Genomic DNA, 115,343 nt, shown 5'->3' with positions numbered 1-115,343 from the left:
CTGCTGCACTGACGCGGTACCACGGAGGCCGCCCCACGTCCGGTGACGTGGGGCGGCCTCCGTGTCGTCGCTACTCGGCCGCGCCCGAGTCGGGCTCGAAGCGGATGACGACGGCCTTGGAGGTGGGGGTGTTGCTGATGTCGGCGGTGGAGTCCAGCGGGACCAGCACGTTGGTCTCGGGGTAGTAGGCGGCGGCGCCGGCCCGGGCCACCGGGTAGTGGACCACGCGGAAGTGGGGGGCGCGGCGTTCGGTGCCGTCGGTCCACTCGCTGACCAGGTCGACGTACCGGCCCTCGACCAGGCCGAGTTCGGCGGCGTCGGCGGGGTTCACCAGCACCACGCGGCGGCCGCCCTTGATGCCGCGGTAGCGGTCGTCGAGGCCGTAGACCGTGGTGTTGTACTGGTCGTGGGAGCGCAGGGTCTGCAGCAGCAGGCGGCCCGCCGGGATCTCGGGGGAGACCAGCGGGTTGACCGTGAAGTTGGCCTTGCCGGTCGCGGTGGGGAAGGTGCGGGAGTCGCGCGGGCCGTGCGGGAGGGTGAAGCCGCCGGGGCGGCGGACCTTCTCGTTGTAGTCCTCGAAGCCGGGCACGACCCGGGCGATCCGGGCGCGCAGGCTGTCGTAGTCGGACCCGAAGTCCTCCCACGGCACGGTGTCCTGCGGCCCGAGGACGGCCCGGGCGAGGCGGCAGATGATCGCGGTCTCGGAGAGCAGACCGGGGGCCGGCGGGCGCAGGCCGCCGCGGGAGGCGTGGACCTGGCCCATCGAGTCCTCGACGCTGACGAACTGGGCGCCGTGCGCGGTGACGTCCCGGTCGGTGCGGCCGAGGGTGGGCAGGATCAGGGCGCGGGCGCCGGTGACCACGTGCGAGCGGTTGAGCTTGGTGGAGACGTGGACGGTCAGCCGGCAGCGCCGTATCGCGGCCTCGGTGACCTCGGTGTCCGGGGTGGCCGCGACGAAGTTGCCGCCCATCGCGAAGAACACCCTGACCTTGCCGTCGCGCATCGCCCGGATGGTGTCCACCGAGTCGTAGCCGTGCTCACGCGGCGGCTCGAAGCCGAACTCCTTGCCCAGGGAGTCGAGGAAGGCCGTCGACGGCCGCTCGAAGATGCCCATCGTCCGGTCGCCCTGGACGTTGCTGTGCCCGCGCACCGGGCAGACCCCGGCGCCGGGGCGGCCGACGTTGCCGCGCAGCAGCAGGAAGTTGACCACCTCGCGGATGGTCGGTACGGCGTGCTTGTGCTGGGTGAGGCCCATCGCCCAGCAGACGATGACCTTCTTGGAGGCCAGCACCAGTCGGCCGAGCTCCTCGATCTGCTCCCAGGGCAGGCCGGTCGCGGCGAGGACGTCCGCCCGCTCGGTCGTGCACGCCTGCGCCTCGAACTCCTCGTAGCCGTGGCAGTGTTCGGCGACGAAGGCGCGGTCGACGCCGTCCTGCTCCAGGATGATCCGGTTGAGCGCGCGGAACAGCGCGAGGTCCCCGCCGGGGCGGATCTGCAGGAAGAGGTCGGTCAGCTTGGTGCCCTGGCCGACCAGGCCGCGCGCGTGCTGCGGGTTCTTGAACCGCTCCAGGCCCGCCTCCGGCAGCGGGTTCACGCTGACGACGGTGGCGCCGGCCCGCTTGGCGCGCTCCAGGGCGGAGAGCATCCGGGGGTGGTTGGTGCCCGGGTTCTGGCCGGCCACGATGATCAGGTCGGCCTGGTAGAGGTCCTTGAGGCTGACGCTGCCCTTGCCGACGCCGAGCGTCTCGGTGAGCGCCGAACCGGACGACTCGTGGCACATGTTGGAGCAGTCCGGCAGGTTGTTGGTGCCCAGGCGGCGGGCGAACAGCTGGTAGGCGAAGGCGGCTTCGTTGCTGGTGCGGCCGGAGGTGTAGAAGGCGGCGCCGTCCGGGGTGTCCAGGGCGCGCAGCTCCTCCGCGATCAGCGCGAAGGCGTCGTCCCAGGAGACCGGGGTGTAGTGGGTGGCGCCCTCGTCGAGCAGCATCGGCTGGGTGAGCCGGCCCTGCTGGCCGAGCCAGTAGCCGGAACGCTCGGCGAGCTCGGCGACCGGGTGGGCGGCGAAGAACTCGGCCCGGATCCGGCGCTCGGTGGCCTCCTCGGCGACGGCCTTGGCGCCGTTCTCGCAGAACTCGGCGGTGTGCGTCTTGTCCGGCTCGGGCCAGGCGCAGCCGGGGCAGTCGAAGCCGTCCGGCTGGTTGACCTTGAGCAGGGTGGCGAGGGTGCGGCGGGCACCCATCTGCTCGGCGGCCATCCGCAGGCTGTGGCCGACGGCGGGCAGGCCGGCGGCCGCGTGCTGGGGTGCGGACACCTCGGGGGCGTCCTGCACCGGGTCGCTCTGCGGGGCCTGCTTGGCCATGACTGCGCTCCTGGGTTCTGCTGGGAGGAACCGCCGCACCGTCGCGGGGCTCACGGCCGCCCATCCTTCCACCTGCGCCGTGGCAAGGGGAGGGCCGTCGGTAGAGTCTGGGCGTCATCACGGGAGGGGAGGGGCGCGTGCGAGTCGGTGACGTCCTCGACGGCCGGTACGAGCTGACGGAGAAGCTCGGGCAGGGCGGTTTCGGGGTGGTGTGGCGGGCCCAGGACAGCCGGATGCGGCGGCCGGTGGCGGTCAAGGTCATCGGGCACCACGGCGACAACCAGGCGAAGGCCGCGCTGCGGTTCGTCCGGGAGGCCTGCGCGGCCGGCAACCTCTCGCACCCGCACATCGTCACGGTGCACGACCTCGGGCAGTGCGAGCTCGGCGGCCAGGAGGTCACCTTCCTGGTGATGGAGCTGCTCACCGGCCGCACCCTGACCGAGGTGCTGCGGTCGGGGGTGCCCGAGCCGGCGCTCAGCCTGCGCTGGGGGCAGCAGATCAGCGGTGCGCTGGCGGCGGCGCACGACGCCGGCATGGTGCACCGGGACATCAAGCCGGACAACGTCATGATCACCGACGCCGGGCACCTGAAGGTGCTGGACTTCGGGATCGCCCAGCTGGACACGGGGGCGGGCGGACTGACCACCACCGGGACGATCGTCGGCAGCCCGGCGTACATGGCGCCCGAGCGGTGGACCGGCGGCCGGGTGGACGGGCGGGCCGACCTCTACGCGCTGGGCTGCGTGCTGGTCGAACTCTTCACCGGGGCACGGCCGTTCGGCGGGGACTCGACGCCGGTGCTGATGTACCAGCACCTCAACGAGGTGCCGGCACCGCTGGACCCGGCGCAGTTCGGGCTGCCGCCGCAGGTGGCCGGGCTGGTCGCGGAGCTGCTGGCGAAGGACCCGGCGGACCGGCCGGCCGACGCCCGTACGGTCGAGCGGCGGTTGGCGGAGCTGGCGGGGTGGCAGGGCGGCGGCGCGGGGGCCGTCGCGGCGGTGCCGACGGTGGTGGAGCGGTCCACCCCGGCTCCGGCTCCGGCTCCGGCTCCGGATCCGGTGCCGACGCCGGTTCCGGTGGGCCCGGTGGTGCCGCCCGCGCCGACCGCGCCCCCGCCCGTACCGCCGGTCGCGCCACCCGTGCCGCCGGCGGCCCCGCCCGCGCCGCCGCCCGCGTCGGCGGTGCTGTCCCCGCTCACCACCCCGCCGGTGGTCGCCGCCCCGCCGACCGCGGAGGCCGTACGGGCCGGGCTGCGCGAGCGCCGCTCGGCCGCCTACCGGGCGGCGACGGCGGGCGAGTCGGCGATCCAGCTGCAGGCGATCGCCCAGGAGTGCGTCACCGCGCTCGGCGCGACCGACCGGGACACGCTGGGCACCTGGCGGGACTTCACCTGGTACCTCAGCCGGGCCGGGGACCTGGACGGCGCGATCCGGCTGCTGTCCACCGTCGTGGCGGACATGGCCTCGGCGCTCGGCCCGGCCGATCCGGACACCCTGGGCGCCCGCTACCACCTGGCGTGGTGCATCGGCGAGAGCGGCTCGACCGTCACCGCGATCCGGCTGCTGCACGAGCTGCTGCCGGACCTGACTGCGGCCTGGGGCCCGCAGGACAGCCGGGTGCTGAAGGCCCGGCACGACCTCGCCGTCCACCAGGCCAACCGGGGTGACCTGCAGAGCGCCGTGGTCCAGCTGCACGCGCTGCTGCCCGACCTCGCCCGCAGCCTGGGCGAGCACCACCCGAGCACCGTCCAGGTCTGGCAGGACCTGGCCCGCTACCAGCAGCAGCTGGCCCAGACCGGCCGCAAGGGGCTCGGCGGTCCGAACCGCCGCAAGGCGCCGAGGATGAGCCAGATCGAGGCGCTGGTGCTGGTCCGGCGGCTGCGGGTGTGGGACTTCGCCACCGACCAGGAGGCCCGGGCCTGCATCGACGCGTTCGACCGGGGGATGGGCCTGAAGGGCCTCGTGGACCTGGTGTTCGAGGCCCCGGACCACGTCTCGGACGAGGACCTGGTGGAGGAGATGTTCGGGCCATGAGCCGTCAGCCCGCCATCGCCGGGGCCGGCAGGGCGGCCAGCGCGCGCAGCAGCGCCCGGGCGGCGGCGTCGTTCTGCCGGAAGGCCGGCGCGTTGGTGCGCGGGCGGGCGAAGGCGGCCGCCGAGCGCAGGCTGGTGTGCGGGCCGAGTGCGGTGCGGCGGGGGTGCGGGGCGCCGCCCAGGGCGGGGTCGAGCAGCCGGCTGTCGGCGGGGGCGATGGTGACCAGGCCGGAGCGGTGGGTGTACTCCTCGTCGCTGACCACCTCCTCCACCACCCGTCCGGCGCCGTGCAGTTGGCGCAGCACCGGGTCGAGGGTGCGGGCCAGCGCGTGCTTGGGCAGGTACCCCTCGACCAGCGCGGTGGCGGCCACGGTGTGGCCGGGCACGGTGGTGCCGGAGGCCCGCCAGGTGCCGGTGGCCTCGTCCCGTTCGACCCGCACGCCGGCGCCGAGGAAGCGCACCACCCCGGCCTCGGAGAGGGCGAGCAGCTGGCGCAGCCGGAAGCCGGGCGGGCCGGAGGCGAGGAAGCTGAAGTAGCCGAAGAACCACTCGTCCACCTCCTCGGCGACCGAACGGGCGGTGAGCCGACCGGCGGCGAGCACCCGGGGGAGCTGGCCGAACAGCGAGAGCAGGGCGAGGAAGGCGCCGAGGTCGGCGCTGTGAGCGGGGTCGCGGCGCCGGTCGGCGTCGGCGGTGACGTGGTCGCGCAGGTGGGTCTGGAGCTCCTCGGCGGAGCCGAGTTCGAGCCCGGCCAGCGGGTGGTCGAGCCGTTCGAAGTCGATCCGGTCGGTCGGGTCGGGGACGGCCTCGGCGACGAGGGCGGAGAGTTCGGGGGAGTGCCAGGCGTGCCGGTCGTACCGGGCGAGGAACTCGGGCCAGGGCAGGGCGGTGCGCTCGGGGTGGGCGTGGAACAGCTCGTGGTAGTGCCCGAAACCGACCTCCTTGGCCATCAACGGCCAGACGTCGCGCCTCAGTTCCAGCGGCCGGTCGGTGGCGAGCAGGGCGTCCACGGCGGCCGCGTCGAAGTACCGGGGGAGCGGGGCGGGCGGGCCCTGGAGCCGGTACTCGGTCTTGGAGTGGTACGGGACGCCGCGCCGGGAGCCGAGGTGGAGCACCGGTTCGCGGCCGGACGGGCGGTAGCGCAGCCCGGGCCCGTCGCCGTCGGGTTCGAAGCGGCCGCCGCGGCCCTCGGTGAGCAGTGCGATCAGGTCGACCGTGGCGAGGCCGAGGCCGCGCACCACCACCTGCTCGCCGGGGGCGATCCCGGCCAACTCGGCCTCGACGTCGGCGGAGTAGGCGGGCGGGAGGTGGAAGCGGCGGTGTCGGGCGGCGAACTCGGCGTCGGCGGCGTGGCGCGGGTGCGGGGCGGAGTCGAGGTGGCCGAGGGTGAGGGCGACGTGGTCGGCGGTGAGCGTCCGGTCGGTGAGGTGGACGGTCTGCGGGCCGTCGGCCGGGCCGTCGATCCGGTGGGCGGTGTCCTGGTGGACGGTGACGGTGATGTGCGGCGGCAGGTCGGCGACGGCGCGGCGGAACACCCAGTCCAGGTAGGCGCTCTGGGCGCGCCGGGTGGGGAAGTCGGTGGGCGCGAGGCCTTGCAGCTCGGCCCGTACGGACGGGTCGGCGACCTCCCGGTAGGGCGCGAACTCGTCCTGCCGCCGGGCCCATTCGGCCAGCGAGGGGCCGGGGCGGACCGGGCCGTCCACGGTGGCGCGTTCGTCGGTGAACATGGTGACGTCCTCGGCCATCGAGTTCATCCGCAGCAGCGGGGACTGGTCGTGGCGCCAGATCCGGCCCGCGCCGGGCGGGTGCGGGTCGACCAGGTGGATGTCCAACGGCCGCTCGGCGGGCAGGAGTTCGGCGGCGTTGGCGGCGATCCGCTCCAGCAGTCCGGTGCCGCGCGGTCCGGCGCCGACGATCACGAGCGCTGTCATGCCCGCACCACCTTGACGAGGGCCGCGCGGGCGCGCTGGAGCGGGGTGGGCGGCAGGCCGTCCCGGGTGGCTCCCTTGGCGAAGTGCCGTTCGACGTAGTACTGCCCGATGGAGAGCAGGGTGGTGACCACCAGGTACCAGATGGTGGCGACCATCAGCATCGGGATGACCCGGTAGGACTGCAGGTAGACCAGCTGCACCGAGTAGAGCAGGTCGGAGACGGCCAGCACGCTGACGATGCTGGTGCCCTTGAGCGCGCCGATCAGCATGTTCCCGGCGGTCGGCACGATCGAGCGCATCGCCTGCGGCACCACGATCCGGCGCAGCACCCGCCAGCGGCCCAGCCCGAGCGCGGCCGCCGCCTCCAGCTGGCCGCGGTCGACGGAGAGGATGCCGCCGCGGACCACCTCGGCGGCGTACGCGGTCTCCAGCAGGGTGAGGCCGATGACGGCGGTCAGGGTGGGGCCGATCAGGTTGACGGTCTTCACGGTGACGAACTCGGGGCCGAAGGGGATGCCGAGGCCGAGGGTCGGGTAGAGCGCGCCGATGTTGAAGAAGAACAGCAGCTGCACCAGTGGCGGGGTGGACCGGAAGATCCAGATGTAGCCCCAGCTGAGGGTGCGCAGCACCGGGTTGGCGGACATCCGCATCGTGGCGAGGACGGTGCCGAGGACGAAGCCGAGGGCGAGGGTGACGCCGGTCAGCCAGAGGGTCAGGGTGAGGCCGCTCAGCACGGACCGCGCGGTGAACCAGTCGGCGACCACGCTCCACTGGAAGGCCTTGTTGCGGATCACCGAGTTGACCGCCATCACGGCCAGCAGCAGCGCGACCGCGGCGGCGGCCCACTGGCCGGGCTTGCGGCGGGCGACGATCCGGGCCTCGGGCTCGGGGGCCGGCGGCGGGGCGGGGCTCTCGGAGCGGGCGGGAGCGGGCAGGACGTCCTGCGGGGTGGCCATGGCGGCGGCTCCTGGGCGGAGTGCGGGCGGGGAGGGGTACGGCGGTGGTCACGTACGCGGGTCTCTGGCGTCGGCCCGCGTCCCTCAACGCGGCCGGCGCACGGCACTGCACTCCGCGTCGATCGTACGCATGCGCGATCGACGGCTGTCAAGGGTGACCAAGGCGTGGTCGGGGTCGGTCGGAGTGTGTCGGAAAAGCGACAGGAGATCGCAACAGTGCGGCAATGATGGGTGGTTGACGTACCGCTCGGCCGACTGCTCAACTTGAGGCCATGTACGCCGAGCAGCCCCTGGTCACCCGCGACCACATCGACTTCGGTCGGGTGTGGTCCGCGGCGTGTCGCGGCTGACCCGGCAGCGGGCCGCCCGTCCGGCCTGATCTCCCGGCGGGGAGCCCTCCCTCGGTTCGCCCCGTCACGGGCCGGTAGTCGTCGTCGCCGACCGGCGACGCGTCAGGCCGTCGCCGCCGCCGACGACTTCGCACCGCACTCCGGCAGTTCCCCGCCTTCGCTCTTCACCGTCACCTGCCCGACGGCCGCCCCGCCGCGGCCGCCTCCGGCCTGCCCACCCGCAGTCCACCGCACTCCGCTCACCCGAAAGGTTCCGCCATGCCCGTCGAATTCCTCGGCATCGCCGCCACCGGCGACGGTTCGGAGACCGCCCCGCGCACCACCGCCGCCTTCGACCGCGACTACACCCTGCGGCTGGCCCGGGCGCACGAGGACCACGGCTGGGACCGGGTGCTCTTCGCGTACGGCTCCGGCTCCCCGGAGCCGGCCGCCGCCGCGGCCTTCCTCGCCTCGCACCTCGACCGGCTGCAGATCCTGCTCGCGCACCGGCCGAACGTCTCCTACCCGACCTTCGCCGCGAAGACCTTCGCGACCCTGGACCGGATCAGCGACGGCCGGCTGACCGTCCACTTCATCACCGGAGGAACCGACCACGAGCAGCAGCGCGAGGGCGACTTCCTCACCAAGGACCAGCGCTACGAGCGCACCCGCGAGTACATCGGCATCGTGAAGAAGGCGTGGACCAGCCGGGAGCCCTTCGACCACGAGGGCCCGCACTACCGCTTCAACGACTTCGTCTCCGACGTCTTCCCCGTGCAGCAGCCCCGCCCGGCGGTCTCCTTCGGCGGCTCCTCGGACGCGGCCTACGCGGCCGGCGGCGCCGAGGCGGACATCTACTGCCTCTGGGGCGAGCCGCTGGCCCGTACCGCCGAGCAGATCGAGCGGGTGAAGGAGGCGGCGAGGGCCGCCGGACGGACGGACGTGCCGCGGATCCAGGTGGCGTTCCGGCCGATCATCGCGCCGACCGAGGAGCTGGCCTGGGAGAAGGCGCACCGCACGGTGGCCGCGATCAGGGCCCGTCGGGAGAGCGGGCAGCTCGCTCCCCGCCGCCGTCCGGTCACGGACCAGCCCGAGACTGCGACACCGGAAAACGTCGGCTCCCAGCGCTTGATCGAGATCGCCGAGGCCGGCGAGCGCTACGACCGCGCGCTGTGGACCCCGACCGCCGCGGCCACCGGCGGCGCCGGCAACTCCAACGCGCTGGTCGGCACCCCGGAGACGGTCGCCCAGGCGCTGCTGGACTACTACGACCTGGGCGTGGACATCCTCTCCGCCCGCGGCTACGACCTGCTGGGCGACGCGATCGACTTCGGCCGCCACGTCATCCCGATCGTCCGCGAGGAGGTCGCCAAGCGGGACGCCGCCAAGGCCGAGGCGGCGGCGCGGGCCCGGCACGAGCGCGACCAGCTGATCGCGGTGCAGGCGTGAGCGACGGGCGCGGCAGCGGGTTCCGGCGGGTCACCCTGGACGACCCGCTGGTCGAGCCGCTGCTGCGCGAGCTCACCCACGAGTACGTCAGCCGCTACGGCCCCGACGCGCACCAGGAGATGTCCCGCTACCCGGGTGAGGCCTTCGCCGAGCCGCACGGCGTGCTGCTGCTCCTGCTGGAGGACGGCGAGCCGGTGGCCGGCGGCGCGTACAAGCGGTACGACGAGCACACCGCCGAGCTGAAGCGGATGTGGACCCACTCCGCGTACCGCCGCCGCGGCCTGGCCCGCCGGGTGCTGGCCGAGCTGGAGCGCACCGCGGCCGCCGCCGGGTACCGCCGGCTGTACCTCACCACCGGCCCGCGTCAGCCCGAGGCCAAGGGCCTCTACCTGGCCGCCGGCTACACCCCGCTGTTCGACGTCACCGCCGACCCGGTGACCATCGGCCCGCTCCCCTTCGAGAAGCCCCTGCCGGTCCTGCTCCCGACCCACTGAAAGGCCCCCCGTGAGAACCACCACCGCCTCCCGCCGCCTGCTCGCGGCCGCCGCCCTGCTGCCGCTCCTGGCGCTGGCCGCGTGCGGTTCGGACCCGAAGATCGCGGGCGGGGCGGGGGCGAGCGGGTCCGCCGCCGCCACCGAGGACGTCGTCTCCGGCCTGGCCAGGTCCGAGGCCGCCGCAGCCCTGCTGCCCGAGGAGGTGCGCTCCTCCGGTGTGCTGAAGTTCGGCTCCTCCTTCGGCGCCCCGCCCAGTGCCTTCTACGCCGACCAGGCCGGCAAGAAGCCGGTCGGGGTGGACGTGGACTTCACCGACGCGGTGGCCAAGCTGCTCGGCCTGACCGTGCGGCGCGAGGACGCCGCCTTCGAGACCATCCTGCCCGCCCTGGACAGCGGCAAGTTCGACGTCGGCACCGGCAACTTCGGGGTCACCACCGCCCGTCTGAAGACCATCGACTTCGTCACCTACATCGACGACGGCCAGGGCTTCGCGGTGAAGAAGGACAACACGGCGATCCAGCCGATCACCGACCTGGCCCAGCTCTGCGGGCTGACCATCGGCACCGGCGCCGGCACCACCTTCGAGACCACGCTCAACGGCAAGAAGGGAGTCTGCGCCGACGCCGGGAAGAAGCCGTACGAGGTCAAGGCGTTCAGCGAGGGCGGCGCGCTGCTGACCAGCCTCCAGCAGGGCCGGGTGGACGTCGAGATGTCCACCATCAACGGCCTGCGCCACCAGGCCGCGCAGGAGGCCGCCGGGACCCGCTTCCTCAACGAGTTCCACCGGCTGGACGTCGGCTTCGCCTTCAAGAAGGGCTCCAAGCTCACCCCGGCCTTCCAGGCGGCGGTCAACCAGCTGATCAAGGACGGGACGTACCAGCGGATCCTCGAGAAGTGGGGGCTCGCCGACTCGGCCATCCCGCAGTCGCAGATCAGCCCGCCCGAACACCCCTGACCTCAGGGCCCGTCGAAGGGAGTCCCCCGATGACCGTCAGCACCGAAGCGGCACCGGCCCCGCCGAGACCCACCGCCGGGCCCGGCCTCGACCCCGGCGAGCTGGACGGCCTGCGGACCGTCCCCGCCCGGCACCCCTGGCGCTGGGCGACCGGGATCGCCGCCCTCGTCCTGCTGGCCCAGTTCGCCCACGGCCTGGCCACCAACCCCGCCTGGGACTGGGCCACCTTCCGGCTCTACTTCACCGCCGACACCATCCTCCAGGCGATCGGCCGCACCCTCGAACTCACCGCCTACGGCACCGTGCTGGGCTTCGCGCTCGGCGCCGTGGTGGCCGCGATGCGACTCTCCCGCAGCGCGATCCTCCGGACCGTCGCCTGGGCCTACGTCTGGGTCTTCCGCTCGATCCCGCTGATCGTCCAGCTGGTGTTCTGGTTCAACCTCTCCTACCTCTACAAGCGGTTCGGCTTCGGCATCCCGTTCGGTCCGACCTTCGGCGAGTTCGAGACGGTCGGCGTGCTCGGCGCGCTGGGCGCCGCGGTGCTCGGACTCGGGCTGCACCAGGCCGCGTTCGCCGCCGAGATCATCCGCGGCGGCGTCGTCGCGGTGGACGCCGGCCAGCGCGAGGCCGCCGCCGCGCTCGGCATCCCGCGCTGGCGGCAGGGCTGGCGGATCGTGCTGCCGCAGGCCATGCGCGGCATCCTGCCGGCCGCGGCCAACGAGGTGGTCTCGCTGCTCAAGGGCACCTCGGTGGTCTACGTGATGGCGATCGGCGAGCTGTTCTACCAGACCCAGGTCATCTACGGCCGGACCGGCCGGGTGGTGCCGCTGCTGATGGTCGCCACCGTCTGGTACGTGGTGCTGACCACCGTGCTGTCGATCGGCCAGTACTACGTCGAGCGCTACTTCTCCCGGGGTGCCCGGCGCACCCCGCCGCCCACCCCGCTGCAGCGCCTGCGGGCCTTCGCGCGGAGCCTGCCCGCCCGTACCTCCGGAGGACGTCCATGACCACGCTCACCGAGCCGCCGACCGCCCCGATGGTGCAGGTCCGCGGCCTGCACAAGAGCTTCGGCCCGCTGGAGGTCCTGCGCGGGGTCGACCTGGACGTCCCGGCCGGCTCGGTCACCGTGGTGCTCGGCCCGTCCGGCTCCGGCAAGTCCACCCTGCTGCGGGCGATCAACCACCTGGAGAAGCTCGAGCGCGGCTACGTCGCGATCGACGGCGAGCTGATCGGCTACCGGCGCTCCGGCGACCGGCTGTACGAGCTCAAGGAGCGCGAGGTGCTGCGCCAGCGCACCGGCATCGGCTTCGTGTTCCAGAACTTCAACCTCTTCCCGCACCTGACCGTGCTGGAGAACCTGGTCGAGGCGCCGATCGCCGCGCTGGGCCGCCCCCGCGCCGAGGCCAGGTCCGCGGCGCTGGTGCTGCTGGAGCGGGTCGGGCTGGCCGACAAGGCCGCCGCGTACCCCCGGCAGCTGTCCGGCGGGCAGCAGCAGCGCGTCGCCATCGCCCGGGCGCTGGCCCTGGAGCCCAAGGTGCTGCTGTTCGACGAGCCCACGTCGGCGCTCGACCCGGAGCTGGTCGGCGAGGTGCTCGACGTCATCAAGGACCTCGCCCGCAGCGGCACCACGATGATCGTGGTCACCCATGAGATCGGCTTCGCCCGCGAGGTCGCCGACACCGTCGTCTTCATGGACGGCGGCGTGGTGGTCGAGCAGGGCCCGCCCGCCGAGGTCCTGGACCGCCCGCGGCACGAGCGCACCCGGGCCTTCCTGGCCAAGGTGCTGTGAACCCGGTAGATCCCCCGAACCCCCTTTCACCGAGCAGGAGTTCCGCCATGTCCCTACCCCGTCGCGCCCTCGTGACCGCCGCCGCGCTCGCCGCCGCCCTCACCCTGGCCGGCTGCGGCAGCGGGGCCACGGGCGCCGCGGCGGACCTCGCCCCGGCCAAGGGCAGCACCGCGCCGAACGGCACCGTGGTGAACCTGTCGGCCAAGCAGGACCGGGTGACCAGCGCCAAGGTCGACGCGATCGCGGCGCTGGTGCCGGAGGAGATCAGAAAGCGGGGCACCCTGAAGGTCGTCGACTCCATCGGCACCACCCCGCCGCTGGACTTCTACGCCGACGACGACAAGACGATCATCGGCGTCGAGCCGGACATCGCCTCGCTGATCGGCGACGTGCTCGGCCTCAAGGTCGAGTTCAACCCGGTCTCCTGGGAGAACATCTTCGTCGGCCTGGACAGCGGCAAGTACGACGTCGGCCTGTCCAACATCACCGTCACCGAGGAGCGCAAGGAGAAGTACGACTTCGCCACCTACCGGCTGGACGTGCTCGGCTTCGAGGCGAAGAAGGGCAGCGGCCTCAAGGTCGCCGGCGCCAAGGACCTGGCCGGCCGCACGGTCGGCGTCGCCACCGGCACCAACCAGGAGAAGCTGCTGCTCTCCTGGAGCGAGGAGAACGTCCGGGCCGGCCTCAAGCCGATCGACATCAAGTACTTCTCCGGCACCGAGTACTACCTCGCGCTCTCCTCCGGCCGGATCGACGTCTACACCGGACCCAACCCCAGCCTGGCCTTCCACGCCGTGCAGACCGGCCAGACCGAGGTGGTCGGCACCTACTCGGGCGGCGGCGCGGACGTCCTCGGCAAGATCGCGGCGACCACCCACAAGGACAACGGCCTGGTCAAGGCGCTGAACGGGGCGATCAACGAGGTGATCAGGAACGGCACGTACGGGCAGGTGCTCAAGCGCTGGGGCCTGGACGGCGAGGCGGTGCAGACCTCCGAGATCGACCCGGTCGGCCTGCCCAAGCCCAAGCCCTGAGGGCTTGCCCGTTCACCTGTTCGTCCCCGCCCGCCGCTATGGTGACCCATCCGACGGCGAACGACGTACGGGCGCGGTCGAGTTGGGGGAGGGCATGCACAAGGGCGAGGTGCTCGACGGTCGCTTCCGCTTGGACGAGCTCCTGGGCAGGGGCGGCTTCGGCGTGGTCTGGCGGGCGACCGACACGTGGCTGGAGCGGGAGGTCGCGGTCAAGCTGCTGCTGGCCGAGCACGCCGCCGACCGGGAGGCCGTCGGGCGCTTCGTCCGCGAGGCCAAGGTGGCCGGCGGCCTCTCCAACCCGCACATCGTCACGGTGCACGACTACGGCCGGGTCGCCGACGGTGACGGGGAGACCCACTACCTGGTGATGGAGGTGGTCCGGGGCCGGCCGCTGTCCGCGATCCTCAAGGACGGCCCGCCCGACCACGGGCGCGCGCTGGCCTGGATGGGGCAGGTCTGCGAGGCGCTCGACGCGGCGCACCGCAGCGGCGTCATCCACCGGGACATCAAGCCCGAGAACGTCATGATCGCGGACGGCGGGGACCGGGCGAAGGTACTGGACTTCGGCATCGCCCGGCTGCTCACCCAGTCCACCGGGCTCACCTCCACCGGCAGCGTGGTCGGCACCGTCCCGTACCTGGCGCCCGAGTGCTGGTCCGGCGGCACCGTGGACGGCCGCGCCGACCTCTACGCGTTCGGCGTGATGCTGTACGAGGTCAGTACCGGCCGACGGCCCTTCCACGCCGACTCCCCGTACGAGTACATGCACAAGCACATGGCGGTGACCCCGCCGCGGATCCGCAGCCACGACCCGGCGCTGGCCGACCTGGTCGCCCAGCTGCTCGCCAAGCGGCCCGCCGACCGGCCGGCCGACGCCGCCGAGGTGCTGGAGCGGCTGCGCCGGATCCGGCCCGGGATGCTGCGGCCGGACGACCCCAGCCCGGAGCAGCTGCGCCGCCGCGCCGACCAGGCCTGGCAGCGCGGTGCCGACGGCAGGGCGGCGGAGGCCGTGGAGATGCTGCTGAAGCTCGTCCCCGACTTCGCCCGGATCTGCGGCCAGGCCGACCCCCGCACCCTGCGCACCTGCCACGACCTGGCCCTCTGGCTGGCCCGGGACGGCAGCCGGGGCGCCGCCGTCGAACTGCTGGAGGCGCTGACGCTGGAGCCGGGCGCCGCCCCGGAGGCCCGGGCCGACCTGCGGCGCGACCTCGCGCACTGGCAGCGGGAGGCCGCCCGGCTCGGCCCGGGCGAGCGGAGGAACCTAGACCTGGGGGTGCTGCTCGGCGGCGGCGCGCAGGGCCGCTGAGGCGTCGACGGCGATCGGGTCGCCGTGCCCGAAGACCACCGTCTCCACCGGCAGGGCGGCCAGCCGGTGGAAGGAGGCGAGGGCCTGCGCCGGGTCGGTGTTGAACACCCCCGGCCGGGTCTGGCCCTGGACGTTGGACACGGTGTCCCCGGTGAACAGCACCCCGGGCCCGGGCAGGTGCAGCGCGATGCTGCCGTCGGTGTGCCCGGGCACGTGCACGACCACCGCGCCGCCGCCGACGTCCAGCACGTCCCCGTCCTCGACCTCGCGGTGCACCGGGCAGGGCTCGGCGGGCGGGATCGGCGGCAGGCCGTCCCACAGCTGCTGCTCGAAGGCGTTCAGCACGGGCGGCGCCGCCGGCTGCTCGCGGCGGACGACCGGCGCCTCCAGCGGGTGCGCCACCACCTCGGCGCTCCAGCGGCGGGCCAGCTCGGCGGCCGAGCCGGTGTGGTCCTCGTGGTGGTGGGTGAGCACGATCCGGCGCAGTGCGGCCGGATCCAGCCCGATGGCGCGGATGCCCTTCTCGATCCCGTCCGCCGACCCGGCGATGCCGGTGTCGACCAGGGTCAGTCCGTGGTCGTCCCGCCACAGGTAGGCGGTGCCGAACTCCAGGGTGATCATGTGCAACTCGTCGCGTACCCGGGTGATCTCCATGCCCGCATCCTGCGCCCGCGGGCGCCGTCGCACGCCCGCGTTCGCTCTGGGCCTGTCCCCGGCGTCGGCGCTCCCGCTCCCGGAGGATCCGGGTGTCAACCGTACGGGTCGCCGATTCGGGCCCCCGGGCTCCTCTGGGATTTGATGGGAATTCGCCCATCGGGACGGTCTGGTCCGCCGCCCCGGGCCGTTGATATACCTCGTTGCCGGACTCGGGAGCGGTGTCCGCGCCGCCCCGGTGAGCTGCGACGAAAGGCTGGTGACGGATCGATGAAGCTCCTCCGCGTCGGACCCCCGGGCGCCGAGCGCCCGGTCGTGCTGGGCGAGGACGGCACCGCGTACGACCTCTCCGGGCGGGCCCGCGACCTCGACGGGGCCTTCCTGTCCGGGCTGGACACCGCCGAGCTGGCCCGGGACGTGGCCGCCGGCCTGCTGCCGGTGGTGGACCTGGACGGCCTGCGGGTGGGCGCGCCGGTGGCCCGGCCCGGCAAGGTGGTCGGCATCGGGCTCAACTACCGCGACCACGCGGCGGAGGCCGGGGCCGCGATCCCGGCCGAGCCGGTGATCTTCCTCAAGCCGAGCTCCACCGTGGTCGGCCCGTACGACGAGGTGCTGGTGCCGCGCGGCGGCGAGAAGACCGACTACGAGGCCGAGCTGGCGATCGTGATCGGCCGCACCGCCCGCTACCTGGACTCGCACGCCGAGGCCGCCGGGGTGATCGCCGGCTACACGATCGCCAACGACGTCACCGAGCGGGCCTTCCAGTTCGAGCGCGGCGGCCAGTGGGACAAGGGCAAGTCGGCGGAGACCTTCACCCCGCTCGGGCCCTGGCTGGTCACCGCCGACGAGGTGGCCGACCCGCAGGCCCTGGAGCTGCGGCTCTGGGTCAACGGCGAGCGGCGCCAGCACGGCAACACCGCCGAGATGATCTTCCCGGTGCTCGAACTCGTCCGTTACGCGAGCCAGTTCATGGTGCTGGAGCCCGGCGACGTGATCGTCACCGGCACCCCGGCCGGGGTCACCCTGGGCCGCCCGGGCACGCCGTTCCTCGCCCCGGGCGACGTGGTCGAGATCGAGATCGACGGCCTCGGCCGCCAGCGCCAGGTGCTCGGCAAGGCCTGAGGCCTGTCCGGCCCCGGGCGCACCCGACCCTTGGCACGGGGGTCGGGAGCCCAGCCCGGGTCACTGCCCGCCCAGCACCGCGCGCAGCCGCCCGGCCCGGTCCGTCCGCGGACCGTCCAGCGCGAGCAGCCCCGCCAGCACCTCCGCCGTCTGCGGGTCGTGCAGCGCCGTCGCCGCCGCCATCGCCGTGAACTGGTCCACCAGCCAGTCGCGCAGCTCCACCACCGGCAGCGCGCGCCCCTCGTCCAGCCAGCTCAGCGACGCGCCCTCGACCACCGCGATCCACGAGCGCACCAGCAGGGTCAGCCGCGGCCCGGGCTCCCGCACCCCCAGGTGCCGTACCGTCCGCTTGAGCGCCACCCGCCGGACGTCGTCCACGATCGCCGAGGTGCGGGCCGTCTCCACCACCGAACCGCCGCGCAGCAGCGCCGAGTAGCCGGCCTCGTGCTCGGCCACGAAGTCGAAGTAGCCGTCCAGCACGGCCGCCAGCTGCTCGGACGGCGTCCCGCTCGGCGGGACGGTGAACCGGCTGGTCAGCTCGTCCGCGGCGGTGCGCAGCGCGGCCTCGTACAGCTGCTGCTTGCCGCCCGCGAAGTAGCGGTAGACCAGCGGCCGGGAGGCCCCGGCGGCCTCGGCGACGTCGTCCAGGCCCACCTCCTCGGGCGGCCGGGAGGCGAACAGCTCCAGGGCGACCGCGATCAGCTGCTCGCGCCGCTGTTCGACCGGCAGCCGCCGGTAGCCGGTGCGGCGCGGGCGCGGGCCGGGTTCGGCCGGGGTGGGGGCCGGGCCGGCTGCCGTGGTGGGGCGGGCTTCCATGGCCGCCAGCGTAATGGGCGTCGGACGGATCGGGACCTGTCGGGCACAGATCTTTCCGAACGGGCGTTTGCGATGCCCACCGTCCGTCAAATCCCGGGCCGGTGCAGGTCAACCGGTCCGCGGCAGGGGCTTGCAATCGGCCCCGGCAACGCGATGATGTCCGAATGGCTGAAGAACTGATCGCCTCCGACGGCGACACCCCGCGCCGCATCGCCGACGACTACGTCCGCGCCCTGGCCGACCTCGACCCGCTGACCGCGGTGTACCTGGGCCTCGACCCCGAGGACGACCGGCTGCCCGACCTCTCCCCGGCCGGCACCGAGGCGATCGCCGACCTCGGCCGCCGCACCCTGGCCCGGCTGGACGAGGCCGAGCGCGCCGGCGCCGCCGAGGACGAGGCCGAGCGCCGCTGCGCCCGACTGCTGCGCGAGCGGTTGAGCGCCGAACTCGCCGTCCACGACGCGGGCGAGAACTTCCGCGCGGTGCGCAACCTGGGGTCCCCGGTGCACAACACCCGGGAGGCCTTCACCCTGATGCCCACCGGTACCGAGGCCGAGTGGCGGGTGGTCGGCCGTCGGCTGGCCCGCCTCCCGCTGGCGCTGGAGCAGTACCGGCAGACCCTGGCCGAGGGTGTCGAGCGCGGCCTGCTCTCCGGGCCCCGCCAGGTGGCGACGGTGATCGGGCAGTTCGGCGAGTGGCTGGACGGAGAGGTGCCGGCAGGAGGGGCGCCGCGAAGCGGCTCGGACAAGGGTGGTGGTGGGCGAGGGGCGGGCTGGTTCGGGCAGTTCGTCCAGGACGCGCCCCAGGCCGTGCACGCCGAGCTGTCCGCCCACGCGGTGGCCGCCGCCGAGGCGCTGGCCGCGCTGCGCGACTGGATGCGCGACGTGTACGCCCCGGCCGCCGCCGACACCCCGGACCCGGTCGGCCGCGAGCGCTACGCCCGTTGGGTGCGCTACTGGACCGGCGCCGACCTGGACCTGGACGAGGCCTACGCCTGGGCCTGGGGCGAGTTCCACGACCTGTACGCGCAGATGACGGTCGAGGCCGGGAAGGTCCGTCCGGGCGCCGACCCGATGACGGCGATGAAGTGGCTGGAGGCGGACGGCCCGGCCATCGAGGGTGCCGAGCCGACCCGGGAGTTCCTGCAGGGCCTGATGGACCAGGCGGTCCGGGACCTCCAGGGCACCCACTTCGACCTGGCCGAGCCGGTCACCCGGGTCGAGTCGCGGATCGCCCCGGCCGGCAGCGCCGCCGCGCCGTACTACACCGCGCCCTCGCTGGACTTCAGCCGCCCCGGGCGGACCTGGCTGCCGCTGCTCGGCAGGGATCGCTTCCCGGTCTGGGACCTGGTCTCCACCTGGTACCACGAGGGCGTCCCGGGTCACCACCTGCAGCTCGCGCAGTGGAACTACGTCGCCGACCGGCTCTCCACCTACCAGGTGAGCCTCGGCGGGGTCAGCGCCAACCTGGAGGGCTGGGCGCTGTACGCCGAGCGCCTGATGGACGAGCTCGGCTACCTCACCGACCCGGGCCACCGCCTCGGCTACCTCAACGCCCAGATGATGCGGGCGCTGCGGGTCATCATCGACATCGGCATGCACCTCGGCCTGGACTTCCCGGCGGACTCCCCGTACAAGCCGGGCGAGCCGGTGAGCCCGGAGCACGCCCGTGAGTTCTTCGGGCTGTACTGCGGCCTGTCCGCCGACTTCCTGGACAGCGAGCTGGTCCGCTACCTGGGCCTGCCCGGTCAGGCGATCGGCTACAAGCTCGGCGAGCGCGCCTGGCTGCGCGGCCGGGCGGCGGCGAAGGCGGCGCACGAGGCGCGGGGCGAGGAGTTCGACCTCAAGGCCTGGCACATGGCGGCGCTCTCGCAGGGCTCGCTGGGCCTGGACGACCTGGTTGCGGAGCTGTCGGCGCTGTAGGAGCCGTACGGAGCCGTACGGAGCCGTGCGGAGCCGTGCGGAGCCGTACGGAGCCGTAGGGAGCGGGGTCCCGGGACTCGGTCGCGTGTCCCGGGACCCCGGTCCGGACCGGTACGACCGACGGCGATCCGATTGAAAGCTTGCAGCAAGGCCTTGCAGTCAACCTCCGGCGCCTGCTTGACTCCTGGCGACCGTCCAGGGGACCAAGGAGGCGCCGCCATGCTGCCCGACACCACGCCGGCCGAGTTCGACCTGCTCGTCGTCGGCGGCGCCGGAGTGGACACCATCGTCCGGGTCGAACGGCTGGAGATCCCGCCCGGCGACTCCCGGTTCGTCGAGCCGGTGCGCGACTACGTCGGCCACACCGGCAACGGCGTCGCCCTCGGCGCCCACCGGCTCGGCCTGCGCACCGCCTTCCTGGACTTCCTCGGCGACGACCCGCAGGGCGACCTGGTCCGCGCCCACTACCGGCGCCACGGCCTGCACTTCGCGCACCTGGTGAGCCCGCACGGCACCCCGCGCGGAGTCAACCTGGTGGACGCGGCCGGCCGCCGGTTCTCCTTCTTCGACGGCCGCCACCCCGCCGACCTGCGGCTGCCGCGCGAGTTCCACCTCCCGTACGCCGAGCGCAGCCGGCACGTCCACCTCTCGATCACCGGCGTCAACCGGGACATGTACGGCGACCTCCACCGGCTCGGCCGCACCACCTCCACCGACCTGCACGACTGGGACGGCGCCGACCCGCACCACCGCGACTACGCCCTCAACTCCGACCTGGTGTTCCTCTCGGTGGCCGGCTGCCGCGGCCGGTACGAGGAGGTGATGCGCGCGATCCTCGCCGAGGGCCGGGCCACCGTGGTCACCGCCACCGCGGGCGCCGAGGGCTGCCACCTGCTCACCCGCGAGGACGGCGTCCTGCGCCACCTGCCCGCCGTCGACCCGGGCCGCCCGGTGGTCGACACCAACGGCGCCGGGGACGCCTTCGTCACCGGCTTCCTGTACGCCTGGTTCCGCGGCCACCCGCCGCTGGACTGCGCCCGGGCCGGCTCGGCGGCCGGCGCCTTCGCCTGCACCACCGCCGGTACGCACACCGACTTCATCGCCGCGGCCGAACTCGATACCCTGCTGCTCCGGTGACCGATTTCTCATCGACCTCCAAGCCCGCGGTAACGACCTTTCCAGGCTGAGACGTCATAGTCGTTGAGCGCACGCCGCCACCGACTACGGCAGGAGAGACGGACATGGGTCAGCACCGCCGCAAGAGGTCGCGCCGCCACCGTCTGCTCGCCCCCTCGTTGTTCGCCGGGCTGTCCGCCGTGGTGGTGGCCGCGGTGGTGACCGGGGCGCACGGGCTGAACCTGTCGGACGCGACGGCCGCCGGGAAGGCGGCCCGCAGTGTCCGGGCCGCCCCGCCGATGCCGACCGCCAGCCCGAGCGCCACCGCGGGCGATCCCGCCCCGCCCGCCCAGGCCTCGGCCAGCACGCCGAGCGACAGCCCGACCCCCAGCGCCGCGCCGAACCCCACCGACAGCCCCGCCGCCGCCCCGACGGCCACCCCGACGGCCACCCCCGACACCCACGGCGCCGCCCTCGGCACCACCGCCGCCGCCCCCGCCGACGACAAGGAGGCCGCCACCGTGGGCGCGCTGTTCAGCGGCTCGGTGGGGGCCGGCAACCACTTCTGCACCGCCAGCGTGCTGCACAGCGCGACCGGCAACCTGCTGCTGACCGCCGCGCACTGCATCACCAGCACCGACGGCGTGGTCTTCGCCCCCGGCTACCGTGACGGCTCCGCCCCGTACGGCACCTGGCAGGTGACCGCGGTCCACACCGCCAGCGGCTGGTCCCAGAAGGGCGACGTGGACGAGGACTTCGCGATCCTGGAGACCGCCCCCAGCAACGGCCGCAAGGTCGAGGACGTGGTCGGCGGCAACCGCCTGGGCTCCGGCGAGCCGTTCGGCGCCACCGTCCACCTCTACGGCTACCCGGCCGACGCCGAGACGCCGAGCCTGTGCACCAACACGACCGCCCAGCAGAGCGCCTACCAGCGCGTCATCCAGTGCCCGTCCTACCCGGCCGGCACCAGCGGCGGCCCGTGGATCGACGCTGCCACCGGTGACGTGGTCGGTGCCATCGGCGGATACCAGCAGGGCGGCGACAGCGACGACACCTCGTACAGCGCCTACTTCGACCACACCATCGCGGACCTGTACGCCCAGGCCGAGTCCGCCGCCTCCTGAGCGTCCGGCCGGCGCGGGGGAGCGGAACGGCCCGCGCCCCCGCCGGTGCCCGCGCGCGAGGGCCCGACCCCGTGATCGCCGGTCCCCTCCGGGCCCCGACCCCGCCAACGCCGGTCCCCTCCGGGCCCCGACCCCGCCAACGCCGGTCCCCTCCGGGCCCCGGACATGACGAAGGCCCAGATCTGTGGATCAACTCCACTGATCTGGGCCTCAGTTGCACTTACCGCGAAGTGCCCCCGGTAGGATTCGAACCTACGCACCCGCCTCCGGAGGGCGGTGCTCTATCCCCTGAGCTACGGGGGCCTGTTGGCCTGTCGGCCGCTTCCGCGTTCCGACGGAATGAACACTACCAGGCTTCGGCCGCGGTCCGTGCACGGGTTTCCGGAAAGATCGTCGGGCGGGCCCGGGGGGCGGAAGTGTCCAAAGGCCGGACGGGGCGGCGGGGCCGCCGATACCCTCGGTGAGGTGTCGGGAGTGTCCGGGCGGGTCCTCGTGGTGGACGACAGCGAGGTGATCCGCCAGCTGATCAGGGTCAACCTGGAGCTCGAAGGCTTCGAGGTGGTGACCGCCGCCGACGGCGCCGAGTGCCTGGAGGTGATCCGCCGGGTGAAGCCCGACGTGGTGACCCTGGACGTGGTGATGCCCCGGCTGGACGGCCTGCGGACCGCGGCCCGGCTGCGGGCGACCCCGGACACCCGCCGGCTGCCGATCGCGATCGTGAGCGCCTGCACCCCGGCGGATCTGGACCTGGGGGAGACCGTCGGCGTGGACGGCTACCTCGGCAAGCCCTTCGACCCGGCCGACCTGGTGGCCCTGGTCCGGCGCCTGATGCGACTCACCGGGCAGCCCGAAGGGTTTCGCCCTGAGCGAACAGATCGCACGGATCGCGGCTGACACCCCTGGCGCAACGGCATGGCGGCGTCTCAACCAGCAGTCAGGGCGTCTCAACCGGTAAACCGAGTGGCGGGCGGACACCCCGTCTCGCCTACGCTTGGCGTCGTGACCCCCGCAGACCTTTCCCAGGCAATCCAGGCCGCAGTGAGCTCCGCCGTCGAGGCGGGCGAGCTGGCCGTCGCCGTGCCCGAGCACGTGACGGTCGAGCGGCCCAAGAACAGGGACCACGGCGACTACGCGACGAACGTGGCCCTCCAGCTCGCCAAGGCGGCCGGCAAGCCGCCGCGAGCCGTTGCCGAGGCTCTGGCCGAGCGCCTGCGAGGGATCACCGGCGTCGCCAAGGTCGACATCGCCGGTCCGGGCTTCCTGAACATCACCCTGGACGCCGCCACCGCCGGTGCGCTGGCCCGCACCATCGTCGAGGCGGGCGAGGCCTACGGCCGCAACGAGGCCCTCAAGGGCCTGAAGATCAACCTGGAGTTCGTCTCCGCCAACCCGACCGGCCCGATCCACATCGGCGGCGTCCGCTGGGCGGCCGTCGGCGACTCGCTGGCGCGCGTGCTGCGGGCCTCCGGCGCCGACGTCACCACCGAGTACTACCTCAACGACGCCGGCGTGCAGATCACCAAGTTCGCCGCCTCGCTGCAGGCCGCCGCGAACGGCCGCGAGGTGCCCGAGGGCGGCTACGTCGGCGAGTACATCGTCGACATCGCCAAGACGCTCACCGGCGCGATCCCGGGCGTGCTCGACCTGCCCGAGGCCGAGCAGCTGCAGGTCTTCCGCACCGAGGGCCTCAAGCTCATGGTCGCCGAGATCAAGCGCTCGATGGACGAGTTCGGCACCCACTTCGACGTGTGGTTCTCGGAGAAGACGCTGCACGACTCCGGCGCCGTCGAGAAGGCCATCGACCGGCTGCGCGAGCAGGGCCACGTCTTCGAGCAGGACGGCGCGGTCTTCCTGCGCACCACCGACTTCGGCGACGACAAGGACCGCGTCCTGATCAAGGCCGACGGCGACAAGACCTACTTCGCCGCCGACGCCGCCTACTACCTGTCCAAGCGGGACCGCGGCGCCGAGGTCGCGCTCTACATGCTGGGCGCCGACCACCACGGCTACGTCAACCGCCTCAAGGCCATCTCGGCCTGTGCGGGCGACGACATGGACCGCAACATCGAGGTGAAGATCGGCCAGTTCGTGAAGATGCTTCGCGACGGCGAAGAGGTCCGCATGTCCAAGCGGGCCGGCAACATCATCACGATCGACGACGTGGTCGAGTGGATCGGCGTGGACGCCGCCCGCTATACCCTGGCGCGCTCCTCCACGGACTCGACGATCACGCTGGACATCAACCTGCTGACCAGCCAGTCCAACGAGAACCCGGTCTTCTACGTCCAGTACGCCCACACCCGGATGTGCGGCGTGGCGCGCAAGGCCGCCGAGCTGGGCGTGGACAAGGGCACGGCCGAGCTGTTCAAACCCGAGCTGCTCGCCACCGAGTGGGAGAACGACATCCTCGGCGCCCTCGGCGAGTTCCCGCGCATCCTCGCCACCGCCGGCGAGCTGCGCGAGCCGCACCGGGTCGCGCGCTACCTGGAGGACCTCGCGGGCAAGTACCACCGCCTGTACGAGAACTGCATGTTCCTGCCCAAGGGCGACGAGGAGCTCTCCGACACCCACCGTGCCCGGCTCTGGCTGGTCGAGGCCACGCGCACGGTCATGGCCAACGGCCTCACGCTCCTGGGCGTGACGGCGCCCGAGCGGATGTAGGCACCACCCCCAAGCGCACAGCGGGGGGCGGCTGACGGTCAACGGTGACCGTCGCCGCCCCTCGCCATAGGTCCCGAAGGACGAACGAGCATGAGCGAGCGAAGCGAGCGAATCATGGGTGCTGCGTGTGGCGAATGCCCCGCCGAGCGTAGCGAGGTGGGCGCATGAGTCGCTCCGCACACCCCGCAGGCCCCCGGCACGGTGACGTGCTGCCCGAGGGCCACTACCAGGCCCCGCCTGCCGACCTGAACGCGCTGGACCCCAAGGTCTGGTCGCGCACCGTCGCCCGCGACGCCGAGGGCGTGGCCACCGTCGGCGGGATCGACGTCAAGCGGCTGGCGGCCGAGTTCGGCACCCCCGCCTACGTGCTGGACGAGGAGGACTTCCGCACCCGGGCCCGCGCCTGGCGGGACGCCTTCGGCTCCGACGCGGACGTCTACTACGCCGGAAAGGCCTTCCTCTCCAAGGCGATCGTGCGCTGGCTGCACGAGGAGGGCCTCAACCTCGACGTGTGCAGCGTCGGCGAGCTGGCGGTCGCGCTGGCCGCCGGGATGCCGCCGGAGCGGATCGCGCTGCACGGCAACAACAAGTCGGTGGACGAGCTCGAGCACGCGGTGAAGACCGGCGTCGGGCACATCGTGGTCGACTCCTACGAGGAGATCGAGCGCCTGGCCGCGATCGCCGCCCGCCAGGGCGTGCGCCAGCAGGTGCTGATCCGGATCACCGTCGGCGTCGAGGCGCACACCCACGAGTTCATCGCCACGGCGCACGAGGACCAGAAGTTCGGCCTGTCCCTGAACGGGGGAGCGGCCGCCGAGGCGGTGCGCCGGGTGCTCGGCCACGACAGCCTGGAGCTGCGCGGCATCCACTCGCACATCGGCTCGCAGATCTTCGACACGGCCGGCTTCGAGGTGGCCGCCCGCCGGGTGGTCGGCCTGCTGGCGGAGATCCGCGACGAGCACGGAGTCGAGCTGCCCGAGATCGACCTCGGCGGCGGCCTCGGCATCGCGTACACCAGCGACGACGACCCGCGCGAGCCGGCCGAGATCGCGGCCGCGCTGGCCGAGATCGTCCGCCGCGAGTGCGCCGCCGCGAACCTCGACACCCCCCGGCTGAGCGTGGAGCCGGGCCGGGCGATCGTCGGCCCGACCGCGTTCACCCTGTACGAGGTCGGCACGGTCAAGCCGCTGGAGGGCCTGCGCACCTACGTCAGCGTGGACGGCGGGATGTCCGACAACATCCGCACCGCGCTGTACGACGCCGAGTACTCGGTGGCCCTGGTGTCGCGCACCAGCGAGGCCGAGCCGATGCTGGTCCGGGTGGTCGGCAAGCACTGCGAGTCCGGCGACATCGTGGTGCGGGACGCCTTCCTGCCGGCCGACCTGACCCCGGGCGACCTGATCGCGGTGCCCGCCACCGGCGCCTACTGCCGCTCGATGGCGAGCAACTACAACCACGCCCTGAAGCCCCCCGTGGTCGCCGTCAAGGACGGTGCGGCCCGGGTGATCGTCCGGCGCGAGACGGAGGAGGATCTCCTGCGCCTGGATATCGGATGACGAAATTCTCGTCTCAGATCATGGAACGACCGTAGATCCGTGCGGAAAGTCCTCGAGACTGGTACGGACCGAAGTTCCCGGCGGCCCCGAAAAACCGCCGGAAATACCGAAGCACGATGAATGCAGAGCGGAGTCGGATGATGCGTACGCGCCCGCTGAAGGTGGCGTTGCTGGGTTGTGGTGTGGTGGGCTCCGAGGTGGCGCGCATCATGACGACGACGGCCGACGACCTCGCCGCTCGCATCGGTGCCCCGGTCGAGCTCGCCGGGATCGCGGTCCGCCGGGCCGGCCGGGTCCGCCCCGGGGTGCCCGAGCACCTGATCACCACCGACGCCGAGGCCCTGGTCAACCGGGGCGACATCGACGTGGTGGTCGAGGTGGTGGGCGGCATCGAGCCGTCCAAATCGCTGATCCTGTCCGCCTTCAAGCGGGGCGCCTCGGTGGTCAGCGCCAACAAGGCGCTGCTCGCCAGGGACGGCACCGAGCTGCACGCCGCGGCCGCCGAGGCCGGGGTGGACCTGTACTACGAGGCCGCGGTGGCGGGCGCGATCCCGCTGCTGCGCCCGCTGCGCGAGTCCCTCGCGGGGGACAAGGTCAACCGGGTGCTGGGGATCGTCAACGGCACCACCAACTTCATCCTCGACAAGATGGACACCACCGGCGCCGGCTACTCCGAGGCGCTGGAGGAGGCCACCGCGCTCGGCTACGCCGAGGCCGACCCGACGGCCGACGTGGAGGGCTTCGACGCCGCCGCCAAGGCCGCGATCCTGGCCGGCATCGCCTTCCACACCAAGGTCACCGCCGCGGACGTGTACCGCGAGGGCATCACCGAGGTGACCGCCGCCGACATCGCCTCCGCCAAGGAGATGGGCTGCGTGGTCAAGCTGCTCGCGATCTGCGAGCGGGCGGCCCACGGCGAGTCCGTCACCGCGCGGGTCCACCCGGCGATGATCCCGCTGTCGCACCCGTTGGCCTCGGTCCGCGAGGCGTACAACGCGGTGTTCGTCGAGGCCGAGGCGGCCGGCCGGCTGATGTTCTACGGCCCGGGCGCGGGCGGCTCGCCGACCGCCTCCGCGGTGCTCGGCGACCTGGTCGCGGTCTGCCGCAACAAGCTGGCCGGTGCCCCCGGTCCCGGTGACTCCGTGTACACCCGGCTGCCGGCCAAGCCGATGGACGAGGTGGTCACCCGCTACCACGTCAGTCTGGACGTCGACGACCGCGCGGGCGTGCTCGCCCAGGTCGCGTCCGTGTTCGCCGAGCACGGGGTGTCCATCGACACCGTGCGCCAGCAGGGCCGCGACGGCGACGCCTCGCTCGTCGTGGTCACCCACCGTGCCACCGACGCCGCGCTGTCGGCGACGGTCGACAAGCTCCGCGCGCTGGACAGCGTGCGGGACGTGGCCAGCATCATGCGGGTCGAAGGGGAGTAAGGAACAGATGATGAGCGGCGTTGCCGAGAACGCGGCCAGAAGCACCCACACCCACACCCACCAGTGGCGCGGGCTGATCGAGGAGTACCGGGACCGCCTGCCGGTCACCGCGGCCACCCCGGTGGTCACCCTGCTCGAGGGCGGTACGCCCCTGGTCCCCGCCCAGGTGCTCTCCGAGCGCACCGGCTGCGAGGTCTACCTCAAGGTCGAGGGCGCCAACCCGACCGGCTCCTTCAAGGACCGCGGGATGACGATGGCCATCTCCAAGGCCAAGGAGGAGGGCGCGCAGGCGGTCATCTGCGCGTCCACCGGCAACACCTCGGCCTCCGCCGCCGCGTACGCGGTGCGGGCCGGGATGGTCTCCGCCGTGCTCGTCCCGCAGGGCAAGATCGCCCTCGGCAAGATGGGCCAGGCGCTGGTGCACGGCGCCAGGATCCTGCAGGTCGACGGGAACTTCGACGACTGCCTGACCCTGGCGCGCGAACTGTCCGAGAAGTACCCGGTCGCCCTGGTCAACTCGGTGAACCCGGTGCGGATCGAGGGCCAGAAGACGGCGGCCTTCGAGATCGTCGACATGCTCGGCGACGCCCCGGACATCCACGTCCTGCCGGTCGGAAACGCGGGCAACATCACCGCCTACTGGAAGGGCTACCGCGAGTACGCGACCGACGGGATGTCCTCGCGCACCCCGCGGATGTGGGGCTTCCAGGCGGCCGGCTCGGCCCCGATCGTGGACGGCGCGCCCGTCCTCAAGCCGCAGACGATCGCGACCGCGATCCGGATCGGCAACCCGGCCTCCTGGGACTACGCGCTCGCCGCCCGGGACGAGTCCGGCGGCCTCATCGACAAGGTGACGGATCGTCAGATCCTTTCCGCCTACCGCCTGTTGGCCGCGCAGGAGGGCGTCTTCGTGGAGCCCGCCTCGGCCGCCTCGGTGGCCGGTCTGCTGGCGAAGGCGGAGGCCGGCCTGGTCGACCCGGGCCAGCGGATCGTCTGCACCGTGACCGGCAACGGCCTCAAGGACCCGGACTGGGCGGTGGCCGGCGCGCCGCAGCCGCAGATCGTCCCGGTCGACCCGGAGGCCGCGGCCCAGCGGCTCGGACTGCTCGACTGACAACGGGGCCTGACGCTTCGACGGGCCGACTCTTTCGGGGGTCGGTCCGTCGAAGTTCTCCACTGACTCTTTTGTGTCAATTCCGTATCGCATTCCGATCCGATTCCGCCCCGCTCTTTGGCGGGGAGGGGTGTGCATTCCGGCCAGAACCGGCAACACACCAGATCGAAGGCCCACGGGGTGTACCACTGGGGAACCTCTCTTCGATACTCTGGCTTCGGCCGTGTGGCACATGCCCCGGGCCCGTCCTGGTACGGGCCGCGCCGACGACTGTGGCCGCCCGCCCCGTGGGGCCCTCGGCCCTTCTCCCGCCCTTGCACCGACGACGCGCTCCGCGCTCGCCCGATTTCCCCAGGAGAGTCCACCGCATGGCCGGTCCTGCGTTCCGTGCCGCCGCCGTCCGGGTCCGGGTTCCCGCGACCAGCGCCAACCTCGGTCCGGGCTTCGACGCCTTCGGACTCGCGCTGGGCCTGTACGACGACGTGGTCGTCCGGGTCGCCGACTCGGGCCTGACCGTCGACATCGCCGGCGAGGGTGCCGAGACGCTGCCCCGGGACGAGCGCCACCTGCTGATCCGCTCGATGCGGGCCGCCTTCGACCGGCTCGGCGGCCAGCCGCGCGGCCTCGAAGTGGTCTGCGCCAACCGGATACCGCACGGCCGCGGCCTGGGCTCCTCCTCGGCCGCCATCTGCGCCGGCATCGTGGCCGCCCGGGCCGTCACCATCGGCGGCCCGTCCGCGCTGGACGACGACGCGCTGCTGGCCCTCGCCTCCGAGCTGGAGGGCCACCCGGACAACGTCGCGGCCTGCCTGCGCGGCAACTTCACCATCGCCTGGACCGACGAGGAGTCGGCCAAGGCGGTCGCCATGGAGCCCTCGGAGCAGGTCGTCCCGGTGGTGTTCGTCCCGGCCGGCGAGGTGCTCACCGAGACCGCCCGCGGCCTGCTGCCGAAGACCGTCCCGCTGGCCGACGCCGCCGTCAACGCCGGCCGCTCCGCGCTCATGGTGGAGGCGCTGACCAGGCGGCCCGAGCTGCTGTTCGCGGCCACCGAGGACCGGCTGCACCAGGACTACCGCGCCACCGCCATGCCGGACAGCGCCGCGCTGGTCGGCGCGCTGCGCGCGGAGGGCGTCCCCGCGGTCATCTCCGGGGCGGGCCCGACCGTGCTGGCGCTCACCGACGAGGCGGGCGTCGACAAGGTGCTCTCCTTCGCCGGCCACCACGGCCACGGCGGGAACCCGGCGTTCGCCGCACACCGGCTCGGCGTCGACCGGACCGGGGCCACCGTGCTCCCGCTGGACGTCTGAGCAGCCACGTCGGGCCCGGCGTCGAGCCGGGCCGTCCGGACACGATTGGCAGGCCCGAGGTCGGGGAATGTCTGAGGGGGTCGGTAGTGTTAATCTCATTGCTGCACCATGTGCCCTCCGGGGCTCGGTGCGCCGCGTCCCGATCCCAGCACTCCACGGCCGTGGAGTCGTGGCGATGTCCGGGGCGACGATTCTCCGGGAGCCCACCGCAGCGCGTACGCAGCCTGCCTGCGCGACATGCGGCCGCATCCCGAAGCCGTGACGGCACCTGACTCCCACCCGCGGCCTCCAACCTCGAGGCCAGGACGGGCGGAGCGCGGGTCACCGTCACGCGACGGGGGCCCGGGATTCGCAGGCAGCGTGGGGGCAACGCCCTCAGGGGAGGTCGACACACGACCGGCCCACGCGCCACCTCAGCACCACCGTGCTTCATGCACCGCACCTCGCAGCTCTCCCTCGACGGGCTCCCGCCATTCGAGGGATCACCGCCTCGGACCGACGCAGTCGAGCGTTGGTCAGGACAGCACAACCGGTCGCCGAGCCAGACAGGCCGACGTCCGCTCCAGGGAAGGACCCTTAGTGAGCGACTCCACCGATCTGATGGGCGCGCGCCCGGACGCCGAGGCGTCGGACGCCGCCGCCCCCGCTGCCCCGGCACGCCGCCGCCGCAGTGCCGCCGCGGGCCTGGACGGCATGGTCCTCGCCGAGCTGCAGAAGCTCGCCGCGGACCTGGGCATCACCGGTACCGGACGCATGCGCAAGAGCCAGCTGATCGAGACCATCAAGGAGAAGAGCGGCGGGGACCCGCTGCTCGCCGCCGGTGGCGCCCCGGCCGCCAAGCGCACCGCCGCCAAGGCGGACGCCGAGGCCCCGGCCACGAAGCCGGCCCGTCGCAGCAAGGCCGCCGCCGCCGCCGAGGCGCCGGCCGCCGAGCCGCAGGCCCAGATCGAGATCCCGGTCCAGGCCGCCGCCGAGACCGCCGCGCCCGCCCGTACCGAGCGCACCCGCCGCCGGGCCACCTCCGCCGCCGGTGCCCCGACGGCGCCGGCCGCCGCCGAGGCCGCCGCCGACTCCGCCACCGTCGCGGTGGCCGAGCCCAAGCAGGCCGAGCGTCCGGCCGAGACCCGCGGCTTCGAGGGCCGCGAGGACGGTCGCGAGACCCGTCGCGACCGCCGCGAGCGCCGTGACCGCCGCGAGGGCGGCGAGCGCACCGAGCGCACCGAGCGTCAGGACGCCGGCGAGGCCCAGGCAGGGCAGGACGGCGAGGCGCGCGAGTCGCGCCGCGACCGCCGCAACCGCCGCGAGCGCGCCGACCGCCAGACCCAGCAGGGTCAGCAGCAGGGCCAGGCCGACGGCCAGCAGGCCCGCCAGCAGGGCGGCCAGCAGGTTCAGCAGCAGCCGCAGGTCCAGCAGGGCGGCTACGACGACGACGAGTTCGGCGAGGGCCGTCGGGGCCGGCGGGGCCGCTACCGCGACCGCCGTGGCCGTCGCGGCCGCGAGGGCTTCGAGACCGGCACCGTCGAGCCGCAGATCGGCGAGGACGACGTCCTGATCCCGGTCGCGGGCATCCTCGACATCCTCGACAACTACGCGTTCGTGCGCACCTCCGGCTACCTGCCGGGCCAGAACGACGTCTACGTCTCGCTCGCCCAGGTCCGCAAGAACGGCCTGCGCAAGGGTGACGCCATCACCGGTGCGGTGCGCCAGCCGCGTGAGGGCGAGCGCCGCGAGAAGTTCAACGCCATGGTGCGGCTGGACTCCGTCAACGGCATGGACCCGGAGACCGGCCGCGGCCGCCCCGAGTTCAACAAGCTCACCCCGCTCTACCCGCAGGAGCGGCTGCGCCTGGAGACCGACCCGGGCGTGCTGACCACCCGGATCATCGACCTCGTGTCGCCGATCGGCAAGGGCCAGCGCGGTCTGATCGTCGCGCCGCCGAAGACCGGCAAGACCATGGTGCTGCAGGCGGTCGCCAACGCGATCACCCACAACAACCCCGAGTGCCACCTGATGGTCGTCCTGGTCGACGAGCGTCCGGAGGAGGTCACCGACATGCAGCGGTCGGTGAAGGGCGAGGTCATCTCCTCGACCTTCGACCGCCCGGCCGAGGACCACACCACCGTCGCCGAGCTGGCCATCGAGCGCGCCAAGCGCCTGGTGGAGCTGGGCCACGACGTGGTCATCCTGCTGGACTCGATCACCCGCCTGGGCCGCGCCTACAACCTGGCGGCGCCGGCCTCCGGCCGCATCCTGTCCGGTGGTGTCGACTCGACCGCGCTGTACCCGCCGAAGAAGTTCTTCGGTGCCGCGCGCAATATCGAGAACGGCGGCTCGCTGACCATCCTGGCCACCGCGCTGGTCGAGACCGGCTCGCGCATGGACGAGGTGATCTTCGAGGAGTTCAAGGGCACCGGCAACATGGAGCTCAAGCTCGACCGCAAGCTCTCGGACAAGCGCATCTTCCCGGCCGTCGACGTGGACGCCTCCAGCACCCGCAAGGAGGAGATCCTGCTCGGCAGCGAGGAGTTGGCCATCGTCTGGAAGCTGCGCCGGGTGCTGCACGCGCTCGACTCGCAGCAGGCGATCGAGCTGCTCCTGGACAAGATGAAGCAGACCAAGAGCAACGCCGAGTTCCTGATGCAGATCGCCAAGACCACCCCCGGCTCCGGCGACTGACCGTAGCCGCACGGCTGTCGAAGCACGGAACCCCGGATCGCGCGAGCGGTCCGGGGTTCCGTGCTTCGGCGCGCCGACCGGCAGGTCGGGGGCTTTGTTCCAGGGTTGGGACAACTTGGGGCTATTCGATCATCTTGTCCGTTTTACTCTGGTCCGTATGGCCGAGCACAAGAGGGTCCCGAGTCGCCGCCGCAAGGTCCTGCGGGTGGCCGCCTGCGCGTTCGCCGCGCTCGTCGTCCTCGGTGGCGGGGCGGCCGGGTACGCGTACCTGAAGCTCGACGGCAACATCAAGAGCGTCGACATCAACGGCCGCCTCGGTGGCGCCCGCCCCCCGGCGGCCACCGACGGCTCCTTCAACATCCTGGTGCTGGGCTCCGACTCCCGGGCCGGCGAGAACGGCGCCCTGGCCGGCGGGGGCACCGGCGACACCGCCCGCTCCGACACCGCGATGGTGGTGCACGTCGGCCAGGACCACGCGCGGGCCTCCGTCGTCTCCATCCCGCGCGACACCCTGGTCGACCGCCCGGACTGCACCGACGCGAACGGCAAGGCCGTCCCGGCCGCCAGGCGGGCGATGTACAACAGCGCCTTCGAGGCCGGCGGCGCGGCCTGCGCGGTGAAGACCACCGAGCAGCTGACCGGGCTGCGGATGGACCACTACCTGCAGGTCGACTTCGCCGGCTTCGCCCGGGTCGTGGACGCGATAGGCGGGGCCACCGTGACCACCACGGTGGCCATCCACGACAGGGGCAGCGGGCTCGACCTGCCGGCCGGCGAGCACCACCTCGACGGGCAGCAGGCGCTGGCCTTCGTCCGCACCCGGCACGGCGTCGGCGACGGCAGTGACCTCGGCCGGATCGAACTGCAGAAGCAGATGGTCAAGTCGCTGCTCCAGCAGGCCGGCGGGATCGGGCTGTACTCCGATCCGGTCAAGCTGTGGTCGATCGGCGACACCATGACCAAGAGCGTCACCACCGACTCCGCGCTGGGCTCGGTGACCTCCCTGGTGGGGCTGGTCCAGGAGCTCAAGGGGATCGGCCCGGACCAGCTCACCATGGTCACCCTGCCGGTGGAGAGCGCCCCCGGCGACCCCAACCGGGTGGTCCCGCAGCAGCCGCAGTCCCAGCAGCTCTGGGCGGCGCTCAAGGCCGACCGGCCCGTCCCGCAGGGGGTTGTCTCGGCCCAGCCGCAGAACCCCGCCCAGGCGGCCCCCACGGCCTCCCCGACGGCCGTCCCGAAGGCCGTCCCGAAGCCCGTTCCGAAACCCGCCGCGACGGCCACGGCGCGACGCTGACGGTGCCCGGGCGGCCGCCCGGAATATCCCGGAACAAGCCCCGGTTTTGGAAGGTGCGGCCGGTCCTGGCAGACTGGTCCGTCGGTCCCGGTTCACGAGCGGCACTCAGCCGCCGACCCGGTGCCCTCCCGAAACCTAGGAGAACCCCTTGAAGTCCAACGTTCACCCGGAGTACGTGGTCACTCGCGTGACCTGCACCTGCGGCGCCGAGTTCACCACCCGCTCGACCGAGACCAGCGGCGAGATCCGCGCCGAGGTCTGCTCGCAGTGCCACCCGTTCTACACCGGCAAGCAGAAGATCCTCGACACCGGTGGCCGCGTGGCCCGCTTCGAGGCCCGCTTCGGCAAGCAGCACAGCGCGAAGGCCTAGCGCTCCCTCGGCGCCGGTTCCCGGCGCCCCCGTACTCGTTCCGGGGGCGTTGGGGACCGGCGCCGTTCGCGTCCCCCCGCGCGTTCCGCACCCCTCGCGTCCACCACCTCGCACGTTCTAGCCCCGGGAAGAAGGCCACCCCATGTTCGAGGCAGTCGAAGAGCTCCTCGTCGAGCACGCCGACCTCGAAAAGAGGCTGGCCGATCCGTCCGTCCACTCCGACCAGGCGAACGCTCGCAAGCTGGCCAAGCGGTATGCCGAGCTGACCCCGATCACCCGGGTCTACCGGGAGTGGCGGCAGGCCGGCGAGGACATCGAGGCCGCGCGCGAACTCGCGGCCGAAGAGCCGGAGTTCATCTCCGAGGTGAAGGACTCCGAGCAGCGTCGCGACGAACTGACCGAGGAGCTGCGGCTGCTGCTGGTGCCGCGCGACCCGAGCGACGACAAGGACGTCATCCTGGAGATCAAGGCGGGCGAGGGCGGCGAGGAGTCCGCGCTGTTCGCCGGCGACCTGCTCCGGATGTACCTGCGCTTCGCGGAGCGGATCGGCTGGAAGACCGAGGTCATCGACTCCAACGAGTCCGACCTCGGCGGTTACAAGGACGTCTCGGTGGCCGTCAAGACCAAGGGCAACACCGAGCCCGGCCAGGGCGTCTGGGCCCGCCTGAAGTACGAGGGCGGCGTGCACCGCGTGCAGCGCGTCCCCGCCACCGAGTCCCAGGGCCGCATCCACACCTCCGCTGCGGGCGTGCTGGTCACCCCCGAGGCGGAGGAGGTCGAGGTCGAGATCCTCGCCAACGACCTGCGCATCGACGTCTACCGCTCCTCCGGCCCCGGCGGCCAGTCGGTCAACACCACCGACTCCGCGGTCCGGATCACCCACCTGCCGACCGGTATCGTGGCGTCCTGCCAGAACGAGAAGAGCCAGCTGCAGAACAAGGAGCAGGCGATGCGCATCCTGCGTTCGCGGCTGCTGGCCGCCGCGCAGGAGGAGGCCGAGCGCGAGGCCTCGGACGCGCGTCGCAGCCAGGTCCGTACGGTGGACCGCTCCGAGCGGATCCGGACGTACAACTACCCCGAGAACCGCATCTCGGACCACCGCACGGGGTTCAAGGCGTACAACCTGGACCAGGTCCTGGACGGCGACCTGAACGCGGTGATCCAGTCCTGCGTCGACAAGGACGCGGCGGCCAAGCTCGCCGCGGCCCAAGAGAACTGAGACCGGCGCGCCCCAGCCCGACGCAAGCCTGAAGCCGGAGCGCAGAAACAAGAGGTCGTACGGATGAACCTGCTGCTCGCCGAGGTGGCCCAGGCCACCCAGCGGTTGGCCGCGGCCGGCGTGCCGTCGCCGCGCTTCGACGCGGAGGAACTCGCCGCCTACGTCCACAACGTCAAGCGCAGCCAGCTGCACACGGTGAAGGACGCCGACTTCGACGCCCGCTACTGGGAGGCGGTCTCGCGCCGCGAGGCGCGCGAGCCGCTCCAGCACATCACCGGGCGGGCGTTCTTCCGCTACCTCGAACTGGAGGTCGGCCCCGGGGTGTTCGTGCCCCGGCCGGAGACCGAGACGGTCGTCGAGTGGGCGATAGACGCGGTGCGCGACATGGACGTCGCCGAGCCGCTGGTGGTCGACCTGTGCTCCGGCTCCGGCGCCATCGCGCTCGCCCTGGCCCAGGAGCTGCCGCGCTCGACCGTGCACGCCTTCGAACTCGACGAGGGCGCGCTGGAGTACACCCGGCGCAACATCGAGGCCAGCCCGGACCGCGCGCGGGTCACCCTGCACGCCGGGGACGCCACCAAGGCCTTCGAGGACGACCGCTCCTGGGACGGCCGCTTCGACCTGGTCATCTCCAACCCGCCGTACATCCCGCTCACCGAGTGGGAGTACGTCGCGCCGGAGGCCCGCGACCACGACCCGCAGATGTCGCTGTTCTCGGGCGAGGACGGCCTGGACACCATCCGCGGCATCGAGCGGGTGGCCGCCCGGCTGCTGCGCCCGGGCGGCGCGGTGGTGATCGAGCACGCCGACCAGCAGGGCGGCCAGGTGCCGTGGATCTTCAACGAGGAACGCGGCTGGACGGACACCGCCGACCACCGCGACCTGAACAACCGGCCGCGCTTCACGACCGCCCGAAGGGTCGGGTCGTGAACCGAGGGGTCGGGTCGTGAACATCGAACGCAGTACGACCGCTCGTAAAGCCGCGCTGTGAACGCCGTGATGAGCAATTCCGGAAGGGGACCGCACCGATGAGCCGCCGCTACGACTGTGCCGACGCCGGGGACCGCGCCACCGGCCTGCGCGAGGCCGCCTCGGCCATCCGCCGCGGCGAACTCGTCGTGCTGCCCACCGACACCCTGTACGGGGTCGGTGCGGACGCCTTCTCCCCGGAGGCCGTCGGCGAGCTGCTGGCCGCCAAGGGCCGCGGCCGCAACATGCCCTCGCCCGTCCTGGTCGGCTCGCCGACCACCCTGCACGGCCTGGTCACCGACTTCTCCGAGCAGGCCTGGGAGCTGGTCGACGCCTTCTGGCCCGGCGGGCTCACCCTGGTCGCCCGGCACCAGCCCTCGCTGCGCTGGGACCTCGGCGAGACCCGCGGCACCGTCGCGGTCCGGATGCCGCTGCACCCGGTCGCCATCGAGCTGCTGAACAGCACCGGCCCGCTGGCCGTCTCCAGCGCCAACAAGACCGGCGGGCCGTCCCCGTCGACCTGTGACGAGGCGCAGGCCCAGCTCGGCGACGCGATCTCGGTCTACCTGGACGGCGGCCAGGCCGAGCACGCCACCGCCTCGTCCATCGTCGACGTCACCGGCAAGGTGCCGGTCCTGCTGCGGGCCGGCGCGATCAGCATCGAGCAGCTGAGGGAGGTCGTCCCCGACCTGGAGGCCGGAAGTTGACACCCACCGCCTCGCTCCATGACGGGCCCGGCATAGCGCCGTACCTGGCCGTGGGCCCCAGGCCGCTGGACCACTTCCGGATCCTGTTCGTCTGCACCGGGAACATCTGCCGCTCGCCGATCGCCGAGCGGCTCACCCGGCGTGAGCTGGACACCCGGCTCAGCCCCCGGGTGGCGGGCCGCATGCTCGTGGAGAGCGCCGGCACCTGGGGCCACGTGGGCGCGCCGATGGAGGACCACGCCGCGACCGTGCTCGACGAGTACGGCGCCGACAGCGGCGGCTTCACCGGCCGCGAGCTGCTCGACGAGCACGTGGTGGAGGCCGACCTGGTGCTCACCGCGACCCTGGACCACCGCGCCCAGGTGATCTCGATGGGGCACGAGGCGGGGCTGCGCACCTTCACGCTGAAGGAGTTCACCCGCCTGGTGCGGACGATCGACCCGGGCACCCTGCCCGACCCCCGCCGCGGCGCCGACGTCACCGAGCGGGCCCGCGCACTGGTCCGGGCGGCCGCCGCGCTGCGTGGCTGGCTGCTGGCCGCCACCCCGGAGTCGGACGAGCTGGAGGACCCGTACGGGGCTCCGATCGGCATGTTCCGCAACTGCGGCGAGGAGATATTCCACGCGGTCGACCCGGTGGTCACCGCGCTCACCGGCATTCCGGCGCCGCGCTGAGCCTTGGCTCCGAACGGCCCCGCGTCGCCGCGCCGGGTGGCGCAGGCGGTCCTACGCTGAGTAGACCGTCCATGCCGCGCCCGGGAGCCCTGCCATGACCGTCACCGATGCCGCTACCGGCTCGACCGCGACGAGGGGGCGCCCGTGGGCGTCCGAGGCGCTGTACCGGGCGGATCCGCAGATCGCCGACCTGCTGGCCGCCGAGGCCGAGCGGCGGGCCGAGACCATCCAGCTGCTGGCGGGGGAGAACCTGACCAGCCCCGCCGTCCTGGCGGCGCTGACCGGGCCGCTGATCGACAAGTACGCCGAGGGCTATCCGGGCCGCCGGCACCACACCGGCTGCGCGCTGGCGGACGCCGCGGAGCTGCTGGCGATCGACCGGGCCCGTGACCTGTTCGCCGCCCCGCACGCCAACGTCCAACCCCGGTCGGCGACTTCGGCGATGCTGGCGGCCTACGCGGCGCTGCTGCGGCCCGGTGACGGGGTGCTGGCGATGTCGCTGGAGCACGGCGGTCACCTCAGCTGCGGCTCGCGGGCGAACTTCTCCGGCCGCTGGTTCGCCTTCACCGGCTACGGCGTGCGCGAGAGCGACGGCCTGATCGACCTCGACCAGGTGCGCGACCTGGCCCGGCTGCACCGCCCCAAGGCCATCGTGGCGGGCTCGATCTCCTACCCCCGGCACCCGGACTGGGAGGCCTTCCGGGAGATCGCCGACGAGGTGGACGCCTACCTGATCGCCTCCGCCGCGCAGACCACCGGCCTCATCGCGGCCCGGGAGGCGCCCTCCCCGGTGCCGTACGCCGACGTGACGGTGGCGGCCACCCACAAGCTGCTGCGCGGCCCGCGCGGGGGCCTGTTGCTGTCCACCGCGGAGCTGGCCGAGCGGGTGGACCGGGCGGTGTTCCCGTTCAGTCAGGGCGGTGCGGCGATGAACGAGGTGGCGGGCAAGGCGGTGGCCCTCGCGGAGGCCGCGACGCCCGCGTACCGGGCCTACGCGCGGCGGGCGGTGGCCGGGGCCCGGGCACTGGCCGCGGGGCTCGCAGAGGCCGGAATGCGCCCCCTGACGGGCGGTACCGACACCCACCTGGTGACCGTCGACGTGAGCCCGCTCGGGGTGACCGGCGCGGAGGCCGAGCGGCGCTGCGCGGCGGCCGGACTGCTGCTCGGCAAGTGCGCGCTGCCGTACGACCCGGCGCCGGCCGCCGAGGCCTCCGGGATCAGGCTGGGCACGGGCACGGTGACCAGCCAGGGGATGGACGAGGCGCAGCTGTCCGACATCGCCGGGCTGATCGCGCGGCTGCTCGCCGGGGAGGCGATCGCGCCGGTCGCGCGGCGGGTCCGGGAGCTGGCGGCGGTCTTCGCGGAACCCCGCTGAAGGCCGGCGCGGGCGACGGCGGGCGAACTGATCACGAGGTGTCGTCCGGGAGCATCCGGTTCTCCTACCCGAGAGGGCGAACCGCGATGCACGTCATGGACGTCCGACTCAATAAGGTGTGTGCCGTGGCGACGCACCTCGAACCCCGGGAAGTCAGGGGAGTACCTTCGGTACCTCCCCGTTCGACAGTGATGCAGGAGGCCAGTGGTGCGTGAGTATCTGCTGGTGCTGTTCTGCACCGCCGCCGTCACCTACCTGCTGACCGGCCCGGTCCGGAAGTTCGCCATCGCGGCCGGGGCGATGCCCCCGGTCCGCGCCCGTGACGTGCACCGGGAGCCCACCCCGCGCCTCGGCGGGATCGCCATGTTCGGCGGGCTGTGCGCGGGCATCCTGGTCGCCTCGCAGCTGGACAACCTGAGCAAGGTGTTCTCCCAGGGCAGCGACATCCGCGCGCTGCTGTCCGGCGCCGGGATCATGTGGCTGCTGGGCGTGCTCGACGACAAGTGGGGCGTGGACGCGCTGGTGAAGCTCGGCGGTCAGATGATCGCCGCCGGTGTGATGGTCTGGCAGGGCGTCACGGTGATCACCCTTCCGGTGCCCGGGGTGGGCGCGGTCGCGGTGAGCCCGACCCAGGGCATGGTCATCTCGGTCACCCTGGTCGTCGTCATGGTCAACGCGGTGAACTTCATCGACGGTCTGGACGGCCTGGCGGGCGGCATGGTCTGCATCGCCGCGATGGCGTTCTTCCTGTACAGCTACCGGCTCTGGTACGGCTACGCGATCACCGACGCGGCCCCCGCCGTGCTGTTCAGCGTGCTGCTGATCGGCATGTGCCTGGGTTTCCTGGCGCACAACATGCACCCCGCGCGGATCTTCATGGGCGACTCCGGCTCGATGATGCTGGGTCTGATGCTGGCCGTCGCCGCGATCTCGATCACCGGCCGGGTCGACCCGGACCTGATCAACAACGAGACCGGTTCGCAGACCGCCACCGTGCACGAGCTGGTGCCGATCTACATCCCGCTGCTGCTGCCGCTGACGGTCATCGCGCTGCCGCTGGCCGACCTGCTGCTCGCGGTGGTGCGCCGCACCTGGGCCGGTCAGTCCCCGTTCGCCGCCGACAAGCGCCACCTGCACCACCGACTGCTCCAGGTCGGGCACTCGCACAGCCGCGCCGTACTGATCATGTACTTCTGGGCCGCGCTGATCGCCTTCGGCACGGTGGCGTTCTCGGTGACCAACACCGGCCGCACCGTGGTGCTGACCCTCGCCGGGCTCTGCCTGGTCGGCCTGGTGGTGCTGCTGACGCCGCGGTTCCGGCCGCGCGCCCCCCGGGCGGTGCAGTCCTTCGTCCCGCCGCGGTACCGGCGGCAGTCCTCTGCTCCGATGGCTGAACTGTCGGCGAAGGACAAGCAGCTTCTGGGTGAAGCCGGCCGGGGCTCCTCCGCGTCCTCCGACCAGGACAAGGCCACCGGCCGTCGTCAGTAGGGGAGTTGACGTTCCGTCAAATAGCCTCACCCATACGGTGGATTCGTTGCGCCATCGGTGTGACAGGAGCCACACGTTCATGGTAAAGCTCTCATCAAATAGTTTGTGATACCGTTCACGAGTACCGAGAACACGCCGAAAGACCTGACAGGTGGAGGACTTCCGTCCCTGGTCGGTCTCCCTCGACGGGCCCGCCGCTTTCGCGGGCGGCCCGGCGGCGGCCCGCTCGGTCCGGTGTCACCCGCCACCATCTGTGCCCGTCCCCCCGTCACATCGACATGCCGCCGGAGCTGCCGACATGCCGTCCACCGACGCCCGGATCCTCCGAGGCGCCGCGATTCCCACTGCGGTCGCCGGGATCATCGCCATGGCGATCTCGTTCGCTGTCGCCGGTGGGAAAGGGCTGCTCGGCGCCCTCTTCGGCGCGCTGCTCGTGATGGCCTTCTTCAGCTCCGGCCAGGTCGCGCTCGACCGGCTGACCAGGTCGAACCCTCACATCCTGATGGCCGCAGGGCTGCTGGTGTACACCACGCAGATCCTGCTGGTCGGCATCGTGCTCGCGATCTTCAAGAACACCGAACTGTTCAACCGGCAGGCTTTCGCCTTCACCCTGCTGGGCTGCGCCCTGATCTGGACGGGCTTCCAGGTGCGTGGCGCTCTCAAGGCCAAGACCTTCTACGTCGACACCGACGCCTCCGAAAAGAAGGGCGACAAGCCCTCCGACTCGGGGCGTCAACAGTGACGAGGCCCAACTGTCCCCCCAACGAGGGGGGCGGTGTTTATGCCGCACTGACGGCCTGCTATCGTCCGTCGCAACAACGGAGTACGGGAAGAGGCCTGGTCTGTCCGGACAGTGGACCGATCGCCCCCCGGACCCGCGCAGTCTTCGATGATCCCGCAGTCGCGCAGCGCGCCGTCGCGCGGGGTCGGCGAGAAACCCATCAAGTTCCAGTGCCGCTCCGTGGTCGCAGGCCACGCCGACACACCGAGGTTGCCGTAACCATGCGTCACGACGAAGGAGTCCGTGGTGAGTGCTGAACTCACGCCCCTCGCCTCAGGCAGTTGCCACTTCGGGGACGCTGGCTGCGGCTTCCCGGCCCCGGGCCTGAACGAGTTCCAGTTCAAGCCGATCTTTTCGATCGGTGGCATCGACTTCAACAAGCCGATGCTGCTGTCGATCATCGTCGCGCTGCTGGTCGTGGTGTTCTTCTGGGCGGCCTTCGCCAAGCCGCGCCTGGTGCCGGGCAAGCTGCAGCTGGTCGGTGAGATCGGCTACGACTTCGTCAAGCGGTCCATCGTGCTGGAGACGATCGGCAAGAAGGGCGAGAAGTACGTCCCGATGCTGGTCTCGATGTTCTTCTTCGTCTGGTTGATGAACATCATGTCGATCATCCCGTTCGCGCAGTTCCCCGTGACGGCGTCGATCGCGTTCCCGGCCGGCCTCGCGGCCGTCGTGTGGATCACCTACATGACGCTGACCTTCAAGAAGCACGGCTTCGTCGGCGGTCTGAAGAACCTCTGCTGGCCGTCGGGCATCCCCGGCTGGGTCATGTTCATCCTGGTCCCGATCGAGTTCTTCTCGAACATCTTCGTGCGCCCCTTCACGCTCGCGGTCCGAGCCTTCGCGAACATGTTCGCCGGCCACCTGCTGATCGTGATGTTCTCCATCGCTTCCTGGTACCTGCTCAGCCCGACCCTGGGTGCGCTGTACGGCTCGGCCTCGTTCGTGGTCGCCATCGGTCTGACCGCCTTCGAGCTGCTGGTCCAGTTCCTGCAGGCCTACATCTTCGTGATGCTGGCCAGCAGCTACATCGCCGGTGCCCTGGAAGAGGCGCACTGAGCCCCGAGGCCCTGGCCTCTCACGAACCACCTCCCGGATCGCCCGGTGGCCAATCACCACCGGATCACCACCCCTGCAAAGGACAACTGCAATGACCATGATCGCTGAGGGCGTCGTCGGCTCCATCGCTTCCGTCGGCTACGGCCTTGCCGCCATCGGCCCCGGCATCGGCGTTGGTCTGATCTTCGGCAACGGCGTCCAGGCCATGGCCCGTCAGCCCGAGGCTGCCGGTCTGATCCGCTCGAACATGTTCATCGGCTTCGCGCTGACCGAGGCGCTCGCGCTCATCGGCATCGTCATGCCGTTCGTGTTCGGCACCGGCAAGTAATTCGTTACGCCGGTAGTCCCCTGAGACGAAAGGTTCAGATATGAACCCCGTGGTCGCCCTCGCGGCTGAGGAGAAGATGAACCCTCTTCTCCCCAACACGCCCGAGATCGTCATCGGCCTGCTCTGCTTCTTCATCGTCTTCGGTCTGCTCGGCAAGAAGCTCCTTCCCAGCATCGAGAAGGTGCTGTCGGAGCGCCGGGACGCCATCGAAGGCGGCATGGAACGCGCCGAGGCCGCTCAGGCCGAGGCCCAGGCCCTGCTTGAGCAGTACCGCGCCGAGCTCGCCGAGGCGCGCCACGAGGCTGCCCGCATCGTCGAGCAGGCTCGCGAGCAGGGCGCCGCCCAGCTCGCCGAGATGCGCGAGGAGGGCCAGCGCCAGCGCGAGGCCATCGTCGCCGCCGGCCATGCGCAGATCGAGGCCGACAAGAAGCAGGCGACTGCCGCCCTGCGCCAGGACGTGGGCTCGCTGGCCACCCAGCTGGCTTCCCGCATCGTGGGTGAGTCCCTCGAGGACTCCGCCCGGCAGAGCGGCGTGATCGACCGCTTCCTGGACGAGCTGGAGGCCAAGGCCGCCGTTGCTCAGGGTGCGGCCAAGTGATCGGCGCCAGCCGCGAGGCCCTCGCCGCCGGCCGGCAGAACCTGGAGAGCCTGACCGACTCCACCTCGGTGGACGCGGCCAAGCTCGCCGAGGAGCTCACCGCCGTCACGGCCGTACTGGACCGTGAGGTGTCGCTGCGCCGCGTCCTGACCGACCCGTCCCGGTCGGGTCAGGACAAGGCCCAGCTGGTCACCTCGCTGCTGACCGGTCAGGTCTCCGGCGAGGCCGTGGACCTGGTCTCCGGCCTGGTCCGCTCCCGCTGGTCGGGTTCGCGTGACCTGGTGGACGCGACCGAGGAGCTGGCCGCGTACGCCGAGGTCATCGCCGCGGACAAGGCCGGTGTCCTGGACGACGTCGAGGACGAGCTGTTCCGCTTCGGCCGGGTGGTGAGCGGCTCGCACGAGCTGCGCGCCGCGCTCACCGAGCCGAAGGCCGGCGTCGTCGCGAAGGCCGAGCTGATCAAGAAGCTGCTCGGCGGCCGCGCCAACGCGGGCACCGTCCGGCTGGTCACCGCCGTCGTCAACGCGCCGCGTGGCCGTAGCCTGGAGCAGGGCCTCGAGTCCTACTCGAAGCTCGCCGCCGCGCGCCGCGGCCGCGTGGTGGCCCTGGTCACCAGTGCGGTGCCGCTGTCGGACAGCCAGAAGGAGCGCCTGTCCGGCGCTCTGGGCCGGATGTACGGCCGCCAGGTCCACCTGAACATCGACATCGACCCCGAGGTCGTCGGCGGTGTCCGGGTGCAGATCGGCGACGAGATCATCGACGGCACCGTGTCGAGCCGCCTCGAAGGCGCTCGCCAGTCGCTCGAAGGCTGAGCACCCAAGCAGCACATCCGACCCTCGGTCGGGAAACCGGTTCCCCAAGGAGCCGGCAAATCGTACGGCCGGTTCATACGACCCGGCCGAGAGTCGAGTACTTGCGGCCCTCAATGGCGGGCCGAGGATCGCAAACTAGGAGAGCAGGGAAGCCTGATGGCGGAGCTTACGATCCGTCCGGAGGAGATCCGGGACGCGCTGGCCGACTTTGTCCAGTCGTACCAGCCGGACGCCGCCTCTGTGGAAGAGGTCGGCACGGTCACTGACGCGGCGGACGGCATCGCGCATGTCGAGGGCCTGCCCTCGGTCATGGCGAACGAGCTGCTGAAGTTCGAGGACGGCACGCTCGGCCTCGCGCTGAACCTCGACACCCGCGAGATCGGTGTCGTCGTCCTGGGTGAGTTCGGCGGCATCGAAGAGGGCCAGACCGTGCGCCGCACGGGCGAGGTCCTCTCGGTCCCCGTCGGCGACGGCTACCTCGGCCGCGTCGTGGACCCGCTGGGCAACCCGATCGACGGCCTGGGCGAGATCGCGGCCAGCGGCCGCCGCGCCCTGGAGCTGCAGGCCCCCGGCGTCATGGCCCGCAAGTCGGTCAAGCAGCCGCTGCAGACCGGCATCAAGGCCATCGACGCGATGACCCCGATCGGCCGCGGCCAGCGCCAGCTGATCATCGGTGACCGCCAGACCGGCAAGACCGCGGTGGCCGTCGACACGATCATCAACCAGCGCGACAACTGGCGCTCGGGCGACCCGGAGAAGCAGGTCCGCTGCATCTACGTCGCCGTGGGCCAGAAGGGCTCCACCATCGCGTCCGTCCGCGGCGCCCTGGAGGAGGCCGGCGCGCTGGAGTACACCACCATCGTGGCCGCTCCCGCCTCCGACCCGGCCGGCTTCAAGTACCTCGCCCCGTACACCGGTTCGGCCATCGGCCAGGAGTGGATGTACGACGGCAAGCACGTCCTGATCGTCTTCGACGACCTGTCGAAGCAGGCCGAGGCCTACCGCTCCGTCTCCCTGCTGCTGCGCCGCCCGCCGGGCCGCGAGGCCTACCCGGGTGACGTCTTCTACCTGCACTCCCGCCTGCTGGAGCGCTGCGCCAAGCTGAACGACGCCCTGGGCGGCGGCTCGATGACCGGTCTGCCGATCATCGAGACCAAGGCCAACGACGTCTCGGCGTACATCCCGACCAACGTCATCTCCATCACCGACGGCCAGTGCTTCCTGGAGTCCGACCTGTTCAACGCCGGCATCCGCCCGGCCGTGAACGTCGGTATCTCGGTTTCCCGTGTCGGTGGCTCGGCCCAGATCAAGGCCATGAAGTCGGTCGCCGGCCGCCTGCGTCTGGACCTCGCCCAGTACCGCGAGCTGGAGGCCTTCGCCGCCTTCGGTTCCGACCTGGACGCGGCCTCCAAGGCCCAGCTGGAGCGCGGTGCGCGCATGGTCGAGCTGCTGAAGCAGGGTCAGTACCAGCCGTTCCCGGTCGAGGAGCAGGTCGTCTCCATCTGGGCCGGCACCACCGGCAAGCTGGACGACGTCCCGGTCGCCGAGATCCGCCGCTTCGAGCGCGAGTTCCTCGACCACCTGCGCCTGCAGCACAAGGACCTGCTGGCCGGCATCGTCGAGACCAGCAAGCTGGAGGACGGCACCATCGACGCGCTGACCAGCGCGATCGACGCCTTCAAGCAGGGTTACCAGACCGCCGACGGCAAGCTGCTCTCCGAGCAGGCCTGAGTCCGGTAGCGAGGGAAAGGACGTAACGACCCATGGGAGCACAGCTTCGGGTCTACAAGCGCCGGATCCGCTCTGTCACCGCGACGAAGAAGATCACCAAGGCGATGGAGATGATCTCCGCGGCGCGCATCGTCAAGGCGCAGCGCGCGGTGGCCGCCTCCACTCCGTACGCCGATGAGCTCACCCGGGCGGTGACGGCGGTGGCCACCCGGTCCAACGCCAAGCACCCGCTCACCACCGAGAACCCGAACGCCACCCGCGCCGCGATCCTGCTGGTGACGGCGGACCGCGGTCTGGCCGGCGGTTACTCGACCAACGCCATCAAGGCCGCGCTGTCGCTCGCCGAGCGCCTGCGCGCCGAGGGCAAGGACGTGGTGACCTACATCGTCGGCCGGAAGGGTGTCTCGTACTACACCTTCCGCAACCTGACGGTGGGGAACTCGTGGACGGGTTTCTCGGACAAGCCGACCTACGGTGACGCGAAGATGGTGGCGGCCGAGCTGATCGAGGCCTTCACGGCCGAGACCGGCGGTGTGGACGAGCTCCACCTGATCTCGACCGAGTTCGTGTCCATGCTGACGCAGAACGCGGTCGAGGCACGGCTGCTGCCGCTGAAGCTGGACGAGGTCCAGCTCAGCGACCAGTCGTCGGCCAAGTCGGAGATCTTCCCGCTGTACGACTTCGAGCCGTCGGCGGAGGGCGTCCTGGACGCGCTGCTGCCGCGGTACGTCGAGAGCCGGATCTACAACGCGCTGCTGCAGTCGGCCGCTTCCGAGCACGCCGCCCGCCGCCGCGCGATGAAGAGCGCGACGGACAACGCCGGCGAGCTCATCAAGTCGCTCACGCGGCTTGCCAACTCGGCCCGCCAGGCCGAGATCACCCAGGAAATCAGCGAGATCGTCGGTGGCGCCAACGCGCTCGCTGACGCGAGCCGCGGGAGCGAATGAGTATGACCACCACTGTTGAGCCGACCACGGCGACGGGCCGCGTCGCGCGGGTCATCGGCCCGGTCGTCGACGTGGAGTTCCCCGTCGACGCGATTCCGGACATGTACAACGCCCTGCACGTCGAGGTGGACAACCCCGACGGCACCGGCAAGAAGACCCTGACCCTCGAGGTCGCCCAGCACCTCGGCGACGGCATGGTCCGCGGCATCTCGATGCAGCCGACCGACGGCCTGGTCCGTGGTTCGCAGGTCGTCGACACCGGCGCGGCCATCTCCGTGCCGGTCGGCCAGATCACCAAGGGCAAGGTCTTCAACGCCCTCGGCGACGTGCTGAACGTGGACCAGGCGGAGTTCGACAAGCAGGTCGAGGTCCGCTGGCCGATCCACCGCAAGGCCCCGGAGTTCAAGGACCTCGAGTCCAAGACCGAGATGTTCGAGACCGGCATCAAGGTCATCGACCTCCTCACCCCGTACGTCCAGGGTGGCAAGATCGGTCTGTTCGGTGGTGCCGGTGTCGGCAAGACCGTTCTGATCCAGGAGATGATCTACCGCGTCGCCGAGAACTTCGGTGGTGTGTCGGTGTTCGCCGGTGTCGGCGAGCGCACCCGTGAGGGCAACGACCTCATCGACGAGATGGTCGACTCGGGCGTTCTGGACAAGACCGCGCTGGTCTTCGGCCAGATGGACGAGCCGCCGGGCACCCGTCTGCGCGTCGCGCTGTCCGCGCTGACCATGGCGGAGTACTTCCGTGACGTCGAGAAGCAGGACGTGCTCCTCTTCATCGACAACATCTTCCGGTTCACCCAGGCCGGTTCCGAGGTGTCGACCCTGCTCGGCCGCATGCCCTCCGCGGTGGGCTACCAGCCGAACCTGGCCGACGAGATGGGCCTCCTGCAGGAGCGCATCACCTCGACCCGCGGTCACTCGATCACCTCGATGCAGGCGATCTACGTCCCCGCGGACGACCTGACCGACCCGGCCCCGGCCACCACCTTCGCCCACCTGGACGCGACCACCGTTCTGTCGCGCCCGATCTCGGAGAAGGGCATCTACCCGGCCGTCGACCCGCTGGACTCCACGTCCCGCATCCTCGACCCGCGGTACATCGCGCAGAACCACTACGAGACGGCCGTCCGTATCAAGGGGATCCTGCAGAAGTACAAGGACCTCCAGGACATCATCGCGATCCTCGGCATCGACGAGCTGTCCGAAGAGGACAAGATCACGGTGCACCGTGCGCGTCGCATCGAGCGCTTCCTCTCGCAGAACACCTACGTGGCGAAGCAGTTCACCGGTGTCGAGGGCTCGACCGTGCCGCTGTCGGAGACCATCGAGGCCTTCAACTCGATCGCGGACGGCAAGTACGACTCCGTCCCGGAGCAGGCCTTCTTCATGTGCGGTGGCATCGAGGACCTCGAGAAGAACGCCGCCGAGCTGGCGAAGAAGTAATCGCGGCCGGTAGCAGCTGAGTGACCGTGAGGGGTGGCCCCCGAGCCTGGGGTCCACCCCTCGCGTCGCATCGGCTGTGATTCCGGTCAAATCCGTGCCGCCGGTTTCATGCCGGGGGCGCGGGGCCGTTATTCTTACCGAAACTCCCGAGTAATCGGGCGTTGCATGAGCCTAGGAGCCCACGTTGGCTGAGCTGCACGTCGAGCTGGTCGCAGCCGACCGCAAGGTGTGGTCCGGTGCGGCCACCATCGTCGTCGCCCGTACGGCCTCCGGTGACACCGGCATCATGCCGGGCCACACCCCGGTGCTGAGCGTGCTGGAGACCGGCCCGGTCACCATCCGCACGGTGGACGGCGGGACCGTGATCGCCGCTGTGCACGGCGGCTTCATCTCCTTCGCCGACAACAAGCTGTCTCTGCTCGCGGAGATCGCCGAGCTGGCGGACGAGATCGACGTCGCGCGTGCCGAGCGCGCACTGGAGAAGGCCAAGTCGGACCTGGACGAGCACGCCGAGCGGCGCGCCGAGGTCCGTCTGTTCGCGGCGCGCGGCCTCAAGGCCCACGCCTGAGTGTGCCGGACCCCGGCTTGGCGGGGTCGACCGACGGTCCCGGGGACGCGCGAGCGTGACCCCGGGACTGTCGTCGTAGTTGGTAGGTCAGCGCGGTCGCTTCATACGACCGTAACGGGGAACGCGGGTAGCGAGGAGGTAGGTGAGCATGGTCCTCGCGCTTGTGGTGTGTGCGGCGGTCGTGGCGCTGGGAGTGATCGGCCTGATGGCCTTCGCCGTGCGCCGCCGCCTGATCCAGCGGGTCGGCGGCACGTTCGACTGCAGCTACCGGCTCAAAATGCCCGCCGACGCCTCGACGCAGCCCGACCTCGACGAGAACGGCAAACCCACCTCAGCCCCGGTCCCCCCGACCGACGGCAAGGGGTGGGTTTTTGGTATCGGCCGGTACAGCGGCGATTCGATCGAATGGTTCCGGGTCTTCTCGTACGCCCCGCGCCCGCGCAAGGTGCTGCCGCGCCGGGAGATCGAGGTGCTCGGCCGGCGCTACCCGGAGGGCCAGGAGGAGCTGGCGCTGCTCTCCGGCTCGGTGGTGCTGCGCTGCCTGCACAACGGGGCGCCGCTGGAGCTGGCGATGAGCGAGGACGCGCTCACCGGCTTCCTGGCCTGGCTGGAGGCCGCCCCGCCCGGCCAGAGGGTTAACGTCGCCTAACCCGTCGGGCTAGGGTGGCCGCATGGTCAATCTGACGCGCATCTACACCCGTACCGGGGACGACGGCACCACCGCGCTCGGCGACATGAGCCGGACCACCAAGACCGACCCGCGGCTGATGGCGTACGCCGACGCCAACGAGGCGAACGCGGCGATCGGGGTGGCGGTGGCGGCCGGTTCGCTGGCCGAGGACGTGGTGGCCGTGCTCACCCGGGTCCAGAACGACCTGTTCGACGTCGGCGCCGACCTGTCCACCCCCGTGGTCGAGGACCCGAAGTACCCGCCGCTGCGGGTGCTGCAGTCCTACATCGACCGGCTGGAGGGGGACTGCGACCACTACCTGGCCCAGGTGGAGAAGCTGCGCAGCTTCATCCTGCCCGGCGGCACGCCGGGCGCGGCCTTCCTGCACCTGGCCTGCACGGTGGTGCGGCGGGCCGAGCGTTCCACCTGGGCGGCGATCGCGGAGTACGGGGACTCGGTCAACCCGCTGACCGCGAAGTACCTCAACCGGCTCTCCGACCTGCTGTTCATCCTGGCCCGGGTGGCCAACAAGGAGTGCGGCGACGTGCTCTGGGTGCCGGGGGAGAACCGCTAGGAGACCTTCTCCGGGGCCTGCCGCTCGACCACCCGGCCGTCCACCACGGTGACGCCGGCCGGCGGCTCCTTGGGCCAGATCGAGAAGCAGCCGGCCACGATCACGTTGACGACGGCCGCGATGCCGAGCTTCCAGTACCACTGGGCGAAGGTGCCGAAGTGGGCGGCGCCCGCGGAGAGCGGCACCAGCAGGGTGATCAGGGTCAGGGTGATCGCGGCCGAGACCACGGTGCGGCCCGCGACCTGCCACTCGTACCTGGTCCGCTCCGGGCCGTACTTCGGCGAGGGCAGCGGCTTGGGGCCGCCGGCGAAGCGGTGCAGGAAGTGCCGGTCGGCCCAGGCGACCAGGGAGGGGCCGTAGCCGACCGAGAAGCCGGCGTAGCTCGCGGCCAGGGCGTGCGTCCAGCCGGCCTCGGCGCCGCCCCGGAGGTTCAGCACGGTGAGGGCGTACAGCGCGAGGTCCACCACCGGCAGGCCGATCAGCAGCGCGGTGCTGGTGCGGCGCCGGCGCAGCAGGTAGCGGACGGAGAGGGCGAGGCCGAGCACGATCCACCAGGAGATCTCGGCGGCGACGATGAGGGTGACGATCACGTTCTGCTCCTGGACGGTCGGCGGTGCTTCCAGCCTCGTGCGCGGGCGCGCCGGTGTCGTCGTCGTGCGGTGCCGTCCGGGGCTGCATCTTTCGATGTAGCGGGCCTCGTCCCCGGTCCGGAGTCCGCCGCCCGGCCGGAATGATGTGATGGGTGCCGTGCGCAGACCGACCCTCTCCCCGCGGCAGCTGGACCGAGCGATCGCCCTCTGTGGGGTGCTCGGCGGCTCGGTGCTGATCGCCTTCCGGGTGTACGACAACTCCTCGGACGTGCCGCCATGGGTCGTCCTGCCGCCGATGCTGGTGATGGCGGCGCTGGAACTGTTCCGGCGCACCCGGCCGATCGTGACGGTGAGCGTCGGCGGGCTGGTCTTCGTGGCGAGCATCCTCTCCGGCGCGTTGCTGGCCACCACGATCATGTACACCGACCTGCTGTACGCGGCGGTGATCTACGGCAGCCCGCGGATGTCGCGGACCCTGCACCTGACCGGCGCCGCCTCGGTGCTGGTGCTGAGCACGCTGGTGCTGATCGTCGCGGACGCCCCGTCGGCGCTGGCGGTGGTGGTGGTCGCCGCGTTGGTGTTCCTGGCCCCGGTCTGGACCGGCGACGTGGTGCGCAAGCACCGGAAGGAAGCCGAGACCGAGCGGCTGCGGGCCGAACAGACCGCGCTGCTCTCGGAGATGGACCGGCGCGAGGCGGTCGGTGCCGAACGGGCGAGGATGGCACGGGAGTTGCACGACGTGGTGGCCAACCACCTGTCGGCGATCGCGATCCACGCCACCGGCGCGCAGTCGGTGGCCAGGCGGCGACGACTGGCCGAGGACGATCCGCTGGTGGAGGTGCTGGCCGTGATCCGGGAGAACAGCGTCCAAGGATTGGCCGAAATGCGTCGCATGATCGGACTGCTCCGGGACAGCGGCGGGGGAGAGGCCGACGAGTCCTACGCGGCGCCCGACCTGGCCGCGGTGGACGCCCTGCTGGCGAAGGCCCGGGCGGCCGGGCAGGACGTGGGGCTGGAGTTCGAGCTGACCGAGGACGGCGAGCGCGGCGAGGTCCCGGTGCCGGTCGGGCTGGCCGCGTACCGGATCGTCCAGGAGTCGCTGACCAACGTGCTCAAGCACGCCGGGCCCGGGCTGGTCACCCTGCGACTGGAGTTCGGGCCCGAGGAGCTGCGGATCGCCGTCGACAGCCCGTACCGGGGCGGGCCGGGCCGCGAACTGCCCGGCGCCCGGGCGGGACTGGTGGGCATGGCGGAGCGGGCCGGGCTGCTCGGCGGCAGCTTCGAGGCCGGGCCGCGGGACGGTGGGTGGAGCGTGCGCGCGGTGCTGCCGCGCGGCCGGGAGAGCGAGGGACGGGCATGACGATCCGGGTACTGGTGGCCGAGGACCAGGCGGCGGTACGGGCCGCGCTGGTGATGATCCTGCGGGCCGAGCCCGGGTTCGAGGTGGTCGGGCAGGCCGCCGACGGCGAGGAGGCCGTCCGGCTGGCGCTGGAGCTTCGGCCGGACGTGGTGCTGATGGACGTGCAGATGCCCCGGCTGGACGGCGTCTCGGCGACCCGGCAGGTGGTCGCCGCCGGGGCCGCCCAGGTGCTGGTGCTGACCACCTTCGACCTGGACGAGTACGTCTACGGCGCGCTGCGGGCCGGGGCGGCCGGGTTCCTGCTCAAGGACCTGGAGGCGGACACCCTGATCGAGGGCATCCGCACGGTGGCCCGCGGGGACGGCATGCTGGCGCCCTCGGTGACCAGGCGGCTGATCGGCGTCTTCGCCCGCCCGGAGCGGCAGGTCGGGCCCGAGGCGAGGGCGGCGGTGGCCGGACTGACCGCCCGTGAACGGGAGGTGCTGGCCTGCATCGGGTCGGGGCTGTCCAACGGGGAGATCGCGAGCCGGCTGGAGATGGCGGAGGCGACCACCAAGACCCACGTCAGCCGGATCCTGGCGAAGCTGCGGCTGCGCAGCCGGGTGCAGGCGGCGATCCTGGCCCAGGATCTCGGTCTGACCATCTGAACCGTCTGAACCGTCCGGGCCGTCCGGGCCGTCTGACCGGCGTCCTGAGCGACTGACCAGGTCGGTTGCAGATCACACTCCCGATTGCTACTGCGCGGACGGTTCGGGCACTAGAGTCCCGGAATTGAGCGATGCGGCTCTCTCGGGCGGCGACCCCTGCCCTGAGCCGCCTTCAGGGCCCGCCCGCGGGGCGGCGACGGCATCGGGAGACCCAGCCATGAGCAATGCGTCCAGCAAGCAGATCGCCGTGATCGGTGCCGGCCTGATGGGCGCCGGCATCGCCCAGGTGTCCGCGCAGGCCGGCCACCCGGTGGTGCTGCGGGACGTCACCGAGGAAGCGCTGCAGCGCGGTCTCGCCGGCATCCGTGCCTCGTACGAGAAGTTCGTCGCCAAGGGCAAGCTGAGCGCCGAGGACGCCGAGGCCGCGCTGGGCCGGATCACCACCACCACCGACCTGGGCGCCGTCGCCGAGGCCGACATCGTGGTCGAGGCCGTGTTCGAGCAGCTGGACGTCAAGGAGGCCGTCTTCCGCGAGCTGGACAAGCTCGCCAAGGACGGCGCCGTGCTGGCCTCCAACACCTCCGCCATCCCGATCACCCGGATCGCCGCCGCCACCGAGCGCCCGGAGTCGGTCGTCGGGGTGCACTTCTTCTCGCCGGTCCCGATGATGAAGCTGGTCGAGCTGGTCCGCGGCTACAAGACCAGCGACGAGACGCTGGCCGTCGCCCGCGCCTACGCCGAGGGTGTCGGCAAGGAGGTCGTGGTGGTCAACCGCGACGTGGCCGGCTTCATCACCACCCGCCTGATCACCGCGCTGGTCGTCGAGGCCGCCAAGCTGTACGAGTCGGGCGTGGCCACCGCCGAGGACATCGACACCGCCTGCCGGCTCGGCTTCGGCCACGCGATGGGCCCGCTGCAGACCGCCGACCTGACCGGCGTGGACATCCTGCTGCACGCCGCCCGCAACATCTACACCGAGACCCAGGACGAGAAGTTCGCCGCCCCGGAGATCATGGCCCGCATGGTCACCGCCGGCGACCTCGGCCGCAAGAGCGGCCGCGGCTTCTACCCGTACGAAGGCAAGTGAGCCGACAAGGCTGAACGACCTGGCGGGCCGTGCGATCGGAGCATCGTACGGCCCGCTGTGCCGGGGGGTGAGTTTCCTCACGCCGGGTGCCGCAGACGGGTGATTTGGGCGGTAATCGAGCGTAGGTGTGGAGAGTTCCTGCGTATATTCCCTCGGACGAGTGAAGTTGCTTCAGATCGGGGCGGAAACCAGCAACCTGCGGCGTTGCTCCACCGTCAGATGAGGGAACCCGGCATTCCGACCGGGGCCGGGTGCGAGCCGAGCCGTCACCGGCGTTCCGCCCGGGAAGTCCCACCCCGATTCAGCGGCCACCCCGCTGCCGAGCCCGTCGCGGCCGGGGCGGGCCAACCCGACCAGGCCACCCAGGCGAAGGAGGAGAGCATGCGCATCACCGGCGACCACACGGCGCTGGCCATCGAAGGCCGCCTCGACGTGCGCACCGCCGCCGACGCGCGGGCCCGGCTGCACCAGGCCGTGGACGGCGGCCTCGGCGACCTCGTGCTCGACCTCGGTCGGCTGGAGTTCTGGGACGCCACCGGCCTCGGCGTGATCATGGGCACCCACCGGCGGGCCGGCCGGATCGGCCGCCGGCTCGTGCTGCGCTCCGTCCCCGCACAGCTCCAGCGGCTCCTGGTGGCGACCAAGCTGCACCGCATCCTGGCCGTCGACGGCGGCGTCGCCGAGGCGCACGTCCTCTAGCCGTCACACCTGCCCCGCACCCGCCCGCACTGCGCGGGCGGGCCCGGATGTGCGAGAGTCTGCCCGTCAGAAGACGGCCGCCCGGGGCCAGCCCGCGGCCGCGACCGAAACGTGTGCCGCCCGGCGCGGGGCGCCGGCGGCCGAGCACGATGCGGAGCAGAACGTGGCACAGCCAACCGGGGAGTTCCGGCAGGAGGCCGTCCGCACCCGCGGCGGGGAGCTGGTCTCCGGTGGCCTGCTGGTCGGCGTCGGAGCCCCGGACGGCTCCGAGGCCAGGCCCTGCCCGGAGGAGTGGCGCCCCCGCCCGCGCCGGATCGAACGCAGCGAGCCCGCCCGCGGCCCGGTCGGCGGCGTCGGCCGCGCCGTCGGCCCGCTCGCCCTCGGCGCCGGGCCCACCGACCTGCCGCTGCTCGACCGCGAGGCCGACATCGCCGAACTGCTCGGCCTGCTCGCCGAGGGACGCTCGATACGCCTGGTCGGCCAGGCCGGCTCGGGCCGCAGCACCCTGCTGTCGGCCGTCGCCGAGGCCGCGGCCGACCTCGCCCCCGGCGGCGTCGTCCAGCTGTGCGGACACCGCCGCACCGCCGCCGACCTCCTCCAGGACCTCTTCGCGGCCACCCACCACGCCCCCGGCCACCGGCCCGACCCCGGCCAGCTGGCCGCCCACCTCGCCGGGATCCGCGCCGTCGTCGTGATCGACGAGGCCGAGCCGACCGGCGCCGAGCTGGAGGAGCTGCTTGCCGCCGCCCCCGGCTGCGCCTTCCTGATCTCGGTCGCCCCGGACAACCCGCCGCTGCCGGGCGACTCCCGCATGCGGGACCACGCCGTCGCCGGGCTCTCCCGCCCCGCCTGCCTCACCCTCGCCGCCCGGCTCGCCGGACGGCCCCTGGACGTGGCCGAGAAGGCCTGGGCGGTCGACCTCTGGTTCGAGTCCGAGGGCCTGCCGCTGCGCTTCGTGCAGGCCGCGGCGCTGCTGCGTCAGCGGGACGTCTCGGTGGACGCGCTGGTCGCCGCCGAGGACGACCGGCTGGACGTCTTCGGCGCGGTCGAGGAGCCCGTCCACGACCCCGACCCGGCGGTGCGCGAGAACGCGCTGCGCCGCACCGTCCCGCTGCCCTCGGTCGCCGAGAGCGCCTCGCCCGCCGTCCGGCTCGCCGAGGGCCTGAGCGAGCCCGCGCAGGCCGTGCTGCGGCTCGCCGTGGCGCTCGGTGGCGAGTGCCCCACCGCGCCCCACCTGCCCGCGCTGATCGACGTCGGCCAGGGCGAGAGCGCACTGGCCGAACTCGCCGACGCCGGGCTGGCGGTGTCCATCGGCGGGCACCACCGGCTCACCGCCGGGGCGCTGGACCTGCTCGCCCCGCACTGGCCGGCCCGCGGCTGCGTGGACGGCGCCGCCCAGCACTTCGCCTGGTGGGTCGGGCACAGCTCGGTCTCGCTGGAGCAGATCGCCGCCGAGGCCGAGGTGGTCATCGGCGTGCTGCTGGCCGACCGGAACTCCGGCCGGCACGAGGCGGTGGTTCGGCTGGCCCGGGCGGCGGCGCCCGCGCTGGCGCTGGCGCTGCGCTGGGGCGCGTGGGAGCGGGTGCTGCAGCTGGGCCTGGAGGCGGCCCGGCGCACCGGAGCGACGGTCGACCAGGCCTGGTTCCACCACGAGCTGGGCGTGTACGCGATCTGCGTCCAGCAGCCGTCCCGGGCGATCGCCGAGCTGGAGACCGCGCTCACCCTGCGAGCCTCCGCCGGGGAGCAGCGCGGGGTCGCCGCGGCGCGCCGGATGCTCGACCTGCTGCGTGCCGACGGCCGGCAGCTGCCCGCCGCCGCGGTCGCGGCGGCACCGGGCCGCGGGCCGGTGATCCGCAAGATCGCCGCCCGGGTGCCGGCCGGCCTGAAGGCCCGGGCCGGGAAGCGGCGCCGGGTGGTGGTGGCCTCCGCGGCCGTGCTCACCTTCGGGGTGCTCGGCACGGCGGTGGCGATGAGCATCACCGGGCCCGACGAGCACAAGGGGAACGACCCGCACGGGCGCTTGGACGACGTCGGCGACACCGGTAACGCGCCGATGCCGCTGCCGTCCGCCAGCAGCAGCCCGGGGACGGCCGGTACGGGCGGGACCGAGCCGGCCAGCCCGGCGGGGACGGAGACCAGCCCGGGGCCCTCGGCCAGCGGCAGCGCGTCGCACTCGCCGAGCGCCTCGCCGACCAGGAAGCCGAGCTCCTCGCCGGGGGCCACCGGGTCGGGTGCCCCGCAGCAGCCGCAGCCGCAGCAGCCCGCACCGGGGCAGCCGCAGCCGCCGGTGCAGCAGCCGGGGCAGCCGCAGCCGCCTCAGCCGCCGGGGTCGCAGTCCTCGCCGTCGGCACCGAGCCACACGGATTCGGCGTCGCCCACCAGCCCGAACACGTCACCGCCGACGACGCCACCGTCCCCATCGGCCACGGCACCGTCCGGGACGGGCTCTCCGACCCCTGCGAAGGGCTGAGCGATCAGAACAGCTTGAGCTTGTCGTCGTCGATGCCGCGCAGCTCGTCGTAGTCCAGCACCACGCAGCCGATGCCCCGGTCAGTGGCCAGGACGCGAGCCTGGGGCTTGATCTCCTGCGCGGCGAAGACGCCCTTGACCGGGGCCAACAGCGGGTCCCGGTTGAGGAGTTCGAGGTAGCGGGTGAGCTGCTCGACGCCGTCGATCTCGCCGCGGCGCTTGATCTCGACGGCCACCGTGGCGCCGTCGGCGTCGCGGCAGAGGATGTCGACCGGGCCGATCGCGGTCGGGTACTCGCGGCGGATCAGCGACCAGCCGGTGCCGAGCACCTCCATCCGGTCCGCGAGCAGCTCCTGGAGGTGTGCCTCGACGCCGTCCTTGATCAGGCCGGGGTCCACCCCGAGCTCGTGGGAGGAGTCGTGCAGCACCTCCTCCAGCGTGATGATGAGCTTCTCGCCGGCCTTGTTCTCCACCGTCCAGACCCCGTCGGCCTCCTTGAGGGCGCACGGCGGGGACATCCAGTTGAGCGGCTTGTAGGCGCGGTCGTCGGCGTGGATGCTGACGCTGCCGTCGGCCTTGACCAGGATGAGCCTGGTGGCGGAGGGCAGATGGGCGGAGAGCCGACCGGCATAGTCGACTGAGCAGCGGGCAATTACGAGACGCACGGTCGACCACGCTAGCCCACCGGGGCCAGTTGATGCGATTCCGCGACGACCGGGTGAAGAAACCGCGAACCCCGCGAACATGGAGGTTCGGCGGTCCCGCCACCGTCCGTCGTGCTCTGGCGCCCACGCCATCAGGTCGCTACGGTGTGTGACGGCACGGCTGCGGGCTTGTGTCAACGGGGATGGAGACTTCAGATGAACGATCCGACAGGATCTGGCCATTCTGGTGCACCACCGCGTATTTCCGGAGCAATCCCCAGGAACGACCAGCCTGCTCCGCCGTTGACTGCCACGCTGTTCTGACGCGGTCGGTGTCCGGGACGTCACGTCCCGTGGTGCCTCCGCCTTCGCAAACGGTGCCGGAAACGCCCGTCCCACGGTGTTCCGGACATCACCTGCGATTTCGCCCACCCTCACTGTGAGCTTGGACTACGCATGACCACCCGGGCGCCGCGCGGGTGGACCGTGAGAGGAGAATCCATGTCGCTCGACGTCTCACCGGCCCTGCTGGAGAAGGCTGAGCGGGGCGAGGTCGACGAGCGGGAATTCGTCGACTGCGTCCGCGTCTCGCTGCCGTACGCCTGGGACCTGATCAGCTCGCTGGTCGCCCAGGCGAAGGTCGACGGCACCGACTTCGCCGACAACCAGGTACCGCCGCCCAGCGAGCAGGCCCGCGGCCAGCTGCTGCGCGCCCTGGCCAGCGATGCCATCCGGGGCGCCCTGCAGCGCCACTTCGGGGTGCGGCTGGCGTTCCAGAACTGTCACCGGGTGGCGGTGTTCCTGCCGTCGGAGGCCAACGAGGCGCGCTACGGCCGCTTCACCTCCGTCCGGGAGCAGCTGCTCAACCAGTCCGAGGAGCTGCGGGACTGCTGAGCCCGGCGGTGCCGGCCGCCCCCGTCCCCCGGTGCGGGGGGAGGGGCGGCGGCCAGGCCCGGTCTCAGGCGAGCTGCGGCAGCACCTCGGAGCCGAGCCGGGCGATGTTGTGCAGGGTCGCCTCGCGGTCGCCGCTGCCCTCCGCGAGCAGGGCGAACCGCCGGACGCCGGTGCGCTCGGCGGTGGCCAGCAGCCGGTCGGCGCACTGCTTCGGGGTGCCCACCGCGTGCAGGTCGCAGAGGAGTTCGGTGTACTGGTGCGGGTCGCGCATCTTCCGCTCGCGGCCGTCCACGGTGCGGTGCGCGCCCAGCCCGTACTCGAACCAGCCGGGCATCGCGTTCAGCAGGGTGGCCCGGGCCTGCGCGGCGCGGTCGTCCACCTGGGCCACCCCGGCCGCGACGTGCTGGCGGCTGATCCGGCGCAGCTGCTCCTCGCCGCGCCCGGCGGCCAGCCAGGCGGCGCGGTAGAGCTCCAGCATCCGCAGCTTGTCGTCGTCGCCGGAGTGCATGCCGAGCAGCATCGGCAGGCCGCGCTCGGCGGCCAGTCGGACCCCGTTGGGCGAGGTGCAGGCGACCACCACGGGCGGGCCGGCCACCGGCCGTCCGGCGGCGGTGAGTTCCTCGCCGGGCCCGTCGACGTCCTGGCGCTGACGCGGGAGGCGCACCGGGCGGGAAGGCTCGTCCAGGCCGAGCCAGCTACCCAGGCCGGGGCGCCGCAGCGACTCGGTGGCCTGCGGCACCACCGGCACCTCGGGGAAGGAGAACTGCGGGCCGTCCGCGCCCACCCGGGAGCCGCGCAGCCAGCGCAGCAGCAGGTCCAGTCGCTCCGGGAAGCCGTTCTCGAAAGCGTCCACGCCGCTGCCGAAGACGTCCAGGTCGATCCACGGCCCGCCGCGGCCGACCCCGAGCGTGAAGCGCCCGCCGGAGGTGAGGTGCAGCAGCGCGGCCTGCTCGCCGAGCGCCACCGGGTGGCTGGTGGAGAGCACGCTGACGGCGGTGCCGACGCCGATCCGGCGGGTGCGGCCGAGCAGCAGCGCGGCCAGTGTCGCGGCGTTCGGGCAGACCCCGTACGGGACGAAGTGGTGCTCGGCCAGCCAGACGCTGTCCAGGCCCGCGCGTTCGGCCTCGACGGCGGCCCGGACGGTGCGCTCCAGCGCCTCGCCGTGGGTCTGCCCGGGGAACTGCGCGGACAGCAGGAAGGCGCCGACCCGGACCGGGGCGGTGTCCGGTGGCAGCGTGCCGGTGAGCTGTGCGGCGCTCAGCGGTTCGCCCGCGACGGCGGTCAGCGGCGGCACGGTGGTCAGCACCGGGCCTGGGGCGGGCGGCCGGACGCCGACGGGCCGACGGGTCTCGGCGCGGGGGCTGGTCTTGGTCATCGGGGGCCTCCTCGGGTGCACGCAGGGTCTGCGAGCCCCGCCTGTTCCCTTCGTGGGTATCCGATGTCATGTGCCAATGGCACGCGGAACCCTGAATTTCGCCGATGGTCGGGTGGATCTCGGCAAAAACGCGGGACCACCGGCCGAACCCGTGATAGAGGCCGTTCAAAGAGGTCGGGCACCACCTGGCCCGTCCCTCGGGCCCCTGCCGGGCCCGAGGGGCAGGCCATAGGCTGGAACGACTTCGAGCCCCCGGAAGAGAGGCAGTCCGCCGTGCCCCGCCGCAACCGGATCAAGATCGCCGCCCCCCGCGAGAGCGCCGAACCGACCGCCCCGCGCGGCGGATCGCTGCGCCGCACCGAGCACTACCAGGGCGAGGACTGGGTGGTCCAGACGGTCGCCGGCACCTCGGGCCGGCACTACCGCTGCCCGGGCTGCGACCAGGAGATCCCGTCCGGGGTGGGCCACGTGGTGGCCTGGCCGATGCACGGCGCCGGGGTGGACGACCGGCGGCACTGGCACCGCGCGTGCTGGGGGGCGCGTGAGCGCCGGGCCGCCAACATCCTGCGAGGCCGCGGCGCTCCGCGCTACTGACCACCCCCCGAGGTGCCGAACTCCCTCACGCGTCGCGGTTCTTGAGCACCAGTGCGCCGCCGACCAGGGCCGCGGCGGTCCAGGCCAGGCAGATCACGAAGCCCGCCCACGGTCCGTACGGCTGGCCGTTCTGCTCGTACACCAGCAGCATCCGCGAGCCCGCGTAGTCCGGGAAGTAGTGGGCCAGGGTCTTGACCTTCGGCACCGCCGAGAGGATCGGCGAGAGCAGGAAGAAGAACGGCACCAGCACGCCGAGGGCGAGCGTCTGGTTGTGCAGCATGGCGGTGACGCCGGCCGAGAACAGGCAGAGCATCGTCAGGTACAGCGCGGCGCCGAACACCGCGCGCAGCACGTGCGGCTCGCCGAGGGTGGTGGAGTGCGTGCCGAGCAGGGACTGGCCGACGAAGAAGGTGACGAAGGCGGTCACCAGCGAGACCGTCAGGGCCAGCGCGCCGAGCACCGTCGCCTTGCCGGTGAGCAGGGTGCCGCGCTGCGGGACGGCGGCCAGGGTGGCCCGGATCATGCCGCTGCTGTACTCGTTGCCGATCGCCAGCACGCCGAAGACGATGATGGCCAGCTCGCCGAGCATGATGCCGGAGAAGGCCGTCCCGGTGGCGTCGAAGGTGGCCTGCTCGTGGCGCCGGAACTCGGTGAAGTTGCTGTTGGTGAGCAGGGAGAGCAGCGCGCCGATGCCCACGGTGACCACGAAGGTCAGCACGAGGGTCCAGACGGTGGAGCGGACGCTGCGGATCTTCGTCCACTCGGAGCGCAGGATCGCCGGGAAGGACGTCATCTCAGTTCTCCTCCTGCCGCACCGCGGCGGCCGGCCGCTTGCCGTCCGCCTTCCAGCCGGCGCCCCAGGGGCCGGGCGCGCCGGCCGCGTCCCGGCCCGGGCCGTCGCCCGCGTGGTACTCCACCGCGTCCGCCGTCATCTGCATGAACGCCTCCTCCAGCGAGGCCTGCTGCGGGCTGAGCTCGTGCAGCACCACGCCGTGCGCCGCGACCAGTTCGCCGAGGTTCGCGATGTCGCCGTCGACCACCTCGTAGGAGCCGTCCGGGCCCGGCTCGTGCCGCAGGCCGGCCGCGGCCAGCACGTCGAGCAGCCGCTCGGGCTGCGGGCTGCGCATCCGTACGGCGGAGCGGGAGTTGCGCCGGATGAACTCCGGCATCGGCAGGTCGGCGAGCAGCCGGCCCTTGCCGATGACCACCAGGTGGTCGGCGGTGACGGCCATCTCGCTCATCAGGTGGGAGGAGACGAAGACCGTGCGGCCCTCTCCGGCCAGGCGCTTCATCAGGTTGCGGATCCAGAGGATGCCCTCCGGGTCCAGGCCGTTGACCGGCTCGTCGAACATGACGATCTCCGGGTCGCCGAGCAGGGCGGAGGCGATGCCCAGGCGCTGGCCCATGCCGAGCGAGAAGCCGCGGGCCCGCTTGCGGGCGACCGGGGTGAGGCCGACCAGGGCGAGCACCTCGTCCACCCGGCGCGCGGGGATCCGGTTGCTCTGGGCGAGCCAGAGCAGGTGGTCGCGGGCGGTGCGGCCGGGGTGGACGGCCTTGGCCTCCAGCAGCGCGCCGATGTACTTGAGCGGCTCGCTGAGCTGCCCGTAGTGCCTGCCGTCGATGGTGACCCGGCCGCTGGTCGGGCGGTCGAGGTCGAGGATCATGCGCATGGTGGTGGACTTGCCGGCGCCGTTGGGGCCGAGGAAGCCGGTGACCACCCCCTGGGGGACCTGGAAGCTGAGCCGGTCCACCGCGAGCGTCTTGCCGTAACGTTTCGTCAGGTCGTGCAACTCGATCATTCGCGCTCCCTTACTCCTTGTCAGGCTAGGACAAAGCGGATAACGCGGCCCGCTGAGTGGGCCCGCCGGGCGCACCGGAATACGGTGGGCGCATGAGTCAGCGAAGCGAGCGAATCAACGAGGTGGGCGCGTGAGTCAGCTCCCCTCCGCAGTGTCGGTCCGTGAGAGCGGAACCGGAACCCCTCTCGTGCTGCTGCACGCCTTTCCGTTGAACGCCTCGATGTGGTCCACCCAGCTGGACGCGCTGCCCGGCCTGACCGGGGACGAGGTCCGGGTGCTCGCCCCCGACCAGCGGGGTTTCGGCGGCACCGAACTGGGCTCCGACGAACCCTCGCTGGACCCGGTCGCCGACGACCTCGCGCTGCTGCTGGACGCGGCCGGGATCGACCGCGCGGTGGTCGGCGGGCTCTCCATGGGCGGCTACGTGGCTCTGGCCTTCGCCCGCCGCCACCCGGACCGGCTGGCCGGGCTGCTGCTGGCCAACACCCGGGCCACGGCCGACACCGACGCCGTCCGGGCCAACCGGGAGCGGATCGCCGCCGCCGTCACCGCCCGGAACAGCGTCCAGCTGCTGCTGGAGGAGAACGTGGCGGCCGGGCAGCTCGGGCCCGACTCGCAGCACCTGGTGGAGCGGGTCCAGGCGATGCTCGCCGCCGCGCCGCCGGCCTCCGTCGCCTGGGCCCAGCGGGCCATGGCGGCCCGCCCGGACTCCCTGGAGGTCCTGGCAGGGCTGCGGGTGCCGCTCTCGGTCGTCGCGGGCGCCCAGGACGCCCTGGTGGCCCCGGACGAGGCCGAACGGATGCTCCGGGCCCGCCCGGACGCGGAGCTGACCGTCGTCCCCGGGGTGGGCCACCTGAGCGCCCTGGAGGCACCCGGGGCGTTCGACGCCGCCGTCCGCCGGCTGCTCGCCCGGGTGGCCGCCGGATGACCCCTGACGCGGCGGGCTGGGACTTCTCCGCCCTGGAGGTGACCGGCCGGATGCCGGTGACCAACCGCGGCGAGGGGCTGGTCGAACTCACCCTGGAGCCGCTCGGCGAGGACTACTGGCTGCGCCCGGGGGAGACCTTCATCGTCACCTCGTACGGCGACTACGGGCCCGGGCACCCGTTCGAGGTGCAGTACTGGCCCGACTCGGTGTCGGTCTGGTGCACCTCATGGTTCGGCACCGTCTCGGACGACGAGGGCAACCAGCTCAGCAGCGGGCACCAGCGGCCCGACGGGGCCTACCCGAGGTAGTGACGACGGGAAAGCCGACAGGCCCTCACCCGGAAGGGTGAGGGCCCGTGGTGCTGCGGTCGCTCCGCACGACAGGGGCGCGTGCGGCGGGTCGTCAGCGCGACTGCTGGGCGGGCACGCCCATGGTGTCGTCGTTCGGCAGCGAGGCCGCGGCCACGGCCGCGCCGGTCAGCGTCGCCAGCATCTCGCGGACGTTGGTCAGCTGGGCGTTGATGCTGTCGCGACGGTTGGTCAGCGCCGCCAGCTCGCGCTCGGACTCGCTGCGGATGCGGTCCGCCTTGGCGTTGGCGTCCGCCACGATGTCCTCGGACTGGCGCTGGGCCGTCTCGACGGTCTGGCGGGCCCGGCGCTCGGCGTCGGTGCGCAGCTTCTCGGCCTCCAGGCGCAGCTGCTCGGCCCGGTGCTCGATCTCGGCCAGGCGCTTCTCGGCCTTGGCCTGACGGGCGGCCAGGTCACGCTCGGACTGCTCGCGGCGCTTGGCGAGGTTGGTCTCGAACTCCAGCGCGGCCTGAGCGGCCTTGGTGCGGGTCTCCTCGAAGAGGGCGTCCGCCTCCTCGCGCTTGTTCTGGGCGTCCTTGTTGGCCTCGGCGCGCAGCTGGGCGGAGTCGCTCTTGGCCTTGTCGACGATCCGCAGGCCCTCGTCCTCCGCCTTGGCCTTGCGGTCCTTGGCGTAGTTCTCGGCCTCGGTGCGGACCTGCTGGGCGGCGGCCTCGGCCAGCTCGCGGTGCTGCTCGGAGGCGCGGTGCGCCTCGTCGCGCAGGTCCTTGGCCTCCTCCTCGGCGAGCCGCAGGATCTTCTCGACCCGGGCGCCGAGGCCGGCGTAGGACGGCTCCGCATCGGCGACCGCCGCCTGGGCGGTCTGGGTCTCCAGGTGGAGCTCCTCGATGCGCTTCTCCAGCGCGCTGATCCGGGTCAAGGCACTGTCACGGTCGGCCACCAGCTTGGTGATCCGCTCGTCGACCTGGGCGCGCTCGTACCCACGGCGCACCAGGTCGAAGCCGTGAGGGGAGTGACTGTCGCTCATGGGACTCTGGGCTTCCTGTCGTCAAACCGCTGAGGTGGTTGAGGGAATCCTGACACGGTACCGGAGTGTCGACGGCGAAATGCCGTTCTCTCACGGACAATGACCGCCAATGTCCGCTCAATCGGGTGGTGCGTTCTTGGAGCGATTGCCACCCGACCGGGGGGAGCCAACTCCGGCACCGGCCTTGGCACCCCCGTCCTTCTTGCTGTTGCTTCCCCCGTTGGCCTGGGCGACCGGTGACGGCGCCTCGAAGGCCTCCAGCGCGGACAGGACGTCCTGGACCCTGGAGATCTCGGTGTTGATGTCCTTGCGGCGGCGCACCAACTCGTCCAGCTCGCGCCGGCCCTCGTCGGTGACCCGCTGGGCCTCCGCCTTCGCCTCGGCGACCAGCCGCTCGGCCTCCGCCTTCGCCAGCTCGATCTGCTCGTCGGCGGTGCGGTCGGCGTCCCGCAGCCGCTTCTCCGCCTCGGCGGCGGCGCCCTCCAGCCGCTCCTCGGCCTCGGTCTCGGCCGACTGCAGCTTGGCCTCGGCCTTCTCGATCAGCGCCTCGGCGCGGTCGGTGGAGCTGGCGAGCTTGGTCTCCGCCTCCTTGAGCAGGCCCTCGGCCTTGCGGACGGCGGAGAGCCGGACCTTGCTGGCCTCCGCGGAGGCCTCCGAGCTCAGCTCGCCGGCCCGCTCCTCGGCCGCCGCGACCAGGGCGGCGGCGCGCTCCTCGGCCTCGGCGACGGTGGCCACCGCCTGCTCCTCGGCCTCGGTCAGCTGTTCCTGGGCGGCCGTCACCAGGGCGTCCACCCGCTCGCCGGCCGACTTCATGGCCGCCGCGTTCTCCTTGCGGGCACGCTCGTGCAGTGCCTCGACCTCGGCGTCGGTGCGCTCGCGCAGCTCCTCCGCGCGCTCGCGGATGGCGGTGGCGTCCCGGCGGGCCTCGGCGAGCACCGCGTCGGCGTCGGAGCGGCCCTTCTCGACCTCGGCCTGACCGGCCGCCTCGCCGGCCGCGACCAGGCGGTCCGCCTCCTTGCGGGCGGCGGCGACCATCGCGTCCGCCTGCTCCTCGGCGGCGGCGGTGGTGGCCAGCGCGGTGGTCTGGGCGTCCTCGCCGAGCGCCTCGGCGTCCGCGAAGGCCTTCTCCAGGACGGATTTGGCCTGGTCGCGGGTGGCCTTGTCGAACTGCTCGGCGGCCTCCCGGGTCTCCGCGTCGTAGACATCGGCGCGGGCGTGGGTGGCGCTGTCGTACTCGTCGGCCAGGGCGCGGGTGGCGAGGGCGTACTCCTCGGCCTCCGCGCGCAGCCCGGCGGCCAGCTCCTCGGCGTCGGCGACCGTACGGGCGCCCTGGGCCTCGGCGTCGGCCACCGTCCGGGCGGCCTGCGCGTCGGCGTCCGCGCGCAGCTGTTCGGCGGTCTCCTGGGCGGCGCGCAGCTCGGCCTCGGCGTCGGCGCGCAGCTGCTCGTCGTAGGCCTGGGCCTCGGCGCGGCGGCGGCCCAGGTCGGCCTCGGCGGCCTCGCGCTCGGCGGCGAGCTCCAGCTCGGTCTGCTCGCGCAGAGCGGTGGTCTCGGCCTCGGTGCGGGCGCGCAGGTCTGCGGTCTCCCGGTCGGCCAGCTCGCGCTGCTCGGTGGCGTACTGGTCGGCCGCCTCACGCTGCTCGGCGGTCTCGCGCTCGGCCAGGTCGCGCTGGTCGGCGGTCTCCCGGTCGGCGAGCGCGCGGACCTCGGCGGCGTAGCCGTCGGCCGCCTCGCGCTGCTCGGTCGCGTACTCCTCGGCGGCCGTGCGCTGCTCGGTGGTCTCCCGATCGGCGAGGGCGCGGGTCTCGGCCGCGTCCCGCTCGGCCCGGTCGCGGGTCTCGGCGGCCTCCTGCTCGGCGGTGGCGCGCAGCGCGGCGATCTGCTCGGCGGCGGCCTCGTGCAGGCCGGCCACCGACTGGCGGACCTCGGCGGCCTCGTCCTCGGCGGCGGCGACCAGCTCGGCGCCCTCGGCCCGGGCGGCGGCGACCACGTCCTCGCCGTCGGCCGCGGCCTTCTCCAGGACGGCGGTGGCCTCGGCGCGGATGCCGTCGGCGGTGGCGCGGGCCTCGGACAGCTCGCGGCCCGCCTCGGCCCGGACCGTCTCGGCCTGCTCGTTGGCCAGCGCCAGTTCGGCGGCGGCCTTCTCGCGGGTGGCCTTGGCGTCCTGGGCGGCCTCGGCCCGGCGCTGCTCGGCGGCGGTACGGGCCTGTTCCAGCAGCTCGTCGGCCTCGGCACGGCGGTCGGTCGCGAACTGCTCGGCCTCGGCGCGCTGCTCACCGGCGTGCTGCTCGGCCTCGGTGCGGACGCGGTCGGCGTAGGCCTCGGCGCTCTCGCGCTGCTCGGTGGTCTCCTGCTGGGCGAGGGCGCGGAGCTCGGCGGCGGCCTGCTCGGCCTCGGCGCGCTGGGCGGCCGCGTACTGGTCGGCGCCCTCGCGCTGCTCGGCGGCGTACCGGTCGGCCGCCTCGCGCTGCCCGGTCGTCTCGGCCGCGGTGCGCTCGGCGAGCTCACCGGCGTGCTGCTCGGCCTCGGTGCGGACGCGGTCGGCGTAGGCCTCGGCGCTCTCACGCTGCTCGGTGGTCTGCTGCCGCGTCAGGGAGCGCAGCTCGGCCGTCTCGCGGTCGGCGCTCTCGCGCTGCTGGGCCGCGTACTGGTCGGCGGCCCCGCGGATCTCGGCGACGTGCTGCTCGGCCGCGGCGCGGACCTCGGCGGTCTCCTGGGCGGTGCGCTCGGTCAGCTCGGTGGCGGCCTGTTCGGCCTGCTCGCGGACGGAGCGGGCGGCGGCCAGCTGCTCGGCGGTCTCCTCGCGCTCGCGCTGCAGCCCGGTGGAGGCGGCCTCGTGCTCGCGCAGGCTCTCCTCGCGCAGCGCTTCGGCGGCGGCCTCGGCCTCGGCCCGGGTACGGGCGGCCTCGGTGTCGGCCTCGCTGCGCACCCGCTCGGCGTCGGCGACCGCGGCGCTCCGGACGGCGTTCGCCTCGGCCTGGGCGTCGGCGGTCAGTGCCTCCGCGGCGGCGCTCGCCTCGGTGCGCACCCGCTGGTCGAACTCGGCGGCGTCGCGCCGGAGTTCGGCGGTCTCGCGCTCGGCGGCGACCCGGTTCTCGGCGGCCGCGGCCTTGGCGGCGGCCAGGGCGTCCTGGCCCTGCTGCTCGGCGGCCGCGGTGATCTTCTCGGCCTCGGCGCGGGCCCGGGTCAGGGTCTGCTCGGCCCGCCCCTGGGTCTCGGCGGCCTGCTCCTGGGCCTGCTCGCGCAGCCGCTCGATCTCCCCGGCGGCGCCGGCGCGCAGCTCGTCCGCGTCGGCCTTGGCCCTGGTGAGCAGCTCCTCGGCGCTCTTCGCCGACTCCTCGATCTGCAGCACCGCCTGGCGGCGGGCCTCGCTGCGGGCGCGGTCGGCCTCGGCGGCGGCCTGGGCGCGCAGCTCCTCGGCCTCGGCCCGCAGCCGGGCCGCCTCGTCCTGCATCTGCTCGATCCGCTCGCGGATCGCGGCGGCGTCGTCCAGGGCGGCGTTCTGGGCCTGCTCGACGGCGGCCTGGGCCTGCTCGCGCAGCCGCTGCGCCTCGGCGCGGGCCTCGGCGCGGATCCGCTCGGCCTCGGCGGCGGCCTCCCCGCGGGTGACCTCGGCGTCCTGGTTGGCCTGGCCGAGCACCTCCTCGGCGGTCTTGGCGGCCTTGGCGAGGTGGACGGTGGCGTCCTTGGCGCCGGCCGCCCGGCCCGCCTCCTCGGCCTCGCCGCGCAGCCGCTGGGCGTCGGCCTCGGCCTGCGCCCGCAGCTCGGCCACGTCCCGTTCGGCCTGGGCGCGCAGCTCGGCGATCGCGGCCTCGGCCTCGGCCTTCAGCTGGGCGGCGACCGACTCGGCGGTGGCCCGCAGCCGCTCGCCCTCCTCGGCGGCGGCGGCCTTGGCGGCGTCCGCCTCGGCCTGCCGGGTGGCGGCCACGGCACGGACGGCCTCCGCCTCGGCGCGGATGGCCTCGGACTCCTTGGTGGCCTGGGCGACCAGCCGGGCGATCTCGGCCCGGGCGGTCTGCGAGCGCTGCTCGGTGGCGGCCTCGCCGTCGGCGACCTTGCGCTCGGCGGCGGCCTCGGCGTCGGCCTGGAGCTGCTCGGCGGCCTGCTCGGCCTGGGCGCGCAGCTCGGCGGCCTCCCGGCGGGTGCGCTCGGCCTCGGCGATCGCCTCGGCGCGCAGCCGCTCTATCTCGGCCTTCGCGGCGGCGAGCTGCTGCTCGGCGCGGGCCTGCTCGGCGGTGGCCTGCTCCTTGAGCCGGCCGATCTCGGCGTGGGCGACGGCCAGCTGCTGCTCGGCGGCGACATGGGCGGCGGCCAGCTCCTGCTGGGCCTGGCCGCGGGCGGCGTCCACGTCGGCGGCGGCCTGGGCACCGGCCTGCTGGGCCTGCTCGGAGGCGGCGCGCAGCAGGCGCTCGGCGTCGCTCTGGGCCCGCTGCAGGGCGGCCTCCGCGGCGGCCTGGGCCTCGCCGCGGGCGGCGTCCACATCGGCGGCGGTCTGGGCGCGGGCCTGGTCGGAGAGCGCGGCTGCCTCGGCACGGGCGGCGGCGACCATCCGCTCGGACTCGGCGCGGGCCTCCTGGAGCAGGCGTTGGGCCTCCTGCTCGGAGCCGGCCCGGGTCTGCTCGGCCCAGCCGTTGAGGTGCTGCTCGGCGGAGCGGCGCAGCTCGGCGAGCTCGTCCTCCAGCTGGCGGCGGCGGGCGGTGAGCTCGGCCTCCAGCCGGGCGGTGCGCTCGGCGGCCTCGGCCATGATCCGCTGGGTCGCGGCCTGGGAGTCGCGCAGCTGGCGCTCGGCGTCGGCGCGCAGCTGCTGGGCCTGCATCTCGGCGGTCCGGAGCATCTGCTCGGCCTGGCCGGAGACGGCGTCGAAGGCGCGCGGCTGGGCGAGCATGCGACGGGACTCGTGCAGCTTGGCCCGGAGCACCTCCACCTGGTAGGCGAGGTCCTCGGCATGCTCGACTGCCTTGTCCCGCTCCTTCCGAGTCCGACCCATCTCGGCCTCGAACTGGGAGAGGTGATCGTCAACCTCGTAGCGGTCGTTGCCCCGCACTCCGCGGTCCCATCCATCTCCTGGTCGCGTCCTCGACCCGGCCGGTTCCGGGCTCCCGTGTCCGGGGCGCCGGTCCGACTGGTCCTTGCATCCGCGGTCACCGGACGAACCCCCGCCAAGCCGGGGCCGTCCGCCGCGGTCGTCGGAATCCTCGGTGCGGGAGCGCGGGCGTGCCGCGTTCCCCCGTCCGGGTGGACTCCTGGGCGAACTCTTGCCTGTGGAGAATGGTGACAGATCCGTCTTGCGACTGTTCAGCCGTGCCCGCGTACTGGACTCCCCTGCGACGGGCCGACCACCGGAGGGCGGACAGGCCTGTCATCGGCCGTGCCCGTCGCCTCCGTTCCCCGGAGTCTTCGCGCACCTGGGCATTGTAGTGGGAGCGCACTGCGGGGGAATGGCCGCGTGGGGGTTTTCCGGCTGTCGGACCACGTTACTGACGGGTCGCTAGGGTCCCGCGCCGTGCTGCGGCCCCGCGCGGGCGGCGCCGCCGGGGGGTTTGAGGCGGCGCCACCAGGGGTTCCAGGCGGCGCCGCCGGGGGTCTCAGTGCCCTTCCTGCGCGCCCGGTTCGGCCGAGGTGACCAGCTCGGTCAGCACGCCGCCGCAGTCCTTGGGGTGCAGGAAGGTGATCCGCGAGCCCATCGAGCCGATCCGCGGCTGGTCGTACAGGACCCGGACGCCCTTGCCCCGGATGGCCTCGGCGTCGCCGTCCACGTCGGCGGTGCCGAAGGCGATGTGGTGCACGCCCTCGCCGTTCTTCTCCAGCCACTTGGCCACGGTGGAGTCCGGCCGGGTGGGCTCCAGCAGCTGGAGGTACGAGGCGCCGCCGTCGTCCGTCCCGTTGATCCGGAGCATGGCCTCGCGGACGCCCTGCTCCTCGTTGACCTCGCTGTGGAACACCTCGAAGCCGTAGGTGGCGCGGTAGAACTCGACCGTCTTGTCGAGGTCGCGGCAGGCGATGCCGATGTGGTCGATACGGGTCAGCACGGCGACCTCCGGGGCTGGTAGGGAAGAAGGTGGCACCCAGTGCAGCGTACGGCCCTTCAGGGGCGCCAGTGCCGGACGTGCGAGCCTGCTCACACGACGCAGGGTTCACCCGGAGTGCGTTGACACGGTGTTGACTGGATGGTGCCAGTGCGCTCGATCACACCGTCGCTCCGGTGACGGGCGGAGAACAGGTCAGTACATTGAGCGCATCCTCACCTGGCCACGACGTGCGAAGGGGCCCGTCCCATGACCAACACCACCTCTGTGATCGTTGCCGGTGCGCGGACCCCGATGGGACGCCTGCTCGGCTCCCTCAAGGGCTTCTCCGGCGCCGAGCTCGGCGGCTTCGCGATCAAGGGCGCGCTGGAGCGTGCCGGGATCACGGGTGAGCAGGTCCAGTACGTGATCATGGGCCAGGTGCTGCAGGCCGGCGCCGGCCAGATCCCCGCCCGCCAGGCCGCCGTCAAGGCCGGCATCCCGATGAACGTCCCGGCGCTGACCATCAACAAGGTCTGTCTCTCCGGCCTGGACGCCATCGCGCTGGCCGACCAGCTGATCCGCGCCGGAGAGTTCGACGTCATCGTGGCCGGCGGCCAGGAGTCGATGACCAACGCCCCGCACCTGCTGCCGAAGTCCCGCGAGGGCTTCAAGTACGGCGCGATCGAGATGCTCGACGCGATGGCCTACGACGGCCTGACCGACGCCTACGAGAACATCCCGATGGGCGAGTCCACCGAGAAGCACAACACCCGCCTGGGCATCGCCCGCGAGGTGCAGGACGAGATCGCCGCCGCCTCCCACCAGCGGGCCGCCAAGGCGCAGGCCGACGGCGTCTTCGACGCCGAGATCGTCCCGGTCGCCATCCCGCAGCGCAAGGGCGAGCCGGTGCTGTTCAGCCAGGACGAGGGCATCCGCGCCGACACCACCGTCGAGGGCCTGGCCAAGCTGCGCCCGGCCTTCACCAAGGACGGCACGATCACCGCCGGCACCTCCTCGCAGATCTCCGACGGCGCCGCCGCCGTGGTCGTGATGAGCAAGACCAAGGCCGAGGAGCTGGGCCTGACCTGGATCGCCGAGATCGGCGCCCACGGCAACGTGGCCGGTCCGGACAACTCGCTGCAGTCGCAGCCGTCCAACGCGATCAAGCACGCGCTGTCCAAGGAGGGTCTGGAGGTCTCCGACCTCGACCTGATCGAGATCAACGAGGCCTTCGCGGCCGTCGCCCACCAGTCGATGAAGGACCTGGGCGTCTCCTCCGACATCGTCAACGTCAACGGCGGTGCGATCGCGCTCGGCCACCCGATCGGCATGTCCGGCGCCCGCGTGGTGCTGACCCTGGCGCTGGAGCTGCAGCGCCGCGGCGGCGGCGTCGGCGCGGCCGCGCTGTGCGGCGGCGGCGGCCAGGGCGACGCGCTGATCGTGCGTGTGCCGAAGGCCTGATCGCTGACCTGACTTCCGGGGCTGCGGACCGCCACAAGTGGTCCGCAGCCCCTTCGGCATCCGCCGTCTGTCGGCATCTGCGCAAGGAGATCCCATGATCGATGTCGCCACGCTGGTCGAGCAGGCCCGGGAGGGCCGGCCGCGGGCGGTCGCCCGGCTGATCACGCTGGTCGAGAACGCCGCCCCGCAGCTGCGGGAGGCGATGGCCGCGCTCGCGCCGTACACCGGGCAGGCCTACACGGTGGGCCTGACCGGCTCGCCCGGGGTCGGAAAGTCCACCACCACCTCGGCGCTGGTCTCCGCCTACCGGCGGCTCGGCAAGCGGGTCGGGGTGCTGGCCGTCGACCCGTCCTCGCCGTTCTCCGGCGGGGCGCTGCTGGGTGACCGGGTCCGGATGCAGGACCACGCGACCGACCCCGAGGTGTTCATCCGCTCGATGGCCACCCGCGGCCACCTGGGTGGGCTCTCCTGGGCGGCGCCGCAGGCCCTGCGGGTGCTGGACGCGGCCGGCTGCGAGGTGATCCTGGTCGAGACCGTGGGCGTCGGCCAGTCCGAGGTGGAGATCGCCGCCCAGGCCGACACCGCCGTGGTGCTGCTGGCCCCCGGGATGGGCGACGGCATCCAGGCCGCCAAGGCGGGCATCCTGGAGATCGGCGACCTCTTCGTGGTCAACAAGGCCGACCGGGACGGCGCCGACGCCACCGCCCGCGAGCTCAACCACATGCTGGGCCTCGGCGAGGCCCGCGAGGCGGGGGACTGGCGCCCGCCGATCGTCAAGACCGTCGCGGCCCGCGGCGAGGGCGTGGACGAGGTGGTCGAGGCGCTGGAGAAGCACCGCGCCTGGCTGGAGGAGCACGGCGAACTGGCGGCGCGTCGGCGCCGCCGGGCGGCGCAGGAGATCGAGGCGATCGCACTCGCCGAGCTGCGCGCCCGGATCGGCGACCTCTCCGGCGACCGCCACCTGGCCGGCCTCGCCGAGCGCGTCGTCGCCGGCGAGCTGGACCCGTACGGCGCGGCCGACGAACTGGTCGCGGGTCTGACGCAGAGCTGACTTCGCGAAGGCCGGCGGCATTCTCCGGCCCCTCTGCGTAGGAAGTCGGTCAGGCCGACTTCCTACGCACGACGACGGGCTCTCCCGGTGGCCTAGGAGCGGCCGCGGAGGCCGCGGAGGTGTTCGGCGACGGGGGCGAGGGCCTCGTACATGGCGTCGAGCTGCTCGGGGGTGAAGCGGTCGATGAAGTGGGCCCGGACGCTGCGTACGTGGTCCGGGGCGACTCGCTGCATGGTTTCCCAGCCCTGCTCGGTGAGGTGGGCGTAGAGGCCGCGGCGGTCGCCGGGGCACTCCTGGCGCAGGACCAGGCCGGCGTTCTCCATCCGGGTGATCTGGTGGGAGAGCCGGCTCTTCGACTGGAGGGTGGCGGTCGCGAGGTCGGTCATCCGCATCCGGTGGTCGGGGGCCTCGGAGAGGACGACCAGGATCTCGTAGTCGTTGATGGCCAGGTTGTGGGGTTGGAGTTCGCGGCTGAGCTGGTACTCCAGCAGCTTGGCGACCTCCAGATGGGCGCGCCACATCCGCTGCTCCCTGACGGTCAGCCAGGGAGTCTCCTCCTCTGGCGGCGACGGAGGGGTGTCCGCAGTGTCGATCGTGTGCGCATCCATGGGATCCAGCATAGCCGACTTAGTTCAATCTTGTACAAGTTTACAGGCCGAAACGCCGTCCGAGTTCGCCCAGGTTACCGAGGCCGGGCGCGTTGGGGCTGCCGCCGGCGTGGGCCTGCTGGGGCGGCACCCCGCCGCCCGGCACGCCCGCCTCGGCGTCCACCACGCCCACCGGCCGCTCGGCCAGCAGCTTCTCGCTGGACTGGATCAGCACCTGCCCGGCGCCGATGAACTCGAACTGGTGCTCCTCGCCGGAGACGCCGCCGATGCCGGTCAGCCGTCGCAGGCCGCCGACCACCCCGTGCAGGTACTCGTGGTCGTAGTGGTGGCACGGCGCCGGGCAGTCCGCCCAGCCGACCAGCGCCTGCGGGTCCACCCGGATCGGCGGCTCGACGAAGTGCACCGGCCCGTTGGAGGCGGCGACGAAGCGGCCGGTGCCGATCAGGGTCAGGAAGCCCGGGATGATCGACTGCTTGAGCCGCAGCGTCGGGTCGAAGGCGAGCAGGTTGCCGGAGCGTACGGTCAGGTTGCCGTCGTCCAGGTCGTAGGAGTTGAGGTCGAAGGCGCGGTCGGCCAGCAGCAGCTTGCCGGCGCCCTGGGCGACCACCCAGTCCGCCGCGTGCAGCGGGGAGTTGAAGTGCTGCCCGAGCACCCGGTCGACCATCCCGGCGCCGACGCCGCGGAAGGTGATGTCGCCGTAGTAGGCGACCATCTTGCCCTTCTGCAGGAAGTAGGAGCCGTTCAGGTCGACCGCGAAGGCGTACGGGTTGACGTTGTCGTTGGCCGGCAGGGTGTACGCGTCGTACACCACCGGGCCCTCGTTGCCGTGGGTGGTCGGCAGCGGGGCCTGCGGGCCGCCGAACTGCTCCTGGGCGTAGGCCTGTTGGGGCGGCTGCTGCGGGTAGCCGGGCGGCGGGGGCGGCGGGTAGCCCTGCGGCGGGCCGTAGTTCGGCGCGACCGGCGGCACCGCGAAGCCCGGCTGGGTCGGCTGGTCGTGCGGCGACTGCCCGTACGGAGGCTGCGGCGGGTAGGACATCAGAGCTTCTCCTCGCTCGCCTGGACGTACACCGCGCCCTGCCCGGACAGCTCCAGCTGGAACGCCTCGCCCGAGCCGCGGCCGATCATCTCGCGCCAGCCGATCGCCGTGGACAGCTTGTTGCGCACCTCGCCGCGGTGCGCCACGTACGCCTGCGGGTCGACGTGCACCGGCCGGCCCGGGGTGATCGGCAGCTCGAAGACCCCGCCGTGGGCCATCACCGCGACCGAGCCGTGGCCCTCCAACCGGGTGGTGAACAGGCCCTGCCCGCTGACCTGGCCCCGGACCATGCCCATCACCCCGCCCTGCGAGCCGAGGAACACGGTGGACTGCCGCAGCGTGCCCTCGAAGGCGAGCAGCCGGTCCGCCTCGACGAACAGGGTGTCGCCGACCAGGTCGATCACCTGGACGTGGTGGCCGCCGTGGCCGAACATCACCCGGCCCTGGCCCTCGACGGTCATCAGCGGGGTGTCCTCGTTGGCGACCCGGCGGCCGATCATCGACATCGCCCCGCCCTGGCCGCCGGTGATGTTCGGGGTGAACCGGACGTCGCCGGTGTACGCGATCATCGCGCCGCGCTGGCTGAGCAGCGGCTGACCGGGTACCACCTGGGCCTCGACCAGCTTGCCGTTGATCCGGGTGAAGCCCATCAGACGTCACCCCCGAGGGTGACCTTCTCCGAGGGCTGGACGTACACCAGGCCCTCGCCGGTGAACTCGACCTGGACGGCCTCGCCGCCGCCCTCGCCGATCACCGTGGTCCAGCCCGCGCCCGACTTGAGGCTGCGGTGCAGGCTGCCGGTGTGCGCCAGGTACGCGCCCGGGTCGACCCGCAGCGGCATGTCCTTGCCGACCCGCAGGATGACGGCGGGCCCGTTGGAGGTGACGGCGGCCCAGCCGTGCCCCTCCACCTTGGTGGTGAAGAGGCCGTTGCCGGAGGAGACGCCGTTCAGCCCGGTGAAGGTGGTGCCGGTGTGCAGGCCGGCCTCGGTGCACAGCAGGTTGTCCGACTCGACGTGGAGCGTCTCGCCGTTCAGCCGTACGAGGTTGATCTCGGTGGCCTTGTCGGCGAAGTAGCAGGTGCCCTGCCCCTTCACCTCCATGACGGTCATCCGCTCGCCGGTGAGTCTGCGGGCGACCATGCCGCGCAGTCCGTCCCCGCCGCCGGTCAGCTTCTTGAAGGTCATCTGGCCGGTGTAGGCGACCATCGAGCCGTGCCGGGCCTTGACGGCGTCGCCGGCCAACTCGACGGCGAGCACCCGCGAGCCCTGGAGTCTGAACTGTGCCACGGCCGCAATCTAGCTTTTGCGGCCGCGGTCGGGCGAGAGGGCGGGGACGAACTGGTACGAGCCTGGGACAAAGGTGCGAGTCAGGACCGCGCGTGCGCCCCGTGGCCGGGGTGCGGGACGGTGCCGGCCGCCTCCTCGACCTCCAGCAGCGAGGCCGAGTGGCGTTCCGCCTCGAAGGCGACCGCGCCGCCGCGCAGGCCGAACAGGCGCTTGGAGAGCATGATCCACAGCACCGCGGCGATGTTCAGGGCCAGCGTGCAGATCTTCACCGCGCTGACGTGCTCGTGCAGCTCGTAGCCCTCCAGCGGCAGGAAGGCGGCGGTGGCGACCACGGTCAGGTACTCGGCCCAGCGCTTGCCCAGCCAGAGGCCGACCGCCTCGACGATCTCGATCAGCGCGTAGGCCACCAGCGCGCCCGCGACGATCACCAGGGTCTTCTTCTGGTACCCGAAGGTCTTGCGGATCGTCTCGACGACCGGGGCGTGGTCGAGGTCCCAGTGGAAGTGGTCGGTGACCGGCTTGAAGACCGTGAGGTCCTCCTCGAAGACCCGCTGCACCGCCTCCTGGCTGTTGGAGAACTTCCAGATCCCCCACGCCATCAGGATGATGATGACGCCCCGCAGCACCCGCTCGATGGCGAGGAAGCGCAGGATGAAGAGGTCCCGCAACGCCTTGCCGCGCGGCACCAGCGGCGCGTTCGCGGCCGGGCCGGAGCCGTGCGGGGCGCCGAGTGCGAAGTCGCCGCAGCGCAGGCAGCGCCAGGCGTCGCCGACGGCGGTGGCGGCGTGCAGCCGGGAGGCGAGCTCCGGTTCGGTCGGCGCGTAGGTGATGTGCCCGCGCTTGGCGCAGGTCCTGCGGTCCCAGTCCCGCTTGAACATGGTGTGGCTACCCCCGTGTGCGATGCCGTGAGCGCCCGGATCGGTGGGCGCGCGGGCAAGAGGATAGGGGGTGCGGGCGACGACCTGCTGCGTTCGGCCGGGTTCTGGCGCGCGGCTGTGACATCGGGCACGGTGGCCACCCCCGGCCCTGGGCTCGGACATGTGCTCGGTGATAATGGCCGGAAGGCTTGTGAGTCGCTTCACAAGCGTGCCCACGCCTCCGACCCCCGTATTGAGGTATCCAACGTGAACAGCAGCGCCGTCCACCGCCTGCGCCTGGTCTCCGCTCCCGAGGGGATCTCCTTCGTCCTGCTGCTGATCTGCTCGGTGCTGAAGCGGACCACGTCCTTCGACGCCGTGCCGGTGATGGGCATGGTCCACGGGATCCTCTTCATCCTCTACGTGATCTTCTGGATCCAGGCCTGGCAGGCGCAGAAGTGGGACGCCAAGCGCGGCGTCCTGCTGCTCGTGCTCTCGGTGCTGCCGCTCGGTGGCTTCTTCGCCGAGCGGATGCTCGGCCGCGAGGAGCGCGGCGAGCTGAAGCCCGCCGCCGCCACCGCCGCCGCCTGACGCGAACGCGTGGACGGTCGACAGGCTGCCACGGCCTCCTCTCCCAAAGGGCCGCGGCAGCCTGTCGCCGTTTCTTGCCGGGAGTGGTCCAGGGCGGGGGCCCGGTTGACGGGGTCTAGTTGACGTTGACCCCGCTCCAGGCCGCCGCCACCGCCTTGTACTCGGCGCCGGCCGTGCCGCCGTACAGGTCGGCCGCGGCCTTCAGGGTCGCGGTGCGGGCGGCCTTGTAGTTGGTGGTGGAGGTGAAGTAGACGGTCAGCGCGCGGTACCAGATCGCGGCAGCCTTGTCCCGCCCGATGCCGGTCACCTTCGAGCCGTTCGAGGTCGGGCTGTTGTAGTTGTAGCCGTTGATGCTCCTGGCGCCGCTGCCCTCGGCGAGCAGGTAGAAGAAGTGGTTGGCGACGCCGGACGAGTAGTGCACGTCCAGGTTGCCGACGCCGGAGTACCAGGAGTCCGCGGACTGGCCGTCCAGGGAGGGCTTGTCCATGTAGCGCAGCGGCTTGCCGTTGCCGAAGAGGTTGAGCTTCTCGCCGATCCAGTAGTTCGGCGGGTTGGCCGGCAGGTTGGCGTACCACTCGACCATGGTGCCGAAGATGTCCGAGGTGGCCTCGTTGAGGCCGCCGGACTCGCCGGAGTAGTTGAGTCCGGCGGTGGCGGAGGTGACGCCGTGGGTCATCTCGTGGCCGGAGACGTCGATGGCGGTCAGCGGGTGGGTGTTGCCGGAGCCGTCGCCGTACGTCATGCAGAAGCAGGAGTCGTTCCAGAACGCGTTGACGTAGTTGGAGCCGTAGTGCACCCGGCTGGTCGCGCCGACGCCGTTGTTCTTGATGCCGTTGCGGTTGAACGTCTTCTTGTAGTAGTCCCAGGTGGTCGCCGCGCCGAACTGGGCGTCCACGGCAGCGGACTGGCGGTTGGAGGCCAGGCCGTTGCCCCAGCTGTTGCTGGTGCTGGTGAAGAGCGAACCGCTGCCCGAGGTGGCGCCCTTGAGGTCGGTGGTGGACTGGTTGCCGCGGGTGGCGTCCTTGAGCGAGTAGGTCGAGCCGCTCTGGGTGGTGGTCAGCGGTACGCTGCCGACGTTGACGCCCTTGCCGGTGCCGGTCGCGGTCTGGAACTCCTCGTGGGTGGAGAGCGGTTCGCCGGTCGCCGCGTCGGTGACCACCTGCTGGCTGCTCGGGGTTCCGTCGGTCCGCTCGCCGCGCACCACCGTACGGTGGGCCAGCCGCGGGTTGCCGTCGGCCGCCCAGACCACCAGCTCGGCCGCGCCGGCGCCGTCCACCCGGCTGAGCGCCGCCTCGTCCTCGTCGGCGGCCAGGCCCACGGTCGCCCGCACCGCGTCGGTGGCCCGCTCGGCGGCCTGGCCGGCGGCCAGGGCCGGGGTGGTGGTGGGCAGTGTCAGTCGGCCGGCGAAGGCCCGGTCCACCGAGCTCACCGAGCCGTCGGGGCGCTGGTGGACGACCAGGTCGCCGCCGAGCACCGGCAGACCGGCGTAGGTCCGCTCGTAGCGCAGGTGCCGGGTGCCGTCGGCGTCCACCAGGGCGTCCTTGGCGACCAGCTGCTCCTGGCCGCCGAGGTCCAACTGCCGTGCGAGCGGGGAGGCTTGGGCGGCGGCGAGGGCGAGCGGCGCGGCCGACACCCGGTCGGGCGCGGAGGTGGCGGCCTGGGCGGCGGGGAGGGCTGCGATCTGGACGACGCCGGCCAGCAGGGCGGTGGCGGAGAGTACGGCCGGGAGGGTCAGCTTTCGCTTCACGTAGGGGAGTTCCTTCCACGAGACCCGCGCTTTCCTGCGGGCGCGCCGCGTACCGGGGCGCCGGGGTTGGCGCCGTTGGGGCGGTAGGGCGCGGACGTGCTGCTGCCGTACGGCTTCTGACGGACCGCCTGCTGGGTGGGGGAGGCGGTCGTCGGACGGGAGCTTGGTCAGAAGCATGACAATTCGTGGCGGGGAAGGACAGGGCGCCGCCGGGGATTGGCCAGGAGTCGCCAGCGCCGGGACGGATGGTTCGGCTGCCGCCCATTGCCCGGAATCCGCGGTTCGTCCCGTTGGCGGGACCCCGCCAGCCGGTCGGCCTTGACAGCCTCCGGGGCCGGCGGAGCCCCGGGCTCGGGGCCGCGCGGCGCTCGGGCGCGGGCATGGGCGGACGCCCGGGGCCTGCCCTTCAGCGAGGCCCCGGGCGTCCGTGCGCCGTACGTCAGTTGACGTTGACGGCGCTCCAGGTGGCGGCGACGGCGTTGTACTCGGCGCTGGAGGCGCCGTACAGGTCCGAAGCGGCCTTGAGGGTCGCTGTGCGGGCGCCCGCGTAGTTGGTGGTGGAGGTGAAGTAGGTGGTCAGCGCCTTGTACCAGATCTGTGCGGCCTTGTCCCGGCCGATGCCGGCGAGGGTCGAGCCGTTGTACGTCGGGCTGTTGTAGCTGACGCCGTTGATCGTCTTGGCGCCGCTGCCCTCGGCGAGCAGGTAGAAGAAGTGGTTGGCCACGCCCGAGGAGTAGTGGACGTCCAGGCTGCCGACCGAGGAGGACCAGTAGTCGGCGGACTTGCCGTCCTTGGACGGCTGGTCCATGTAGCGCAGCGGCTTGCCGTCACCGTTGATGTTGATCTGCTCGCCGATCAGGTAGTCCGGCTTGTCGGCGGCCAGGTTGGCGTACCACTCGACCATGGTGCCGAAGATGTCCGAGGTGCCCTCGTTGAGGCCGCCGGACTCGCCGGAGTAGTTGAGGCCCGCGGTGGCGGAGGTGACGCCGTGGGTCATCTCGTGGCCGGCCACGTCCAGCGCGGTCAGCGGGTGGGTGTTGCTCGCGCCGTCGCCGTACGTCATGCAGAAGCAGCTGTCGCTCCAGAACGCGTTGACGTAGTTGGAGCCGTAGTGCACCCGGCTGGTGGCGCCCACGCCGTCGTTCTTGATGCCGTTGCGGCCGAAGGTGTTCTTGTAGAAGTCCCAGGTGGCCGCGGCGCCGTACTGGGCGTCCACGGCGGCGGACTCCGGGTTGGAGACCAGGCCGTTGCCGAAGGAGTCGGTCGAGTTGGCGACCAGGGTGCCGGAGCCGGAGGTCTTGTTCTTCAGGGTGAAGGTGGACTGGCCGCCGCGGGTGGCGTCCTTCAGCTGGTACGAGGTGCCGCTCTGGGTGGTGGTCAGCGGGACGCTGCCGACGAAGACGCCCTTGCCGGTGCCGGAGGCGGTCTGCACCTGCTCGTGGGTGGAGAGCACCTGACCGGTGGCGGCGTCGGTGACCAGCAGCTGGCTGCTCGGGGTGCCGTCGGCCCGCAGGCCCTCGACGGTGGTGCGGTAGGCCAGGCGCGGGTTGCCGTCGGTGGCCCAGACGACCAGCTCGGCCTTGCCGGCCTGGTGCACCTCGGTCAGCGGGGACTCGTCCTCGTCGACGGTGATGCCGACGGTGGACTGCACGGCGCCGGTCGCCTGGGCGGCGGCCTTGTCCGCCGGGATCTGCGGGGTGAGGCTCGGCAGGGCGAGCTGCGCGCCGACGGCCTTGTCCACGGCGGTGGTCGAGCCGTCCGCCTTCTGGTGCACCACCAGGTCTCCGCCCAGGACGGGGAGCCCGGCGAAGGTGCGCTCGTAGCGGAAGTGGCGGGAGCCGTCGGCGTCCACCACGACGTCCTTGGCCACCAGCTGCTCCTGGCCGCCCAGGGCCAGGGCGTGCGCCACCTTGCCCGCCTGGCCGTCGGCCAGCGCGATCAGGTCGGCGCGCTGCTGCGCGGTCCGGGCGTGCGGGGTGGGATCAGCCTGGGCGGCGCTGACCTGGACGACGCCGGTGAGCAGGGCGGTGGCGGAGAGTACGGCGACTGCGGCGAGCTTTCGCTTCACGGACGAGTCCTTCCGGGAAACCGCGTGTGGGCGCGGTCGCGCCTCGTCCCGGGGGCCGGGGTCGGCACCTGAGGGGCGGAACGGGCGCTGACGTGCGAGGACCCCGAGCGGTCGTGCGGCTGCCACCGGTTGGGTGGGGGTGGTGGCTGTCGAACGGGGTTGGCGGAAAGCATGACAATCGAGCAAATCAAATGACAGGTCTTGCTCATGAATTGGCCAAGTCCCGCCAAGAAAGGGGATTGTGAACGGAAGGACAAAGGGGATTTTTTACCCGGTCTTTCAGCGGGTTCCGGTCCGAACCGGGGCCTGATAGCGCGGCGTTGGGGGCTTCAGTGGTCAACCTCCGTACGCCGGGCGGCTGTTGCCCGGCGTTCACGCCGGCGCAATGTCCAGGTATGGACCTGGCCGTCCGATTGGCGGGATCCCGCCACGCGTCGCACTTGTCCACCATCAGGACAGCTGGTAGCACACGTCCCGTCCGCCGGTACGGTAAGGAGGTGGCCAAGCCCCTCGCACTCGACTTCGACCCGATCGCCCGCGCCGACGAACTGTGGGCCCGCCGCTGGGGCGCCGTGCCCTCGATGGCGGCGATCACCTCGATCATGCGCGCCCACCAGATCCTGCTCTCCAGGGTCGACGCGGTGCTCAAGCCGTACGGGCTGACCTTCGCCCGGTACGAGGCGCTGGTGCTGCTGACCTTCAGCCGGACCGGCGAGCTCTCGCTGTCCAAGATCGGCGAGCGACTGATGGTCCACCCGACCAGCGTCACCAACACCGTCGACCGGCTGGAGCGGGCCGGCCTGGTCGCCCGCCGCCCCAACCCGCTGGACGGCCGCGGCGTGCTCGCCGCGATCACCCGGCGCGGCCGCGAGGTGGTCGAGGAGGCCACCCGGGAGCTCATGGCGATGGAGTTCGGGCTGGAGGAGTACGGCCCCGAGCAGTGCCACCAGGTGTTCGAACTGCTCAAGCCGCTGCGGATCGCGGCCGGGGACTTCGCCGAGCCGGACGAGGGGGCTGCGAAGGAGCGGCCGTGAGGGCGGCTACCCTCGTGGGAGCGGTGCGCGGATCCGGGCGTACCGGCCGAAACTGCCGAGCGAGGCGAGGAAGAGTATGAAGGCGACCCCCCTGCTGGGCTGGTACCGCGGCCTGGCCATTGCGACCGGTGTGGCTCTGCTGGTGTTCTGCGGCTTCATGGTGGCGAAGTACGGCTTCAGCACCGCCGAGGACGTGACCACCTACGTCGCGATGCTGCACGGCTACCTGTACATCGGGTACTTCGTCGTGACCTTCCTGCTCGGGCAGAAGCTGAAGTGGCCGCTGGGCCGACTGGTGCTGACCCTGGCGGCGGGCTGCATCCCCTTCCTCTCCTTCGTCTTCGAGCGCAAGGTGGCCCGCGAGGCCGCCGAGAAGCTCCCGGCGGGCGACGGCACCCGTCAGCCGGCCGGCGTCTGAGCCGAGCCGACCGCGCGAAACGGCGCCCCTTCCCCGAGCGGGGGAGGGGCGCCGTCGTTTTCCGGGCTCGCGTCGAGCGGGTATCCATCGACAACTACTAGGACGTCCGAGTAAATTACTAGGACGTCCTAATAGCTGTGCCGCCCGGTGCCGTGGCGGCCGTACGGAGCGGAGTTCGGCCCATGGACGCCGAGGAGATCGAGCGCGGACGGCAGCGCTGGCAGCAGCGGTACGACAAGGCCCGCAAGCGGGACGCGGACTTCACCACCCTCTCCGGCGACGAGGTCGAGCCGGTGTACGGCCCGGCCCCCGGGCAGGCCGTCGAGGGCTTCGAGCGGATCGGCTGGCCGGGCGAGTACCCGTTCACCCGCGGGCTGCACCCCACCGGCTACCGGGGCCGCACCTGGACCATCCGCCAGTTCGCCGGCTTCGGCAACGCGCAGCAGACCAACGAGCGCTACCGGATGATCCTGGACGCGGGCGGCGGAGGCCTGTCGGTCGCCTTCGACATGCCCACCCTGATGGGTTACGACTCGGACGACCCGAAGTCGCTCGGCGAGGTCGGCCACTGCGGCGTGGCCATCGACTCGGCCGCCGACATGGAGGTGCTGTTCAACGGCATCCCGCTCGGCGAGGTCACCACCTCGATGACGATCAGCGGCCCGGCCGTCCCGATCTTCTGCATGTACCTGGTCGCCGCCGAGCGCCAGGGCGTGGACCCGGCGGTGCTCAACGGCACCCTGCAGACGGACATCTTCAAGGAGTACATCGCCCAGAAGGAGTGGCTCTTCGCCCCCGAGCCGCACCTGCGCCTGATCGGCGACCTGATGGAGCACTGCGCCAAGGGCATCCCCGCGTACAAGCCGCTGTCGGTCTCCGGCTACCACATCCGCGAGGCCGGGGCGACGGCCGCGCAGGAGCTGGCGTACACCCTCGCGGACGGCTTCGCCTACGTCGAGCTGGGCCTGTCCCGCGGCCTGGACGTGGACGTCTTCGCGCCCGGCCTGTCCTTCTTCTTCGACGCGCACCTGGACTTCTTCGAGGAGATCGCCAAGTTCCGCGCCGCGCGCCGGATCTGGGCCCGCTGGATGCGCGACCGCTTCGGCGCCAAGACCGACAAGGCGCAGTGGCTGCGCTTCCACACCCAGACCGCCGGCGTCTCGCTCACCGCGCAGCAGCCGTACAACAACGTGGTGCGCACCGCCGTCGAGGCGCTCTCCGCGGTGCTGGGCGGCACCAACTCGCTGCACACCAACGCGCTGGACGAGACCCTGGCGCTGCCCTCCGAGCAGGCCGCCGAGATCGCGCTGCGCACCCAGCAGGTGCTGATGGAGGAGACCGGCGTCACCAACGTGGCCGACCCGCTGGGCGGTTCCTGGTACGTCGAGGCGCTGACCGACCGGATCGAGCAGCAGGCCGAGGCGATCTTCCAGCGGATCCTCGACAAGGGGCGCGAGGACCACGAGATCGGCCCGATCACCTCCGGCATCCTGCGCGGGATCGAGGAGGGCTGGTTCACCGGCGAGATCGCCGAGGCGGCCTTCCAGTACCAGCAGGGCGTGGAGAAGGGCGAGAAGCGCGTGGTCGGCGTCAACTGCCACCCGCGCAGCGTCACCCCCGACCTGGAGATCCTGCGGGTCAGCCACGAGGTCGAGCGCGAGCAGGTGCGGGTGCTGGGCGAGCGCAAGGCGGCCCGGGACGAGGCGGCGGTGCGGGCCGGGCTGGACGCCATGCTGGCGGCGGCGCGCTCGGGCGAGTCGATGATCCCGCCGATGCTGGACGCGGTGCGCGCCGAGGCGACGCTCGGCGAGATCTGCAACGCGCTGCGGCAGGAGTGGGGGACGTACCAGGAGAACGCGGCGTTCTGATGGCCTGAACGGCCGATCCCGCCCCGAGTCGAAGGGGCGCGCCGGTGTCGAAAGGGAGGAGCGACCAGCGAGGAACGAGCGCCGGAGCGCCGACCGTCGGCACCGGGCCGGAGCGCCCCGGAGACGAGTGGGCGAGTAACAGCCGAGCGGGCGAGTAACAGCCGCCGTACGGAGTGCCGTACGGCGGCTCCGCCGTGTCCTCGGCCGGGTCGGTCAGCCGGTGGTGAGCGGTCCGAGCAGCAGGTCGGTGAAGCGGCGGGTCCACTCGGGGGTGATCGGCTCGCCGCTGACCAGGACGCGGTGCTCGACGGTGCCCGCGATGGTGTCGAAGATGATGTCGACCTCCTCGCGGGCCGACTCGGCGTCGGTGTCCGGTTCGAGTTCGCCGCGCGCCTGGGCGGCCGCCCGGCCCTGCCGGACCAGGTGCTTCTGCGGGTCCACGATCGCCTCGCGGATCCGGCGGTGCAGCAGCGGGTCGCGGATGCCCTCGGCGAACAGCGCGAGCAGCGCGGCCTGGGTCTCCGGGCGGGCCAGCAGGTCGGCGAACTGGGTCACCACGGCCTCGATGTCGGCCCGCAGGTTGCCGAGGTCGGGCATCACCAGTTCGTCGAAGAGGCTGGCGACGGCGTCCACCACGAGCTCGTTCTTGGACGGCCAGCGGCGGTAGAGGGTGGTCTTGGCGACCTTGGCGCGGGTGGCCACGTGGCCCATGGTCAGTCCGCCCCAGCCGAGTTCGGCCAGGGCTTCGCGGGTGGCGTCGAGGATCGCGAGGTCGGCGGCGGCGCTGCGCGGGCGGCCCTTGGCCCGGGACGCGTTCGTCCCCTCCTGGACTGTGCTGCCCCGGACCGTGCTGTCCGGGCTCGTGCTGTCCGGGCTCGCGGGGGGCTGGGCGGCCGGCACCGGGTCTCCTTGCGCTTTACTGGTAAGTAACTTGGGTGGGGCTGGCAACGGTAGCGACTGTTCGCCGATTCGGGCAGCCGGGCGGGTCGGGAAAGTGGGGCAGGTCACGTCCCCGAAGCGCAGGTTGGGCTTGCGGTCGGGGCACCGGCTCCAGTTACGCTACGACCTGTAGCGAAAGCAGTGACAACCAGGCGCCGCATCCCGTGGGACGGGGGCGGCGCGGGTGCGGGTGGGGATCCGCGCCGAACGGTTCAGGCTACCGGGGAAGGGGCGCACCGCCCGGAAACCCGTCGCCGCGCAGCCCGCGCGGGGCGACTTTCCGGAGGTTGGTGCCCGCGGGCAGCGCGGACGGGGGAGGATGGTGCCATGCAGCCACGGAATTCGCGTCTCAACAGCTCCGCCCTGCGCGGCGCGGTCGACCTCGCCGCAGTGAAGGCGGCCGGCGAGGCCGCCCAGAAGGCCGAGCAGGCCCGGGTCGAGCGGGCCCGTCAGGCGGCCGCCGCCGAAGCGGCCGGAGTCGCCCCCGACCAGTCCGCCGCCTACCAGCTCGTCATCGACGTCACCGAGGACACCTTCGAGACCGAGGTCGTCCAGCGCTCCGCCGAGGTGCCGGTCGTCATCGACTTCTGGGCCGAGTGGTGCGGCCCCTGCAAGCAGCTCAGCCCGATCCTGGAGGGCCTGGCCGAGGAGTACGCCGGCCGCTTCGTGCTCGCCAAGATCGACGTGGACGCCAACCAGCTGATCGCCCAGCAGTTCGGCATCCAGGGCATCCCGGCCGTGATGGCCGTGGTGGCCGGCCAGTTGGTGCCGCTGTTCCAGGGCGCGGAGAGCGCCGCCAACATCCGCAAGGTGCTGGACCAGCTGATCCTGGTCGCCGAGCAGCGCTTCGGCATCTCCGGCGGCGCGGTCGCCCCGGGTGAGGCCCCGGACGCCGCCCCGCAGCGGCCCGAGGACCCGGCGCTGGCCGCCGCGCACGACGCGCTGGACGCCGGCGATCTGGGCGGTGCCATCCAGGCGTACAAGAACGTGCTGACCGACCAGCCGGGCAACACCGAGGCCAAGCTGGGCCTGGCCCAGGCGGAGCTGCTGCAGCGGGTCGAGGGCCTGGACCTGCAGACGGTCCGGGCAGCGGCCGCCGCCGACCCGAAGGACGTCGAGGCCCAGCTGCGGGCGGCCGACCTGGACCTGGTGGGCGGTCACGTCGAGGACGCCTTCGGGCGCCTGGTGGACACCGTCGGCCGGACCTTCGGCGAGGACCGGGACACCGCCCGGCTGCGCCTGCTGAAGCTGTTCGAGGTGATCGGCGCCGAGGACCCGCGGGTCGTCGCGGCCCGGACGGCGCTGGCCCGCGTGCTCTTCTGAGTCCGGTACCGGCCGGGTCCTGCCGGGCTGCCTGGCACCGGGTGCCTGGCACGGCGGATGACCTGCGGTGTCGCTGGAGATTTGGCGACAATCCGGTCAACCGGACAGACGTTTACCAAATCTTGATTTCACCCGCGGGTGGTCACGTTCAGTGACCACCCGCGGGTGTTTCGCTGGTGTTTCCGGCGGATTTCGTCGCCACGATTTCTTCAAGGCGTCACGCAGGGTGTAATTCTGGACGTTTTCATGATCAACGCCACCTGCTGTTGCATTACCCGTCAGTAAGGCACCCCTTGTGCTTCGCCCGGGATTCAAGCACGATCGGCCACGCCCGGTCCCAGACTCCACACCCACCGACAGCCGGTCGGCCAACGCGGAGTGCGGGATCCCCACCGGGTGATCCGTCGGCCCCGGTCGGCGGTAGGGAGGGCAGGGGGGTATCCGCGGTCCCACGGCGGTTCCTGTCCTCGACCGGCCGCGCGGCCCTGCGCGGTCGCTGGTTGTCGCTCGGGGGTGATCGCCGATGTCGTCGGTCCGACCCGTCGTCCCGCAAGGACGGCCGGTATCGGGACGGGAGTGCCGCGTTGCGCCGGCCGCTCCCGCGTCCGACGACGCCCAAGGCGCTCTCCGCTACCGAGGACGTAGCTCTCTCCCATCCCAGGCCCCCACCGGCGCGGGACGCGCCGCCGGGGAGCCGGAGATGTACGTCCTAGAAGGAGGACTCGCATGTCCAAGACCTACGGCAAGACCCGCTGGAAGCGCTTCGCCCTGGTGATGGTGCCGAGCGTCGCGGCCACCGCGATGGTCGGCGTCTCGATCGCCAACAGCGCGCTCGCCGCCTCGTTCAGCATTTCCGGCCAGCAGTTCAAGGTCAGCACCGACCAGCTGCACGGCACCAACTTCGCCCAGTTCGGCTCCGTCGACATCGAGGCGAACGGCAAGCCGCACCCGGTCGCGGTCTCGGCCTTCGACCACGCCGACATCACCAACCTGTGCCAGTCGGTGGTGACCGACCTGTCCGCGTTCGGCCTGGGCAAGATCACCCTGCAGCTGCACGCCGGCACCGAGGCGGGCAAGCCGGTTCAGGCCGACAACCTGCTGATCGACCTGGAGCAGCTGAAGGCGGACGCGACCTTCACCAACATCAACATCGGTCAGGACGCCTCCACCCTGTCCGGCTCGGCCACCCAGGGCTGGGCCCCGCACGCCGGCGTCACCAAGGCGGGCGGCGGCGCCGGCCTGCCGACCGGTCCGACCGGTTTCGCCCAGTCCGCCAAGGTCGCCGACCTGAGCGGCGTTCAGCAGACCGCGCGGGCCACCTCGGCCGGCACCTTCAAGCTGAACGGCCTGAACCTCGCGCTGAAGAGCGGCGACGGCGCGGGCAACGAGTGCTTCTGAGTCTCGACTGACGTTCCGGACCCCGTCCGACGGCACGCCGCCCGGTGTGCCGGGACGACGGGTCCACCTGGGGCCGGGGGCGGCGGGCGACCGCCGTTCCCGGCCCACCCCCCTTTTGTTCTTCCCTCGTAGCGACGTCGAGGAGTTGCACCATGTCCAGCGCAACGGTCGAGACGCGGCCCCGCCAGCAGAACCCCATCGGGTGGCTGTGGCGACACTTCCGCGAATTCCGCCGCACCAGGCCCTTCTGGGGCGGTCTGCTGGCCATGATCGCCGGCGTCCCGATCCTCTACTTCCCGTACGCGCACCTCACGTTCGGCGGGCTGACCATCGCGATGTCCACCACCGCGGGTGCCGGATCGCTGATCATCGGGGTGCTGATGATCATCCTCGGCGCGACCGCCTGGTTCCAGCCCGCCGTACGGGTCTTCGGCGGCATCGCGACCATCCTGCTGACCCTGGTCTCGATCCCGGTCTCCAACCTGGCGGGCTTCGGACTGGCGCTGCTGCCCGGCCTGATCGGCGGCGGGCTGATGGTCTCCTGGGCGCCGCTGCCGGAGCCGTCCACCCAGCCGGCCGGCGGACGGCGTGCGCGCCGGGCCGAGAAGGCGGCGGGCAACGCGGTGGCGGAGAGCGTCGCCACCGAGCCCGCCGTGGCCGCTGATGCCGACCCCGCCGCCGAGGCCGCTGTGAAGGGCGCCGAGCCCGCCGCCGAGGCGCCCACCGCGAAGCTGCCCGCCCAGGGCGCGCCCAAGGAGCCTGCGGCGGCCGAGCCCGCCGCCGAGGCGGCCGTTCCGCAGCAGGGCGGTGCCGGGGACCAGGAGGAGGCGCGGTGAGCGGGCCGGCCGAGCAAGCAGAGGGCACGGCCGTCCCCGCACAGCGCTCCGGCAGACACGCGGCGCCGCGCACGTCGGTCCGGGTCCGGCTGAGAGGCCGCGCGCTGGCGATGGCGGCGGTGCCGACCGCGCTGCTGATGGCCGCCGCCTACACGCCCAACCCGGCGGTCGCCGAGTCCGCGGCGGGCAAGCCGTGCCCCACCGCGCCCGCCGCCGTCCCGGACGTCGCGCCGATCGAGACGCCCGTCCCCAAGAGCGAGCTGCCCGCGCCGCCGCCCGGCCCGTCCGACACGCCCGGTACGGCGCCGACGGCGGCTCCGACCGCCGGGGCCACCGCGGCGCCCTCGACCGGCCCGAGCTCGGTGCCCACCCAGACGCCGACCACCGCGCCGGTGAAGCCGCCGGCCGCCACGACGTCCACCGCGCCGGTGAAGCCGCCCGTGGTCCGTTCCGTCGACACCGGCGGTTCGGGTGCGGTGAGCGCCGTCTACCAGGGCACCGGCAACGGCACGGCCACCGCGAGCCAGGCCGGACTGATCGACGACATCGTCGGCGGCATCAACCACCTGCTGAACCCGGGTGCTTCGGCCAGCCCGACACCGAGTGCCACCCCGACCGCCACCCCCGCGCCGGGCGCCCCCGCGTCGGGCCCCCAGGCCCCGGCCGCCCCGGCCCCGCGGGTCGGCACCCCGGCGCAACCGGCCCAGCCGCAGGCCCCGGCCGTCGGCACCCAGCAGGCCGCGCCGCCCGCCGCGCCGTCCTCGGGCGGCCGGCCCGCCGGCGGGCAGCCCTCGCCGGCCGCCACCGCGCCGACCGGCAAGGCGAGCCCCAAGGCGGCCCCGTCCGCGACCCCCTCGGCCGGCGCCTCCGCGACGCCCACGCCCGGCACGAGCGCCTCGGGCACGCCGTCCGCCTCGCCCACCGCGGACCCCAACTGCGCGGTGGACGCCCGGAACCTGACCGCCGGCGCGGCCTCCTCGGGGGACGTCGTCCCGCAGCAGAACTGGACGCTGCAGACCAGTCGGCTCGGCCTGCACGGCGCGGTGTTCCACGGCGTCTACGACGTGAGGACCCCGACCGGCACCAAACGGGTGCTGAAGTTCGTGGTCGACAGCGTGGACATCGAGAACCTCGACATGTCGACCCTGGAGGGCAACGGCGTCACCTTCCACGTCCAGGGCGCCCCGGGCTCGACCTCGACCATGCGCAACGGCCCGGTCACCATGTACGTGGAGCGGCTCTCCGGCCACCTGTCCAAGCTGCTCGGCCTGCCGATCCCGATCGACCTGGGCGAGATCACCCTCACCCCGGACACCCTGCCGCGCTGGCTGTACGACCTGATCGGCGCCATCCCCATCCCGCTGGACCTGGAGCTGACCGGGGTCACCGCCAAGCAGGCCGGCCAGTTCGGCGGCACCCTGCACATCCCCGGGATGCACATGTTCAACGACGACGCCCCCTACAGCGACAAGTAGGCGGCACGTAGCGGACGCCGAAACGCCGGTGGGGCGGCCCTCCCGTTCAGGAGACCGCCCCACCGGCGTTCGTACGAGCGGAGCGTCACTCGCCGTGGCTGCCCAGGCGGTGCACCTGCACCATGTTGGTGGTGCCGGGGATGCCGACCGGGACACCGGCGGTGACGATGACGGTGTCGCCCTCGCTCAGGGCGCCCATCTTCAGCAGCTCGCGGTCGACCTGCGCGACCATCGCGTCGGTGGTGGCCACCTGCTCGGTGACGTACGACTCGACGCCCCAGCTCAGCGAGAGCTGGTTGCGGGTGGCCGAGTCCGGGGTGAACGCGATCACCGGGATCGGCGAGCGGTAGCGGGACAGCCGACGCGCGGTGTCACCGGACTTGGTGAACGCGATCAGCGCCTTGCCGTTCAGGAAGTCGCCCAGCTCGCACGCGGCGCGGGCGACCGAACCGCCCTGGGTGCGCGGCTTGCGGCCCGGGTTGAGCGGCTGGAGGCCCTGGGAGACCAGCTCCTCCTCGGCCTTCTCGCAGATCCGGCTCATGGTGCGGACGGTCTCGACCGGGTACTTGCCGACGCTGGACTCGGCGGAGAGCATCACCGCGTCGGTGCCGTCCAGGATGGCGTTCGCGACGTCGGAGACCTCGGCGCGGGTCGGGCGGCTGGCGTGGATCATCGACTCCATCATCTGGGTGGCGACGATGACCGGCTTGGCGTTGCGGCGGGCCAGGGTGATCAGCTGCTTCTGGACCAGCGGCACCCGCTCCAGCGGGTACTCCACGGCCAGGTCGCCGCGGGCGACCATGATGGCGTCGAAGGCGAGGACGATCTCCTCCATGGCCTCGACGGCCTGCGGCTTCTCGATCTTGGCGATGACCGGCACCCGGATGCCGACCTCGTCCATGACCTCGTGGACGTCCTTGATGTCGTCCGCGTTGCGGACGAAGGACAGGGCGACCATGTCGACGCCCAGACGCAGCGCGAAGCGCAGGTCCTCCTTGTCCTTCTCGGACAGGGCGGGCACGTTCACGGCCGCGCCGGGCAGGTTGATGCCCTTGTTGTTCGAGAGCACGCCGCCCTCGACCACTACGGTCTTCACCCGCGGGCCGTCGACGCTGACGACCTCCAGGGCGATGACGCCGTCGTTGATCAGGATCGGGTCGCCGGGCTTCACGTCGCCGGGCAGGCCCTTGTAGGTGGTACCGCAGATGTGCTGGTCACCGGGGACATCCTCGGTGGTGATGGTGAACTCGTCGCCGTTGTCGACGGTCACCGGTCCGTTGGCGAAGGTCGCCAGACGGATCTTGGGACCCTGGAGGTCGGCCAGGACGCCGATGGCCTTGCCGGTGTCCTCCGAGACCTGGCGGACCTTTCGGAACCGCTCCTCGTGGTCCGCGTGGTTGCCGTGGCTCATGTTCAGTCGGGCGACGTTCATGCCCGCCTCGACGATGGCCTTCAGCTGTTCGTAGGAGTCCGTCGCCGGACCCAGGGTGCAGACAATTTTCGCTCGGCGCATATGGATCAGTCTATCCGTTCGTGTTATAGGTGCATTCGGCACGAATCGTGGGGAATCGCCGACGAAGGATTCCGAGGAGCGAGACGACGGTGTGTCAGTCCTCGGACATCTCCCCCTCCAGGTGCACCAGGGCGAAGGCCTGTCGGGCGATCTCCAGCTCCTCGTCGGTGGGCACCACCGCGACCGCCACCCGGGCGTACGCGGGCGAGATGATCCGGGGCTCGCCGGAGCGCACCGAGTTCAGCTCCGGGTCCACGGCGATGCCCAGCTCGTCCAGCCCGGCGGTGGCCGCCGCGCGCACCGGCGCCGCGTTCTCCCCGACGCCCGCGGTGAACGCGATCGCGTCCACCCGGCCGAGCACCGCGTAGTAGCCGCCGATGTACTTGCGCAGCCGGTGGACGTAGCTGTCGAAGGCGAGCTTCGCGTCCGCGTCCCCCTCGTCGGCCCGGCGCATGATCTCGCGCATGTCGTTCTCGCCGCACAGGCCGCGCAGGCCGCTGCGGCGGTTGAGCAGGTCGTCGATCTCATCGACGGACAGCCCGCCGACCCGGTGCAGGTGGAACACCACGCCGGCGTCGATGTCACCCGAACGGGTGCCCATGACCAGACCCTCCAGCGGGGTCAGGCCCATCGAGGTGTCCACGCAGCGCCCGCCGCTGACCGCCGAGGCGGAGGCGCCGTTGCCCAGGTGCAGCACGATCACGTTGACCTCGGCCGGGTCCTTGCCGAGCAGCCGGGCGGTGGCCCGCGAGACGTACTGGTGCGAGGTGCCGTGGAAGCCGTAGCGGCGCACCCGGTGCTCGTCGGCCACGGCCTTGTCGATCGCGTACCGGGCCGAGTACTCGGGCATCGACGCGTGGAAGGCGGTGTCGAAGACGGCCACCTGCGGCAGGTCGGGCCGCAGCGCGCGGGCCACCTCGATGCCGGTGATGTTGGCCGGGTTGTGCAGCGGCGCGACCGGGATCAGCCGGCGGATCTCCTTGAGCACCTCGTCGGTGATCACGGTCGGCTCGGTGAACCGCTTGCCGCCGTGCACCACCCGGTGGCCGATCGCGGCCAGCTCGGGGGAGTCCAGCCCGAGGCCGTCGGCGGCCAGCTCCTCGGCGACGGCCTTCAGCGCGGCCGAGTGGTCCGGGAAGACCTGCAGCACCTCGCGCCGCTCGCCCGCACGCGGGGTGTGCGCCAGCCGGCCGCTCGACTCGCCGATCCGCTCGACCAGCCCGGAGGCCAGCTTGGCGCCGTCCAGCATGTCGATCAGCTGGTACTTCACCGACGAGGAGCCGGCGTTGAGAACCAGAACGCGCGTTCCCTCGCTCATGCGCCCACCTCGCTGCGCTCGGCGGTCGCTTCGCGAAACGCGCACCTGCTGGTGATTCTCCCCCAGCCTTCGGCCGGGGGGACCCCCATGCTGCGCTCGCTCATGCCCGCGGCTCCTTGTCGTCCTGGGACTGGATGGCGGTGATCGCGACGGTGTTGACGATGTCCTGCACCAGCGCCCCGCGCGAGAGGTCGTTGACGGGCTTGCGCAGTCCCTGCAGCACCGGGCCGACCGCGACCGCGCCGGCCGAGCGCTGGACGGCCTTGTAGGTGTTGTTGCCGGTGTTGAGGTCCGGGAAGATCAGCACGGTCGCCCGCCCGGCCACCGGCGAGCCCGGCAGCTTGGTGGCGGCGACGAGCTCGTCCACCGCCGCGTCGTACTGGATCGGGCCCTCGACCAGGATGTCCGGGCGCAGCTCGCGGACCAGCTCGGTGGCCTTGCGGACCTTGTCGACGTCCGCGCCCGAGCCGGAGGTGCCGGTGGAGTAGGAGAGCATCGCGACCCGCGGCTCCACCCCGAACTGGGCGGCGGTGGCGGCGGACTGGATCGCGATGTCGGCCAGCTGCTGGGCGTCCGGGTCGGGGTTGACCGCGCAGTCGCCGTACACCAGCACCTTGTCGGCCAGGCACATGAAGAAGACGGAGGAGACGATCGAGGCGCCCGGCGAGGTCTTGATCACCTCGAAGGCGGGCCGGATGGTCGCCGCGGTGGAGTGCACCGCGCCGGAGACCATGCCGTCGGCGATGCCCTCCTGGACCATCAGGGTGCCGAAGTAGGAGACGTCGGTGACCACGTCCAGGGCCAGTTCGACGGTCATCCCCTTGTGGCCGCGCAGCCGGGCGTACAGCTCGGCGAACTGCCGGCGCAGCGGACTGGTGGCCGGGTCGACGATCCGGACCTGGGCACGGTCGGCGCCCGGTTCTGCCCCGGCCTGCGGCAGGTCGATGCCCAGGCTCGCGGCCTTGCGGCGCACCGCGTCGATCTCGCCGAGCAGGGTGAGGTCGCAGATGTTGCGACGCAGCAGGATCTCGGCCGCGCGCAGCACCCGCTCCTCGGTGCCCTCGGGCAGGACGACGTGCCGGCGGCCGGCCCGGGCGCGCTCCAGCAGCTCGTGCTCGAACATCATCGGGGTGACCCGCTCGGACCGGCCGACCTCGATCCGGTTCGTCAACTCGGCCGTGTCGACGTGCAGTTCGAACAGGCCGAGGGCGATCTCGGCCTTCCGGGGGCTGGCCGCGGTGAGCGCGCCCTCCAGGTGGGTCAGGGTGGCGGCGGTGGGCCAGCTGCCCTCGGGGACGACCGCGACCGGGGTGCCGGGGGCGAGCCGGGCGGCCAGCGCCATGACGTTGGGGCCGGGGTGCTGGCCGAGGGTCAGCAGTACGCCGGCGATCGGCGGGGCGCCGGCCGCGTGGGCGGCCAGCGAGCCGACCACCAGGTCGGCGCGGTCCCCGGGGGTGACCACCAGGGCGCCCTCGGTCAGCGCGTCCAGGAAGGTGGGCAGCATGGCGCCGCCGAAGACGAAGCCGCGCACGTCCCGGGCCAGGCCCGCGGCGTCGCCGAGCAGCACCTCGGCGCCGGTCGCCTCGACCAGCTGGGCGACGGTCGGCGCGGCCAGGGCCGGCTCCTCCGGGATGACGTAGGCGGGGATCGGCAGCTTCTCGGTGAGGGTGCGCTGGATCCGCTGCTTGGCGCTCGGGGCGGTCCGGTTGGCGATCATGGCCAGGGTCTCGCAGCCGAGGTCGGTGTACGCCCGGTGGGCATTGCGGACCTCGGCGATCACGGCCTCCGGGTCCTTGCCCTGGCCGCCGACCACCGGCAGCACGGCGGCGCCGAACTCGTTGGCGAGGCGGGCGTTGAAGGCCAGTTCGTCCGGGATGTTGGTGTCGGCGAAGTCGGTGCCGAGCACCAGGACGGCCTGGCAGCGCCGCTCCAGCGCGCGGAAGCGGTCGACCAGGGCGGAGACCAGCTCGTCCTGCCCCTGGGCGGCCTGCAGCGCGGCGGCCTCCTCGTAGGTGAGCCCGTACAGCTCGGAGCCGGGCAGCTCGATCCGGTAGCGGCCGCGCAGCAGCTCGACCACGTGGTCCGAGCCCGGCTCGCCGGGGGCGGCCGCGTGCACCAGCGGACGGAACACCCCGACCCGGTCCACCTGGCGGGTGAGCAGTTCCATGACCCCGAGTTCGACCGCCTGTCGGCCGTCCCCCCGGTCGATGCCGGTCACGTACACGCTGCGCGCCACGTGGATGTCTCCGTCCCGTCGCCTCGGAAGGTGGTCATCTCGACCATACCTTCGCACCCCGAACAGCCGTCCGCGAGCAGAGGTCGCCCCGGGCGGCAAGGGACGAAGGTCACCTCCCGGCTCGCCTCCGGGCGCCCGCGGGAGGGGCGCCCGGAGGGCGGGGGTCAGCGTGCCGGGCGGAGCCAGACGGTGGCGAGCGGGGGGAGGACCAGCTCGGCGGAGCGGGGCTGGCCGTTCCACCCGACCGGCTCGGCCTTGACCGGGTGGGAGTTGCCGATGCCGCTGCCGCCGTAGGTCTCGGCGTCGGTGTTCAGCACCTCCTCCCAGAGCTGCTCGCGGCCGTCCAGGGCGGGCAGGCCGACCCGGTGGCCGTGCCGGACGACGGGGGAGAAGTTGCAGACGGCGACCAGCGGGGTGCCGTCGGCGGCGAAGCGGACGAAGGAGAGCAGGTTGTCCTCGGCGGCGCCGCCGTCCAGCCAGCGGAAGCCGTCCGGGGTGGTGTCGAGCTCCCACAGGGCGGGGGTGTCCCGGTAGATCCGGTTGAGGTCGCGGACCAGGCGGCGCGCGCCCAGGTGTTCCCGGTGCGCCGGCCACTTCTCGTCGAGCACCCACCACTGCGGGCCCTGCTCGTGGTGCCATTCCGCGCCCTGGGCGAACTCCTGCCCCATGAACAGCAGTTGCTTGCCCGGGTGGGACCACATGAAGCCCAGGTAGGCGCGGTGGTTGGCGCGCTGCTGCCACCAGTCGCCGGGCATCTTGGAGACCAGGGCCTGCTTGCCGTGGACGACCTCGTCGTGCGAGATCGGCAGGATGTAGTTCTCGGAGTAGGCGTACACCATCGAGAAGGTGATCTCGTTGTGGTGGTACTTGCGGTGCACCGGCTCCTTGGACATGTAGACCAGCGAGTCGTGCATCCAGCCCATGTTCCACTTCAGTCCGAAGCCGAGGCCGCCGGCGTCGGTGGGCCGGGTGACGCCGTCCCAGGCGGTGGACTCCTCCGCGACGGTGAGTACGCCGGGGCAGCGGCGGTAGACGGTCGCGTTCATCTCCTGGAGGAACGAGGCCGCGTCCAGGTTCTCCCGGCCGCCGTACTGGTTGGGCGTCCAGTCGCCGCCCTCGCGGGAGTAGTCGAGGTAGAGCATCGAGGCGACCGCGTCCACCCGCAGACCGTCGACGTGGAACTCCTCGCACCAGTAGACGGCGTTGGCGACCAGGAAGTTGCGCACCTCCTTGCGGCCGTAGTCGAACTCCAGCGTCCCCCAGTCCGGGTGCTCGGCGCGCAGCGGGTCGGCCGGCTCGTACAGCGGCTCGCCGTCGAAGCGGGCGAGCGCGAAGTCGTCCTTGGGGAAGTGCGCGGGCACCCAGTCGACGATCACGCCGATGCCGTGGCGGTGCAGGGTGTCCACCAGGTACCGGAAGTCGTCGGGGCCGCCGAGCCGGGCGGTGGGGGCGTAGTAGCCGGAGACCTGGTAGCCCCAGGAGCCGCCGAAGGGGTGCTCCATCACCGGCATGAACTCCACGTGGGTGAAGTTCAACTCCTTGACGTAGCGCGGCAGTTCTTCGGCGATCTCGCGGTAGGTGGTGAGCTCGGGCCGCCAGGAGGCCAGGTGCAGCTCGTACACCGACATCGGCGCGCGGTGGTGTGCGGCGCGCGCCCGGCGGGCCATCCACTCGCCGTCCTGCCACGCGTACGAGGAGGAGGTGACCACCGAGGCGGTGCCGGGCGGGCACTGGGCGGCCCGGGCCAGCGGGTCGGCCTTGTCGAGCACCCAGCCCTGCCGGGTGTGGATCTCGTACTTGTACGTGGTGCCCTCGGCGAGGCCGGGGACGAACAGCTCCCAGATCCCGGAGGAGCCGAGCGAGCGCATCGGGTGGCCGGTGCCGTCCCAGTGGTTGAAGTCGCCGATCAGCCGGACCCCGACGGCGTTCGGCGCCCAGACCGCGAAGGCGGTGCCGGGGACGCCGCCGACGGTGCGCACGTGCGAGCCGAGCGCCTGCCACAGCTGCTCGTGCCGGCCCTCGGAGATCAGGTGCAGGTCGAGCTCGCCGAGGGTGGGCGGGGTGCGGTAGCCGTCGTGCTGGCGCAGCGGCTCGCCGCCGGGGTAGGTCACCAGCAGGGTGTAGTCCGGGAGTTCGCGGCCCGCCAGCAGTCCGGTGAACAACCCGCCCTGCTGGTGGGTGAGTTCGGCCGGGCCCTGGGAGGTCTCCACCACCACCCGCTCGGCGAACGGGCGCAGCACCCGGATCGCCGTCCCGCCGTGCACCGGGTGCGCGCCGAGCAGCGCGTGCGGGTCGTGGTGCTGCCCGCCCACCAACCGCTCCACCTCGGCCGGCGGCAGCGGCGCCTCGGGGAGGCGCAGAGCGCCCGTCGGAAAGTCCGTCACGAGGGGGGCCTCGGGTGCGGTTACTCCTTCGTCGGTCGCTGGTCGCTCTCCCTCCTTGCCCGCCATCGGGCAGGAGGGGCCCAGGCTTTCGGCACCGGCGCGCCCTTCGGCTCGGGGCGGGGCGGAGGCCCCGGCCGAGAAGGTGGCCGGAACGGGGCGGGTGGGGCGGCCGGTCGGGTCGAGCGACGTCACGGCGTGGTCCTCCTGCGGCGGGGGTGGGCGAACTCGTGGCGGGCGGGACGGGGAGGGCGGGGTCAGACGGAGAGGGCGAGCCGGTTGATCGCGGCCAGTGGGATCGGAAGCCAGCTGGGCCGGTGCCGGGCCTCGTACACCACCTCGTACACCGCCTTGTCGATCTCCAGCGCCCGCATCAGCTCCGGCGAGGCGGCCGGGTCGGCGCCGCCCCCGGCGGTGTAGCCGGCGCAGAAGGCGGTGCGGTTGCGCTGGGCCCAGGCGGCGGCGAGGTGGGCCAGCTCCGGGTCGACCGGGCCGCCGGCCAGCAGGTGGGCGGCCGCGTAGTCGAAGGAGCGCAGCATCGCGGCGACGTCGCGCAGGGCGGGCTGCGGCTCGCGGCGCTCGTTGACGGACTTGGCCGGTTCGCCCTCGAAGTCCAGCAGCACCCAGCCGTGCGGGGTGCGCATGGCCTGCCCGAGGTGCAGGTCGCCATGGATGCGCTGGACCGGCAGGCCGTCCGGGTGGGCGTCGGCGAGCTGCTGGAAGGCGGTGCGCAGGGCGGCCCGGAAGCGCAGCAGTCCGGGGACGGCGGCGACGGCGCTGTCCAGCCGGTCGGCCATCGCGGTGGCGAGCCGTCCGGTCTGGGTGCGGTCGAGCCGGGCGACCGGCATCGAGCGGGCCAGCACCCGGTGCACCTCGGCGGTGGCCCGGCCGAGCCGGTGGGCCTCGATGGCGAAGTTGCCGGGGGAGCGGTCGCCCTTGAGCCGGCCGACCTGGTCGAGGGCGAGTTCCCAGCCGTCCTCGGCGTCCGGCAGGTAGCGCTGCAGCAGCCCGAGGGTGGCGGGCTCGGCGCGTTCCATCCGGCTCTCGAACCAGGCGGCGACCCGGGGGATGCGGGTGGAGCCGGCCCGGGAGAGCGCGAGCGAGAGCTCCAGGTCGGGGTTGGTGCCGGGGTGGATGCGGCGGAACAGCTTGAGGATGTAGGAGGTGCCGTAGATGACCGAGCTGTTGGACTGCTCGGCGGTGGAGGCGCGGCCGGGGATGTTGGTGGGGAGTCCGGAGCCGGGGGTGCGGCGGAAGGACAGCGAGCCGAAGCGGTCGCCGGTGGCGAGGTGTTCCAACAGGCGGCCGGTGAGCTCGGGGTCGTGCACCGCGTCGTAGAGGGCGGCGCCGTCGTACGGGCCCTGGCTCAGCCGGCCGAGCACCGCGCTGGGCTCGATGTCCGTGGGGCCTTGCGAGCGGACGCCGAGCAGGAGTTGGTAGATGTCGCCGTGCGGGGCGCCGACCGTGGTGGCGTGTTCGACCCGCAGCAGCAGGTGCAGCAGGGCCGGGTCGCCGACCTGGAGCGGGGTTCCGACCACCGGGGTGAGCCCGGTGATGGGCCGTCCCTTCCCGGCGTACCAGCGCTGGGTGGGGAGCCACTCGGCGATCAGCGGCAGGGCCGCCTGGACGAGCTCGCTGACCCCCAGGGCGGTTCTCCGGGGCCCGGTGCCCCGCACGCCCGCCGGCGCGGCGGAACCGGCCGGGGCGTCGTGCTGCACATGGGCTTGAGAACGGGAGGTTTCGGACATGACTCCCTTTCCCCGGAAGCACGCGGACTGCCCGACGAGTCGTGGCCGGGTCCGTCAGTCTTCCGGATTTCGGCGGCGCGGCGGTCGCGGCACGCGAGCACGGCTCGGGTGTCACGCCTTCGTGTGGGTGGCCGTTGGGCTGTTCTCCGTACGCGGTGGTGCAGAGAACTCCGGGGGCGCGGGGTTCAACTCGCGCCCCCGGAGGGTCAGGTGGTGCTGTGCGGACCGGGGTGCCGCGGAGCGTGGCGGATCGTTACTTCGGCCGCCTGGTCCCGCTCAGGCGCGGGGGCTGCCGGAGCTGGAACCAGTAGAAGCCGTGCCCGGCCAGCGTGAGCAGGTAGGGCCACTCGCCGATCGACGGGAAGCGCACCCCGCCGATCAGCTCGACCGGGTACCGCCCGCCGTACTGCCGCAGGTCCAGCTCGGTCGGCTGCGCGAACCGCGAGAAGTTGTTCACGCACATGACCAGGTCCCCCTCGTACTCGCGCACGAAGGCCAGCACGGCGGGGTTGCTGGACGGCAGTTCGGTGTAGGTGCCGAGGCCGAACGCCGGATTGAGCTTGCGGATCTCGATCATGCGACGCGTCCAGTGCAGCAGCGAACTCGAACTGCTCTGCTGCGCCTCGACGTTGGTCACCTGGTAGCCGTACACCGGGTCCATGATGGGCGGCAGACTGAGCCTGCCCGGGTCGGCCGAGGAGAAACCCGCGTTGCGGTCCGGGGTCCACTGCATCGGCGTGCGCACGCCGTCCCGGTCGCCCAGCCAGATGTTGTCGCCCATGCCGATCTCGTCCCCGTAGTAGAGCACCGGCGAGCCGGGCAGGGAGAGCAGCAGGGCGGTGAACAGCTCGATCTGGTTGCGGTCGTTCTCCAGCAGCGGGGCGAGCCGGCGGCGGATGCCCACGTTGGCGCGCATCCGGGGGTCCTTGGCGTACTCCGCGTACATGTAGTCGCGCTCCTCGTCGGTGACCATCTCCAGGGTCAGCTCGTCGTGGTTGCGCAGGAAGATCCCCCACTGGCAGCCGGCGGGGATCTGCGGGGTCTTGGCGAGGATCTCGGACACCGGGTAGCGGGACTCCCGGCGCACCGCCATGAAGATCCGCGGCATCACCGGGAAGTGGAACGCCATGTGGCACTCGTCGCCGCCCCCGGTGAAGTCGCCGAAGTAGTCGACCACGTCCTCCGGCCACTGGTTGGCCTCGGCGAGCAGGACGGTGTCCGGGTAGTCGGCGTCGATCTCCTTGCGGACCCGCCTGAGGAACTCGTGGGTCTCCGGCAGGTTCTCGCAGTTGGTGCCCTCGCGGGCGAACAGGTACGGCACCGCGTCCAGCCGGAAGCCGTCGATGCCGAGGTCCAGCCAGAACCGCAGCCCGGCGACCATCTCGTCCTGGACCCGGGGGTTGTCGTAGTTGAGGTCCGGCTGGTGCGAGAAGAACCGGTGCCAGTAGTACTGCTTGCGCACCGGGTCGTAGGTCCAGTTGGAGGTCTCGGTGTCGACGAAGATGATCCGGGCGTCCGGGTACTGCTTGTCGTCGTCGGCCCACATGTAGAAGTCGCCGTACGGCCCGTCCGGGTCCGCGCGGGAGGCCTGGAACCATGGATGCTGGTCGCTGGTGTGGTTCATGACGAAGTCGATGATCACGCGCATGCCGCGGGCGTGCGCGGCGTCGACGAACTCCATGAAGTCGGCGAGGTCGCCGAACTCCGGCAGCACCGACTTGTAGTCGGCCACGTCGTACCCGCCGTCGCGCAGCGGCGAGGCGAAGAACGGCGGGAGCCAGAGGCAGTCGATGCCGAGCCACTGGAGGTAGTCGAGCCTGGCCGTGAGCCCCTTGAGGTCCCCGACCCCGTCGCCGTTACTGTCCTGGAAGGACCGCACCAGCACCTCGTAGAAGACCGCACGCTTGAACCACTCAGGGTCCAGGTTCTTCTTGGAGGTCTCGGGGAAGGTGTCGGGGACGGGCTCGTTCACTGTCACGCTGGGTTCCTCCGAACCGTGAGGAGGTGAGCCGGCTCGGCTGAGGGATCGAGCCGGACGTAGTTGTGCCGGCCCCAGGTGTAGACGGCGCCGGTGAGCTCGTCGTGCACCGCGAACGGACCGTCGCCGTCGAGGGTGACGGTGGCCTCCTGGACGTGGTGCGGGTCGAGGTTGACCACCGTGATCACCTGGTCGGTCAGGCCCTCGGGGGTGGTCGCGGTCTTGGAGTAGGCGAGCACCTGTTCGTTGTCGGTGTGGTGGAAGCGCAGGTCGCGCAGCTGCTGCAGGGCGGGGTGGCGCCGACGCAGCCGGTTCAGCACGGTGAGCAGCGGGGCGAGGGTGTCGGTGCGGTTCCAGTCGCGCGGGCGGAGCTCGTACTTCTCCGAGTGCAGGTACTCCTCGGAGCCCGGGTGGGCCGGCTCGTTCTCGTACAGCTCGTAGCCGGCGTAGACGCCGTAGCTGGGGGAGAGGGTGGCGGCGAGCACCGCGCGGATCGCGAAGGCGGCGCGGCCGCCGTGCTGGAGGAAGGCGTGCAGGATGTCCGGGGTGTTGGCGAAGAAGTTGGGGCGCATGTAGGCCGCCGCGTCACCGGTGAGTTCGGTGAGGTACTCGGTGAGTTCGGTCTTGGTGTTGCGCCAGGTGAAGTACGTGTACGACTGGTGGAAACCGATCTTCGCGAGGGTGTGCATCATCGCCGGGCGGGTGAAGGCCTCTGCCAGGAACACGACATCCGGGTCGGTGCGGGCGATGTCGCCGAGCACCGTCTCCCAGAACACCACCGGCTTGGTGTGGGGGTTGTCGACCCGGAAGATCCGGACGCCGTGGGACATCCAGAATCGGAGGGTTCGAATGGTTTCCTTGACGATTCCATCCATGTCCTGATCGAAGTTGATCGGATAGATGTCCTGATACTTCTTCGGGGGGTTCTCGGCGTACGCGATGGTGCCGTCCGCGCGGTGGCTGAACCATTCCGGGTGCTTGTTCACCCACGGGTGGTCGGGGGAGCACTGGAGGGCGAAGTCCAGCGCCACCTCCAGGTGCAGGGCCCGGGCCTCGGCGACGAAGTGGTCGAAGTCCTCGATGGTGCCGAGGTCCGGGTGGACCGCGTCGTGGCCGCCCTCGGGGGAGCCGATCGCCCAGGGTGAGCCGACGTCGTGCGGACCGGCCGTCAGGGTGTTGTCCGGGCCCTTGCGGAAGGCTCGCCCGATCGGGTGCACCGGCGGCAGGTAGACCACGTCGAAGTCCATCGCGGCCACCGCCGGCAGTCGCTCGGCGGCGCTGCGCAGGGTGCCCGACAGCGGCGGCTCGACCCCGTTGGGGTCCACCACCGCACCCTCCGAACGGGGGAAGAACTCGTACCAGGAGCCGAACAGCGCGCGCTCGCGGTCCACCTGGAGCGGCAGCGGCCGGGAGGCGGTGAGCAGCTCGCGCAGCGGGTAGCGGGCCAGCAGCTCCAGCACCTCGGGGGCGAGCGCGGCGGCCAGCCGGGACAGCGGCGGCAGCCCCGGGTCGCGCAGCGCGTCGGCGGCGGCCACCACGTGCGCCCGGCCCTCCTTCTTCGGCACCCCGGCGGCGGCCTGCTCCAGCAGCCGGGCGCCCTCCTCCAGCACCAGCGCGGTGTCGATCCCGGCCGGCAGCTTGATCGAGGCGGCCTTGCGCCAGGTGGCGATCGGGTCGCTCCACGCCTCCACCAGGTACGACCAGCGGCCGGGCGCGGTCGGGGTGACGTACGCGCCCCAGCGGTCGGTGCCCTCGGCGAGCTCGCGCATCGGCGTCCACGGGCCGCTGCGGCCGCGCGGGTCGCGCAGCACCACGTTGGCGTTGACGGCGTCGTGGCCCTCGCGGAAGACGGTCGCGGTGACCGCGAAGGTCTCGCCGACGACGGCCTTGGCCGGGCGGCGGCCGGCGTCGACGGTGGGGCTGACGTCCAGGACGGGGATGCGGCCGATCACGGTGTCGCTCTCTGTCGTCTTGCGGGCGGAGGGCTTGGTGGCGGTCTTGGTGGTGCTCTTGGCGGGGCTCTTGGCCGCGCCCTTCGCGCCGCTCCTGCGGGCAGGGGCGGTCGCGGCGGCAGCGGTCGGGGCACCGGCCCCGGGGTCGGCGGCCGGGCGGGTGGTGGCCGTCGCGGCGGCGGTGCGGCGCGTGGTGGTGGTGCGCCTGCGCGGTGCCGCGGTCCGGCCCTCCTCGACCCCGGGTTGTCGGGCCGCTGCGGAGGGCTGTGCTGTGGAGGCCGGGGCTTCGGAGGATTCGGTACGGTCCGCCCCGGACACCCTGGGCGACGGCATCGCCGGGTCTGTCCGAGTGTCAGAATCCATCCGCGCGGCGGATTCCGCGACCGCTGCGTCGAGGGTTTCGGCCACCGGTGTGGACTGGTCCCGCGTGTCGCCGTGCATGCCAAACTCCTGCCCGAGATCGGCGGCAGCTCCCGCGGGCCGGGGTTCGGGCCAGGGGAGTGCCGGGAGGACTGCTGGGGTGGGGAGGACGTGCGACCGGAGCCTGCCCGCGCCGCTGTCCCCGGCAACCTGCCCGGCGCCCGCCGTGGCGGTGGCTGGACGCCCCGGAGCCCGCGCGTGTCCCGGCGCACGCCTCCGGGGGGCACGCCCCTGGCGGCTCGGTCGACCCGTGAACGAGCGGACCGGTGTGGAGGACACGCGTCGGTGCGCGGCGCACACCGAACGGGCTAAGGGGGAACGGGAACGATCAACGCGAAAAGGATTCGGACGTGCTGCTTCACGGTGACGGGAGGCGTCCCCGCAGCATCTACGACCTTCGGTCATCCTCGCACCGGGGACAAGGTTTTCGCAGCGGTACGACAGTAGTTTCGGGCTTTGTCCGGAGTGGATGAGCATCCGGAAATGGAGCTGTTCCGCAGAGTTCATGCATTGGTAGCGCGACGCCCCGGAATGTGCGCCTCGCGCGCCCCCCGTGCAGACCAATGCGCCGAATGCGATCTCATCAATAGGCCGAACGGATGCCCAATAGCCCACATGACCCACTGTCATGGCGACCGCGAAGGCTACGCTTCACGCCTGTGAAGGCAATCCGCAGATTCACCGTCCGCACCGTCCTGCCCGAACAACTCCAGCCGTTGCACGAGCTGGCCCTCAACCTGCGCTGGTCCTGGCATCCCGAGACCAGGGACCTCTTCCGGTCCGTGGACCCGGAGGTCTGGGCCGCGACCGGCGAGGACCCGGTGCGGCTGCTCGGGGAGGTCCCGGCCGCCCGGCTCGCCGCGCTCGCCGCCGACCGGCGGTTCCTGCGCAGACTCGGCGACCTCGCCGACGACCTGCGCGAGTACCTCACCGGGCCGCGCTGGTACCAGACCCAGCTGGAGGCCGGGGCCACCCCGCCGCCCGCCGCGATCGCCTACTTCTCGCCCGAGTACGGCATCGCCGCCACACTGCCCCAGTACTCCGGCGGCCTCGGCATCCTGGCCGGCGACCACCTCAAGGCGGCCAGCGACCTCGGCGTGCCGATCATCGGCGTCGGGCTGTTCTACCGGCACGGCTACTTCCGCCAGTCGCTCAACCGGGACGGCTGGCAGCAGGAGCGCTACCCGCTGCTGGACCCGGACGAGCTCGCCGTCAGCCTGCTCCGCGGGCCCGACGGCACCCCCTGTCGGGTCGACCTCGCCCTGCCAGGCGGCCGCACCCTGGCCGCCCACGTCTGGAAGGCCGAGGTCGGGCGGGTCCCGCTGCTGCTGCTCGACTCCGACATCGAGGCCAACTCGCCAGCCGAACGGGACGTCACCGACCGGCTCTACGGCGGCGGCAGCGAGCACCGGCTGCTCCAGGAGATGCTGCTCGGCATCGGCGGTGTCCGGGCCGTGCGCGCCTACTGCCGGCTCACCGGGCACCCCGCCCCCGAGGTCTTCCACACCAACGAGGGCCACGCCGGCTTCCTCGGCGTCGAACGGATCCGCGAACTGGTCGCCGCCGGCCCCGCCGGAACCGACACCGCGGGCCTGGACTTCGCCGCCGCCCTGGAGTCCGTCCGGGCCGGCACCCTGTTCACCACCCACACCCCCGTCCCGGCCGGCATCGACCGCTTCGACCGCGAGCTGGTCGCCCGCCACTTCGGCGGCGACGTCGCACTGCCCGGTGTCCCGGTCGAGTCGGTGCTCGGGCTCGGCGCCGAGACCTGGTACGGCGGGGACCCGAAGCTGTTCAACATGGCCGCCATGGGCCTGCGGCTCGCCCAGCGCGCCAACGGGGTCTCCACCCTGCACGGCGAGGTCAGCCGCTCGATGTTCAACGGCCTCTGGCCCGGCTTCGACCCCGCCGAGGTGCCGATCACCTCGGTCACCAACGGCGTCCACGCCGCCACCTGGATCGACCCGGCAGTGGTCCGCCTCGGCGCCGCCGAGATCGGCGCCGACCGCGCCGAGGAGGCGATGACCACCGGCGAGACCCAGCGCTGGACCGGCCTGGAGCGGATCGCCAACACCGAGATCTGGGACCTGCGCCGCAGCCTGCGGGCCCAGCTGGTGGACGAGGCCCGCCGCCGGCTGCGCGCCTCCTGGCGCCAGCGCGGGGCCGGCGAGGCCGAACTCGGCTGGGTCTCCTCGGTGCTCGACCCCGACGTGCTCACCATCGGCTTCGCCCGCCGGGTGCCCTCGTACAAGCGGCTCACCCTGATGCTGCGCGACCCGGACCGGCTGCGCGGCCTGCTGCTGCACCCCACCCGGCCGGTGCAGATCGTGGTGGCGGGCAAGGCCCACCCGGCCGACGACGGCGGCAAGCGGCTGATCCAGCAGATGGTCGCCTTCGCCGACGACCCGACGGTGCGGCACCGGATCGTCTTCCTGCCGGACTACGACATGGCGATGGCCCGGCGCCTCTACCCGGGCTGCGACGTCTGGCTGAACAACCCGCTGCGCCCGCTGGAGGCCTGCGGCACCTCCGGGATGAAGGCCGCGCTCAACGGCTGCCTCAACCTGTCCGTCCTGGACGGCTGGTGGGACGAGTGGTACGACGGCCAGAACGGCTGGGCGATCCCCACCGCCGACGAGGCCGCCGGCGTGCTCGACCCGGAGAGCAGCGAGGCCGAGCGGCGCGACGACATCGAGGCCGCCGCGCTGTACGACCTGATCGAGGAGCAGGTCGCCGGCCGGTTCTACGACCGGGGCACGGACGGGCTGCCGCACCGCTGGATCGCCATGGTCCGGCACACCCTGGTCACCCTCGGACCCAAGGTGCTGGCCGGGCGGATGGTGCGCGAGTACGTCGAGCGGCTGTACGCCCCGGCGGCGCTGGCCGAGCGGGAGCTGAGGGTGGAGCTCCCGCCCCGAGCCGAAGGGCGCGCCGACGTCGCGAGCGAGGAGCGACAGGCGACCGACGGGGGAGAGAGCGCCGGAGCGAAGAGCGTCGGCACCGGGTTCGAGCGCCTGGAGGCGAGCGGGCGGGTCACGGCCGCCCGTGAGCTGGCGCTGTGGAAGGCGAAGGTCCGGGACGGCTGGCCGGCCGTGCGGGTCGAGCACGTCGAGGCCGACTGCCCGGCCGAGGCCCAGGAGCTGGGCAGCTCGCTGGCGCTGCGGGTGCAGGTCGCGCTCGGGGCGCTGGAGCCGGGCGACGTCGAGGTGCAGGCGGTCTCCGGCCGGGTGGACGAGACCGACGGCATCTCGGACGCCTCGGTGCTCGCCCTCAAGCCGGTCGGCGGTCCGGACCTGGACGGCCGCACCCGTTACGAGGGCTCGCTGGAGCTCGGCCGCACCGGCCCCTTCGGTTACACCGTCCGGGTGCTGCCCGCCCACCCCCGACTGGCCTCCCCGGCCGAGCTGGGGCTGGTCGCCCTCCCGGCGGAGTCGGCGGGGATGGACGCGGGGCTGCTGCGCTGACACCCGCGGGCGCTGACACCGCCCGCCGCGGCTGCCGTCCGGCGTGCTACGGACGGCAGCCGTCCGCTTGCCCTGTTCATCGGGCGAGGGGAGCGTGATGGTCATGATCGCCGGACCGGCACACCGACTTCGCGGTGACGTGGGCTGACCCGCCCACAGGAGCCGAGCGGCCCGGCCGGGTGCGTGACGGCGCACCCGGTCGGGCACAACTGTGGAGCCTCCTAGACGAGGCTGTCCCGCCAGGCCCGGTGGAGGGCGGCGAAGCGGCCGGAGCCGTCGATCAGGTCCTGCGGGGAGCCGTCCTCGACGATCCGGCCCTGGTCCATCACCAGGACCCGGTCGGCGATCTCCACCGTGGAGAGCCGGTGCGCGATGATCACCGCCGTCCGGCCGGCCAGCACGGTGCGCATCGCCCGCTGGACCGCCTGCTCGCCGGGCACGTCCAGGGAGCTGGTGGCCTCGTCCAGGATCAGCACGGCCGGGTCGGCCAGCAGGGCACGGGCGAAGGCGACCAGCTGGCGCTGGCCGGCGGAGATCCGGCCGCCGCGCTTGCGCACGTCGGTGTCGAAGCCGTTCGGGAGCGCGGTGATGAAGGCGTGGGCGCCGATGTCGCGGGCGGCCTGCTCGACCTCCGCGCGGGTGGCGCCGGGGCGGCCGATCGCGATGTTCTCCGCGACGGTGCCGGAGAACAGGAAGGACTCCTGGGTCACCATCACCACTGCGCGCCGCAGCTCGGGGGTGGCGAGGTCGCGCAGGTCCACCCCGTCCAGCCGGATCCGGCCGTCGGTGGGGTCGTAGAAGCGGGCCAGCAGCTTGGCGACCGTCGACTTGCCCGCGCCGGTCGCCCCGACCACCGCGACCGTCTGCCCGGCCGGGATCAGCAGGTCGAAGGGCGGCAGCACCTCCTTGCCGGTGCGGTAGGCGAAGCGGGTCCGCTCGAACGAGACCTCGCGGGCTGTGACTGTGACTCGCCCGCTCGCCTCCGGGCGCTCGGACCCGGTGCCGACGCTCTTCGCTCCGGCGCTCCCTCCTTCGTCGGTCGCTGGTCGCTCTCCCTCCTTGCCCGCCATCGGGCAGGAGGGGCCCACGCTTTCGACACCGGCGCGCCCTTCGGCTCGGGGCGGGAGCCGTTTCGGCTCGGTCGGCTCGGCGACGGTCGGCTCGTGGGCCAGCAGGCCGGCGATCTTCTCCAGCGCCGCGGCGGCGGCCTGGTAGCTGTTCAGGAACATCGCCAGCTGGTCGATCGGGTCGAACAGGCGGCGCAGGTAGAGCACGAAGGCGGTGAGCACGCCCAGCTCCAGCGCGTCGTCCACCACCAGGTAGGCGCCGAACAGCACGATGCCGGTGGTCCAGAGGTTGGCGGTGGCGCGGGAGAGGCCGACGTAGCGGGCGAGCTCCAGGAAGCCCTCCGCGTTGGCCGTGGAGGACTGGGAGTTGACCACGGCGAAGGCGGCGTCGTTGGTCTTCTCGCGGCGGAAGGCCTGCACCGGGCGGATGCCGTTCATGGTCTCGGTGAAGCGCACGATCATCGAGGCCGCGGCGGTCCGAGAGCGGCGGTAGACCCGGCGGGAGCGGGTGCGGAAGGAGCGGGCGACCAGGGCCAGCGGCAGGAAGGCGAGCAGCGAGGCCAGGCCGAGCCGCCAGTCCAGCACCACCAGCAGCACCGAGATGTAACAGACCGACAGGAAGACGGTCAGCAGCTCCTGGAGCCCTTCGGAGAGCAGCTCGCGCAGCGCGTCGATGTCGCTGGTGGCGCGGGCGATGATCCGACCCGAGGTGTAGCGCTCGTGGAAGTCCAGGCTGAGCCGCTGGGCGTGCCGGAAGATCCGGCCGCGCAGCTCCAGCAGGACGTCCTGGTTGACCCGGGCGCTGACCTTGATGAACGCCCACTGCAGCAGCGGGCTGAGCAGGGCGCAGCACAGGTAGCCGGCCACCACCGCGATCAGCGGGCCGGAGTCGTGTTCGCGCAGCGCCGGGATGCCGCGGTCCATCGCCACCGCGACCAGCAGCGGGCCGGACTGCAACGCGGCCTGCTGGACCAGGATCACCACCATCGCGACGGCGATCCGGGCCCGGTGCGGGCCGAGCAGCGAGCGCAGCAGTGCCCTCGGCGCGCCGGGCGGGACGGGGATGTCCTCCTCGTCGGCCGGGGGCGGGGGCAGCTCCTCCTCGACCGGCCCGGCCGGCTCGGCCGGTTCGGGCTGGGAGGGCTGGGCGGGCTGGACGATGGTGGTCATCGGGCGGGCTCCCTGTCCGAAACGAAGGGGCCGTCCGACCCGAGGGCGGCCTCGCCCGACATCAGTTCGCGGTAGTGCGCGCTGTCGCGCAGCAGTTCCTGGTGGGTGCCGACGGCTTCGATCCGGCCGTCCGCGAGCACCGCGACCCGGTCGGCGAGCAGCACGGTGCTCGGGCGGTGGGCGACCACCAGGGCGGTGGTGGAGCCGAGCACCTCGCGCAGCGCCCGTTCGACCAGGGCCTCGGTGTGCACGTCGAGGGCGGAGAGCGGGTCGTCCAGCACCAGGAAGGCTGGGCGGCCGACCACCGCGCGGGCCAGCGCGAGGCGCTGGCGCTGGCCGCCGGACAGGCTCAGGCCCTGCTCGCCGACCTCGGTCTCCACCCCGGCCGGGAGCTGGTCGACGAAGCCGGCCTGGGCGGTGGCGAGGGCCGAGCGCAGCTGCCGCTCGTCCGCGCCGGGGGCGCCCATCAGCACGTTCTCCCGGACGGTGGCGGAGAACAGGGTGGGCTCCTCGAAGGCCACCGCGACCAGTTCGCGCAGCTTCTCCCGGGGCAGCTCGCGGATGTCCCGGCCGTCCAGGGTGATGGTGCCGGCGGTGGCCTCGTACAGCCGGGGGAGCAACGCGGTGAGCGTGGTCTTGCCGCTGCCGGTCGTGCCGACCAGGGCCATCGTCTCGCCGCTGCGGACGTGCAGGTCGATGCCGGCCAGCAGGTCGGGGCTGTCGGCGGGGGCGTCGGGGTAGCGGAAGCGGACGCCGGTGAAGCGGATGCCGTCCGGGGCGCCGAGGCGGGTGGCGGTGCCCCGGTCCTCGGTCTCGGGTTCGTCCAGGACCTCGAAGAAGCGGTCGGTGGCGGTGGCGGCCTCGTTGGCGTAGGCGAGCAGCCAGCCGAGCGACTCGACCGGCCAGCGCAGCGCGAGCGCGGTGGAGAGGAAGGCGACCAGGGTGCCGGCGCTCAGTTCGTCGTGGGCGACCAGGTAGGCGCCGACGGCCAGGGCGCAGCCGAGGGCGATCTCCGGCAGGCCGACGATCACCGCCCACAGGTTGGCGAGCAGGTGGGCCTTGCGCAGTTCGGTGTGGCGCAGCCGGTGCGACTGTTCGCGGAAGTGCTCGGCCATCGAGCGGTGGCGGCCGAAGGCCTTGAGGATGCGGATGCCGAGGATGGACTCCTCGACCACGGTGGCGAGGTCGCCGTTCTGGTCCTGGGCGAGCCGGGCTGCGCCGGAGTAGCCGGACTCGAAGCGCCGGGTGAGCACGAACAGCGGCACGGAGGGCAGCAGGACGATCAGGGCGAGCCGCCAGTCCTGGGTGAACATCAGCACCGTGCCGGCCAGGAACGTCACCGAGTTGACGACCAGGAACACCAGCGGGAAGGCCAGGAACAGCCGCATGGCGTTCATGTCGGTGGTGGCCCGGGAGAGCAACTGGCCGGAGCCCCAGCGGTCGTGGAAGGAGACCGGCAGCCGCTGGAGCTTGGCATAGAGGTCCCCGCGCATGGCGGCCTCCAGCCGGCCCAGCGGGCGGGAGAGGACCACCCGGCGGGTGTAGAACAGCGCGGCCTCGACCACGCCGAGGGCCAGCAGCAGGCCGACCGGCGGCCAGAGGCCGGCCAGGTCGTGTGAGGCGAGCGGGCCGTCGACGATCCGGCCGAGCACCATCGGGACGGCGAGGGTGCTGAGCATGGCGAGCGAGGCGGCCGACACCGAGACGGCGAGGCGGCCGCGCACGGCCCGGGCGTAGGGCCACAGGCGCAGCAGGGAGCGGACCGTGGAGCGGTGGCTCCCGGCCGCGGGGGCGTCGTCTTGTCGGTTCTCGGCCATCGCGGTGAGGGTAGGCAGAGAGCCCGTCACTTCTCATCCGGTTTTTCGCCCCTGTCGGTGGCACCCGGCGAGAACCGGCCATCCGGACGGGCGGGGCGCGTGCGGAGCTCGGGGCGCGCGATGCCGTTCGTGCAGGGAGTAGTGCGCCGCGCGCCTCTTGCGAGCCCCTGCCGATCGGCCGATGACAACTCCTGACGGATGTTCATTGGTGCGCGAGTGACAGGAGTGTGCAGATGACGGTCGAGACCGGAACCACCCCGGGCCCCGGCTCCGCAACCGTGCAGGTACGGGCCCAGCTCTCCCTCAGCACGACCGCCGCGCGGAACCTGGCGACGACGACCAAGTCGAAGCCTCAGATGCAGGCGATCAGCTCCCGCTGGCTGCTCAAGATGCTGCCGTGGGTGCAGGTCAGCGCGGGTACCTACCGGGTGAACCGCCGTCTGAGCTATGCCACCGGGCGCGGCCGGGCGAGCTTCACCAAGACCGGTTCCGCGGTGGCGGTGATCGCCCCCTCGCTGGCCGAGCTGCCGGTGCTGCGCGGTTTCGAGGATCAGGAGGTGCTGGCCGAGCTGGCCCGCCGGTTCACCCAGCGGGACTTCGCGCCGGGCGACGTCCTGGTGCGGGAGGGGGCGCCGATCGAGGAGGTGTTCCTGGTCGCGCACGGCAAGGTCGATCTGATCGGCACCGGCAAGTACGGCGACCAGACCATGCTCGGCTCGCTCGCGGACGGCGACTACATCGGCGACGAGGCGATCACCGACGGCGGCGGCACCTGGCCGTACACCGTGAAGGCGGCCACCGCCGGGGTCGCCATGGCGCTGTCCTGGCCGGTGCTGCAGGAGCTGATCGGCCGCTCCGAGGCGCTGCGCGAGCAGCTGCTGGGCTTCGCCGCCGACGCCGCCCAGGCGCAGAACGCGCACGGCGAGGCGGAGATCGACCTCTCGGCGGGCCACGAGGGCGAGTACGAGCTGCCCACCACCTTCGTGGACTACGAGCTGGAGCCGCGCGAGTACGAGCTGAGCGTCGCGCAGACCGTCCTCAAGGTCCACACCCGGGTCGCGGACCTCTACAACAAGCCGATGAACCAGACCGAGGAGCAGCTGCGGCTGACCATCGAGGCGCTGCGCGAGCGGCAGGAGCACGAGCTCGTCAACAACCCGGAGTTCGGCCTGCTCGGCAACGCCGACTTCGACCAGCGGATCCAGACCCTCGCGGGCGCGCCCACCCCGGACGACCTGGACGAACTGCTCAGCATGCGCCGTGACACCGACTACCTGTTCGCCCACCCGCGGGCGATCGCGGCCTTCGAGCGGGAGTGCAGCAAGCGCGGCGTCTACCCCGGCACGGTCGACGTCCTCGGCAAGCAGCGGCCGATCTGGCGCGGGGTGCCGATCTTCCCGTGCAACAAGATCCCGGTGACCGAGGACCAGACCACCTCCTTCATCGCGATGCGGGTCGGCGAGGACAACCAGGGCGTGGTCGGCCTCACCCAGGTCGGCATCCCGGACGAGGTCGAGCCCGGCCTGAACGTGCGCTTCATGGGCATCGACGAGAAGGCGATCGCCTCCTACCTGGTCAGCGCCTACTACTCGGCGGCGGTGCTGGTGCCGGACGCGATCGGCATCCTGGAGAACGTCGAGGTCGGTCACGCCCCGGCCTGATCACCCCACGTGGGCGGGCGCCCGCAGCAGCTGCAGCGAGCGCCCGCCCAGCACCACCGCGCCCCGCGGGTACGGCTCGCCCGTGGCCGCGGCCGCCGTGTCCACCACCGTCTCGTACGCGGCCTCCGGCGCCGCCCAGGGCTCCCCGGGCAGGCTGAACACCACCGGTTCGCGGCCCGCGTTGAGCAGCAGCAGGAAGCTGTCGTCCCCGGTCGGCCGGCCGGCCTCGTCCCGTTCGGACATCGCGCTGCCGGAGAGCAGCATGCCGAGGCAGGCGGTGGGGGCGAACCAGTCCGCCTCGGTCATCTCCTTGCCGAGCGGGGTGAACCAGGCGAGGTCCGGCTGACCGCCGGGGGCGGCGGCCCGGCCGGAGAAGAACGCCCGTTGGCGCAGCACCGGGTGGGCGCGGCGCAGCCGGATCAGCCGGGCGGTCAGGTCGCACAGCTCGCGCCAGCCGGGCTGCTCCAGCAGTGACCAGTCGAGCCAACTGACCTCGCCGTCCTGGCAGTAGGCGTTGTTGTTGCCGCCCTGGGTGCGGCCGAGTTCGTCCCCGGCGGTGATCATCGGGACGCCGGCGGAGAGCAGCACCGTGGCCGTCAGGTTGCGCAGTTGGCGCAGCCGCAGCGCGTTGACCGCGGGGTCGGTGGTCTCGCCCTCGACGCCGTGGTTCCAGGAGCGGTTGTCGTCGGTGCCGTCCCGGTTGGCCTCGCCGTTGGCCTCGTTGTGCTTGCGGTCGTAGGAGACGAGGTCCCGCAGGGTGAAACCGTCGTGCGCGGTCACGTAGTTGACGGAGGCGTACGGGCGGCGGCCGCCGCGCTGGTAGAGGTCGGAGGAGCCGGAGAGCCGGTAGCCGAGTTCACGCACGTCCGGGCGGGCGCCGCGCCAGAAGTCCCGTACGGTGTCGCGGTACTTGTCGTTCCACTCGGCCCACAGCGGGGGGAAGCCGCCGACCTGGTAGCCGCCCGGGCCGACGTCCCAGGGCTCGGCGATCAGCTTCACCCGGCTGAGCACCGGGTCCTGGGAGACGGCGGCGAGGAAGGGGTGCTCCATGTCGACCCCGTCCGTGCCCCGGGCCAGGGCGGCCGCGAGGTCGAAGCGGAAGCCGTCCACGCCCATCTCGGTGACCCAGTAGCGCAGTGCGTCGGTGATCAGCCGGATCACCTGCGGGCGGCGGGTGTCCAGGGTGTTGCCGCAGCCGGTGTAGTCGGCGTAGCCACGCGGGCGGTGCGGGGAGAGGCGGTAGTAGGCGGCGTTGTCGATACCGCGCAGCGAGAGCGCCGGGCCGAGTTCGGCACCCTCGGCGGTGTGGTTGAACACCACGTCGAGGATCACCTCGATCCCGGCGGCGTGCAGGGCGCGGACCATCCGCTTGAACTCGCCGACCTGGCCGCCGCGCGAGCCGGAGGCGGAGTAGCCGGCGTGCGGGGCGAAGTAGCCGATCGTGTTGTAGCCCCAGTAGTTGACCAGGCCGCGGGCCTGCAGGTGGTCCTCGCTGGCGTACTGGTGCACCGGCAGCAGCTCGACGGCGGTGACGCCGAGGCGGGTGAGGTGGGCGATCGCGGCGGGGTGGGCCAGGCCGGCGTAGGTGCCGCGCAGGTGGGGCGGGATGTCGGGGTGGCGCATGGTGAAGCCGCGGACGTGGAGCTCGTAGAGCACCGTCTCGGCCCACGGGGTCTTCGGGCGGTGGTCGTCGTACCAGTCGTCGTCATCGTGGACGACCACGGATCTGGGCACGTAGGGGGCGGAGTCGCGGTTGTCCCGGACGGTGTCGGCGACGTCGGCCTCCGGCCAGTTGCGGACGGCGGAGCAGGCGGCGTCGTGCGAGGTGTAACAGCCGTCGACGGCGCGGGCGTACGGGTCGAGCAGCAGCTTCGCCGGGTTCCAGCGCGCGCCGGTCCACGGGTCCCAGCGGCCGTGCACCCGGAAGCCGTAGCGGGCGCCGGGGCGTACGCCGGGCAGGAAGCCGTGCCAGATCTGGAAGTCCTGCTCGGTCAGGCGGTGCCGGCTCTCCCGGCCGTCCTCGTCGAACAGGCACAGGTCGACGGCCTCGGCGCCGGCCGCCCAGAGCGCGAAGTTGGTGCCCGCGCCGCCGAGTTGACCGGTCCGGAAGCGGGCGCCGAGTGGCTGCCAGCTGCCGGGCCACGGTGGTTCGGTCTGGCCCAGGCCGCCGCTCGGCCGTACCCCGGCTTCCAGCTCCTGCCCTGACGCCATGGCCGTCCCTCCCTGAACGGGGTGTCCCGGAACCCGTTCACCTTCTCTTTCCCGGATTGCGGGGGGAGGAAGCCGCTGAACGGGGGCTTACCGGCGGATGGCGGGGTGGGGGGTGTCTGTTGTGTTCGGGTGGCTTTCGGGAGGGTGGGTGGCCGGGGGCGGCTCCGGGGGCGGCCGCTCCGGGGGCTGGATGATTTTCAGACTGCCCATTCGGTGGGGTGGGGGCGTGGGGTGCGGTGGCAG

General features: G+C 72.4%; 91 protein-coding genes and 1 tRNA gene (1 of these 92 running past the window's edge). 60 read left to right on the top strand and 32 right to left on the bottom strand.

What is annotated here, in order from left to right:
- A protein-coding gene (locus ACFVWU_RS08895; RefSeq protein ID WP_387617255.1) for an NlpC/P60 family protein crosses the window boundary here: on the top strand, positions 1 to 12 show its final stretch. Its footprint begins 1,578 nt before the window's first position; 12 of the gene's 1,590 nt are visible here — the last part of the coding sequence; its start codon lies off the left edge, out of view; the stop codon is at positions 10 to 12.
- Between the two features lie 58 nt (positions 13 to 70).
- On the opposite strand, the gene ACFVWU_RS08890 is transcribed toward ACFVWU_RS08895, so the two are convergent.
- Positions 71 to 2,356, bottom strand: coding sequence for an FdhF/YdeP family oxidoreductase (locus ACFVWU_RS08890; RefSeq protein ID WP_387617253.1), 2,286 nt, complete (start codon positions 2,354 to 2,356; stop codon positions 71 to 73).
- A 137-nt stretch (positions 2,357 to 2,493) separates the two neighbouring features.
- Between ACFVWU_RS08890 and ACFVWU_RS08885 the strand changes: the two genes are divergently transcribed.
- Positions 2,494 to 4,389 (top strand): protein kinase, encoded by a 1,896-nt coding sequence (locus ACFVWU_RS08885; protein WP_387617251.1) that lies wholly within the window; start codon positions 2,494 to 2,496, stop codon positions 4,387 to 4,389.
- 4 nt (positions 4,390 to 4,393) lie between these two features.
- Here the strand turns inward: ACFVWU_RS08885 and ACFVWU_RS08880 are convergent, their stop codons facing one another.
- Together ACFVWU_RS08880 and ACFVWU_RS08875 are read right to left on the bottom strand one after the other, a co-directional pair.
- On the bottom strand, positions 4,394 to 6,319 hold the full coding sequence (locus ACFVWU_RS08880) for an FAD/NAD(P)-binding protein (RefSeq protein ID WP_387617249.1): 1,926 nt from the start codon (positions 6,317 to 6,319) through the stop codon (positions 4,394 to 4,396).
- Complete coding sequence (locus ACFVWU_RS08875; protein WP_387617247.1) at positions 6,316 to 7,275, bottom strand: amino acid ABC transporter permease; 960 nt, start codon at positions 7,273 to 7,275, stop codon at positions 6,316 to 6,318. The genes ACFVWU_RS08880 and ACFVWU_RS08875 overlap by 4 nt, the downstream gene beginning before the upstream one ends.
- Before the next feature lie 608 nt (positions 7,276 to 7,883).
- On the opposite strand from ACFVWU_RS08875, the gene ACFVWU_RS08870 reads away from it, so the two are divergent.
- Genes ACFVWU_RS08870 through ACFVWU_RS08840 form a run of 7 tightly spaced genes read left to right on the top strand, consistent with a single transcriptional unit; the run spans position 7,884 to position 14,631 of the window.
- A complete protein-coding gene (locus ACFVWU_RS08870; protein WP_387617245.1) occupies positions 7,884 to 9,053 on the top strand; it encodes an LLM class flavin-dependent oxidoreductase in 1,170 nt (389 codons plus the stop codon).
- Positions 9,050 to 9,547, top strand: a complete 498-nt coding sequence (locus tag ACFVWU_RS08865; protein ID WP_387617243.1) for a GNAT family N-acetyltransferase — start codon at positions 9,050 to 9,052, stop codon at positions 9,545 to 9,547. The genes ACFVWU_RS08870 and ACFVWU_RS08865 overlap by 4 nt, the downstream gene beginning before the upstream one ends.
- A gap of 10 nt (positions 9,548 to 9,557) precedes the next feature.
- Positions 9,558 to 10,502 carry an ABC transporter substrate-binding protein gene (locus ACFVWU_RS08860; protein WP_387617241.1) on the top strand — a complete coding sequence of 315 codons (945 nt, stop codon included), beginning with the start codon at positions 9,558 to 9,560 and terminating at the stop codon, positions 10,500 to 10,502.
- 29 nt (positions 10,503 to 10,531) lie between these two features.
- On the top strand, positions 10,532 to 11,509 hold the full coding sequence (locus ACFVWU_RS08855; protein ID WP_387617239.1) for an amino acid ABC transporter permease: 978 nt from the start codon (positions 10,532 to 10,534) through the stop codon (positions 11,507 to 11,509).
- Positions 11,506 to 12,291: an amino acid ABC transporter ATP-binding protein gene (locus ACFVWU_RS08850; RefSeq protein ID WP_387617237.1), complete on the top strand. Its 786-nt coding sequence runs from the start codon at positions 11,506 to 11,508 to the stop codon at positions 12,289 to 12,291. The genes ACFVWU_RS08855 and ACFVWU_RS08850 overlap by 4 nt, the downstream gene beginning before the upstream one ends.
- Before the next feature lie 47 nt (positions 12,292 to 12,338).
- Positions 12,339 to 13,325 (top strand): ABC transporter substrate-binding protein, encoded by a 987-nt coding sequence (locus ACFVWU_RS08845; protein ID WP_387617235.1) that lies wholly within the window; start codon positions 12,339 to 12,341, stop codon positions 13,323 to 13,325.
- A gap of 4 nt (positions 13,326 to 13,329) precedes the next feature.
- Positions 13,330 to 14,631, top strand: coding sequence for a serine/threonine-protein kinase (locus tag ACFVWU_RS08840; protein ID WP_387617233.1), 1,302 nt, complete (start codon positions 13,330 to 13,332; stop codon positions 14,629 to 14,631).
- Here ACFVWU_RS08840 and ACFVWU_RS08835 read toward each other — a convergent pair.
- Positions 14,587 to 15,285 carry an MBL fold metallo-hydrolase gene (locus tag ACFVWU_RS08835; protein WP_387617231.1) on the bottom strand — a complete coding sequence of 233 codons (699 nt, stop codon included), beginning with the start codon at positions 15,283 to 15,285 and terminating at the stop codon, positions 14,587 to 14,589. The two genes, ACFVWU_RS08840 and ACFVWU_RS08835, sit on opposite strands and share 45 nt — an antisense overlap.
- 270 nt (positions 15,286 to 15,555) lie before the next feature.
- On the opposite strand from ACFVWU_RS08835, the gene ACFVWU_RS08830 reads away from it, so the two are divergent.
- Entirely contained in the window at positions 15,556 to 16,407 is an 852-nt protein-coding gene (locus ACFVWU_RS08830; protein ID WP_387617229.1) for a fumarylacetoacetate hydrolase family protein, read from the top strand.
- 60 nt (positions 16,408 to 16,467) lie between these two features.
- Here ACFVWU_RS08830 and ACFVWU_RS08825 read toward each other — a convergent pair whose 3' ends face one another.
- Positions 16,468 to 17,223: a TetR/AcrR family transcriptional regulator gene (locus ACFVWU_RS08825; protein ID WP_387617228.1), complete on the bottom strand. Its 756-nt coding sequence runs from the start codon at positions 17,221 to 17,223 to the stop codon at positions 16,468 to 16,470.
- 164 nt (positions 17,224 to 17,387) lie between these two features.
- Between ACFVWU_RS08825 and ACFVWU_RS08820 the strand changes: the two genes are divergently transcribed.
- The 3 genes from ACFVWU_RS08820 (at position 17,388) to ACFVWU_RS08810 (ending at position 21,385) form a co-directional block, all read left to right on the top strand.
- Positions 17,388 to 19,145, top strand: a complete 1,758-nt coding sequence (locus ACFVWU_RS08820) for a DUF885 domain-containing protein (protein ID WP_387617226.1) — start codon at positions 17,388 to 17,390, stop codon at positions 19,143 to 19,145.
- Between the two features lie 219 nt (positions 19,146 to 19,364).
- Positions 19,365 to 20,282, top strand: a complete 918-nt coding sequence (locus ACFVWU_RS08815) for a carbohydrate kinase family protein (protein WP_387617224.1) — start codon at positions 19,365 to 19,367, stop codon at positions 20,280 to 20,282.
- Between the two features lie 104 nt (positions 20,283 to 20,386).
- Positions 20,387 to 21,385, top strand: a complete 999-nt coding sequence (locus tag ACFVWU_RS08810; protein WP_387617222.1) for a trypsin-like peptidase domain-containing protein — start codon at positions 20,387 to 20,389, stop codon at positions 21,383 to 21,385.
- A gap of 231 nt (positions 21,386 to 21,616) precedes the next feature.
- On the opposite strand, the gene ACFVWU_RS08805 is transcribed toward ACFVWU_RS08810, so the two are convergent.
- A tRNA-Arg gene (locus ACFVWU_RS08805) sits at positions 21,617 to 21,688 on the bottom strand.
- 171 nt (positions 21,689 to 21,859) lie between these two features.
- Here ACFVWU_RS08805 and ACFVWU_RS08800 point away from each other — a divergent pair.
- The 26 genes from ACFVWU_RS08800 to ACFVWU_RS08675 all read left to right on the top strand — a co-directional run bounded on the left by ACFVWU_RS08800 (position 21,860) and on the right by ACFVWU_RS08675 (position 49,741).
- A complete protein-coding gene (locus tag ACFVWU_RS08800; protein ID WP_387617272.1) occupies positions 21,860 to 22,279 on the top strand; it encodes a PleD family two-component system response regulator in 420 nt (139 codons plus the stop codon).
- A 105-nt stretch (positions 22,280 to 22,384) separates the two neighbouring features.
- Positions 22,385 to 24,046 carry an arginine--tRNA ligase gene (gene argS / locus ACFVWU_RS08795; RefSeq protein WP_387617220.1) on the top strand — a complete coding sequence of 554 codons (1,662 nt, stop codon included), beginning with the start codon at positions 22,385 to 22,387 and terminating at the stop codon, positions 24,044 to 24,046.
- Positions 24,047 to 24,210: 164 nt separating this feature from the next.
- Positions 24,211 to 25,602 carry a diaminopimelate decarboxylase gene (gene lysA, locus ACFVWU_RS08790; RefSeq protein WP_387617218.1) on the top strand — a complete coding sequence of 464 codons (1,392 nt, stop codon included), beginning with the start codon at positions 24,211 to 24,213 and terminating at the stop codon, positions 25,600 to 25,602.
- Between the two features lie 137 nt (positions 25,603 to 25,739).
- Positions 25,740 to 27,032 (top strand): homoserine dehydrogenase, encoded by a 1,293-nt coding sequence (locus ACFVWU_RS08785; RefSeq protein WP_387617216.1) that lies wholly within the window; start codon positions 25,740 to 25,742, stop codon positions 27,030 to 27,032.
- A 10-nt stretch (positions 27,033 to 27,042) separates the two neighbouring features.
- Positions 27,043 to 28,146, top strand: coding sequence for a threonine synthase (gene thrC, locus ACFVWU_RS08780; protein WP_387617214.1), 1,104 nt, complete (start codon positions 27,043 to 27,045; stop codon positions 28,144 to 28,146).
- Between the two features lie 368 nt (positions 28,147 to 28,514).
- A complete protein-coding gene (thrB, locus tag ACFVWU_RS08775; RefSeq protein WP_387617212.1) occupies positions 28,515 to 29,453 on the top strand; it encodes a homoserine kinase in 939 nt (312 codons plus the stop codon).
- A gap of 579 nt (positions 29,454 to 30,032) precedes the next feature.
- Positions 30,033 to 32,129: a transcription termination factor Rho gene (gene rho / locus ACFVWU_RS08770; RefSeq protein ID WP_387617210.1), complete on the top strand. Its 2,097-nt coding sequence runs from the start codon at positions 30,033 to 30,035 to the stop codon at positions 32,127 to 32,129.
- Positions 32,130 to 32,286: 157 nt separating this feature from the next.
- A complete protein-coding gene (locus tag ACFVWU_RS08765; protein ID WP_387617208.1) occupies positions 32,287 to 33,423 on the top strand; it encodes an LCP family protein in 1,137 nt (378 codons plus the stop codon).
- Positions 33,424 to 33,571: 148 nt separating this feature from the next.
- Positions 33,572 to 33,793, top strand: coding sequence for a 50S ribosomal protein L31 (rpmE, locus tag ACFVWU_RS08760; protein ID WP_030235761.1), 222 nt, complete (start codon positions 33,572 to 33,574; stop codon positions 33,791 to 33,793).
- Positions 33,794 to 33,935: 142 nt separating this feature from the next.
- Entirely contained in the window at positions 33,936 to 35,012 is a 1,077-nt protein-coding gene (prfA, locus tag ACFVWU_RS08755) for a peptide chain release factor 1 (RefSeq protein WP_387617206.1), read from the top strand.
- Positions 35,013 to 35,075: 63 nt separating this feature from the next.
- Complete coding sequence (gene prmC, locus ACFVWU_RS08750; RefSeq protein ID WP_188302982.1) at positions 35,076 to 35,942, top strand: peptide chain release factor N(5)-glutamine methyltransferase; 867 nt, start codon at positions 35,076 to 35,078, stop codon at positions 35,940 to 35,942.
- Between the two features lie 98 nt (positions 35,943 to 36,040).
- On the top strand, positions 36,041 to 36,688 hold the full coding sequence (locus ACFVWU_RS08745) for an L-threonylcarbamoyladenylate synthase (protein WP_387617203.1): 648 nt from the start codon (positions 36,041 to 36,043) through the stop codon (positions 36,686 to 36,688).
- Entirely contained in the window at positions 36,685 to 37,362 is a 678-nt protein-coding gene (locus ACFVWU_RS08740) for a protein-tyrosine-phosphatase (protein WP_387617201.1), read from the top strand. Before ACFVWU_RS08745 ends, ACFVWU_RS08740 begins: the two co-directional genes overlap by 4 nt.
- Positions 37,363 to 37,456: 94 nt before the next feature.
- Positions 37,457 to 38,737, top strand: a complete 1,281-nt coding sequence (gene glyA / locus ACFVWU_RS08735; protein ID WP_387617199.1) for a serine hydroxymethyltransferase — start codon at positions 37,457 to 37,459, stop codon at positions 38,735 to 38,737.
- A gap of 207 nt (positions 38,738 to 38,944) precedes the next feature.
- Positions 38,945 to 40,225, top strand: coding sequence for an MraY family glycosyltransferase (locus ACFVWU_RS08730; protein ID WP_387617197.1), 1,281 nt, complete (start codon positions 38,945 to 38,947; stop codon positions 40,223 to 40,225).
- Positions 40,226 to 40,523: 298 nt separating this feature from the next.
- The gene (locus ACFVWU_RS08725; protein ID WP_387617195.1) at positions 40,524 to 40,967 is read left to right on the top strand and encodes a hypothetical protein; all 444 of its coding nucleotides are present in this window, start codon (positions 40,524 to 40,526) and stop codon (positions 40,965 to 40,967) included.
- A gap of 285 nt (positions 40,968 to 41,252) precedes the next feature.
- The gene (gene atpB, locus ACFVWU_RS08720; RefSeq protein ID WP_387617193.1) at positions 41,253 to 42,065 is read left to right on the top strand and encodes a F0F1 ATP synthase subunit A; all 813 of its coding nucleotides are present in this window, start codon (positions 41,253 to 41,255) and stop codon (positions 42,063 to 42,065) included.
- A 91-nt stretch (positions 42,066 to 42,156) separates the two neighbouring features.
- Complete coding sequence (atpE, locus tag ACFVWU_RS08715; protein ID WP_097236234.1) at positions 42,157 to 42,393, top strand: ATP synthase F0 subunit C; 237 nt, start codon at positions 42,157 to 42,159, stop codon at positions 42,391 to 42,393.
- A 40-nt stretch (positions 42,394 to 42,433) separates the two neighbouring features.
- Positions 42,434 to 42,991: a F0F1 ATP synthase subunit B gene (locus ACFVWU_RS08710; RefSeq protein WP_387617191.1), complete on the top strand. Its 558-nt coding sequence runs from the start codon at positions 42,434 to 42,436 to the stop codon at positions 42,989 to 42,991.
- Positions 42,988 to 43,803: a F0F1 ATP synthase subunit delta gene (locus tag ACFVWU_RS08705; protein WP_387617189.1), complete on the top strand. Its 816-nt coding sequence runs from the start codon at positions 42,988 to 42,990 to the stop codon at positions 43,801 to 43,803. The genes ACFVWU_RS08710 and ACFVWU_RS08705 overlap by 4 nt, the downstream gene beginning before the upstream one ends.
- Positions 43,804 to 43,959: 156 nt before the next feature.
- Positions 43,960 to 45,534: a F0F1 ATP synthase subunit alpha gene (gene atpA, locus ACFVWU_RS08700; protein ID WP_387617187.1), complete on the top strand. Its 1,575-nt coding sequence runs from the start codon at positions 43,960 to 43,962 to the stop codon at positions 45,532 to 45,534.
- Between the two features lie 32 nt (positions 45,535 to 45,566).
- Positions 45,567 to 46,481 (top strand): F0F1 ATP synthase subunit gamma, encoded by a 915-nt coding sequence (locus tag ACFVWU_RS08695; protein WP_387617185.1) that lies wholly within the window; start codon positions 45,567 to 45,569, stop codon positions 46,479 to 46,481.
- Positions 46,482 to 46,483: 2 nt separating this feature from the next.
- The gene (gene atpD / locus ACFVWU_RS08690) at positions 46,484 to 47,929 is read left to right on the top strand and encodes a F0F1 ATP synthase subunit beta (RefSeq protein WP_387617183.1); all 1,446 of its coding nucleotides are present in this window, start codon (positions 46,484 to 46,486) and stop codon (positions 47,927 to 47,929) included.
- Positions 47,930 to 48,113: 184 nt separating this feature from the next.
- Positions 48,114 to 48,497, top strand: coding sequence for a F0F1 ATP synthase subunit epsilon (locus ACFVWU_RS08685; RefSeq protein WP_030057524.1), 384 nt, complete (start codon positions 48,114 to 48,116; stop codon positions 48,495 to 48,497).
- 148 nt (positions 48,498 to 48,645) lie between these two features.
- Positions 48,646 to 49,146, top strand: coding sequence for a DUF2550 domain-containing protein (locus ACFVWU_RS08680; protein WP_030057523.1), 501 nt, complete (start codon positions 48,646 to 48,648; stop codon positions 49,144 to 49,146).
- Between the two features lie 22 nt (positions 49,147 to 49,168).
- Positions 49,169 to 49,741 (top strand): cob(I)yrinic acid a,c-diamide adenosyltransferase, encoded by a 573-nt coding sequence (locus ACFVWU_RS08675; protein ID WP_387617180.1) that lies wholly within the window; start codon positions 49,169 to 49,171, stop codon positions 49,739 to 49,741.
- Here ACFVWU_RS08675 and ACFVWU_RS08670 read toward each other — a convergent pair.
- A complete protein-coding gene (locus tag ACFVWU_RS08670) occupies positions 49,738 to 50,331 on the bottom strand; it encodes a hypothetical protein (RefSeq protein WP_387617178.1) in 594 nt (197 codons plus the stop codon). The two genes, ACFVWU_RS08675 and ACFVWU_RS08670, sit on opposite strands and share 4 nt — an antisense overlap.
- A 148-nt stretch (positions 50,332 to 50,479) precedes the next feature.
- Between ACFVWU_RS08670 and ACFVWU_RS08665 the strand changes: the two genes are divergently transcribed.
- The 5 genes from ACFVWU_RS08665 to ACFVWU_RS08645 all read left to right on the top strand — a co-directional run bounded on the left by ACFVWU_RS08665 (position 50,480) and on the right by ACFVWU_RS08645 (position 56,594).
- Positions 50,480 to 51,691, top strand: coding sequence for a sensor histidine kinase (locus ACFVWU_RS08665; RefSeq protein ID WP_387617176.1), 1,212 nt, complete (start codon positions 50,480 to 50,482; stop codon positions 51,689 to 51,691).
- The gene (locus ACFVWU_RS08660) at positions 51,688 to 52,338 is read left to right on the top strand and encodes a response regulator (protein WP_387617174.1); all 651 of its coding nucleotides are present in this window, start codon (positions 51,688 to 51,690) and stop codon (positions 52,336 to 52,338) included. Before ACFVWU_RS08665 ends, ACFVWU_RS08660 begins: the two co-directional genes overlap by 4 nt.
- 217 nt (positions 52,339 to 52,555) lie before the next feature.
- Positions 52,556 to 53,425, top strand: coding sequence for a 3-hydroxyacyl-CoA dehydrogenase family protein (locus ACFVWU_RS08655; protein ID WP_387617172.1), 870 nt, complete (start codon positions 52,556 to 52,558; stop codon positions 53,423 to 53,425).
- Between the two features lie 381 nt (positions 53,426 to 53,806).
- Positions 53,807 to 54,124, top strand: coding sequence for an STAS domain-containing protein (locus ACFVWU_RS08650; protein ID WP_380611563.1), 318 nt, complete (start codon positions 53,807 to 53,809; stop codon positions 54,122 to 54,124).
- A gap of 163 nt (positions 54,125 to 54,287) precedes the next feature.
- The gene (locus ACFVWU_RS08645; RefSeq protein WP_387617170.1) at positions 54,288 to 56,594 is read left to right on the top strand and encodes an ATP-binding protein; all 2,307 of its coding nucleotides are present in this window, start codon (positions 54,288 to 54,290) and stop codon (positions 56,592 to 56,594) included.
- A 4-nt stretch (positions 56,595 to 56,598) separates the two neighbouring features.
- Here ACFVWU_RS08645 and nucS read toward each other — a convergent pair whose 3' ends face one another.
- Positions 56,599 to 57,258, bottom strand: a complete 660-nt coding sequence (nucS, locus tag ACFVWU_RS08640; RefSeq protein WP_030235828.1) for an endonuclease NucS — start codon at positions 57,256 to 57,258, stop codon at positions 56,599 to 56,601.
- Positions 57,259 to 57,738: 480 nt separating this feature from the next.
- Here nucS and ACFVWU_RS08635 point away from each other — a divergent pair, with 480 nt between their 5' ends.
- A complete protein-coding gene (locus ACFVWU_RS08635; RefSeq protein ID WP_380452930.1) occupies positions 57,739 to 58,131 on the top strand; it encodes an SCO5389 family protein in 393 nt (130 codons plus the stop codon).
- Between the two features lie 64 nt (positions 58,132 to 58,195).
- Here ACFVWU_RS08635 and ACFVWU_RS08630 read toward each other — a convergent pair whose 3' ends face one another.
- Positions 58,196 to 59,506 (bottom strand): LLM class flavin-dependent oxidoreductase, encoded by a 1,311-nt coding sequence (locus ACFVWU_RS08630; protein ID WP_387617167.1) that lies wholly within the window; start codon positions 59,504 to 59,506, stop codon positions 58,196 to 58,198.
- A gap of 273 nt (positions 59,507 to 59,779) precedes the next feature.
- Between ACFVWU_RS08630 and ACFVWU_RS08625 the strand changes: the two genes are divergently transcribed.
- Positions 59,780 to 60,100, top strand: coding sequence for an ATP/GTP-binding protein (locus ACFVWU_RS08625; protein ID WP_387617165.1), 321 nt, complete (start codon positions 59,780 to 59,782; stop codon positions 60,098 to 60,100).
- A gap of 25 nt (positions 60,101 to 60,125) precedes the next feature.
- On the opposite strand, the gene ACFVWU_RS08620 is transcribed toward ACFVWU_RS08625, so the two are convergent.
- A complete protein-coding gene (locus ACFVWU_RS08620) occupies positions 60,126 to 60,893 on the bottom strand; it encodes an ABC transporter permease subunit (protein ID WP_387617163.1) in 768 nt (255 codons plus the stop codon).
- Between the two features lies 1 nt (position 60,894).
- Complete coding sequence (locus ACFVWU_RS08615; protein ID WP_387617161.1) at positions 60,895 to 61,899, bottom strand: ABC transporter ATP-binding protein; 1,005 nt, start codon at positions 61,897 to 61,899, stop codon at positions 60,895 to 60,897.
- A gap of 130 nt (positions 61,900 to 62,029) precedes the next feature.
- On the opposite strand from ACFVWU_RS08615, the gene ACFVWU_RS08610 reads away from it, so the two are divergent.
- Together ACFVWU_RS08610 and ACFVWU_RS08605 are read left to right on the top strand one after the other, a co-directional pair.
- On the top strand, positions 62,030 to 62,827 hold the full coding sequence (locus tag ACFVWU_RS08610) for an alpha/beta fold hydrolase (RefSeq protein WP_387617159.1): 798 nt from the start codon (positions 62,030 to 62,032) through the stop codon (positions 62,825 to 62,827).
- Complete coding sequence (locus tag ACFVWU_RS08605; protein WP_387617157.1) at positions 62,824 to 63,135, top strand: hypothetical protein; 312 nt, start codon at positions 62,824 to 62,826, stop codon at positions 63,133 to 63,135. Before ACFVWU_RS08610 ends, ACFVWU_RS08605 begins: the two co-directional genes overlap by 4 nt.
- A 94-nt stretch (positions 63,136 to 63,229) precedes the next feature.
- Here ACFVWU_RS08605 and ACFVWU_RS08600 read toward each other — a convergent pair whose 3' ends face one another.
- The 3 genes from ACFVWU_RS08600 to mce all read right to left on the bottom strand — a co-directional run bounded on the left by ACFVWU_RS08600 (position 63,230) and on the right by mce (position 70,187).
- Complete coding sequence (locus tag ACFVWU_RS08600; protein ID WP_387617155.1) at positions 63,230 to 64,159, bottom strand: cellulose-binding protein; 930 nt, start codon at positions 64,157 to 64,159, stop codon at positions 63,230 to 63,232.
- 117 nt (positions 64,160 to 64,276) lie between these two features.
- Positions 64,277 to 69,202 (bottom strand): hypothetical protein, encoded by a 4,926-nt coding sequence (locus ACFVWU_RS08595; protein ID WP_387617153.1) that lies wholly within the window; start codon positions 69,200 to 69,202, stop codon positions 64,277 to 64,279.
- A 541-nt stretch (positions 69,203 to 69,743) separates the two neighbouring features.
- Positions 69,744 to 70,187, bottom strand: a complete 444-nt coding sequence (mce, locus tag ACFVWU_RS08590; protein WP_387617270.1) for a methylmalonyl-CoA epimerase — start codon at positions 70,185 to 70,187, stop codon at positions 69,744 to 69,746.
- A 246-nt stretch (positions 70,188 to 70,433) separates the two neighbouring features.
- Between mce and ACFVWU_RS08585 the strand changes: the two genes are divergently transcribed.
- Both ACFVWU_RS08585 and meaB read left to right on the top strand, forming a co-directional pair.
- Positions 70,434 to 71,627, top strand: coding sequence for an acetyl-CoA C-acetyltransferase (locus tag ACFVWU_RS08585; protein WP_387617151.1), 1,194 nt, complete (start codon positions 70,434 to 70,436; stop codon positions 71,625 to 71,627).
- Positions 71,628 to 71,721: 94 nt separating this feature from the next.
- Entirely contained in the window at positions 71,722 to 72,678 is a 957-nt protein-coding gene (meaB, locus tag ACFVWU_RS08580) for a methylmalonyl Co-A mutase-associated GTPase MeaB (protein ID WP_387617149.1), read from the top strand.
- A gap of 92 nt (positions 72,679 to 72,770) precedes the next feature.
- Here meaB and ACFVWU_RS08575 read toward each other — a convergent pair whose 3' ends face one another.
- The 5 genes from ACFVWU_RS08575 to ACFVWU_RS08555 form a co-directional block, all read right to left on the bottom strand.
- Complete coding sequence (locus tag ACFVWU_RS08575) at positions 72,771 to 73,286, bottom strand: MarR family winged helix-turn-helix transcriptional regulator (protein ID WP_387617147.1); 516 nt, start codon at positions 73,284 to 73,286, stop codon at positions 72,771 to 72,773.
- A gap of 40 nt (positions 73,287 to 73,326) precedes the next feature.
- Positions 73,327 to 74,127: an AIM24 family protein gene (locus ACFVWU_RS08570; protein ID WP_387617268.1), complete on the bottom strand. Its 801-nt coding sequence runs from the start codon at positions 74,125 to 74,127 to the stop codon at positions 73,327 to 73,329.
- Positions 74,128 to 74,321: 194 nt separating this feature from the next.
- Positions 74,322 to 74,972: an AIM24 family protein gene (locus ACFVWU_RS08565; RefSeq protein WP_387617145.1), complete on the bottom strand. Its 651-nt coding sequence runs from the start codon at positions 74,970 to 74,972 to the stop codon at positions 74,322 to 74,324.
- A complete protein-coding gene (locus ACFVWU_RS08560; protein ID WP_387617143.1) occupies positions 74,972 to 75,610 on the bottom strand; it encodes an AIM24 family protein in 639 nt (212 codons plus the stop codon). Before ACFVWU_RS08560 ends, ACFVWU_RS08565 begins: the two co-directional genes overlap by 1 nt.
- An 80-nt stretch (positions 75,611 to 75,690) precedes the next feature.
- On the bottom strand, positions 75,691 to 76,488 hold the full coding sequence (locus tag ACFVWU_RS08555) for a DUF2127 domain-containing protein (RefSeq protein WP_387617141.1): 798 nt from the start codon (positions 76,486 to 76,488) through the stop codon (positions 75,691 to 75,693).
- 246 nt (positions 76,489 to 76,734) lie between these two features.
- Here ACFVWU_RS08555 and ACFVWU_RS08550 point away from each other — a divergent pair, with 246 nt between their 5' ends.
- On the top strand, positions 76,735 to 77,058 hold the full coding sequence (locus ACFVWU_RS08550) for a DUF3817 domain-containing protein (protein WP_387617139.1): 324 nt from the start codon (positions 76,735 to 76,737) through the stop codon (positions 77,056 to 77,058).
- A 115-nt stretch (positions 77,059 to 77,173) separates the two neighbouring features.
- Here the strand turns inward: ACFVWU_RS08550 and ACFVWU_RS08545 are convergent, their stop codons facing one another.
- Both ACFVWU_RS08545 and ACFVWU_RS08540 read right to left on the bottom strand, forming a co-directional pair.
- A complete protein-coding gene (locus ACFVWU_RS08545) occupies positions 77,174 to 78,805 on the bottom strand; it encodes a M4 family metallopeptidase (RefSeq protein WP_387617138.1) in 1,632 nt (543 codons plus the stop codon).
- Between the two features lie 439 nt (positions 78,806 to 79,244).
- The gene (locus ACFVWU_RS08540; protein ID WP_387617136.1) at positions 79,245 to 80,873 is read right to left on the bottom strand and encodes a M4 family metallopeptidase; all 1,629 of its coding nucleotides are present in this window, start codon (positions 80,871 to 80,873) and stop codon (positions 79,245 to 79,247) included.
- Between the two features lie 497 nt (positions 80,874 to 81,370).
- Here ACFVWU_RS08540 and ACFVWU_RS08535 point away from each other — a divergent pair, with 497 nt between their 5' ends.
- From ACFVWU_RS08535 to ACFVWU_RS08525, 3 genes are all read left to right on the top strand, one after another.
- Positions 81,371 to 81,907, top strand: a complete 537-nt coding sequence (locus ACFVWU_RS08535; protein ID WP_387617134.1) for a MarR family winged helix-turn-helix transcriptional regulator — start codon at positions 81,371 to 81,373, stop codon at positions 81,905 to 81,907.
- Between the two features lie 76 nt (positions 81,908 to 81,983).
- On the top strand, positions 81,984 to 82,325 hold the full coding sequence (locus ACFVWU_RS08530; RefSeq protein WP_387617132.1) for a DUF3817 domain-containing protein: 342 nt from the start codon (positions 81,984 to 81,986) through the stop codon (positions 82,323 to 82,325).
- Between the two features lie 182 nt (positions 82,326 to 82,507).
- The gene (locus tag ACFVWU_RS08525) at positions 82,508 to 84,193 is read left to right on the top strand and encodes a methylmalonyl-CoA mutase (protein WP_387617130.1); all 1,686 of its coding nucleotides are present in this window, start codon (positions 82,508 to 82,510) and stop codon (positions 84,191 to 84,193) included.
- Positions 84,194 to 84,406: 213 nt separating this feature from the next.
- On the opposite strand, the gene ACFVWU_RS08520 is transcribed toward ACFVWU_RS08525, so the two are convergent.
- Positions 84,407 to 85,093, bottom strand: a complete 687-nt coding sequence (locus tag ACFVWU_RS08520; RefSeq protein ID WP_387617128.1) for a TetR/AcrR family transcriptional regulator — start codon at positions 85,091 to 85,093, stop codon at positions 84,407 to 84,409.
- A gap of 366 nt (positions 85,094 to 85,459) precedes the next feature.
- Between ACFVWU_RS08520 and ACFVWU_RS08515 the strand changes: the two genes are divergently transcribed.
- From ACFVWU_RS08515 to ACFVWU_RS08500, 4 genes are all read left to right on the top strand, one after another.
- Positions 85,460 to 86,455, top strand: coding sequence for a tetratricopeptide repeat protein (locus ACFVWU_RS08515; RefSeq protein WP_387617126.1), 996 nt, complete (start codon positions 85,460 to 85,462; stop codon positions 86,453 to 86,455).
- 726 nt (positions 86,456 to 87,181) lie between these two features.
- Entirely contained in the window at positions 87,182 to 87,853 is a 672-nt protein-coding gene (locus ACFVWU_RS08510) for a DUF6230 family protein (protein WP_387617124.1), read from the top strand.
- A 152-nt stretch (positions 87,854 to 88,005) separates the two neighbouring features.
- The gene (locus ACFVWU_RS08505; protein ID WP_387617122.1) at positions 88,006 to 88,689 is read left to right on the top strand and encodes a DUF6114 domain-containing protein; all 684 of its coding nucleotides are present in this window, start codon (positions 88,006 to 88,008) and stop codon (positions 88,687 to 88,689) included.
- Positions 88,686 to 90,164, top strand: coding sequence for a hypothetical protein (locus tag ACFVWU_RS08500; RefSeq protein WP_387617120.1), 1,479 nt, complete (start codon positions 88,686 to 88,688; stop codon positions 90,162 to 90,164). Before ACFVWU_RS08505 ends, ACFVWU_RS08500 begins: the two co-directional genes overlap by 4 nt.
- 85 nt (positions 90,165 to 90,249) lie before the next feature.
- On the opposite strand, the gene pyk is transcribed toward ACFVWU_RS08500, so the two are convergent.
- The 7 genes from pyk to ACFVWU_RS08465 all read right to left on the bottom strand — a co-directional run bounded on the left by pyk (position 90,250) and on the right by ACFVWU_RS08465 (position 103,290).
- Positions 90,250 to 91,677 (bottom strand): pyruvate kinase, encoded by a 1,428-nt coding sequence (gene pyk / locus ACFVWU_RS08495; RefSeq protein ID WP_387617118.1) that lies wholly within the window; start codon positions 91,675 to 91,677, stop codon positions 90,250 to 90,252.
- 94 nt (positions 91,678 to 91,771) lie between these two features.
- A complete protein-coding gene (locus ACFVWU_RS08490; RefSeq protein ID WP_387617116.1) occupies positions 91,772 to 92,995 on the bottom strand; it encodes an acetate kinase in 1,224 nt (407 codons plus the stop codon).
- 100 nt (positions 92,996 to 93,095) lie between these two features.
- Positions 93,096 to 95,231: a phosphate acetyltransferase gene (pta, locus tag ACFVWU_RS08485; RefSeq protein ID WP_387617114.1), complete on the bottom strand. Its 2,136-nt coding sequence runs from the start codon at positions 95,229 to 95,231 to the stop codon at positions 93,096 to 93,098.
- A 164-nt stretch (positions 95,232 to 95,395) separates the two neighbouring features.
- Positions 95,396 to 97,615, bottom strand: a complete 2,220-nt coding sequence (gene glgB / locus ACFVWU_RS08480; RefSeq protein WP_387617112.1) for a 1,4-alpha-glucan branching enzyme — start codon at positions 97,613 to 97,615, stop codon at positions 95,396 to 95,398.
- A 254-nt stretch (positions 97,616 to 97,869) separates the two neighbouring features.
- On the bottom strand, positions 97,870 to 99,360 hold the full coding sequence (locus ACFVWU_RS08475; RefSeq protein ID WP_387617110.1) for a maltokinase: 1,491 nt from the start codon (positions 99,358 to 99,360) through the stop codon (positions 97,870 to 97,872).
- A gap of 253 nt (positions 99,361 to 99,613) precedes the next feature.
- Positions 99,614 to 101,338 carry a maltose alpha-D-glucosyltransferase gene (gene treS, locus ACFVWU_RS08470; RefSeq protein WP_387617108.1) on the bottom strand — a complete coding sequence of 575 codons (1,725 nt, stop codon included), beginning with the start codon at positions 101,336 to 101,338 and terminating at the stop codon, positions 99,614 to 99,616.
- On the bottom strand, positions 101,335 to 103,290 hold the full coding sequence (locus tag ACFVWU_RS08465; RefSeq protein WP_387617267.1) for an alpha-1,4-glucan--maltose-1-phosphate maltosyltransferase: 1,956 nt from the start codon (positions 103,288 to 103,290) through the stop codon (positions 101,335 to 101,337). The genes treS and ACFVWU_RS08465 overlap by 4 nt, the downstream gene beginning before the upstream one ends.
- Positions 103,291 to 104,369: 1,079 nt before the next feature.
- Between ACFVWU_RS08465 and glgP the strand changes: the two genes are divergently transcribed.
- Positions 104,370 to 107,174, top strand: coding sequence for an alpha-glucan family phosphorylase (glgP, locus tag ACFVWU_RS08460; RefSeq protein WP_387617106.1), 2,805 nt, complete (start codon positions 104,370 to 104,372; stop codon positions 107,172 to 107,174).
- Between the two features lie 221 nt (positions 107,175 to 107,395).
- On the opposite strand, the gene ACFVWU_RS08455 is transcribed toward glgP, so the two are convergent.
- Positions 107,396 to 109,411: an ABC transporter ATP-binding protein gene (locus ACFVWU_RS08455; RefSeq protein ID WP_387617104.1), complete on the bottom strand. Its 2,016-nt coding sequence runs from the start codon at positions 109,409 to 109,411 to the stop codon at positions 107,396 to 107,398.
- Positions 109,408 to 111,228, bottom strand: coding sequence for an ABC transporter ATP-binding protein (locus tag ACFVWU_RS08450; RefSeq protein ID WP_387617102.1), 1,821 nt, complete (start codon positions 111,226 to 111,228; stop codon positions 109,408 to 109,410). The genes ACFVWU_RS08455 and ACFVWU_RS08450 overlap by 4 nt, the downstream gene beginning before the upstream one ends.
- Positions 111,229 to 111,461: 233 nt before the next feature.
- Here ACFVWU_RS08450 and ACFVWU_RS08445 point away from each other — a divergent pair, with 233 nt between their 5' ends.
- Positions 111,462 to 112,889: a family 2B encapsulin nanocompartment shell protein gene (locus ACFVWU_RS08445; protein WP_387617100.1), complete on the top strand. Its 1,428-nt coding sequence runs from the start codon at positions 111,462 to 111,464 to the stop codon at positions 112,887 to 112,889.
- On the opposite strand, the gene glgX is transcribed toward ACFVWU_RS08445, so the two are convergent.
- On the bottom strand, positions 112,890 to 115,100 hold the full coding sequence (glgX, locus tag ACFVWU_RS08440) for a glycogen debranching protein GlgX (protein ID WP_387617098.1): 2,211 nt from the start codon (positions 115,098 to 115,100) through the stop codon (positions 112,890 to 112,892).
- Positions 115,101 to 115,343: the final 243 nt, after the last annotated feature.

It is taken from the genome of Kitasatospora sp. NPDC058190 (genome assembly GCF_042883685.1).
Taxonomy (GTDB): Bacteria; Actinomycetota; Actinomycetes; order Streptomycetales; family Streptomycetaceae; genus Kitasatospora.
Note: the sequence above shows the minus strand (reverse complement) of the source record. Positions and strands in the feature narration are given on the sequence as shown.

Excerpts from the sequence above, each read along its gene's own strand:
- ACFVWU_RS08890 (WP_387617253.1), bottom strand. The coding sequence starts at position 2,356 with ATGGCCAAGCAGGCCCCGCAGAGCGACCCGGTGCAGGACGCCCCCGAG.
- ACFVWU_RS08880 (WP_387617249.1), bottom strand. The coding sequence starts at position 6,319 with ATGACAGCGCTCGTGATCGTCGGCGCCGGACCGCGCGGCACCGGACTG.
- ACFVWU_RS08875 (WP_387617247.1), bottom strand. The coding sequence starts at position 7,275 with ATGGCCACCCCGCAGGACGTCCTGCCCGCTCCCGCCCGCTCCGAGAGC.
- ACFVWU_RS08870 (WP_387617245.1), top strand. The coding sequence starts at position 7,884 with ATGCCCGTCGAATTCCTCGGCATCGCCGCCACCGGCGACGGTTCGGAG.
- ACFVWU_RS08855 (WP_387617239.1), top strand. The coding sequence starts at position 10,532 with ATGACCGTCAGCACCGAAGCGGCACCGGCCCCGCCGAGACCCACCGCC.
- ACFVWU_RS08850 (WP_387617237.1), top strand. The coding sequence starts at position 11,506 with ATGACCACGCTCACCGAGCCGCCGACCGCCCCGATGGTGCAGGTCCGC.
- ACFVWU_RS08845 (WP_387617235.1), top strand. The coding sequence starts at position 12,339 with ATGTCCCTACCCCGTCGCGCCCTCGTGACCGCCGCCGCGCTCGCCGCC.
- ACFVWU_RS08835 (WP_387617231.1), bottom strand. The coding sequence starts at position 15,285 with ATGGAGATCACCCGGGTACGCGACGAGTTGCACATGATCACCCTGGAG.
- ACFVWU_RS08830 (WP_387617229.1), top strand. The coding sequence starts at position 15,556 with ATGAAGCTCCTCCGCGTCGGACCCCCGGGCGCCGAGCGCCCGGTCGTG.
- ACFVWU_RS08825 (WP_387617228.1), bottom strand. The coding sequence starts at position 17,223 with ATGGAAGCCCGCCCCACCACGGCAGCCGGCCCGGCCCCCACCCCGGCC.
- ACFVWU_RS08820 (WP_387617226.1), top strand. The coding sequence starts at position 17,388 with ATGGCTGAAGAACTGATCGCCTCCGACGGCGACACCCCGCGCCGCATC.
- ACFVWU_RS08815 (WP_387617224.1), top strand. The coding sequence starts at position 19,365 with ATGCTGCCCGACACCACGCCGGCCGAGTTCGACCTGCTCGTCGTCGGC.
- ACFVWU_RS08810 (WP_387617222.1), top strand. The coding sequence starts at position 20,387 with ATGGGTCAGCACCGCCGCAAGAGGTCGCGCCGCCACCGTCTGCTCGCC.
- lysA (WP_387617218.1), top strand. The coding sequence starts at position 24,211 with ATGAGTCGCTCCGCACACCCCGCAGGCCCCCGGCACGGTGACGTGCTG.
- ACFVWU_RS08785 (WP_387617216.1), top strand. The coding sequence starts at position 25,740 with ATGATGCGTACGCGCCCGCTGAAGGTGGCGTTGCTGGGTTGTGGTGTG.
- thrC (WP_387617214.1), top strand. The coding sequence starts at position 27,043 with ATGAGCGGCGTTGCCGAGAACGCGGCCAGAAGCACCCACACCCACACC.
- thrB (WP_387617212.1), top strand. The coding sequence starts at position 28,515 with ATGGCCGGTCCTGCGTTCCGTGCCGCCGCCGTCCGGGTCCGGGTTCCC.
- ACFVWU_RS08765 (WP_387617208.1), top strand. The coding sequence starts at position 32,287 with ATGGCCGAGCACAAGAGGGTCCCGAGTCGCCGCCGCAAGGTCCTGCGG.
- prfA (WP_387617206.1), top strand. The coding sequence starts at position 33,936 with ATGTTCGAGGCAGTCGAAGAGCTCCTCGTCGAGCACGCCGACCTCGAA.
- prmC (WP_188302982.1), top strand. The coding sequence starts at position 35,076 with ATGAACCTGCTGCTCGCCGAGGTGGCCCAGGCCACCCAGCGGTTGGCC.
- ACFVWU_RS08745 (WP_387617203.1), top strand. The coding sequence starts at position 36,041 with ATGAGCCGCCGCTACGACTGTGCCGACGCCGGGGACCGCGCCACCGGC.
- glyA (WP_387617199.1), top strand. The coding sequence starts at position 37,457 with ATGACCGTCACCGATGCCGCTACCGGCTCGACCGCGACGAGGGGGCGC.
- ACFVWU_RS08725 (WP_387617195.1), top strand. The coding sequence starts at position 40,524 with ATGCCGTCCACCGACGCCCGGATCCTCCGAGGCGCCGCGATTCCCACT.
- atpE (WP_097236234.1), top strand. The coding sequence starts at position 42,157 with ATGACCATGATCGCTGAGGGCGTCGTCGGCTCCATCGCTTCCGTCGGC.
- ACFVWU_RS08710 (WP_387617191.1), top strand. The coding sequence starts at position 42,434 with ATGAACCCCGTGGTCGCCCTCGCGGCTGAGGAGAAGATGAACCCTCTT.
- atpA (WP_387617187.1), top strand. The coding sequence starts at position 43,960 with ATGGCGGAGCTTACGATCCGTCCGGAGGAGATCCGGGACGCGCTGGCC.
- ACFVWU_RS08695 (WP_387617185.1), top strand. The coding sequence starts at position 45,567 with ATGGGAGCACAGCTTCGGGTCTACAAGCGCCGGATCCGCTCTGTCACC.
- atpD (WP_387617183.1), top strand. The coding sequence starts at position 46,484 with ATGACCACCACTGTTGAGCCGACCACGGCGACGGGCCGCGTCGCGCGG.
- ACFVWU_RS08680 (WP_030057523.1), top strand. The coding sequence starts at position 48,646 with ATGGTCCTCGCGCTTGTGGTGTGTGCGGCGGTCGTGGCGCTGGGAGTG.
- ACFVWU_RS08675 (WP_387617180.1), top strand. The coding sequence starts at position 49,169 with ATGGTCAATCTGACGCGCATCTACACCCGTACCGGGGACGACGGCACC.
- ACFVWU_RS08665 (WP_387617176.1), top strand. The coding sequence starts at position 50,480 with ATGGGTGCCGTGCGCAGACCGACCCTCTCCCCGCGGCAGCTGGACCGA.
- ACFVWU_RS08660 (WP_387617174.1), top strand. The coding sequence starts at position 51,688 with ATGACGATCCGGGTACTGGTGGCCGAGGACCAGGCGGCGGTACGGGCC.
- ACFVWU_RS08655 (WP_387617172.1), top strand. The coding sequence starts at position 52,556 with ATGAGCAATGCGTCCAGCAAGCAGATCGCCGTGATCGGTGCCGGCCTG.
- ACFVWU_RS08650 (WP_380611563.1), top strand. The coding sequence starts at position 53,807 with ATGCGCATCACCGGCGACCACACGGCGCTGGCCATCGAAGGCCGCCTC.
- ACFVWU_RS08635 (WP_380452930.1), top strand. The coding sequence starts at position 57,739 with ATGTCGCTCGACGTCTCACCGGCCCTGCTGGAGAAGGCTGAGCGGGGC.
- ACFVWU_RS08630 (WP_387617167.1), bottom strand. The coding sequence starts at position 59,506 with ATGACCAAGACCAGCCCCCGCGCCGAGACCCGTCGGCCCGTCGGCGTC.
- ACFVWU_RS08620 (WP_387617163.1), bottom strand. The coding sequence starts at position 60,893 with ATGACGTCCTTCCCGGCGATCCTGCGCTCCGAGTGGACGAAGATCCGC.
- ACFVWU_RS08615 (WP_387617161.1), bottom strand. The coding sequence starts at position 61,899 with ATGATCGAGTTGCACGACCTGACGAAACGTTACGGCAAGACGCTCGCG.
- ACFVWU_RS08605 (WP_387617157.1), top strand. The coding sequence starts at position 62,824 with ATGACCCCTGACGCGGCGGGCTGGGACTTCTCCGCCCTGGAGGTGACC.
- ACFVWU_RS08600 (WP_387617155.1), bottom strand. The coding sequence starts at position 64,159 with ATGAGCGACAGTCACTCCCCTCACGGCTTCGACCTGGTGCGCCGTGGG.
- ACFVWU_RS08585 (WP_387617151.1), top strand. The coding sequence starts at position 70,434 with ATGACCAACACCACCTCTGTGATCGTTGCCGGTGCGCGGACCCCGATG.
- meaB (WP_387617149.1), top strand. The coding sequence starts at position 71,722 with ATGATCGATGTCGCCACGCTGGTCGAGCAGGCCCGGGAGGGCCGGCCG.
- ACFVWU_RS08575 (WP_387617147.1), bottom strand. The coding sequence starts at position 73,286 with ATGGATGCGCACACGATCGACACTGCGGACACCCCTCCGTCGCCGCCA.
- ACFVWU_RS08565 (WP_387617145.1), bottom strand. The coding sequence starts at position 74,972 with ATGGGCTTCACCCGGATCAACGGCAAGCTGGTCGAGGCCCAGGTGGTA.
- ACFVWU_RS08555 (WP_387617141.1), bottom strand. The coding sequence starts at position 76,488 with ATGTTCAAGCGGGACTGGGACCGCAGGACCTGCGCCAAGCGCGGGCAC.
- ACFVWU_RS08530 (WP_387617132.1), top strand. The coding sequence starts at position 81,984 with ATGAAGGCGACCCCCCTGCTGGGCTGGTACCGCGGCCTGGCCATTGCG.
- ACFVWU_RS08525 (WP_387617130.1), top strand. The coding sequence starts at position 82,508 with ATGGACGCCGAGGAGATCGAGCGCGGACGGCAGCGCTGGCAGCAGCGG.
- ACFVWU_RS08515 (WP_387617126.1), top strand. The coding sequence starts at position 85,460 with ATGCAGCCACGGAATTCGCGTCTCAACAGCTCCGCCCTGCGCGGCGCG.
- ACFVWU_RS08510 (WP_387617124.1), top strand. The coding sequence starts at position 87,182 with ATGTCCAAGACCTACGGCAAGACCCGCTGGAAGCGCTTCGCCCTGGTG.
- ACFVWU_RS08505 (WP_387617122.1), top strand. The coding sequence starts at position 88,006 with ATGTCCAGCGCAACGGTCGAGACGCGGCCCCGCCAGCAGAACCCCATC.
- pyk (WP_387617118.1), bottom strand. The coding sequence starts at position 91,677 with ATGCGCCGAGCGAAAATTGTCTGCACCCTGGGTCCGGCGACGGACTCC.
- ACFVWU_RS08490 (WP_387617116.1), bottom strand. The coding sequence starts at position 92,995 with ATGAGCGAGGGAACGCGCGTTCTGGTTCTCAACGCCGGCTCCTCGTCG.
- ACFVWU_RS08475 (WP_387617110.1), bottom strand. The coding sequence starts at position 99,360 with ATGTCCGAAACCTCCCGTTCTCAAGCCCATGTGCAGCACGACGCCCCG.
- ACFVWU_RS08455 (WP_387617104.1), bottom strand. The coding sequence starts at position 109,411 with ATGACCACCATCGTCCAGCCCGCCCAGCCCTCCCAGCCCGAACCGGCC.
- ACFVWU_RS08450 (WP_387617102.1), bottom strand. The coding sequence starts at position 111,228 with ATGGCCGAGAACCGACAAGACGACGCCCCCGCGGCCGGGAGCCACCGC.
- ACFVWU_RS08445 (WP_387617100.1), top strand. The coding sequence starts at position 111,462 with ATGACGGTCGAGACCGGAACCACCCCGGGCCCCGGCTCCGCAACCGTG.
- glgX (WP_387617098.1), bottom strand. The coding sequence starts at position 115,100 with ATGGCGTCAGGGCAGGAGCTGGAAGCCGGGGTACGGCCGAGCGGCGGC.